The organism is Sphingobacterium sp. DR205 (assembly GCF_011064245.1).
GTDB lineage: Bacteria > Bacteroidota > Bacteroidia > Sphingobacteriales > Sphingobacteriaceae > Sphingobacterium > Sphingobacterium athyrii.
In genome coordinates this window covers 6574549-6689891 of the sequence record NZ_CP049333.1, presented here as the reverse complement: position 1 = coordinate 6689891, position 115343 = coordinate 6574549, and the positions used below count along the sequence as shown (strand labels likewise).

82 protein-coding genes (2 of these 82 only partly in view) are annotated in these 115343 nt (G+C 41.4%); 39 read left to right on the top strand and 43 right to left on the bottom strand.

Going from position 1 to position 115343, the window contains the following annotated elements; genetic code table 11:
* From G6053_RS28175 to G6053_RS28160, 4 genes are all read right to left on the bottom strand, one after another.
* Window positions 1-377, bottom strand: partial view of an MFS transporter gene (locus tag G6053_RS28175; RefSeq protein ID WP_108634827.1) — the 5' portion only. 775 nt of this gene lie to the left of the window's left edge; 377 of the gene's 1152 nt are visible here — the first part of the coding sequence; the start codon lies at window positions 375-377; its stop codon lies off the left edge, out of view.
* 170 nt (window positions 378-547) lie between these two features.
* Complete coding sequence (locus tag G6053_RS28170; RefSeq protein ID WP_241254873.1) at window positions 548-1078, bottom strand: fumarate hydratase; 531 nt, start codon at window positions 1076-1078, stop codon at window positions 548-550.
* Window positions 1079-1081: 3 nt separating this feature from the next.
* Complete coding sequence (fumC, locus tag G6053_RS28165; RefSeq protein WP_108634828.1) at window positions 1082-2479, bottom strand: class II fumarate hydratase; 1398 nt, start codon at window positions 2477-2479, stop codon at window positions 1082-1084.
* Window positions 2480-2670: 191 nt separating this feature from the next.
* Window positions 2671-3240, bottom strand: coding sequence for a hypothetical protein (locus G6053_RS28160; RefSeq protein WP_108634829.1), 570 nt, complete (start codon window positions 3238-3240; stop codon window positions 2671-2673).
* Between the two features lie 255 nt (window positions 3241-3495).
* Here G6053_RS28160 and G6053_RS28155 point away from each other — a divergent pair, with 255 nt between their 5' ends.
* Complete coding sequence (locus G6053_RS28155) at window positions 3496-5106, top strand: S41 family peptidase (protein ID WP_108634830.1); 1611 nt, start codon at window positions 3496-3498, stop codon at window positions 5104-5106.
* On the opposite strand, the gene G6053_RS28150 is transcribed toward G6053_RS28155, so the two are convergent.
* From G6053_RS28150 to uvrA, 5 genes are all read right to left on the bottom strand, one after another.
* Entirely contained in the window at window positions 5096-6259 is a 1164-nt protein-coding gene (locus tag G6053_RS28150) for an endonuclease/exonuclease/phosphatase family protein (protein ID WP_241254872.1), read from the bottom strand. The genes G6053_RS28155 and G6053_RS28150 overlap by 11 nt on opposite strands.
* The gene (locus G6053_RS28145) at window positions 6204-7082 is read right to left on the bottom strand and encodes a rhomboid family intramembrane serine protease (protein WP_108634832.1); all 879 of its coding nucleotides are present in this window, start codon (window positions 7080-7082) and stop codon (window positions 6204-6206) included. The genes G6053_RS28150 and G6053_RS28145 overlap by 56 nt, the downstream gene beginning before the upstream one ends.
* 11 nt (window positions 7083-7093) lie before the next feature.
* The gene (locus tag G6053_RS28140) at window positions 7094-7780 is read right to left on the bottom strand and encodes a rhomboid family intramembrane serine protease (RefSeq protein ID WP_108634833.1); all 687 of its coding nucleotides are present in this window, start codon (window positions 7778-7780) and stop codon (window positions 7094-7096) included.
* Between the two features lie 13 nt (window positions 7781-7793).
* Window positions 7794-9674 carry a DNA mismatch repair endonuclease MutL gene (gene mutL / locus G6053_RS28135; RefSeq protein WP_108634834.1) on the bottom strand — a complete coding sequence of 627 codons (1881 nt, stop codon included), beginning with the start codon at window positions 9672-9674 and terminating at the stop codon, window positions 7794-7796.
* Between the two features lie 185 nt (window positions 9675-9859).
* Window positions 9860-12703: an excinuclease ABC subunit UvrA gene (gene uvrA / locus G6053_RS28130; RefSeq protein ID WP_108634835.1), complete on the bottom strand. Its 2844-nt coding sequence runs from the start codon at window positions 12701-12703 to the stop codon at window positions 9860-9862.
* Window positions 12704-13038: 335 nt separating this feature from the next.
* On the opposite strand from uvrA, the gene G6053_RS28125 reads away from it, so the two are divergent.
* Window positions 13039-14094, top strand: a complete 1056-nt coding sequence (locus G6053_RS28125) for a DUF2157 domain-containing protein (RefSeq protein ID WP_165309261.1) — start codon at window positions 13039-13041, stop codon at window positions 14092-14094.
* An 88-nt stretch (window positions 14095-14182) separates the two neighbouring features.
* Here the strand turns inward: G6053_RS28125 and G6053_RS28120 are convergent, their stop codons facing one another.
* Together G6053_RS28120 and G6053_RS28115 are read right to left on the bottom strand one after the other, a co-directional pair.
* Window positions 14183-14860 (bottom strand): response regulator transcription factor, encoded by a 678-nt coding sequence (locus G6053_RS28120; protein ID WP_108634837.1) that lies wholly within the window; start codon window positions 14858-14860, stop codon window positions 14183-14185.
* Between the two features lie 148 nt (window positions 14861-15008).
* Entirely contained in the window at window positions 15009-16328 is a 1320-nt protein-coding gene (locus tag G6053_RS28115; protein ID WP_165309260.1) for a HAMP domain-containing sensor histidine kinase, read from the bottom strand.
* Window positions 16329-16441: 113 nt separating this feature from the next.
* On the opposite strand from G6053_RS28115, the gene G6053_RS28110 reads away from it, so the two are divergent.
* Window positions 16442-18814 (top strand): outer membrane beta-barrel family protein, encoded by a 2373-nt coding sequence (locus tag G6053_RS28110; RefSeq protein WP_108634839.1) that lies wholly within the window; start codon window positions 16442-16444, stop codon window positions 18812-18814.
* A 77-nt stretch (window positions 18815-18891) separates the two neighbouring features.
* Here the strand turns inward: G6053_RS28110 and G6053_RS28105 are convergent, their stop codons facing one another.
* The 3 genes from G6053_RS28105 to G6053_RS28095 all read right to left on the bottom strand — a co-directional run bounded on the left by G6053_RS28105 (window position 18892) and on the right by G6053_RS28095 (window position 22146).
* Window positions 18892-19308 (bottom strand): OsmC family protein, encoded by a 417-nt coding sequence (locus tag G6053_RS28105; RefSeq protein WP_104383749.1) that lies wholly within the window; start codon window positions 19306-19308, stop codon window positions 18892-18894.
* A 255-nt stretch (window positions 19309-19563) separates the two neighbouring features.
* Window positions 19564-20919 carry an SGNH/GDSL hydrolase family protein gene (locus tag G6053_RS28100; RefSeq protein WP_108634840.1) on the bottom strand — a complete coding sequence of 452 codons (1356 nt, stop codon included), beginning with the start codon at window positions 20917-20919 and terminating at the stop codon, window positions 19564-19566.
* Window positions 20920-20925: 6 nt separating this feature from the next.
* Window positions 20926-22146 carry an outer membrane protein transport protein gene (locus tag G6053_RS28095; protein WP_108634841.1) on the bottom strand — a complete coding sequence of 407 codons (1221 nt, stop codon included), beginning with the start codon at window positions 22144-22146 and terminating at the stop codon, window positions 20926-20928.
* A 146-nt stretch (window positions 22147-22292) separates the two neighbouring features.
* On the opposite strand from G6053_RS28095, the gene tpx reads away from it, so the two are divergent.
* Complete coding sequence (gene tpx, locus G6053_RS28090) at window positions 22293-22793, top strand: thiol peroxidase (protein WP_108634842.1); 501 nt, start codon at window positions 22293-22295, stop codon at window positions 22791-22793.
* A 95-nt stretch (window positions 22794-22888) separates the two neighbouring features.
* Here tpx and G6053_RS28085 read toward each other — a convergent pair whose 3' ends face one another.
* Window positions 22889-24061 carry an aminotransferase class I/II-fold pyridoxal phosphate-dependent enzyme gene (locus G6053_RS28085; RefSeq protein WP_108634843.1) on the bottom strand — a complete coding sequence of 391 codons (1173 nt, stop codon included), beginning with the start codon at window positions 24059-24061 and terminating at the stop codon, window positions 22889-22891.
* A 64-nt stretch (window positions 24062-24125) separates the two neighbouring features.
* Here G6053_RS28085 and G6053_RS28080 point away from each other — a divergent pair, with 64 nt between their 5' ends.
* Window positions 24126-24878, top strand: coding sequence for a hypothetical protein (locus G6053_RS28080; RefSeq protein ID WP_165309259.1), 753 nt, complete (start codon window positions 24126-24128; stop codon window positions 24876-24878).
* A 63-nt stretch (window positions 24879-24941) separates the two neighbouring features.
* Here the strand turns inward: G6053_RS28080 and G6053_RS28075 are convergent, their stop codons facing one another.
* Window positions 24942-25430 (bottom strand): META domain-containing protein, encoded by a 489-nt coding sequence (locus G6053_RS28075; protein WP_165309258.1) that lies wholly within the window; start codon window positions 25428-25430, stop codon window positions 24942-24944.
* Window positions 25431-25846: 416 nt separating this feature from the next.
* On the opposite strand from G6053_RS28075, the gene G6053_RS28070 reads away from it, so the two are divergent.
* The 6 genes from G6053_RS28070 to G6053_RS28045 all read left to right on the top strand — a co-directional run bounded on the left by G6053_RS28070 (window position 25847) and on the right by G6053_RS28045 (window position 35569).
* Entirely contained in the window at window positions 25847-27730 is a 1884-nt protein-coding gene (locus G6053_RS28070; protein ID WP_165309257.1) for an alpha-L-fucosidase, read from the top strand.
* Complete coding sequence (locus G6053_RS28065) at window positions 27720-30059, top strand: glycoside hydrolase family 95 protein (RefSeq protein WP_165309256.1); 2340 nt, start codon at window positions 27720-27722, stop codon at window positions 30057-30059. Before G6053_RS28070 ends, G6053_RS28065 begins: the two co-directional genes overlap by 11 nt.
* Window positions 30060-30138: 79 nt before the next feature.
* Window positions 30139-31245 (top strand): hypothetical protein, encoded by a 1107-nt coding sequence (locus G6053_RS28060; RefSeq protein WP_165309255.1) that lies wholly within the window; start codon window positions 30139-30141, stop codon window positions 31243-31245.
* Window positions 31246-31310: 65 nt separating this feature from the next.
* Window positions 31311-32171, top strand: a complete 861-nt coding sequence (locus G6053_RS28055) for an AraC family transcriptional regulator (RefSeq protein ID WP_108634848.1) — start codon at window positions 31311-31313, stop codon at window positions 32169-32171.
* A gap of 157 nt (window positions 32172-32328) precedes the next feature.
* Window positions 32329-34047 (top strand): M64 family metallopeptidase, encoded by a 1719-nt coding sequence (locus G6053_RS28050; RefSeq protein ID WP_241254871.1) that lies wholly within the window; start codon window positions 32329-32331, stop codon window positions 34045-34047.
* A gap of 76 nt (window positions 34048-34123) precedes the next feature.
* Window positions 34124-35569: a hypothetical protein gene (locus G6053_RS28045; protein ID WP_165309254.1), complete on the top strand. Its 1446-nt coding sequence runs from the start codon at window positions 34124-34126 to the stop codon at window positions 35567-35569.
* A 177-nt stretch (window positions 35570-35746) separates the two neighbouring features.
* On the opposite strand, the gene G6053_RS28040 is transcribed toward G6053_RS28045, so the two are convergent.
* From G6053_RS28040 to G6053_RS28025, 4 genes are all read right to left on the bottom strand, one after another.
* Window positions 35747-37216 (bottom strand): glycine--tRNA ligase, encoded by a 1470-nt coding sequence (locus G6053_RS28040; RefSeq protein WP_165309253.1) that lies wholly within the window; start codon window positions 37214-37216, stop codon window positions 35747-35749.
* 134 nt (window positions 37217-37350) lie between these two features.
* Window positions 37351-37812 carry a thioredoxin-dependent thiol peroxidase gene (gene bcp / locus G6053_RS28035; RefSeq protein ID WP_108634851.1) on the bottom strand — a complete coding sequence of 154 codons (462 nt, stop codon included), beginning with the start codon at window positions 37810-37812 and terminating at the stop codon, window positions 37351-37353.
* A 130-nt stretch (window positions 37813-37942) separates the two neighbouring features.
* Entirely contained in the window at window positions 37943-39667 is a 1725-nt protein-coding gene (locus G6053_RS28030; protein ID WP_108634852.1) for a M23 family metallopeptidase, read from the bottom strand.
* A gap of 11 nt (window positions 39668-39678) precedes the next feature.
* Complete coding sequence (locus G6053_RS28025) at window positions 39679-40290, bottom strand: fumarylacetoacetate hydrolase family protein (protein ID WP_108634853.1); 612 nt, start codon at window positions 40288-40290, stop codon at window positions 39679-39681.
* Between the two features lie 483 nt (window positions 40291-40773).
* Between G6053_RS28025 and G6053_RS28020 the strand changes: the two genes are divergently transcribed.
* The 7 genes from G6053_RS28020 to G6053_RS27990 all read left to right on the top strand — a co-directional run bounded on the left by G6053_RS28020 (window position 40774) and on the right by G6053_RS27990 (window position 50904).
* On the top strand, window positions 40774-41409 hold the full coding sequence (locus G6053_RS28020) for a DUF6266 family protein (protein WP_108634854.1): 636 nt from the start codon (window positions 40774-40776) through the stop codon (window positions 41407-41409).
* A gap of 36 nt (window positions 41410-41445) precedes the next feature.
* Entirely contained in the window at window positions 41446-42105 is a 660-nt protein-coding gene (locus tag G6053_RS28015) for an HAD family phosphatase (protein WP_108634855.1), read from the top strand.
* Window positions 42106-42192: 87 nt separating this feature from the next.
* Window positions 42193-42681: a gluconate 2-dehydrogenase subunit 3 family protein gene (locus tag G6053_RS28010; RefSeq protein WP_108634856.1), complete on the top strand. Its 489-nt coding sequence runs from the start codon at window positions 42193-42195 to the stop codon at window positions 42679-42681.
* Window positions 42682-42688: 7 nt separating this feature from the next.
* Window positions 42689-44404, top strand: a complete 1716-nt coding sequence (locus G6053_RS28005) for a GMC family oxidoreductase (RefSeq protein ID WP_165309771.1) — start codon at window positions 42689-42691, stop codon at window positions 44402-44404.
* A gap of 388 nt (window positions 44405-44792) precedes the next feature.
* On the top strand, window positions 44793-48005 hold the full coding sequence (locus G6053_RS28000; RefSeq protein ID WP_165309252.1) for a TonB-dependent receptor: 3213 nt from the start codon (window positions 44793-44795) through the stop codon (window positions 48003-48005).
* Window positions 48006-48023: 18 nt separating this feature from the next.
* Window positions 48024-49586, top strand: a complete 1563-nt coding sequence (locus G6053_RS27995; RefSeq protein WP_108634858.1) for a RagB/SusD family nutrient uptake outer membrane protein — start codon at window positions 48024-48026, stop codon at window positions 49584-49586.
* 424 nt (window positions 49587-50010) lie between these two features.
* Entirely contained in the window at window positions 50011-50904 is an 894-nt protein-coding gene (locus G6053_RS27990) for an alkaline phosphatase (protein WP_165309251.1), read from the top strand.
* Between the two features lie 78 nt (window positions 50905-50982).
* Here the strand turns inward: G6053_RS27990 and nrdF are convergent, their stop codons facing one another.
* The 4 genes from nrdF to G6053_RS27970 form a co-directional block, all read right to left on the bottom strand.
* Window positions 50983-51969, bottom strand: a complete 987-nt coding sequence (gene nrdF / locus G6053_RS27985) for a class 1b ribonucleoside-diphosphate reductase subunit beta (protein ID WP_108634860.1) — start codon at window positions 51967-51969, stop codon at window positions 50983-50985.
* Window positions 51970-52102: 133 nt separating this feature from the next.
* Entirely contained in the window at window positions 52103-54208 is a 2106-nt protein-coding gene (nrdE, locus tag G6053_RS27980) for a class 1b ribonucleoside-diphosphate reductase subunit alpha (RefSeq protein WP_108634861.1), read from the bottom strand.
* Window positions 54168-54575: a class Ib ribonucleoside-diphosphate reductase assembly flavoprotein NrdI gene (gene nrdI, locus G6053_RS27975; protein ID WP_104383772.1), complete on the bottom strand. Its 408-nt coding sequence runs from the start codon at window positions 54573-54575 to the stop codon at window positions 54168-54170. The genes nrdE and nrdI overlap by 41 nt, the downstream gene beginning before the upstream one ends.
* Before the next feature lie 34 nt (window positions 54576-54609).
* A complete protein-coding gene (locus G6053_RS27970; protein WP_077437059.1) occupies window positions 54610-54843 on the bottom strand; it encodes a thioredoxin family protein in 234 nt (77 codons plus the stop codon).
* Between the two features lie 357 nt (window positions 54844-55200).
* On the opposite strand from G6053_RS27970, the gene G6053_RS27965 reads away from it, so the two are divergent.
* The 8 genes from G6053_RS27965 to G6053_RS27930 all read left to right on the top strand — a co-directional run bounded on the left by G6053_RS27965 (window position 55201) and on the right by G6053_RS27930 (window position 70119).
* Complete coding sequence (locus G6053_RS27965) at window positions 55201-57603, top strand: prolyl oligopeptidase family serine peptidase (protein ID WP_165309250.1); 2403 nt, start codon at window positions 55201-55203, stop codon at window positions 57601-57603.
* A gap of 259 nt (window positions 57604-57862) precedes the next feature.
* A complete protein-coding gene (locus tag G6053_RS27960; RefSeq protein ID WP_165309249.1) occupies window positions 57863-58732 on the top strand; it encodes an AraC family transcriptional regulator in 870 nt (289 codons plus the stop codon).
* Window positions 58733-59217: 485 nt separating this feature from the next.
* Window positions 59218-62232 carry a TonB-dependent receptor gene (locus G6053_RS27955; RefSeq protein WP_165309248.1) on the top strand — a complete coding sequence of 1005 codons (3015 nt, stop codon included), beginning with the start codon at window positions 59218-59220 and terminating at the stop codon, window positions 62230-62232.
* Window positions 62233-62284: 52 nt separating this feature from the next.
* Window positions 62285-63910: a RagB/SusD family nutrient uptake outer membrane protein gene (locus tag G6053_RS27950; protein ID WP_165309247.1), complete on the top strand. Its 1626-nt coding sequence runs from the start codon at window positions 62285-62287 to the stop codon at window positions 63908-63910.
* Window positions 63911-64059: 149 nt separating this feature from the next.
* Complete coding sequence (locus G6053_RS27945) at window positions 64060-65877, top strand: aryl-sulfate sulfotransferase (RefSeq protein WP_165309246.1); 1818 nt, start codon at window positions 64060-64062, stop codon at window positions 65875-65877.
* Between the two features lie 27 nt (window positions 65878-65904).
* Complete coding sequence (locus tag G6053_RS27940) at window positions 65905-67116, top strand: glycosidase (RefSeq protein ID WP_165309769.1); 1212 nt, start codon at window positions 65905-65907, stop codon at window positions 67114-67116.
* Between the two features lie 141 nt (window positions 67117-67257).
* Window positions 67258-68163, top strand: a complete 906-nt coding sequence (locus G6053_RS27935) for an endonuclease/exonuclease/phosphatase family protein (protein ID WP_108635118.1) — start codon at window positions 67258-67260, stop codon at window positions 68161-68163.
* 42 nt (window positions 68164-68205) lie between these two features.
* A complete protein-coding gene (locus G6053_RS27930; RefSeq protein ID WP_165309245.1) occupies window positions 68206-70119 on the top strand; it encodes a sodium:solute symporter family protein in 1914 nt (637 codons plus the stop codon).
* A gap of 90 nt (window positions 70120-70209) precedes the next feature.
* Here G6053_RS27930 and G6053_RS27925 read toward each other — a convergent pair whose 3' ends face one another.
* From G6053_RS27925 to G6053_RS27845, 17 genes are all read right to left on the bottom strand, one after another.
* The gene (locus tag G6053_RS27925; RefSeq protein ID WP_108634867.1) at window positions 70210-70725 is read right to left on the bottom strand and encodes a DUF2911 domain-containing protein; all 516 of its coding nucleotides are present in this window, start codon (window positions 70723-70725) and stop codon (window positions 70210-70212) included.
* Between the two features lie 170 nt (window positions 70726-70895).
* Window positions 70896-72143: a threonine ammonia-lyase IlvA gene (gene ilvA / locus G6053_RS27920; RefSeq protein WP_181390583.1), complete on the bottom strand. Its 1248-nt coding sequence runs from the start codon at window positions 72141-72143 to the stop codon at window positions 70896-70898.
* A 66-nt stretch (window positions 72144-72209) separates the two neighbouring features.
* Window positions 72210-73373, bottom strand: a complete 1164-nt coding sequence (locus G6053_RS27915; RefSeq protein WP_104383780.1) for a 2-isopropylmalate synthase — start codon at window positions 73371-73373, stop codon at window positions 72210-72212.
* Between the two features lie 117 nt (window positions 73374-73490).
* Entirely contained in the window at window positions 73491-74564 is a 1074-nt protein-coding gene (gene leuB, locus G6053_RS27910) for a 3-isopropylmalate dehydrogenase (RefSeq protein WP_108634869.1), read from the bottom strand.
* 138 nt (window positions 74565-74702) lie between these two features.
* A complete protein-coding gene (locus tag G6053_RS27905) occupies window positions 74703-76181 on the bottom strand; it encodes an ATP-binding cassette domain-containing protein (protein WP_108634870.1) in 1479 nt (492 codons plus the stop codon).
* A complete protein-coding gene (gene leuD, locus G6053_RS27900; protein WP_108634871.1) occupies window positions 76175-76765 on the bottom strand; it encodes a 3-isopropylmalate dehydratase small subunit in 591 nt (196 codons plus the stop codon). Before leuD ends, G6053_RS27905 begins: the two co-directional genes overlap by 7 nt.
* 41 nt (window positions 76766-76806) lie before the next feature.
* On the bottom strand, window positions 76807-78204 hold the full coding sequence (gene leuC, locus G6053_RS27895) for a 3-isopropylmalate dehydratase large subunit (protein WP_108634872.1): 1398 nt from the start codon (window positions 78202-78204) through the stop codon (window positions 76807-76809).
* 177 nt (window positions 78205-78381) lie between these two features.
* A complete protein-coding gene (ilvC, locus tag G6053_RS27890; protein WP_108634873.1) occupies window positions 78382-79863 on the bottom strand; it encodes a ketol-acid reductoisomerase in 1482 nt (493 codons plus the stop codon).
* A 116-nt stretch (window positions 79864-79979) separates the two neighbouring features.
* Window positions 79980-80441 (bottom strand): DinB family protein, encoded by a 462-nt coding sequence (locus G6053_RS27885; RefSeq protein ID WP_108634874.1) that lies wholly within the window; start codon window positions 80439-80441, stop codon window positions 79980-79982.
* Between the two features lie 4 nt (window positions 80442-80445).
* On the bottom strand, window positions 80446-81036 hold the full coding sequence (ilvN, locus tag G6053_RS27880) for an acetolactate synthase small subunit (protein ID WP_108634875.1): 591 nt from the start codon (window positions 81034-81036) through the stop codon (window positions 80446-80448).
* 9 nt (window positions 81037-81045) lie between these two features.
* A complete protein-coding gene (gene ilvB, locus G6053_RS27875) occupies window positions 81046-82788 on the bottom strand; it encodes a biosynthetic-type acetolactate synthase large subunit (protein ID WP_108634876.1) in 1743 nt (580 codons plus the stop codon).
* A gap of 130 nt (window positions 82789-82918) precedes the next feature.
* Window positions 82919-84619, bottom strand: coding sequence for a dihydroxy-acid dehydratase (gene ilvD, locus G6053_RS27870; RefSeq protein WP_165309244.1), 1701 nt, complete (start codon window positions 84617-84619; stop codon window positions 82919-82921).
* Window positions 84603-85493, bottom strand: coding sequence for a branched-chain amino acid transaminase (locus tag G6053_RS27865; protein ID WP_108635119.1), 891 nt, complete (start codon window positions 85491-85493; stop codon window positions 84603-84605). The genes ilvD and G6053_RS27865 overlap by 17 nt, the downstream gene beginning before the upstream one ends.
* A gap of 394 nt (window positions 85494-85887) precedes the next feature.
* Window positions 85888-86136 (bottom strand): ATP synthase F1 subunit epsilon, encoded by a 249-nt coding sequence (gene atpC / locus G6053_RS27860; RefSeq protein WP_028071934.1) that lies wholly within the window; start codon window positions 86134-86136, stop codon window positions 85888-85890.
* Between the two features lie 21 nt (window positions 86137-86157).
* Window positions 86158-87660: a F0F1 ATP synthase subunit beta gene (gene atpD, locus G6053_RS27855; RefSeq protein ID WP_108634878.1), complete on the bottom strand. Its 1503-nt coding sequence runs from the start codon at window positions 87658-87660 to the stop codon at window positions 86158-86160.
* Window positions 87661-88024: 364 nt separating this feature from the next.
* The gene (locus G6053_RS27850; protein WP_108634879.1) at window positions 88025-88675 is read right to left on the bottom strand and encodes a hypothetical protein; all 651 of its coding nucleotides are present in this window, start codon (window positions 88673-88675) and stop codon (window positions 88025-88027) included.
* Window positions 88676-88824: 149 nt separating this feature from the next.
* A complete protein-coding gene (locus G6053_RS27845; RefSeq protein ID WP_108634880.1) occupies window positions 88825-89529 on the bottom strand; it encodes an NUDIX domain-containing protein in 705 nt (234 codons plus the stop codon).
* Between the two features lie 322 nt (window positions 89530-89851).
* Between G6053_RS27845 and G6053_RS27840 the strand changes: the two genes are divergently transcribed.
* From G6053_RS27840 to G6053_RS27805, 8 genes are all read left to right on the top strand, one after another.
* On the top strand, window positions 89852-91540 hold the full coding sequence (locus tag G6053_RS27840) for a ribulokinase (protein WP_108634881.1): 1689 nt from the start codon (window positions 89852-89854) through the stop codon (window positions 91538-91540).
* A gap of 16 nt (window positions 91541-91556) precedes the next feature.
* Window positions 91557-92249 (top strand): L-ribulose-5-phosphate 4-epimerase, encoded by a 693-nt coding sequence (locus G6053_RS27835; protein WP_108634882.1) that lies wholly within the window; start codon window positions 91557-91559, stop codon window positions 92247-92249.
* 44 nt (window positions 92250-92293) lie between these two features.
* Window positions 92294-93796, top strand: coding sequence for an L-arabinose isomerase (araA, locus tag G6053_RS27830; protein ID WP_108634883.1), 1503 nt, complete (start codon window positions 92294-92296; stop codon window positions 93794-93796).
* Window positions 93797-93871: 75 nt separating this feature from the next.
* Window positions 93872-95572, top strand: coding sequence for a sodium/solute symporter (locus tag G6053_RS27825; RefSeq protein WP_108634884.1), 1701 nt, complete (start codon window positions 93872-93874; stop codon window positions 95570-95572).
* A gap of 95 nt (window positions 95573-95667) precedes the next feature.
* Complete coding sequence (locus G6053_RS27820; RefSeq protein WP_108634885.1) at window positions 95668-96816, top strand: aldose epimerase family protein; 1149 nt, start codon at window positions 95668-95670, stop codon at window positions 96814-96816.
* A 13-nt stretch (window positions 96817-96829) separates the two neighbouring features.
* Window positions 96830-98371: an alpha-L-arabinofuranosidase C-terminal domain-containing protein gene (locus tag G6053_RS27815; protein WP_108634886.1), complete on the top strand. Its 1542-nt coding sequence runs from the start codon at window positions 96830-96832 to the stop codon at window positions 98369-98371.
* A 104-nt stretch (window positions 98372-98475) separates the two neighbouring features.
* A complete protein-coding gene (locus G6053_RS27810; protein WP_108634887.1) occupies window positions 98476-100437 on the top strand; it encodes an alpha-L-arabinofuranosidase C-terminal domain-containing protein in 1962 nt (653 codons plus the stop codon).
* A 25-nt stretch (window positions 100438-100462) separates the two neighbouring features.
* A complete protein-coding gene (locus tag G6053_RS27805; protein ID WP_108634888.1) occupies window positions 100463-102382 on the top strand; it encodes a family 43 glycosylhydrolase in 1920 nt (639 codons plus the stop codon).
* A gap of 7 nt (window positions 102383-102389) precedes the next feature.
* On the opposite strand, the gene G6053_RS27800 is transcribed toward G6053_RS27805, so the two are convergent.
* Both G6053_RS27800 and G6053_RS27795 read right to left on the bottom strand, forming a co-directional pair.
* Window positions 102390-104303: a DUF294 nucleotidyltransferase-like domain-containing protein gene (locus G6053_RS27800; protein WP_165309243.1), complete on the bottom strand. Its 1914-nt coding sequence runs from the start codon at window positions 104301-104303 to the stop codon at window positions 102390-102392.
* Window positions 104304-104313: 10 nt separating this feature from the next.
* Entirely contained in the window at window positions 104314-104934 is a 621-nt protein-coding gene (locus G6053_RS27795) for a 3'-5' exonuclease (RefSeq protein ID WP_165309242.1), read from the bottom strand.
* A gap of 258 nt (window positions 104935-105192) precedes the next feature.
* Between G6053_RS27795 and G6053_RS27790 the strand changes: the two genes are divergently transcribed.
* From G6053_RS27790 to G6053_RS27770, 5 genes are all read left to right on the top strand, one after another.
* Complete coding sequence (locus G6053_RS27790) at window positions 105193-107811, top strand: hypothetical protein (RefSeq protein WP_108634891.1); 2619 nt, start codon at window positions 105193-105195, stop codon at window positions 107809-107811.
* A gap of 103 nt (window positions 107812-107914) precedes the next feature.
* The gene (locus tag G6053_RS27785) at window positions 107915-109453 is read left to right on the top strand and encodes a glycoside hydrolase (RefSeq protein WP_206531833.1); all 1539 of its coding nucleotides are present in this window, start codon (window positions 107915-107917) and stop codon (window positions 109451-109453) included.
* A gap of 1 nt (window position 109454) precedes the next feature.
* Window positions 109455-111041: a glycoside hydrolase family 28 protein gene (locus G6053_RS27780; RefSeq protein WP_165309241.1), complete on the top strand. Its 1587-nt coding sequence runs from the start codon at window positions 109455-109457 to the stop codon at window positions 111039-111041.
* Window positions 111041-113839, top strand: coding sequence for a glycoside hydrolase N-terminal domain-containing protein (locus G6053_RS27775; RefSeq protein ID WP_165309240.1), 2799 nt, complete (start codon window positions 111041-111043; stop codon window positions 113837-113839). The genes G6053_RS27780 and G6053_RS27775 overlap by 1 nt, the downstream gene beginning before the upstream one ends.
* A 47-nt stretch (window positions 113840-113886) precedes the next feature.
* Window positions 113887-115343 carry the beginning of a malectin domain-containing carbohydrate-binding protein gene (locus G6053_RS27770; RefSeq protein ID WP_241254870.1) on the top strand. Its footprint extends 1999 nt past the window's final position, so 1457 of the gene's 3456 nt are visible here — the first part of the coding sequence; the start codon lies at window positions 113887-113889; its stop codon lies off the right edge, out of view.

Sequence of the window (115343 nt, the reverse complement as noted above, 5' to 3'; positions counted from 1 at the left end):
GCTTCTTTTCCTTTTGGAGCGAGTTTTGCGGCCACAACAGACCCAACACCAAAAAATGCACCATGTGGGAGTCCAGCCATAAAACGCGAGAGACTGATCAGAAACTGTCCCGGCGCTATACTGAATAAGCCATTGAAAATAAAAAAGAGGAGCATTAAAAAGAGTAAGACCTTTTTGGGAGGATATTTACCCGTAAATAAGACCAATGTCGGGGCGCCCACAACCACGCCTAGCGCATATAGGGCAATAAGGTGGGCCGCAGTAGGGATTTCGATCTGCAAATCCTTAGCAATATCGGGCAAGATTCCCATCATCGTGAATTCCGTCATTCCGATGGCAAGTCCTCCAAAAGCTAAGGCAATTATTCCTTTGTTCATATGGATGGTTGGAAGTTGATAGGCAAAAGTAAAAATAAAAAACCGGTTATTACATGTTGATTTTTCTATCGATGTAATAGTCCCTTGAGACGAGTCGATCAAGATAAGGTAGAAGTAGGCCTGCCAAAGGCTTGCATAGAGAACAAAGTCTAAATCCTAATGTCTCAATACTAATATCTCTTCTTAGGTATACAGGTGATATCTTTGGTCTTTCTGAGCACAATAGGACGTTGGTCAAACCGGCTTTCCAGTACCACAGAATCAGCAGAATGATAGACTACTTTAAAACGAGGGATATATTGCCCCGAAAGATAGCAACCTGAAATCTTCTGCTTGCCATTTTCTTTGGTATAAATACCGTCTACAATAATCGAGTCACCGCGCAGGACATAAATCCCTTTGGCGTGTTCCGTCCAAGCACCATTTTTATAACAGCTATCCGGGATCGTTTGTACCTTATTGTTTACGTGCATTGTCGCGTAAACGGAATCACAGGTAAATTTAAACTCGGCCAATGTATATTGCAGCATCTGACCTTGCCCCGGAATACTGTCCTGTATCCACTCGCCCTGTAAAAACGAAGCCCCTTCACCCTGCATATCCGAATTGAATTTGCACGCAGTAAAAAAGAAAAACATACCTATGGCAAGAGCCAATAGGTATGTTTTTGATGATATATTTTTTATTGAAATTATTGCCACAGCTTATTTTAAACTTCCAACCATTTCTTCAGGTTTCACCCAAGCGTCAAAATCTTCTGGAGTCACATACCCCAAGCGTACTGCCTCTTCTTTAAGGGTAGTACCGTTTTTATGCGCTGTTTGTGCAATTTCAGCCGCTTTGTAATAACCAATTTTCGTGTTTAATGCAGTTACCAACATCAATGAGTTGTCAACCAATTCCTTGATGCGTTTGTAGTTAGGCTCGATACCTGCAGCACAGTGCTCTTCAAAAGAAACGCAGGCGTCACCCAATAAACGTGCAGACTGTAAGAAGTTTGCTGCCATTAATGGTTTGAACACGTTCAATTCATAATGTCCCTGTGTACCGCCAATGGTGATGGCAACATCGTTACCCATTACTTGTGCAGCCACCATTGTTAAGGCTTCACATTGTGTAGGGTTCACCTTGCCCGGCATGATAGATGATCCCGGTTCATTCTCTGGAATAAGGATCTCACCGATACCTGAGCGTGGGCCTGAAGCCAACATCCGGATATCATTTGCAATTTTATTCAATGAAACGGCCAATTGTTTCAATGCACCATGTGTTTCGACAATAGCGTCATGTGCGGCCAAAGCTTCAAATTTGTTTTCAGCAGTGACAAATGGAAGACCTGTAAATTCAGCGATGTATTTCGCAACAACCACATCATAACCATTTGGTGTGTTTAAGCCAGTACCTACCGCAGTACCACCTAATGCCAATTCGGATAAGTGGGAAAGTGTATTTCTTAAAGCTTTTAAACCATGGTTTAATTGCGCTACATAACCAGAAATCTCCTGACCCAATGTCAATGGCGTCGCATCCATTAAGTGTGTACGACCAATTTTAACCACATTTTTGAACTCTTCAGCTTTTTTGGCCAATGTATCACGCAGTTTTTCCACACCCGGTATAGTTACTTCGGCAACAGCTTTATAAGCCGCAATATGCATTCCGGTAGGAAAAGTATCATTTGATGACTGTGATTTATTGACGTCATCATTTGCTTTCAATACAGGTTCTCCTTCACCAATCTTATATCCAGCTAATACTTGAGCACGGTTTGCCACAACTTCGTTTACATTCATGTTGGATTGTGTGCCCGAACCAGTTTGCCAGATCACCAATGGGAATTGGTCGTCTAGTTTACCTGCAAGGATCTCATCACATACAGCTGCAATGGCGTCACGTTTTTCAACAGGTAAAACACCCAATTCGTGGTTTGCATAGGCCGCTGCTTTTTTCAGGTAAGCAAAGCCTGCAACGATCTCATGTGGCATAGAAGCTGCCGGTCCGATTTTGAAGTTGTTGCGTGAACGTTCCGTTTGTGCACCCCAGTATTTATCTGCAGGTACCTGAACTTCACCCATCGTATCTTTTTCAATTCTGAATGACATATTGTTTTGTATAAGTAAAACGTAAAAATTAATCGGTATGCGTGCATGGCACACAACACATCGATCACAAAGTTAACGGATAATACAGTAAAAAGTAAAAATTAAAAGGTAAAAATCAAAAATAGAAACAATTAGTAAGCCATCGACTTGTAAAACCAAAATCTAAATACGCATTACCAAATACTAAATACTCAAAAACCAAGGCGTTTTGTCAGGGATTCATTCACATGATGAAATACTTGCTTTGGTTTTAATGTACGCCAGGATAGTTCATTGAGTACTCCTCCAAAATTGATGTAATAGTCGATATTCTGCTGTTGAAACTCTTGGACGACATGATCACGGAAGCCCACACCCGCAATCCAGCCATCGTCAATATCCTGGAACCACTCCTCATAATACGAGTCATCTGAAGAATGGAAATTCAGCACATTCTCACCGACAAGAATAAAATATTTTATCCCCTGACTGATCATAACATCGATAAGTTCCCTTTTCAGTAACATAATGTCATTGTATATGGCATCATTCCACTCGCCGATCAATTCGATAATGCAATAGTATTTTTCATAATCGACAAATAATACCTTCAGATAGAGTGTGAGCGACCCGAATTCATCCCATTGGGGATGTAGCAAAAAGTTGTAAATCTGTTTGTCGAAATCGAATTCACTGTAGACAGTACCATAGAATGGTGATTGTTCGTCTTCTGCGGCGATGTAATAGTCACGCCAATTATAATAAGGTTCGATTTCGTGCATATTTTAAATTCCTTTCCAAGTCCAAACTAAGATAAATTTAAGCTTATTTGCAAGTTTCAAGCATGCTATTTCGTGTTTTCTGACAATGCAGACAGCACTAATTTTTAATGATGAACAGCCAACGACAATTTTTTGTTTTTAATGTAAAATTATGTGGCTGTATACGGGTAAAACCGAATAAACTTGTTACTTTTGGGGGTAATTTCATGAACACACAAACACAGTTTATCTGTTTATAAACACTGGATTTTTCCTATGCAAAAGAGTATTAAGCGAAATATTTTTGTAGCTGCTACATATGCTGCAGTATTGCTTCTCGGCTTGCTGTTGGGACAAAATTATGCCGAAGAACAGGGAAGTAACCAGAAAAGAACTTTTTCCAGTTTAAGTTCCAATGGCAATTCAGACAAATTACAATACCTGATCCAGCTAATCTCAGAGAACTACGTAGACAATATTAGTGTAGACACGGTACAAGATGAAGCGATTGAACATGTCGTTTCCCGCCTTGATCCTTTTTCCTCCTTTTTACGCCCCAATCAAGTCCTTGCCAAACAGGAAACCCTTGAAGGTTCCTTCGATGGGATAGGTGTAGAGTATTTTCGTTTGAAGGATACGCTACTTGTGGTGGGGATGGTCTCTGCTGGGCCTGCTGAAAAAAGTGGGATGCGGATTGGTGATCGTATTCTAAAAATTGGGAATAAAGATGTTGCCGGAAAAAAGGTGCCGGAAGCGGAAATCGAAAAATTGATCCGTGGAAAGAAGGGGACTGCCGTATTTATTTCGATTCAACGGGATGGACAGACGCTCGTTAATCCGCTGAAAGTCATTCGTGATCAGGTAAACGTTACCAGCTTGGATGCGTCTTATATGATCGCGCCTAAGACTGCCTATATCAAGATCCGTCGCTTTGGACATAAGACCGCAGATGAATTCAAGCAATCGCTGATTGATATGCGTAAAAGCGGTGCTCAGGACCTAATCTTGGACCTAAGGAATAACGGTGGCGGATTTGTGCATACGGCCATAGATTTAGCTGGACAGTTTTTCAAAGAAAAGAGGCTATTGATGTATACCGAAGGGGCCAATGAACAACGTCAGGACTATTACTCAGAGAAACCGGGTGAGTTTGGTGACGGACGTGTTGTCATATTGATCAACGAAAGCACAGCATCAGCGAGTGAGATTCTGAGTGGTGCCTTACAGGATTTGGATCGGGCCACTGTCGTCGGAAGACGATCCTATGGAAAAGGCCTTGTACAAGAACAGTTTGATTTCTCCGATGGGTCGGCGGTTAATCTGACTGTGGCGCGTTATTATACGCCGCTTGGCAGGTGTATTCAACGTAAATATAGCCGCGCTAATTTTGATGCCGCAAAATACATGACCGGATTTGATCTCTGGACATTGGATACGGAATTTCGTCAGAAGGAGATGTTTACAACCAGCAAAGGAAAATTGGTTTTTGGCGGTGGGGGGATTTTACCTGATGTGAATATCCCGATTGACACCAATGAAACAAGTGCTAAGTATCGCGAAATCTTTCATTCCAATGCAATTGAGGAATTTGTGTACGATCGTTTTACAAAACATCTGCCGGCATATTCTATCGAAAACTTTATCAGTGGTTACCATTTGCCGGCTACAGAATTTAATTTATTTATCGCCTTTCTGAATGCGCAAAAAAGGATTTCAGTTAACGCAAGTGAAGCAAAAAGTCTACATGATCTGATCCAGTCGGATATAGAAGCTTTGGTCGGACGATATTATTTTGGTAGGGAAGCCTATTACAAAATAAAAAATAGAAGGGATAAATTTATAGAAATAGGTCTTAAATCGCTAGGCTATCAGCTGCCTAAGGCTTAAGCCGTAGATCCGACCATACCGGATAATGATCAGATAGCTTTTGTTTGACGACCTGATAATTCATGACCTCAAATTTAGGGCTGGCAAAGATATAGTCAATCTGAAAAATCGGCAAAAGCGAATGATGTGTTACGCCCCATCCATTTCCTTTTTCTTTAAAGGCGTTATACATGCCGCCTCCAATCAAATTTACAGAATAACTCATCGGTGTATCGTTAAAATCACCAACAGCGATGTAAGGATATTGACAGTCATTCATGTGTTTTTTTAAGGAATGTGCCTGTTCACTGCGGAGCTCAAAGGCATTTTTTAATTTTCTGCTCAGTCGACGGGTTGCTGTATTGTCGTTCTCATTCTTGTTGGACAGGTTTTGGATAAACTCCTTGTCCTCATTCTGAAGAGCAAAAGAACGTAGATGGATATTGTAGATGCGGATTAGCGTATCCTGTTTTTTGATGTCCACATAACAGATTCGATTGATACCGTAATCATTGTCACGGATCGTCCCGGAATCATAGATGGGAAATCGGGACAAAACAGCCATGCCGTAGGCTTCATAGTCATTTTTGGAACTAGGCTCAAAGAAGAAATAGTCGTAACCCAGTTTGTCCTTGAATTCCTCCGAAAATACATGTTTTCCTTTGATTTTACTGATGTATTCCTGAAAGCAGATGACATCCGGTGAGATGCTATCAATGATACGCACGACGTCAGCCTTAAAGCTTTTTTTTTCATCATTGACCTTTTTGAACAGATGCGCATTGAAGGTCATGATGCGGAGCGTCCTTGTCTCGGGAGGCACTGGCAGATTTTCTTTGCGGATGTTCCAATGTTTGGTTAGAAATGGCCAGCCGATTAAAATTGCGAACAGCGAATAAAGCGCAATTTTTCGTTTGCGAAGCAGCCAGTAACAGATAAAACCAATATTAACGAGCAGAATGGGGAGATAACCTAACCCCAGAAATGCGATGGGCCAAAAAGATTTCGGATTGATGAAAGTCGCTGAATAACTCATGAGCAAAGCAATGATCGCAAGCATATTCGCCAGAAACATTGTTTTGCTTATAAATCCCAGTTTTCTTCTTAAAAAAGTCCTTCTATCCATCAACCTTGTCGCCACTATTGCTTGCTCGAAAGAGCGTTTCTTTTTCATGGTGTGTCAGACTTTCGTAACCAGATACTGAAATCTTATCCAAGATGGCATCAATTTCATCCTGATTGGGTAAGTCATAACGGTGTTTCCGATTTGTCGGTATATTATTGCCTACAACAACTTTCATTTTTGCAGGTCTTTTTTGTTTTTTCTGAAAAAGTGTAGACCAGTCCATTCCTGATCTGAGGGCATAGGTAAAAGCCATACCAAATAGTACAACCGCAAAATATGAGATCGCTGCAGGTCTATTGCCAAGGGTAAAAAATAAAAATTCCAGTGCAAAATAGACAATGGCTACTATTTTTAATTTAACCGTACCAAAAAGCAACAGCCGTAATTCGTAGTTTGGCACCAAGGTGACAATTGCCGCAAGGACAGCCGCCAACGGATGGGCTCCGCCCATTAAATGCAAGCTTGTGGGTGGCGGTATCAGCGTGCCAAAGCCAACATATAGGGAGCTGCTAAGGAGCCAAGATGCGATGTAAACAAAGAAAAATTGTCTGTTGTTTAAAAAGGTAAAGAATATCTGACCAACCCAATATAACCAAAGGCTGTCAAAAATCAAGGTTAAAAGCTGAACGTAGACAAAATTGGATGAGATGAGGGACCAGGGTTGTGCTAAGAAGCTCGAAAAATTGCTGGGTAAACTCAACTGTTGTACAATCGGCTGTAAAAAGCTTTGTGAGATAAGTTTCAGCTCAAAAAGAAGGTCCAGAAAATAGATGAGGACAAATAAACAAACCTGTATGCTGATCACAACCGGAATCGGCGAACCAGTCTTATACGTTTGTCTCCAAAAATCTTTTAAACCAATGTTATTCATGACACACGCTATTAATAGATTCCCTTTCTAACCTTCCAAAATTTGAGCAGCAAATAACCGAACAATGCCCCGCCGACGTGAGCCAGATGGGCTACTGAATCTCCCGGTCTGGACAAGCTCATATAGATTTCGATCAAGATAAAGCCACCGATCATATATTTTGCTTTAACTGGTACAGGAATAAACAAAAATTGAAGCGGTATGTTTGGAAAAAGGTAAGCAAAAGCCAATAGGACGCCATAGATCGCTCCAGAGGCTCCTAGCATAGGTATGACATATGATAATGCTTCGTTACTGCCTGTATTTGCCAGGGAAATGATTTCATTTCCGCTCATGCCGTGCAATGGAGCGAAAGAACCCGTAGCATGATACAGTTGTATACCATTCACCGCTGTATAGAGAAACCAGGCGCCAATTCCCGAGATCATATAGAAATTTAAGAAGCGTTTCGGACCGAGCACTTGTTCAATCATAGGACCAAACATGACAAGGGAGAACATATTGAAGAAAATATGTGTAATGTTGTTTTTGTCATGCATAAACATATGTGTGATCACCTGCCATATTTTGAAATAAGGCGAATCCGGATAATATACGGCAAGATAATCATATGCTATAGGTACAAGTTGCGATCCAATATAAAATATAATATTGACGATCAGTAAATTCTTGATAACGGGTGTCAATTGTTGAAACATATAGTTTTATCTTCTAGTTTTTACCAAATTTTTCTGCCAATTCCTGTAAGGTAAATGTTACGATCACGGGGTTGCCATAGATGGAGATATTCGGTGATTGGCAGGCAAAGAGCTTATCAACCAGCTCGGCCATGGCCGTGTTATCAAGCTGTGTGCCCGGTTTGATCGCTGCATTACGGGCAAGACTTTTCGCCAGATTCTCCCTTTTTGACAGCTTGTACTCGGATTGATTATTCTTATAATCTTCCAATATCTTTTCAATCATTTTTATCTCATCAAAACCTGTTCCCAAGTCTGCTGGAATTCCGTCAATAATATAGGAATTTTTTCCAAATTCACGAATCTGAAATCCCAAACCATTGATGTCGTCCAATAAATCTTTCATCAATTCATTATCCGAAGGATTGAGGTCTATCGTCTGCGGGAATAGACTTTGCTGACTTAGGCCCTTATGCTGATCGAGTTGTGCCAGAAACTGCTCAAATAAAATGCGTTCGTGCGCAGCCTGTTGATCAATAAGGATAAATCCAGAATGAATCTGTGAAACAATATACTTGTTGTGCAGCTGAAAAAACAATTTGGAGGAAGTTTTATCTTCCATCTGGATAGCCTGTGGGCGATCCGTCTCCTGGTCTGCATCCGTATGCAGGGGGAGCTGTACAGACTCTTCCTTTTCCACGATTTCGTATAATGAATCCCAATTGCTTGGTATTCCCCCGGTTTTTTTGGCAAAGCCTTCGGCATAGCTATCCGATCTGGAATAGGATGATTTGGATTTGTCCGTATCAAAAGGGTTGAAGTCCGGATTGAAGGTGACTGTCGGAATAATAATCTCATCCAATGATTTCTTTGTGATCAGATTAGTGAAGCTGGTCTCTTGTTCGAAATCCAAAGAAGGCATGATATTATAGCGCCCCAATGATCTTTTCACTGCTGAGCGGATGATCGCATAGATCGCTTTATCATCCTCGTATTTGATTTCAGTCTTTGTTGGATGTACATTGATATCAATACGGGCGGGATCTATATCAATAAACAGTACATAAAACGGGAAGGTCTCCGCTTGCATGATATCCTCGTACGCATTCATCACTGCATGGTGCAGGTAAGGATCGCGAACAAAGCGTTTATTGACAAAGAAAAACTGTTCACCACGTGTTTTCTTCGCAAATTCAGGTTTACCGACAAAGCCTTCTACCTTAATAATGGAAGTGTCCTCTTCTACAGGGACAAGGCGTTGGTTGTAATTGTTTCCGAAGATATGGACAATCCGTTGTTTCAGTGTTTCGGCAGGTAAGTGATAGATTTCATTCCCATCACTATGCAGGGAAAGGAAAATCTGCGGATTGGACAAAGCTATACGTTGAAATTCGTCAATGATATGACGCATTTCAACGGAGTTACTCTTTAAGAAGTTCCTGCGGGCAGGAATGTTGTAAAAGAGATTTTTAACTAAAATATTTGTTCCAGCAGCGACAGCTTCTGGATATTGGTTGATAACTTTTGATCCTTCTATTTCGACGACAGTACCAAGTTCATCTTCGATACGACGTGTTTTTAGTTCGACTTGTGCGATCGCGGCGATGGAAGCCATTGCTTCTCCACGGAAGCCCATGGTACGGATAGCAAATAAATCTTCCGCTTTGCGGATCTTTGAGGTTGCATGACGTTCAAAGCAAAGACGGGCATCCGTTACGCTCATTCCACAACCATTGTCAATGACTTGGATCAACGACTTGCCTGCATCTTTAACAATAAGTTTTATTTTGTCAGCTCCAGCATCAATGGCATTCTCAATCAATTCTTTTATGGCAGACGCTGGTCGCTGCACCACTTCTCCCGCCGCAATCTGATTGGCAACATTATCTGGAAGTAATTGAATAATATCCGACATATAATACAAAGTTACGAAAAACCTTTATGAAATCTGCTGCTTAGCTCGTGTACCAAATGCAATGAGGAACAGGCTCAACCAGCCGTTCTTTAAAATCCTGTTAGGATACCATTCCGAAGCACAACATAGACCCGGACCGCATGAATGCATGAGATCAAAAAATACACATTCTCAAAAATTAGTATCTATTGCATTTCTAATTTTAAGAAACGTGCGGTTTCGCTTTTCTTGTTTTTAATTAAATTTTCTGGGGTTCCCTCAAATAATACCTGACCACCCTCTTTTCCGCCTTCAGGACCGATATCAATCACCCAGTCAGCCGATTTCACAACATCCAGGTTGTGCTCGATAATCAACACGGTATTTCCCCGGTCTACCAATCGGTTGATTACGCCCATAAGCACGTTAACGTCCTCAAAATGAAGTCCTGTGGTAGGCTCGTCAAGAATGTAAAATGTATTTCCCGTATCTTTCTTGGAAAGTTCCGTGGCAAGCTTCACCCGTTGAGCCTCTCCGCCGGACAAGGTTGTAGAAGACTGGCCTAAGGTAATATAACCTAAACCGACATCTTGTAAGGTTTTGATTTTTCTGTAAATACTCGGTACGTTTTCAAAGAAATCGACCGCATCATTGATGCTCATGTCGAGTACATCTGAAATAGATTTACCCTTGTATCTTACCTCCAAAGTTTCTCGGTTATAACGCTTTCCGTGGCATGTTTCACAAGGAACCTGTACATCGGGCAGGAAGTTCATTTCAATGACTTTCAAGCCAGCACCCTGACAGGTTTCACAACGGCCACCTTTGACATTGAACGAAAAACGACCCGGTTTATAGCCCCTGATTTTTGCTTCGGGAAGTTGAACGAACAAGGTGCGTATATCGGAGAATACACCAGTATACGTCGAAGGGTTGGAACGTGGTGTACGACCTATCGGGCTCTGATCAATTTCAATAACTTTATCAATATGCTCCAGGCCTTCAATCTTTTTGAATGGAAGTGGGGTTGCTTTAGCCCGGAAGAAATGTTTATTCAGGATCGGGTAGAGCGTACCGGTGATTAAGCTGGACTTACCGGATCCCGAAACCCCCGATACAACGATCAATTTGCCGAGTGGAAATGTTACGGTCAGGTTCTTGAGATTATGCCCTGTAGCGCCATGAATCGACAGTGTTTTGTGATTGCCTTCACGACGTGTTTCGGGAATTTTAACTTCTTTTTTCCCATTGAGATAAGCTGCGGTCAGGGAGTCTGATTTTAAGATCTCCTTGGGCTGACCTTCCGCAACAACAGTGCCGCCATGGACACCCGCCGCCGGCCCCATGTCAATCACATAGTCTGCATGAAGGATCATGTCCTTATCATGCTCAACCACTAAGACCGAATTGCCAATATCACGCAAGTTTTTAAGTGCGTTGATAAGACGTTCATTGTCCCGCTGGTGTAGTCCGATACTCGGTTCATCCAAAATATAAAGCACATTGACCAGCTGTGAGCCGATCTGGGTCGCTAAACGGATCCGTTGTGCTTCGCCGCCGGATAATGTTTTTGCCGTACGATCCAGTGTCAGATAGTTTAACCCTACATCCAATAGAAAGCCCAGACGAGCCCTTATTTCTTTGAGTATTTCCGTCGCAATGACCAGCTGGCGTTCATCCAGCTTGCTTTCCACCTGATCGAACCATTCTTTTAATGCCGAGATATCTAATGTCGATAGTTCATGGATATTCTTGTCCGCGATCTTAAAATGCAATGATTCTTTCTTTAACCGCGCTCCTTCACAAGTTGGGCAGGTAACTTTGGTTCTGAAATCATCCAGCGAAGGCGCTTCATCCGAAGATTTACCGGAAAATTCCTCCAGCATTTTGAAGATCCCCTCAAATTCAACACGATACTCACGGGATCCGTAGCTCCCATAGGACACGGTGACAACAATAGGTTCTTCTTTATTGCCAAACAAAAGCTGGTCGATCTGCTCATCATTAAGTTTCTCCAACGGAGTTGTGACGGCAAAATCCAATTTTTTGGCTACGGCTTTAAGCACTTCAAACGTCCAGTTCTCCCGGGTGGGGCCCAACGGCGCCAGGCCTCCTTTCTGAATGCTGAGTTTCTTGTCGGGAATGACCGCATTTTTATCAATCTCGAAAATATAGCCTAATCCATCACATGTCGGACAGGCACCATAGGGTGAATTAAATGAGAATGTATTTGGCTGCGGTTCATCGTAGGAGATGCCGGATTCGGCATCCATCAGGTAACGGCTATAAAATTGCTCCTGATTGTCTTTGGTAGACACTTTGATAATGCCTTTCGCCGTTTTCATCGCTTGCATCACCGAGGTCTGCAAGCGCTTCTTATCTTCACGTTCTATTTTCAAACGGTCAACGACAATTTCAATATCGTGAATCTTATAGCGGTCCACTTGCATTTTGGGAATCAAATCCAATATTTCGCCATCCACACGCACTTTGACATACCCCTGTTTGCGAATTTGCTCAAAAAGCTCACGGTAATGACCTTTACGTCCCTTCACGACAGGAGCGAGGATATTGAGGGCTTGGCCTTCAAACTCATCCAGAATACGTTCGATCACCTGATCGTCAGACATACGCTCCATCTTTTTACCAGTGACATAGGAGAATGCTTCCCCGGCACGGGCAAACAAAAGGCGCATAAAATCGTATACTTCTGTAATTGTTCCGACAGTTGACCTTGGATTTTTGCTCGTTGTTTTTTGTTCAATGGAAATCACCGGACTCAAACCTGATATCTTGTCGACATCCGGACGTTCCATGCCGCCCAAAAATTGCCGGCTATAGGCACTAAAAGTTTCCATGTACCGACGTTGGCCCTCTGCATAGATGGTGTCAAAAGCCAAGGAAGATTTACCACTACCGCTTAAGCCAGTGATAACGACCAATTCATTTCTCGGAAAAGAAACATCTATATTTTTTAGATTGTGCGCACGCGCTCCAAATACCTGAACTTCACTCTGTTCGCCCAAATCCGGGCTTCTTTTTATTGCCATGAAAACTCCTTAAAACCCGTGTGAAAGGGATAAAATGCAAAACATGCAAAATTACAGATTTTTAAAGGAATTATGCGAGCATATCTGACTTTTGGAATAAAATGTGATATACATGTGATTTGGATATCCTGCGACAACCCGAGGATTTAAGAAAGTTACGAAGGTAATTGTTATCTTGGGGTCGGCTAAGGTGGCTATGGCAACTTGTAAGCCCTAATTTTGTACAGGACCTAAAAAATAAAAATAAAACAGGAAGATACTTCGGTAAGTCGAAAATTTGCCGGATTAAAATCTTTGTTACTTATTCTTTGTTCTACAATATCAATACAATAACAATGCGAAAATACGACGTCAGCAAACAGGAAAAGCAATCCATCGAAGATATTGTCCAATTTTGGAAGAAGGAAAATTTATTGGATGAACAAAAGGCCAATGAACTGATGGACAGCCTCGACGTCAAAAGTTTCGATTGGGGACAGTTGGCCCGTTACGCCTTTTGGATTGCGCTGGCCTCCCTGGTATTTGCTGTTTTTTCGTTGTTTACAGATGCTTCTTTCCTTGCTTTCGTCGATACCCTTTATGAAGCACCCAATATTTTATTCTGCTTCTTTTTTGCGGCGGTCGCTGTCCTGTTTTACACGCTCGGCTTTCGCTACAAAAAACGTTATCCCTATAAGAACCTGTCCACGGAGACCATGATGCTGATCGGCGTATTCGGAACGGCAGCCTGCATTGGTTTTATGGGGAAGGTATTGGATAAGGATACCATGCATTATTCGCTCTTGTTTCTATTGTCCGTCGCAATCTACGGAATTCTCGCCGTAAAGCTCGATAGCAAGCTGATCTGGACCTTTATGCTATTGGCACTCGGTGTTTGGTTTGCCACCGAGACAGCTTACCATAGCAACTGGGGCTTTAAATTCTGGGGAATGAATTATCCCCTACGTTTTACGATTTTCGGTGCTATAATCACGGCGGCAGCTGTTTGGCTACAGCCACGATTTGAACGTTTACAGATATTTCAACCGGTCAGTTATATCATTGGGTTGATTTATCTTATGGTTTCTTTGTGGACACTATCTATCTTTGGCAACTATTCGGACTTTTATGAATGGACCACCGTACGCCAGTATCACATGTTTTATTGGGGGATTTTATCCACTGCGGTCTCGGCGTTTCTTGTAATTTATGGGTTAAAAGCGAAGGATAATGTTACCCGCGAGGTTGGTTTTGTGTTTTTGGTATTGAATATTTATACCCGCTATGTGGAATATCTGTGGGATAATATCAATAGAGCCGTGTTTTTCTTGATCCTCGCAGTTTCTTTCTGGTTTGTCGGCCGTTGGGCAGAGAAACTATGGAACAGACGAAAAGAAGAATTAGGAGGATAAATCCGATGGAATGCCTTGGGGTAAAACATCGAAGACCTAAGCCGCATGTGCAGAACAGGGGATGATCGGCTTTGAGGCAACCTGCATATCAAAAATGAACGGTAAATCCTACGCCTCGATTTGAACTGATGCTCAGATTCGGGTCATGACTCAGGTGTTTTCGTATGCGGGTGATAAAAACGTCCATGCTTCTGCCGGTAAAAAAATCAGCGCTTCCCCATACCTTTTCAAGGATATCTTCGCGTGTCACGAGCTGACCGTTGTGTTGGCAAAGGAACAAAAGTAATTGTGCTTCCCGCTCGGTGAGCCTATATTGTTCCAAAGCATGACTCAGCAACAGTTGGTCGGGGAAAAATAGGTACGAACCAATTGGAATGGAACTCGGGGACACATTTTTTTGATTGCGCTTTAGTATATTTTGTATACGAAGTAACAATTCTTCGGGATCACAAGGCTTGGTAATATAATCGTCAGCACCGATTTTTAAACCAGTCAACTTATCGATCTTCTGCTCTTTGGCCGTTAAAAAGATAAAAGGAAGTGACGGGAAAAGTGTATTGATTTCTTTTGCCAGCGCAAAGCCGCTCACTTGGGGCAGCATCACATCCAGAATAATTAAATCATATCCCACAAGCTGCTGAAAGTCTGCCGTGAGCTCATTTGGCTGTGAAATCCATTCCACCTGAAAGTCCGAAAGCTCCAGATATTGTCTCAGCATAAATCCAAAATCCGGATCATCTTCTACCAACAATAGTTTATTCTTCATTTCTTTGTTTCATCTAACGGATATCTGGCCCTTATTTCCTGATCCATTATAAAGTTAATAATACGATTTTTATTCAAGTGCTGCTTCGCGGCACTTCGTGTGGTAACCTCTGCCGCTGATTGGCAATGTAGGCCAATGAAGTGAAAAATTAGCGCGGCAATAGCACCACAAAAGTTGTTCCTTGTTGCAATTTACTTATCACGCTAATCTTCCCCGCATATTTTTTGACAATGTTCCTAACCAAAAATAGACCAATTCCTAAGCCCTTTGTATCATGAATATTGTCTTTCTGGATACGGTAAAACTTTTCAAAAATATAGGGTAACTCGCTTTCTTCCATGCCCTGTCCGTTGTCTTTGACCTGAATGGATAGATAGTCTTTTTGTTCCTCAAAACGGATATTTAGTTGGGTGGCACCATATTTAACCGCATTATTCATCAGGTTTGAAAATAATGTCGCTGTATCTATTAGGTTAAGGCAAATTGGCAAGTTGAGGCTTGGTTCCACAATGAGTTTGACCGTTGGGTTACACAGCTGAAAATCACTAAAAATTGCCTGTAGTTCTTTCGCTGTTGTTGGGGATAAACTTGTTGCATTTTGACTTTCGTTCAATGGATCCAATGTTTGTTCCAAACGGCTCACTTGACGTTCAATGACGGCAACAATTGTATTATCGGGAGATTTTTGGAGGGTTCTGGCCGCTATTTTTAAGGTAGCAATCGGTGTTTTTAGCTCGTGCGAAATATTATCTACGACATCGTGCAACACCGCAATCTGTTTTTTTTGTTTCCTGAGGTTGTTAATTGTTCGGTAAAATAACCAGATAAAAGCCGCCAGGATCAATAAGGTGCTTAACAGCAGTGAGGTGAGCTCCTTAAATAGAATCCAGTTGAGATTGACCACCTCAAAAAAAGTCTTGCGCGGAACAGAAAAAACATATAGAATCTCCCTGCTTTGGATACTATCCTGAGTCCTGTTCGTTTCAGTTTTTTCCGTAAGCCATTTACTGCTGGATAATTCTGTAGGGTTATGGAAGGTACCCTTTGTGGTATACACGGTGATGGGGCCATCAACCAATGGGGTTGCCGCATCTTTATAATAAATACCTAATATTTCCTGCCGGAGGATGACATGCATGCCCAGTGGCCGGAATATACTGTCGACATATTTTGTTAACTCCGCGGATGTCTTCTGCGCGTGTGTTTTATATAAATTTTTTAAACCTTCTGCCGTGATCTCCTTTTTAACCAGTTTAATGTAATAATCACGGGCGATATCCTTGCTTAATAAGTTGTTGTCAAAAATAGAATCGGAGTCTTCTAATCTGTCCAGATTCTTTTTGATATCAGCGAATATTTCACGTTGTTTGAGCCGGTAGGTATTGTACAATTGATAACCTTGTATGCCAATGAGGATGGCAAAAAATAGGATGAAAAGGATAATATAATTTTTAGGTTTCAATTCCATATACAAATATAGCCGCTCCTAACGAAGATCATAGACCTTAACGCAGCATTAACTCTTCATTAACCATATTTAGCTGTGTTAATGAACAATTTTGGGACATTAAATACCGAAATATGAAATGCTTATTATTTTTGCTTGCAGCACCATTGTTCGTGACGGCACAGACTAAACAGGTCGGGGGACAGATCCGGAATGGTAACAAGGAGGCGCTGGCTGATGCCTCCATTGTTTTGTTGGACAGTACCTATCAACAGATCAGCGAAACAAAAACAGATCGTGCCGGGAAATTTGAAGTGTCATTGATGCAGCATAGCAAATACTATCTTAAAGCCTCGCATTTGAACTTTGGATCCCTTGAAATATTTTTTTACAGCGACACCATAAAGAGTCCCCTGATAGTGACACTTTTGCCAAAGGCGAAAGAACTTGCGGAAGTGAATGTGGTGGGTCGGCAACCGCGATTGATCCGTAAATTGGACCGTCTGGAATTTAATGTTCAAAATAGTAATCTCTCCGCACTTAACACCTGGGATATTCTCAAACGGACGCCTTTGGTAATGACCAACGGTTCGGACCTCCTGGTGCGGGGAAGCAAAAAGATCGCGGTGCTTATTAATGACCGTAAGGTGATGCTGAGCGGTGACGAACTGAAAACTTATTTGGAGAACACAGCCGGTAATGATGTACAATCCATCGAGGTGATTACCAATCCACCGGCAAAATATGAAGCGGATGGAAGCACGGTCATTAACATCAAGCTGTCCAAATCTACCTTATATGGTTATCGGGGTACCCTGCTGGCTCTGGCCGAAAAGAGTACGACCTGGAAACAGTTGTTTGGACTGACGCAGTATTATAAAAACGAAAAGTTCAATCTACGAGGGACATACAATTTTGGTCGCGGTACCTATGCCCGTTATGAAACAAACTATGTGTATTATCCCAAGGAACAGACCTCTTGGGAAGGGACAATGGACCGTTTCGATACCAATAATAGCCAAAATAGCTATGTGCTTTCGATGGACTATACGCCAGACTCAACATGGTCGGTCAATGCAGGCTTAAACGGTTATTATGGGCCAAGATCCTATGGTGTTTATGAAGTGCCCATGATAATCTATAACAAGGACCGGGTGCAGGAGTCCAGTTATTTTACAACAAATGACCATGAACGTTCCAACAAGACCAATAACCTCTATCTACAAGTGACGAAGAAACTCAGCCCTAAGTGGAGCATTAATTGGTCATCTTACTTTACGTCCAGCCATGCCAGCAATGATCAGGATGTCTTGACGGCATTGAATTTTAAAGGAGAAAAGCCGTCTAGCACACGTTTTATTAGTAATAATGACAGCAAAAATCGCCTTTTTTCCTCGCAAGTAGACGTTACAGGAAAGATAGGGGGACTGGAAGTAGAATTTGGTGGAAAGTTTAGTGCCGTAAAGACAACAAGTGACCTGCTATTTTCAGACGATGAATCTGGTACACTACAGCACCGACCGGACAAGAGCAGCCTGTTTGATTACAAAGAACGCAATGCGGCTTTATATACATCGTTTAACTATACCTGGAAGAAATGGAGCTGGAAAGCGGGATTAAGAGGGGAGTATACTGATTTGGAAGGCATTGTCTCAGAGCCCAAGGATATCAACAAGAAGGATTATATTGTGCTATTCCCGACGTTCTATATGCAATATGCATGGTCAGACCAACAGCAATTTGGGTTTTCCTATGGTAAGCGCATCAGCCGTCCCGCTTACTCCTGGCTCAATCCGGCGAAATCTTATTATAATCTGTTTTCCTATTTTCAGGGCGACCCACGTTTAAGGGCTACCATTGTACATAACCTCAACCTGACCTGGACAAAGAACAGCTGGAATGTGGATCTATTTTACCGGTTCGAGAAATGGCCTAATATGGAAATCGCCTTGCAGGATAACGTCAATCATCAACTGATCTTTCAATATACCAATATTAAGAAAGGGCAGGGGGCGGGGATAGATCTGGGCAAGAGTGTTCAGCTAACCTCCCGCTGGGGATTAAATCTTCAACTGGAAGGCATGTACAATGAGAATTATTTTATGGGATCTGATGCTCTGCTCCACAAGAATGACGTTTACATCGGTAATGGCAATATAAGTTCAAGCTATGTGCTGGACAAAAATGCCGGCTGGAATGTAGAACTTGGAAACAGTTTTACTTCACCGACTATTCAGGGGCCATTTCGGATTACAGGTTATTCCAGCACTTACTTGACCACCAACCGTAAATTTTTTAACAAAAAACTGGAAGTCAATCTGGCTTTTATGGATATTTTCAGGACTGAAAAAATGAGGATCTCGTCAAAGTATGCTGATCAGGATAATTATTTTGACGATTACCAAGATACAAGAAAGGTCAATGTGACGCTGCGGTATCACTTTGGAAATCAAAAAATCAAGAGCAGCAATCAGCCGACCAAGACCGAAGAGCAAAAAAGACTTTAGCCCATAAAAAATGCCTACACTTACATCCACAGATGGAATTAAAATCTGTAGCTGTCAGCGTAGGCACTATAAAAATATTAGTTTATTTTTAGCGAATATGTGATATTGATACCACCCGCAGCAAGCATATCATGTACTGAACAATATTTTTTCACGGCTAATTCCGCAGCTTTTGTTGCTTTGACTTCGTCGATGTCCCCTTTAAGGAAAAAGTTGATATGAATATCCGTAAACACCTGTGGAACCTCTTCGCGACGCTTTCCTTCTACTTCCACCTGGATATCGTCAATTTGCTGACGTTGTTTGACCAAGATACTATGTAGGTCGAAAACGCTACAGGAACCCAATGCCATCAATACCAGCTCCATGGGGCGAACACCTTTTCCTTCACCACCAATTGCTTCAGAGCCATCGATGTTCACTTTGACGGAAGATAATTCACTGCTGGCTTCGAAATGCACAGCTTGATTGACACGGTTTAATTTGATTTTCATAAGAATAATTATTTACGCGTATAGCACTTGTTTTTTTGCATTCATTCCATAGCAGCTTCTGCTGTCAAACCCCTCTTATAAAAGATTTATCGGATGCAACCTTCGAAGCGGATGAACATTAAACAAACATAAACATTTCTTGAACGTTGATGAATGACTTTGTTAAACAAAAATACGCATTGTTTCACAAAAAAAGGTCATCTGAATGTTCAATTCAAATGACCTTTTTTAGCCCTTTTTAGTTCATGTATAGCACTAAGGCAAGGCAACACCGCCATACTGGCTGACATTTACTTTTCCTAATTTGGTGCTATATTTTGCATTGATGGCGTCAACAAAAACATTGGCCATAATGGCATAGCCCATAGGCGTTAAGTGAACACCATCCAACGAGAATATATTACCGGTGATGTATTTATTGCTGATGGCGATACCGTTAATCTGATAGCCCGATTTTACCTTGTTCAGGAAACTATAGATATCGGCCACCGCAAGTTTTTTACTGTCAGCAACCTGTTTAATAATCGCGTTTAGCGCAACAATACGATCTTGGACCATTTTTGCCTCAGCCTCATCTAAGACAAAATTGTCACCAACAGGATTTTGTAGATATAGACCATAGGGGTACGGATTGACAATACCAGTTGCTGGGTCTTTAAGATCTTGTCGGCCCAGTAAACCCGCAGATGAAAACGGTAAGATAAACATGTCTTTATCCGTTGCTGCCCGAGGGGTAGTCTTTGTTTTGATATAGATATTCTCGAAAGGTGGCAATTTGGGGTCTTTTGCCGCTAATGCTGCATTAGCCCCGGCCAATAAGGCTTGACGGGTTACTGTCGTAAAATAAGGGACGGCAGTGACATCAGGAATGGTAGCGACAACCCCTTTTTGTTCTTTGTTGGTCAATTTAGTGATAAAGCTGGTATAACGCCCCGTAAAGTCCTGTTCGGAAATCAATGCGTTTGTAGCATCAGTGTGGACAGCACCGTTTGTGGCATAGCCCAGCACATCGTTATTTCCTAAGGAGAAGGAGAAAAATGTATGGTCTTTCGTGGTTGCGAAATCTACATAAGTTGTGGTAGCTGGCGCATTGTCTGGTAGCAATCGCTCAAAATAAGGATTCCCTTTTGTGGTACCTATTCCTGGCGCAAATGCCATATCCAAACGCATTCCCGGTACACCCAGATTATTGATGGGACCAGTGTACTTGATGTAAAGCGGCTTTTTGTCTTCGGTCTGCCCCCGGATAGCGAGGTGGTCAGTTACGGTGCCTAATTCTGGTTGACCGTTGACCAGCGCTTTTAAATATAAAAATCCGCTGCCATTATAGTTTTCCGCAGGAAAATAAGGCTGCAAAAATTCTCCGCCGCCCACCTTTTTCATCTCTTGCGCAAGCATATTCGGGAAAGATTGTTCCTGCCCCTTAAGACTAAGTCCACTATTGGCATAACCGGAAGTCAGGGAATTACCGACAGCAATATATTTGCTGAAATCCACATTTTCAGGATTTCCACCTTTGGTATCGAGGTCGATAGATGGCTTACAGGACGCAGCCAATGCCAGCGCCACAAAACCAATATAAAGCTTAATATTTTTTTGAAATCTTTTCATAATCTATTACCATTTATAGGTGAATGAAATTGAAGGGGCGTGAATATTTGTCTTGTAAGCGCCCTCGATTTGTGTGACGGGGCTTGTGACAGTGCGCTCTTTCAATTTTTGTAAAACATAAGCTGCGTGAAGGCTGAATTTGTCGTTGATGGCGTAAGACAAGCCCAGCGCACCCATGAGCCGGTCGTTGTCCGGAGTCTCTGCATATACATAGTCTTTATCAACCGGTGTTTTTACATATCCCACTCCGGCACGTACAGCTAACTTTTCGTTGGCTTTGTAATTCACCCCAACTTTTCCTGAAAATGCATTCTTATAATTTTTTATTTGCTCTGTATCCTGTAGCAGTGGGGTATTATCTGCATAATCAAAGACTAGCTTTTTATAGATATTGTATTGGATAAAAGTTCCGTCGGCAACAATATCCACTTTGTCACTCACCGGAACCGAGAGGCCGAGGTTAAGTGATGCTGGCAAAGGAAGTTCTGCGCTGAATTTGGTATCGGAAAACGAGGCTGCAACAGCATCAGGCACCGTAAATTCGGCATCACCCTTTTTCAGCTTTGTAACGACTTTTGACCGGTAAGATAAAGAGATCGCGACATTGTTGTCAAAGTTGTAATGCGCGCCGACGTTGTAACCTATACCCGTACCTGTACCCGTTAATTTGGCATGTGCAGAGGATCCGTCAGGTAAAAACAAAGGTAGTGACCTAGCGAGATCGACCATGCCAATGTTGTAAACAAAACCAGCACCTACGCTTAAGTTATCCGTCAATTTATAACTGATAGTGGGCTGGATGTAAATCGCACGCAATTTTAGATGGTTGAGTTCGTATTTTCCAGGCCAACTGTCTCCCCAGTCCACTGCTCCGCCATAAGGCGTATAGACACCCAGTCCAGCCTTCCAACGGGCATTGTCTGGCCCAAATGTTGCAAAAACAGAAAAAGGAGGAGTCACTTGCGAGCGCGTGTTATACACTTGATTGCTTCCTGATTCTTTGAAGGCTGATCGATACATTACCGCGGATATGCCTGCAGAAACTGCATTGTGGTCCATTTTTGCCAAACCTCCCGGGTTGTAGAATATACTTGTTTCGTCTGTGAACAGTGCAGATCCGGCACCAGCCATGCCTAATGCCCGTACGCCCTGTGTATTCACTTGAGACCCTTGTGCAAAGAGCAGTGATGGTGATGCACAAAGTATTGAGAATAATAATTTCTTCATACTAGTGTTTATTGTTGGTTAACGTTCCTCTTTAAAATACAATGCTAACATAGTAAATGTTTGGCTAATATTAATAAATGTTGTGTAATATTTTTTTTGCTCGTACCTTTAAGTGCAAGGAAACTAAAATTAAACAATCATATTTTATGGCTACAATCACTTTTAAGGGCAACCCAGTGAACACTAAAGGCAACTTACCACAAGTCGGTGAGCAGGCGCCTGATTTTAAATTAACTGCAGGCGATCTTTCCGATAAATCTTTAGCAGACTTTAAGGGAAAAAAAATTGTGTTAAATATTTTTCCAAGTGTAGACACCGGAACCTGTGCAGCTTCTGTACGTGCATTTAATAAAGAAGCATCGCAATTGGACAATACGGTTGTACTGTGTATCTCGAAAGATCTACCGTTTGCACAGGGGCGTTTTTGTGCCGCTGAAGGCTTGAACAATGTGGTGACATTATCCGAATATAAAGATTCGAATTTCTCTGATGCTTATCAATTGGCAATTGCTGATGGACCTTTAGCAGGCCTATTGAGCCGTGTCGTGATTACCTTGGATGAGAATGGAAAAGTATTGTATGAAGAACAAGTAGCGGAAATCGCAGACGAACCGAACTATGCGGCTGCTATTGCTTCATTGAACTAACTGGAAGGATAGGGGATGTTAAGAACAAATCTCATATCTCAGTACTAAAAACCAAATAATCGATAAAAAGCGTGCCTCAGCACGCTTTTTATCGATTATTTGGTTTTCTCTAAAGCCTGTAAGATATCGTTGATAATATCTTCCTGATCCTCCAAGCCAACAGACAAACGGATGCTGCCTGGTTGTATGCCCAGATTTAAACGCTCGTCTTCTGATAATTTGGAATGCGTCGTAGATGCCGGGTGCGTAGCGATTGACCGCGAGTCACCTAAGTTGGATGTATATAAAATCATTTCCAGCTGGTCAACAAAAGCTTTCGCACGCTCAAAACCACCTTTAACAACCAGGGTAACTATACCACCACCGGCTTTCATCTGCTTCTTAGCTAGCTCATATTGTGGATGGCTTGGTAGAAAAGGATATTTTACATCTTCAATCTCCGGATGATTTTCTAGCGCTTGCGCGAGTGCGAGTGCATTGGAACAATGGCGATCCATACGGATCCCTAGGGTGTCTAGACTTTTGGAAATAATCCACGCATTAAATGGTGACAATGCGGGGCCTGTATGACGGATAAAGAACATCAATTTGTCTATCAATTCCTGTTTTCCGACCACAATCCCCCCCAGAACACGTCCCTGTCCATCCATATATTTTGTTGCTGAATGGATAACCAGGTCAAATCCATACTGAATCGGTTTCTGAAGATAAGGCGTCGCAAAACAGTTGTCGATCGAAAGGATGATGTTTGGATATTTTTCTTTGAATTTGCCCAACCATTCCAGATCAACCAATTCCAACCCGGGGTTGGATGGTGATTCCAAAAATATAATTTTCGTATTTGGCTGTATGGCCTTTTCCCATTCCTCCGGATTAGCCGCGTCTACATAAGTTGTGGTAACACCCCAGCGCGGAAAAAGTTCGGTAAATAACTGATGGGTAGAACCAAATATCGCGCGTGAAGAAACAATATGGTCTCCACTTTCGATAATTGCAGCAAAGGATGCAAATACTGCAGCCATACCAGATGCGAAGGATAAGCCTGCTTCGGCACCTTCCATAATACAGACCTTGTTGATGAACTCGGAAGTATTCGGGTTTGCATAGCGAGAATAAATCATTGCATCCTCTTCTCCAGCAAAGACCGCCCGACCTTGTTCAGCGCTGTCGAAGATAAAACTTGATGTGAGGTATAAAGGAGTCGAATGTTCGCGAAGTGCTGAACGATCGACCTGTTCACGTATGATTTTAGATTGATCTTTTTTCATGATGTGTAAAGTTACGAGATGAAATTTTTATATTCGTATAATTACCAATGAAATGACCCATTTTATGAAAAAAATCTGGCTATTTTTTTTCTCAGGAATTCTATTCCTTTCTTTTTCCTGCTCAAAAGACGAAAAATTACTCTCTGATCAGGAACTCAAAGAAATACCTGTGTTCTTGTTGAGCCCCGATTTTCTATCTAACTATAATTTTTATCCGCTTGATAATAAGCTAAAACTGGCGTACAAAGACCACCAACTTTCTCGAATTACCGGTGGCTTTTTGCCTATTCCCGGAGCAAGTGGGACGCGTAACGATTTTACAGATATTATCTATTGGATTATTAGTATTTCTGGGGATCGGGTTAAATTGGAAAAAAAGAGTTCCAGTAAGGAAGTCACATTTGATGAAAAACATGAGTTACGCTATAACAAGAAGTTGATCAGTGAAAGAAGAATAATCCGAGGAGATCAACCAATTAGCATATATAAATATGAATACGAGAACGACCTATTGAAAAAAGAATATTACTATTTAGGTGATCAATTGCCACTTGAGAAAACGTTCTATTTTAATGCGAGCAAAAATTTAGATAGCATTGTGTATAAATACCCCTATAGTGCTTCTAAAATAATTGACATATTTACTAATTATGATCAGAAACCAAATAAATTAAGGGGCCTTTTGGTGTTAGAAGAATTTTTGCCAAGAGCGCTCTCGGTAAACAATTATATGGAAATGAATAGAGTCTATGTTGATGAGGAAGGGGTTCGGAGCCCATCTGGGGAAAGAAGATGGGATGCTAAGCTTTTCCCTTAAAGATGAACTCCAAACAAAAAAGCCGGACATTATACCGGCTCTTTCATTAAATGAAGTATTTCCTTATTTCTTTACAAATTGCATCACAACAATATCGCCGGAGATAAATGTCAATTCATTATCTCTGACATCGAAATTTGTTGTGGATTTTAAACCATTCATAAATTCGTTATAAGCGGCATTCTCACAGTGCATCATAGTAGAAATCAATTTATCACCGATTTTAATGGAATTGCCTTTCTCACTTTCATAAGTACCACCGATGCCGTTACAGCCGTTGTTACCTTCTACTTTGTGGTCTTTGGTCGTGAATGTCAATGTCGGGACTTTGTCTTTGAAGAGGTCTTTGAGTCCTTTTCCTGCTGTTTCGGGTGTCGTAAGTGACTTAAGTTCCCAAGTTCCCTCCAGCGATGCATTATCCACCACACTTGGTTTTTGAACCGTGGTCGCGGTATCGCTGTTTCCCGTTGCTTCAGATTTTTTTCCTGTTGTGTTGCATGCAACAGTTGAAAACGCCAATGCAACTGTTAAAATCATTAAATTTACTTTCATAATCATTTTTAATAATATATAAACATTCCTTTTCTGCCCTAGAGTGTGTAATTATCATGCCAATCTTGTCCCAATGGCATCCAACCACCTGCCGTAGTACAGCTAACTTCTTTATCCTCTATAAAATAACAGATCGGTATTTTTTGTTTGCACTTCAAGGCTGAAATAAGCTCAGTTTGATGGAATCACACTAAAAAAAGCACAACGATAACACTGCAAGAGATTATTTTGCTCTTTTAAGGCAATGTTTTATATCAATCGATTGATATGATTCAATAAGGCCAATTTTCTGTCCCAGCATGCTTTTGGGGTGTTTTTTGTCCGCTTTGAGTACGCAAATGTTACACGGATAATTTTATGAAACTTCTTATATTAGGACTTTACAACCTAATTTTCGAGTACTTATAATAAAGAATATGTTCACAATCTTGTTATCCTCCATCTTACTTTCCGGCGGTCATGTCGCCAAACCGGATACCTTAAAACCTTATGGGGCTTTACCGACCGAACGCCAATTAAAATGGCAGGAGATGGAAACCTACTGCTTAATCCATTATACCCCGACAACTTTTCAAAATAAAGAATGGGGCTATGGTGATGCACAGCCGGCTTTATTTAATCCTTCGGCATTTAATGCAAATCAGATTGCCAAAGCTGCAGCAGATGGTGGTTTTAAAGGTTTGATCAGCGTCGCAAAACACCATGACGGATTTTGTTTATGGCCCACAAAAACGACCTCCTATAGTATTGCCTCCTCGCCATGGAAGAATGGGAAGGGCGATATGGTAAAAGAATTTATGGAAGCGACACATCGCAATGGAATGAAATTCGGTGTGTACCTGTCAGCTTGGGACCGTCATGATGAACATTATGGTACACCGGCTTATGCAGATGCCTACAGGCAGCAGCTGACCGAATTGATGAGCAATTACGGTCCCTTGTTTACTTCCTGGCATGACGGTGCAAATGGCGGCGATGGTTACTACGGTGGACATGAAGGGAAACGGATCATTGACCGCACAACCTATTATGAATGGCATGAAAAGACCTGGCCAATTGTGCGCAAGCTTCAGCCCAATGCGGTGATATTCTCTGATATCGGTCCTGATATGCGCTGGGTCGGTAATGAACATGGCTTTGCCGCCGAAACTTCATGGGCGACCTTTACGCCCATAGGACTCAATGGAAAGGTCGCGGTACCCGGTGCGACCGAATCGCATAATGCGGAATCGGGTGACCGGAATGGAAAATATTGGATCCCCGCAGAATGTGACGTGCCCCAACGTCCGGGATGGTTTTATCACGAGGAACAGAATAGCCGTGTAAAAACACCCAATCAACTGTTTGAAATCTATCTGAAATCCGTTGGTCGAGGTGCCAGTATGAATCTTGGTCTAGCACCAATGCCTTCAGGTACACTTCATGAAAATGATGTGAAATCCCTAAAGGCTTTTGGTAAAAAAATTAAAGAAACTTTCCATACCAATCTAGCAAAAGGTGCAACCATCACAGCCTCAAATACGCGTAATGGTGATTCCAAAACATATGCGACATCGTTGATTACCGATAATGACCGCTATAGCTATTGGGCAACAGACGATGCGAAAACATCCGCGATGCTTGAAATCAAACTAAAGTCGGCTGCGACATTTGATCTTATCCAATTGCGTGAAAACATCAAACTGGGCCAACGGATCGACAGTGTTGCTATTGAACAATGGGCGGATAATGCATGGAAACCATTGGCCAGAGCGACTAGTATTGGTGCGAATCGCTTGATAAAGCTTGAGCAACCAACCACGGCGACGCGCCTACGCTTACATATCTATGCTCCCGTAGCAATTACCTTGAGTGATTTTGGCTTATTTAAGGAATATAACGAAGCTTTCGCTTTTGATACAAAAGAGCTTAAAAAGCAAACGAACTTTAAATTGCAGACAGGGACGGCGACCGATAAAGCCTATATTACCGATGGCAACCCAAATACCTTTGCAAACGTAGGCAATCAAGGAGTCTTGGTCATTGAAACGAATGGTGCGACCTCGGGTATCGGTTTCCTTCCACGTCAGGATAAAAAAACTGGCGGCATTCCGACAAAGTATATCATTTCTACCAGTACGGATGGCAAAAAGTGGACAAGCATTAAGGAAGGCGAATTCTCCAATATCAAAGCAAATCCAATTTTGCAACAGGTATTTTTTGAAACACACAGCAATACCAAGTTTATCAAATTTGAACCAAAGCAATTTATTGAAGGTAATGAGCTGACAATTGCGGAGCTTGAACTATATGCGAAATAGAATTTTAATGCTTCTCGTGGTCTGCATCTCGCAGACCACGCTTTCGTTTGCACAGCAAAATCCACTCGGTCTTTGGTATAGTAAACCGGCCAAAATATGGGAAGAGACGCTGCCCCTGGGCAATGGGCTGATCGGGATGATGCCTGATGGCAATCCAACGACGGAAAAAATTGTGCTGAATGAGATCAGTATGTGGTCCGGGAGCCCGGAGGACCCCAATAACTATGATGCACATAAAAATGTCAGTGCCATTCAGGCGCTATTGAAGGCCAGTAAAAATGACGAAGCTGAAAAACTGGTCAACGAAACCTTTGTCACCAAAGGCAAGGGCTCAGGTTTTGGAAATGGCGCCAATGTCCCTTATGGTTGTTACCAGTTGCTGGGGGATCTGCTTTTGCATTATCAATTGCCATCTGCTACTATTACCGATTACACACGATCATTGGATCTGACCACTGCGACGGCACAGACTTCTTTTCGTGCCGGAAAGACAAAAATTCAGCGAACTTACTATACCTCCTTTGACAAGAATGTCGGTGTTATTCAATTACATCAAAACAGCAGTGCGAGGCAGACCGTAGGTATTGCTTTCGCGCGGAAGGAAAATATAGACCGTTACAGCCTGTTGAACGATGGAATTTTGGTTGAAGGATCATTGCCGGATGGTAAAGGGAACAAAAACCTCAAATTTGCCGGCCTGCTGAAAGTGCAGGGTAAAAATCTGAAGGTCAGTAAAAAAGATCAGGTGCTGGAAGTTTCTGCGGAGGGTAATCTCTCTATTTATGTCACAGCAAGTACCTCTTATTATGGGCAAGATCCAAACGTTACCGTCCAGACGAACCTTGCTGCCTTGCAGTTATCCAATGCGGATAAAATGTACCGTAATCATGTGAATGCCTACCAAAAGATTTTTAACAGGGTTGAACTAAATCTCTTTGGGAATAAATCAAATACGCGTGTTCCGACCAATGAAAGAATCGCGAATTTTTATAAAGATCCAACGCAGGATCCGGATTTAGCGGCCATTTATTATCAGTATGGCCGTTATTTGAATATTTCGAGTTCGGCACCGAAAATTTCAAACTCCCTTCCGCCAAATTTGCAAGGGTTATGGGCTCATCAGATCCAGACGCCCTGGAATGGTGATTATCATCTGAATATCAATGCGCAGATGAATCACTGGGGTGTGGAGGTGAACAATCTCAGTGAATACCATCAGCCTTTTATTGAGTTGATCAAGCGGATAGCGAAAACAGGTGAGCAAACCGCGAAAGCTTATTATAATGCCCCCGGATGGGTCGTGTATATGATGACCAATGTTTGGGGCTACTCTGCTCCGGGCGAACAGGCTTCCTGGGGAGCAAGTACAGCGTCAGGATGGTTATGCAACCACCTCTGGGAGCACTATCTTTTTACCGGCGACCAAGGTTATCTGAAGGAGATCTACCCGATACTCAAAGGGGCTGCACAATTTTACGATCATACCTTAGTCCAGGATCCAAAAACAGGATGGTGGGTAACCTCGCCATCTGTATCACCGGAAAATGCGTTTCGGATGTCCAATGGAAAGGTGGCTGCGGTAGTGATGGGCCCGACAATAGACAACCAGATCGTGCGTGAACTATACCAGGCAGTGATTCAGGCAGATTCAATTCTGGCAATCAAAGATAGCTTTGCCACCAGTTTGAAAGGAAAACTACAAGCGATTCCCCCGCCGGTAGTGATCAGTCAATCCGGGCGTGTGATGGAATGGCTCGAAGACTATCAGGAGGTTGAGCCTAAACACCGCCATGTCTCCCATCTCTATGGCTTGTACCCTGCGGCATTTATTTCTCCTCAGACGACACCGGCTTGGGCTGAAGCTGCGCGCAAGACACTTGCCGTAAGAGGAGATGAAGGGACAGGATGGTCCAGAGCCTGGAAAATCTTGTTCTGGGCAAGATTACAAGATGGCGATCATGCTCTGGAAATTCTTCGCCAGTTGCTCAAACCTGCTTTTGCCAATGAAACAACATATCAGGGTGTCGGAGCGGGAACCTACCCTAACTTATTCTGTGCCCACCCACCATTTCAGATTGATGGCAATTTTGGTGGTGCTGCCGGGATCGCGGAGATGCTGATACAAAGCCACAATGGCTACATACATCTGCTACCGGCTCTGCCTAAAGCTTGGTCTAAGGGACAGGTCAAAGGACTGAAGGCCAGAGGAAATTATACGGTTGATATGAGCTGGGAAAATGGAAAAATTATCGCGCTTAAAATAAAAGGAAAAAAAGGAAATGTTCGCATATTTGAAAACGGAACCTACAAGGATTATAAAGTCCGCTAGTTATTTTTGCTTTCTATTTATTTTTCTGGGAGCAGCTGCTTGTTCCCAGAAGACAGATAAAGCCAAGAAAGAAGAGCTGTTGAAGACGTTCGCGTACAAAATAACTGGGCAAACAAGTGCTACGGAGGGGAGCTCAGTGACCCTCATCGATCCTGAAAATAAAATGCAACAGTTTACAAAAACAAGTGTAACGAACGGGCAATTTGTCTTAGAAGGTGAATTGGCAATGACTGGTTTTTATGCAATTCAGATCAATGGTGGAGAGCCTTACATCCTGTTTTTGGAAGGTGGAAGTGACTATGAACTGAAAGAAAATAAAGGCGACATTACCTTGACTACAACCTCCGGTAATGCAACGGATTTTGTTCAGTTTACGGAACGCTATCGCCAGCGTGAAAAAGAAGAAAAATTGAAGGAGGAAAATAAGATCGCCAGAATAGGTGGATTAAATGGGCAGCTCTCCGCGATGGCTCTCCGCAATGATGGATCTTACGAGAAAACTATTGACGAAATACAGCGATTGTCAGCTCGTAAACCTTACAATCTTCGCAGTTTATATGCTGATTTTATCCTTGATAGTACACATCAATCGTCTTTAGTTCTCCCTTACTTTTTCAAATATGTTTCCATCGATGCGGATAACTTCAAAAAATTTGATACTGCACTACAACGTTTCGATGCGACTCTGCAAAAACATCCTTATTATAAATTTGCGCGTGAGAAAGTAGATCGGGTGAAAGATTTTTACGAGAATATGCCCGTCTTTCCACCCATCACACCAATGAATGTTCAACGGGATTCGCTAAAAATCAGTGAATTTTCAAATGCCAAGATGTTGATCGCCGCGTTCTGGAAAGCAGCCAGTAAATATAGTGTTTCTGATGTTACTGAACTACGCAAAAAAGAAACGCAGTTAAAGGCAATGGGAGTGCGGGTTATTTACTTTTCTTTGGATGCTGATCAAGATGCCTGGATCAAAACCAGCAACTCCCTCGCTTTGGGGCCTCATAGCTATTATTTAAATACAAATGATCGGGCAACAATGGAAAATGACTTTGGTATAGACCGTTCGCCAAGTTATTTATGGATCAATCCACAGACCTTCAAAATCTTGTCACTCACTGGTGAAGATCCGACTTTACCGAAGTTCATTGCTAAGGTTGAGGAGTTTTTGGTTAAAAATTAACGATTATTGTCTTAAAAAATGGTATATTTGAATTAACGGTTTAATATTTGTTATTTCAATAGACGATGAAAGTTGTTCAATTTACGGTTCCGGTGGTCTATCAAGGATCTATTTGTGTGCAGGAAGATATCTTACCCTCCTTCTATAGTAATTACCATCGGCATAAAGAGATCCAACTGACCTATATCTTAAAAGGGCGGGGGACCTTTATGATCGGCAACTTTACCCACAGTTTTGAAGAGGATGAAATCTATATCGTTGATGCAGATGAACCGCACATGTTTAAAACTGGAGAGGATATCAAGGATGGCATTCATGCGATTCATATTTTCTTCGATTATGAACATTTTAAATCTTTTCTGGATTTCCCTGAATTTGACGATGTCAAATATTTTTTGGAACATATCAATGTCAGTAAGAAATTGGATGCCGAACATGCTGTCGCACTAAAAGATAAATTTGTCCAGATCAATACAAGTGCCGGAATAGATCGCTTATTATCCTTTGTCAAGCTGATTAATTTTTTGAGTAAAAAGGTCGATCAATGGACCTCCTTATATACAGGTATCCCCCAGAAGAAATTTTCGGATGCGGAAGGCTTGCGCATCAACGAAATATTTCAATATACCTTTCAGCATTTTGGCGATAAAATCTCCCTTGAAGATATAGCAGCAGTAGCTCACATGACTCCCCACGCATTTTGTAAGTATTTTAAAAAACACACGCGCAAGACGTATGTGACCTTCCTGAATGAGATCCGAATTGAACGAGCCTGTAAGATGCTGATTGACGAATCGTCTGAAAGCGTTTCCAATATTGCATTTAAAACAGGGTTCAACAATGTGGTCAATTTTAACAGGGTGTTTAAAAAGATTACAAAACATTCACCAAGTGAATATGTGCAGGAACATCGGATGCGGGATTAAGCCATCCTTGGTACACTAAAAATATTGTTGGAAAGAGGTGTCTCGTATGACGTTACAGATCCCGTCAGTGGACAATATCGGAGAAGCACTCGGCAATAAAATGTAACGATTAGGGATACGAAAACCTTAAATTTGGAGTCTAACGATTGTTACTCCGATGAATAAAAACTTAATTTTTATCCTGTTTGCGTTATTAGGCTATCTGATCCCGGCAACAGCCCAATCTCAAAATTTCAAGATTGACACCTTACAATACCAAGGAACAGCAAACAATATCGTGAACTTGGTTATTTTGGGCGACGGCTACACAAAAGATCAACTAGAGGATTATGCGGCAGATTCCAAGCAGTTCACAAATTATTTTTTTTCAATAGAACCTTTTAAACAATACAGCAGTTTCTTTAATGTATTTGCTATTCGGACGATATCCGAAGAATCCGGTGCTACACATGATTGCAAAGCAAGTGACTGCGTACAAGGGGATACCGATCTTGGTAAATTTCCAAAACGCTATAATAAATTCGCCAGAGATCATGCTGTGCCAGTCACGCATCCCAAAACAATTTTCGGCAGCAGCTTTGACAACGGTGGACTGCACCGTCTCGTGGTGCCTCAAAAAAATGAGCGTATTGAAGAAGTGTTAAAAACACATATCCCCAATTATACACAAGTTGTAGTATTGGTCAATTCACCATTTTATGGCGGATCGGGAGGGAAGTGGGCCACCTCAACGGTCAACTTTAAAAGCAATGATATCGCTGTCCACGAGATCGGGCATTCGTTTGCTCAGCTGGCTGATGAATATTGGGCAGGAAATCAATATGCCATCGAATCTGTCAATCGTTCCCAAACGGCTGATGTAAATGCCGTTCCCTGGAAATATTGGCTTGGAAAAGACGGCGTAGGTATCTATTCTTATGGCGGGAAAGGATCTCCGTCAACTTGGTTCAGACCGCATGAATACTGCAAAATGCAATACCTTTTGGCGCCGTTTTGTCCCGTTTGTCAAGAACAGTTCGTGGCTTCAATAAAGCGAAAATCGAGTCCCTTTATTGCTGTAAAACCAATATTAAATAATGTGCTGACCTTAGACAGTGTGCAGAAATTTACTTTGCGCTTAGCAAAACCTTCACCGAATACATTTAAGCTGATATGGTCTCTAAATAATGAAACCATTGCCCAAAATATAGATTCGATCTACCTGGATCCTGGAATGCTGCATAGCGGCGCAAATGAACTGAAAGTAATTATTCAGGATACGACAGATCTGCTTCGGAACCCGAGCTATCTGAACTATAGAGATTCTATTGTATGGAAACTTAATCAGCTTCAATCCAATGCGCTTGCCAAACCCACCAATCGCTGGGCGGATACATTGGAAACCTGTTTTGGGGGCGATCAGGTACTTACGGTCAAAATGCCCGTCGCAGGACTTGAATATCGCTGGTATGAGACAGCGAGCGGTATACCTATCGGAACCGGAACAAATGTCTTTATCCGAAATCTTTCGCAGTCAAAAAAATATCATGTTGTCGCACATTGGAAAGACAAAACTTCACAACAATCGGAAATCCTATTGAAAACATTGGCCAAAGTAGAAAAACCCAAGGACATCCGTATCAGGATTGACAAAAAGAAAAATAAGGTGCAGTTGACCGTACAGGAAAAACCGGATACACGTTATAACTATATCTGGTTGAATGCAGATGGTAGCCCGATTTACGAATGGGATGCGTTCAATGGGGAATATGTGCGCCCAACGGGTGCAAATAATAAACTTGTTCTCGATCGCTCCATGACTGTCCGAAAAGTTTATGTCCAAAAAGTAGATAAAGAGACGACCTGCAAGAGTGATCGAACGGAAGTAATTTTTTAGTTACAGTATTGATGGCTAATGATTTATAAGTTAATTTTAATCTGCCGGTTAGTTAACTTATAAATCATTCATAATTATGAAAACGAAAACCCAGTCTACATGGGGAATTTTTTCGTGCCTATTCATCGTGATGCTAGCCGTAACGTCCTCCTGTAAGAAAAATGCAAAACTTCCTCCTGAAGAAAGCAATGAAAAAACACATGCAGTAACATTCAAAATCAAAGATTTTGAAACGATTGTAAGCCCCTTGAAAGCGCAATCGCCCAAATCCAAAAGTGCGTCGACCACCGGAAGCGGCGCAGAAAATCAACTCCTCTACCATTGGAATTTTGATAATGGAAACGCTGACCCAACTATAGCGCTTGAGGACGCAGCTGTCATCGATTACAATAATGGTAAAACCGACTATAGCTATGTCGCCGGTTGGCCAACGTCCGGAAAAAGCATTAGCTTCAAAGGAGCCACGGAGATTCTGATCAAGATACCAGCGTCGGGCATTGCTACTTTGGCCAACCTGACTTTTGATGCCAATAGTTCGGGCACTGGACCCCGAGCTTTAGTATTGAGCTATTCGACCAATCAAGGTGCTACATTTACCAACTTAGCCGATACAATTCATTACCCGTCAAATCTTACTATTTCAGGGAAGCTAGCAGTGGAGCAATCGCTCCATTCGATTACGCTAACGGCAGCCAAGGAATGTTGGTTAAAATTAACGCTATTTGCGGGAAATAGAAACGGTGGAAGTAACTACAACGAAAGTACGGGGACTTTTAAAATGGACAATGTCAAAATTATGGGAACGACCGATCAATCTGTTTTGCCTGATAAATTGTACTACCACATCTTTGACGCCAATACCAAACTGCTGGTGAAGGCGGGGACACTCAATGCAAAAGAAAAGTTTAATGTCGCTTTGCCCAAAGGAACTTATTACCTGAGCCTGCTATCTAAAAATTCAGCTACGCCACTAATAATTCCGGCTTCGGTGACGGATCTTAGGAGCCTTTCGGTTTCAAATACTTTCAGTGAGCAGTCCGCTGCGGTATTTGCGGTGCGGGATACTTTTGATGTACGGGAATCCCTTGAGAGGGTATTGACCATGGGCCGGATCTATAGTGAAGTTAAATTTGAATGTACAGATACCGAGGGGCTAGATCTTGTTGACAGTATTCAAATTAAACAACAGCATAATGCTTTCCTATATTATCCTTTCGCAACGGTGGTGGATGAAAAATCAGATAATACCATGCTGAGCGTCATTCCTAATTTTGCTAATAATTCAAAAACCTTTGTATTTAATCAGTTTATGGGCGATGTTCCAGAAAATAAGATGGTTAAGTACGAGTTGCGTATTTTCAGAAAGGGGGAACTTGCGCGTACATTTGAACTGAGCAGTGAGATTCGGAATAACGTACAGCTTCTATTCAAAGGAAAACTACTCGATGGAATAAGTGAGAATCCAGGTTTTCAGGTGATTAAAAATGAAAAGTGGCGTGATAATGTCGTGGTAGAATACTGATCTTAAAAATCAAACCAATAAGCCAATTGAATAGATAAAAAAAATAGGTGTGTCCGATCTTGTTGGGCACACCTATTTTTTTGTTGTTCCCCATGTTGTCTCTTATCAAAATTCAACTCAGGGATTTTGCTGTTTGCCTTTTGGACAGCTTTTTTTCTGTCTCGGGGCAAATTAAATTTATAGCAGTTTTTTTAGCAAGGTATTCCAGCCCGCTAAATCATTTAAGATCCGTTCAAGATCGGCGATCGCTACGCGTTCCTGTTCCATGGTATCGCGGTGGCGGATCGTAACGGTATTGTCTTCCAAAGAATCGTAATCAACAGTAATACAGATTGGTGTTCCGATTGCATCCTGGCGGCGGTAGCGTTTTCCGATTGCATCTTTTTCGTCGTATTGAACATTGTAATCCAATTTCAACGTATTTAAGATCTCGCGTGCTTTCTCCGGCAAGCCGTCTTTTTTGGTCAATGGTAAGATCGCTGCTTTCACTGGTGCCAATGCTGGCGGGAATTTTAATACCACACGAGCATCTTGTTTTTCTGCTGTAGAAAGATCCTCTGTTACCAAAGAATTACATAAAACAGTCAGGAACAGACGATCCAATCCGATGGAAGTTTCGATGACATAAGGAATGTAATTTTGATTGATCTCCGGATCAAAATATTGCATTTTCTTTTTGGAATATTCCTGATGCTGTTTCAGGTCAAAATCCGTACGGGAGTGAATACCCTCCACTTCTTTAAATCCAAAAGGGAAGTTAAACTCGATATCCACAGCGGCATTGGCATAATGTGCCAATTTATCGTGGTCATGGTAACGGTAGTTAGCAGGATCAAATCCTAACGCTAAATGCCATTTTAGACGTGTCTCTTTCCATTTGTTGTACCATTCCAATTCGGTACCCGGGCGGCAGAAGAATTGCATCTCCATTTGTTCAAACTCACGCATACGCATGATAAACTGGCGCGCGATGACTTCATTGCGGAAAGCTTTTCCGATCTGGGCAATACCAAAAGGAATTTTCATACGACCCGTCTTCTGAACGTTCAGGAAGTTAACAAAAATACCTTGTGCAGTTTCCGGACGAAGATAAACCTGATCCGCTCCATCTGCCATGGCACCCATTTGTGTGGCAAACATCAAATTGAATTGACGCACTTCAGTCCAATTTTTGGTGCCTGAAACCGGACAAACGATATTGTGTTCTTCAATGATTGATTTTAATCCAGCAAGATCATCAGCGTTTAATGCCGTATTCAACGCTTCCAAAAGTGCTGCTGCTTCTGCCGTTTTTCCATCTGCTTCATAACGTGCGATCTTATCTTCGATCAATTGGTCAGCACGGTAACGCTTTTTTGAATCTTTATTATCGATCATAGGGTCATTGAACCCATCCACGTGACCAGATGCTTTCCAGGTTGTCGGGTGCATGAAAATTGCGGCATCGATACCGACAATATTTTCGTGCAATTGAACCATAGATTTCCACCAATAAGTCTTTAGGTTGTTTTTAAGTTCAGAACCTAATTGACCGTAATCGTAGACGGCACTTAATCCGTCATATATTTCGCTCGATTGGAATACAAAACCGTATTCCTTCGCGTGTGATACTACACTTTTGAAAAAATCGTCTGTCTGTTTGCTCATAAGTGGCAAATATAGATATTAGTATTTAGATTTTAGATATAAGATTCTAGATATGAGATATTAGATCCAGATTGCCATCCAAATGAAATTGACATCATAAAATGGCATTCGAACCCCGACATCAATATAGGCCATTAAATGCTCAGATCGCGTATCTGTTGGGATGCATTCTTGTTGTCCACTTTTTTGATGATGTGCTGAATGATACCCTGCTCATCGATCACAAAGGTCGTCCGTGCCGTACCCATATATTTTTTTCCGTACATGTTTTTTTCTACCCATACACCATATGCCTCAACAAGGCTTTTGTCTTCATCTACAAGAAGTTGAAACGGCAGTTCGTGTTTTGTGATAAACTTTTTATGAGAAGCCTCATCATCCACACTTACACCGATAATTTCAAAGCCCTCTTTTTTCAACGATTGATAGTTATCCCTAAAATTGCAGGCCTCGGTTGTACATCCGGGCGTATTGTCTTTAGGGTAAAAGTAGAGAATTACTTTTTTTCCTTTAAAATCCGAGAGATGGACCGTTTCACCATTTTGATTTTTTGCACTGAAATCCGGTGCTTGTTGTCCTATTTCTAGTGTTGCCATATATATAATCTATTTAGTCCATTAAGATACGATATTATCCGATAAAAATCCATCATGCGCGCTAGACTTGATCACAAAAACATCCGGGAATAAAAGCCCATGACGGAGACAGCTCCCCGCAGGAGTTAAACTATCTGCTGAATGAGGCTTCGTATGTTTTTAAATTTCCTTTATTGTCTTTCACTTCCAGTTTGAAGCTGTGCATGCCACTGCCGAGACGGGATTCGAAGTCATGCCACAGGTGTCTTGTTTTGGGGTCATATTTCATTAAAGCCCACTTCCCGTCTATATAAGCATCGAAGGTATCTATTCCCGAGAGATTATCGCTGATGGTAAAATCTATGGAGCGTTGACTGGATACATTCTTGCCGTCGGTCAGGTTACGCGCAGTGATATTAGGGGCAATCGTATCCACGGCAACATAGAACCCACCAAATTCACGCACATTGGCGACAACCCAGCCATTTTCATATTTACCACCTTGCGCTCCGCCGTCCGTGGAGACGATCAGTGCCTTACCATATAGACCTTCCGGTAAGCTATAGTCCGGCTTGATCATCAGTTTGTAATAACCAAATACCGGTGTATAGCTATTGTGGATGTAATGCGTTGCCGAATAACCCTTAGCTGGTTTGGTACCTTGGGAATAATTAAAATAAAGGTCATTGTAAAGAATATTTTTCCCCATATAGACGCGTGCATTTTCAGCCTCATATTTGTTTTCATCGGCATAATGGAACATTTTTAGCCCTTCAGCCGGCTTGCGGCTGATCGCTAAAGACGGGTTGTTCTGTACTTTAAAATTGAGTTCGCTTTTATTGCCCTGCACATCCTTGACTACATATTTTATGTCATGGACTTCATTGTCCTTCAACTCGATCATACCCAAGTTGTCCAGGTGTTTATAGATTGTAATAGGATTATTGGGATCTTTGAAGCTTTTCTGTACGCGGACGCCCGATTTCTTGAGGTAAGGGTAGTCGATATAAGATTGAATCGCCCGGGTCTGGTCAAACGGGATGGCTTCGAATAGTATGGTACTGATATTTTTGTTGTCAAGAAATAGTTCGATCGAATAAACACCGTACGTAAAAGAAATACCGCCGCGTCTGTCTACGGTATTGATGCCTAGTCCAAAGTTGCCATTGACTGGAATAGGGGAGCCAGATGCTAAACTATAATTGCCGTCACCAACTGATCGGATAGTCTGATGTCGACGGGGTGTGTTTTCATCAAAAATTTCGCGGCCGAGATCATAAACAGTTATACCACGGATTAATGGTTTGACACCATCGGGAAACAACAGTCCAAATAATTGTGGATTTAGGGGCAGCTGCGCCTTGGTATCCCGTATTTCAAAATGTAGGTGCGGCCCTGCTGAACCGCCTGTGTTTCCGGAATTGGCGATAAATTCACCCTTTTTGACAGGGACTTGGTCTGGTTTTAGAAATACATCGACATCAAAGCGTTTTTGTTTGTACTGCTCATCTTTTATAATGTTGGCAAGAACTGAATTAAAGCTTTCCAGATGCATATATACCGAAGTATACCCATTTGGATGATCAATATAAACATAGTTGCCACCACCGCCAATTTGTACCCGTACACGTGAAACAAAACCTTCTGCCGCCGCATGGACGGGGATATTGATGCGTTGTTGCGTTCGGTAGTCATCTCCACCATGGAAGTGTGTTGCCCGTAACTCCCCAAATGACCCCGAAGCCTGGGGAGCAATATCCATCGGTCGCACAAAATAGTTTTGTGGATAATTGCGGCTTTTGATAATATCCTGGGCCTGGACAATACTAGCGGACAAAGTCAATACGCCTAATAAATATGCCGTTTTTTTTATCATCTCTACTTCCTCTATTTGATCTTGCAGCTAAACATTTTTTGTTCTCCGATATATCCTTCCAACAGATCCCCTATTGCTACAGGGCCAACACCAACAGGTGTGCCTGTATAAATCAGGTCACCTTTGCGGAGCGTGATAAACTTTGATGTATAAACAATCAGCTCTTCATAGGAAAAAATCATGTCCCTGGTGTTACCCTGTTGCACCGTTTGTCCATTTTGTTGCAGAGAGAAATCAATCGCATAGACATCCGCTAAATCTTCCTTTGGGATCATGTTGCTAATCACAGCGGAGTGGTCAAAGGCCTTTGCCAATTCCCAGGGAAGGCTGTTTGCTTTAAGTTCCTGCTGTACATCTCTTGCGGTGAAGTCGATTCCAAGGCCAATGGCATCGTAATAAGTTGACGCAAATTTTGGCGTGACATGTTTACCTTCTTTGCAAACGCGGAGCACCACCTCAGTTTCGAACTGGATGTTTTGGGAAAATTCGGGGTAATAAAAATCTTTGTTGTCCTTTAAGACCGCGGTGTCGGGTTTTAAAAATATGATGGGATTTTCAGGGACTGGATTATTGAGCTCTTTCGCGTGGTCGATGTAATTTCGGCCGATGGCAATTATTTTCATTGTGTAAGTCTTTTAATGCGATGAAGCTTTCAGATTTTTTGCGCTATATTATGATGGCAACTATTCATCGTTTACTTTTTAGTCATTGATGAATTTATCATACTCACGCCGAATAAATCATCAAGATTTCATGCCTGTCTATTTTCTGAATGATATCGGAACATTTCTCAAGAGAACGACGAATTTATGGGCATGATATGCCCGCTCGGTTGCTTGAAAAAACAAACTTAACAAATGTCCTAAGCTTATCCAAAAATGATCGACAGCAACTGGAGATATCATGCATATAGTCTTATTTATTTATATAGGTTTTAGTTAGGGTTTGTTTAGGTTTTAGTTAGGTTTAGTTTAGGTATTAGCTAACTAAAACCTAAACTAAACCTAAGCCAATATTAACTTAAATCTAAACTAATGAAAACCTTATTACGAATTATTTGTTGAGCTGGAAATAGAGAAATTATAATTAAACCAAAAACTTAACAAATGGCAATATTAGAGGATGGTCCCAATGGTGGTTTTCGGGGCAAAGTAGGATCGGTATATGGATATAATCTCAAAGGACAATGGATTATTCGAGGGGCGAGGAGGAAAAGTAATAAACCTCCGACTGAGGCACAGCGTTTACATCGCCAAAAAATGAAAGCTGTCGGACAGTTTTGTGCGGAAAACAAGGCTGTTTTTGATTTTGGCTATGAGCTAAAAAAAGAAAAAGGGTCTAAATATGGTGCATTTCAGCTTGCGCAAAAACATGTTTTCAATGATGTGCTAGCTTTTGATGCTGCTTATAATCCTGTCGTGTCTTTTGAAAACTTGAACGTATTTGTGGGGGATCTAACACCGCCTGAGGGTGCTAAGGTAAGTGTGAATGACGGACGTATATGTTTGGAATGGACACCAAACCCAACGTATGATGACGAAATTTATAAGTTAAATCTAGCATGCGTTAGCTTAAAAGATTTTTGTTCATTAAAATTAGCAATTGCATCCGCTAGGGATGGTCAATGTGTTGTGGATATACCGGTTGAATTAAATCAGAAAGCTGAATATCATGTCTACATCGGCTATTGGGACACTTATAGAGGTGCATTTTCAAATTCGGCCTATTGTGGCATCATTTAATAGGATTTTTCAGCCTACTTGTGTATCTTTAACACTATGAATAAACTACAATCCGTTTTGTTTGATCTGGACGGTACCCTAATTGATTCGGAATATTTCTACTTTAAAAATTGGGCACCTATCTTAAAACAAGAATTTGATCTGCAGATAACTTATGACGATTGGATTCGCGATTTTGCCGGGCACACCTTGGCGCATAACGTGAAACGCCTGGTTGAAGATTATGGATATGATACAACTGAGGAGCATATGTGGAAGAGGACACGTGCCGCTTATGCAGACTCTAATATGAGCGATATCGAGTTAATGCCTTTTGCAAAGGATATTCTGGTCTACCTAAAGGCAAATAACATTCGGATCGGATTGGTGACCTCAAGCTATCGCAGTACGGTGGATACCGTTTTGGGAAAACATAAACTGCTGGATTACTTTGAGTTTTTTGTGACAAGGGAATGCGTGGAGTCTCCGAAGCCGAATCCCGAGCCTTATCGTTTGGCGTTGACGAAATTGGGCTTAGCGGGAGACTCTTGTGTTGCGATCGAAGATACCATAACAGGAAGTAGATCTGCTTTAGATGCCGGCTTGCAGTTGATTGCGGTAACAAAACAAGAAGTGGAACGTGCTAGACTAACAGATGTTGATAACATTGTGGAAAACTTGCAGCAGGCAAAACAGTTGTTATCTGACTGGATTTAAAGGGAGTCGTATAATTTAATCGTTTTAGCATTTGTAATTTTATTCGGATATACGTAATATTACCGAATTGTAAAGGGAACACTGATTATGAACCGTAGAACCGCAATAAAGCAATTTTTCATTATCGCAGGCGGACTGACAATTTTGTCATCCTGTCTAAATGATGGTGGTGCATCGATTGTATTGAATAAGCTGAAATTATCAGCAGAGGATGAGCAATTTTTAGGAGATCTTGTGGATGTGCTTATCCCAAAATCGGATACACCGGGGGGAAAGGAACTCAACCTGCACCTGTTTGTGATTAAGATGGTGGATGATTGTGAATCGCCGGAAAATCAGGAGAAATTTGTCTCTGGTTTTAATAAACTAAGAAAGCAACTTAATCTGGCCAATGCTAAGGAAACAGAAAATTCCTTGGCCAACCTGAAAGATAAAACGGATGAAAAGATCTTTTTTGAGATTTTTAAATCGCGTGCGATCCAAGGTTATATGAATTCAGAATATGTGATGAAGAATAAGGTGATTTATAAGCTTATTCCGGGGCCGTACAACGGAGCGGTAAAAATTAATGGATAAATCCAACATGGCGAATCTAAATATTGACAGTGAAAAAAATAGAACTTATGATGCGATAGTGATAGGTTCGGGAATTAGTGGGGGTTGGTCCGCAAAAGAATTGTGCGAGAAGGGACTAAAGACCCTGGTATTGGAGCGTGGGCGTGATGTGCAACATATTAAGGATTATCCGACCACGAATATGATGCCCTGGGAGTTTGAACATCGGAATGAAATGCCCTATCAAATGAAAGCGGAAAATCCGATTGTCAGCAAATGCTATGCTTTTCATGAAGACGCAGCGCATTTCTTTGTAAAAGACAAAGAGCATCCTTATATACAGGAAAAACCTTTTGACTGGATCAGAGGATATCAGGTGGGTGGAAAATCTTTGCTATGGGCGAGACAGACACAACGTTGGTCAGACTTTGACTTCGAAGGTCCGGCACGTGATGGTTTTGCAGTAGATTGGCCTATTCGCTATGCGGATTTAGCCCCATGGTATGCCTATGTAGAGAAATTTGCAGGTATTGCTGGGGACCATGATGGACTTCCGGAGTTACCTGACGGTGAATTCCTGCCGGGATATCCATTGAATATTGTTGAAAAATATTTCAAGGAAAGGGTGCAAAAGAAGTTCCCGGAACGCAAGGTGATCTCGGCACGCTGTGCACACCTTTCTAAACCCAACCAGATTCATATTGAGCAAGGCCGTGTACAATGCCAAAATCGGGTGCTGTGCCAAAGAGGATGTCCTTTTGGAGGATATTTCAGTTCGAATGCAACGACAATTCCTTGGGCCGCTAAAACCGGAAATATGACCCTTCGTCCACATTCGGTGGTTCATTCTATCTTATATGATGAACAAAAAGGAAAAGCCGTAGGTGTTCGTGTCATCGATACAGATTCCAAAGAGGAAATCGACTTTTATGCAAAATTGATTTTTGTCAATGCAGCTGCGATCAATACTAATCTGATCTTATTGAATTCCAAGTCAAACCGTTTTCCGAATGGTTTGGGAAATGACAGTGGTGTATTGGGGAAATATGTCGCTTTCCATAATTATAGTGCACGTATTTATGCAGAATACGAAGGTCTACTGGATTTTACCGCAGAAGGCAGAAATCCTGCCGGCGGTGGATATATCCCTCGTTTTCGTAATCTGCATAAGCAGGAGACAGACTTCTTGCGGGGCTATGCAGCAGGGTTCGGCGCATCCCGCAGTAAAGAATCAGACCGTTCGGGCATAGGCTTAGGACTTAAAGAGAATCTGTTAAATCCGAAGCTTGGGATCTGGCAGGTGGGTTCCCATATGATGGGCGAGACTATACCAAAAGAGTCGGGTATGGTGTCCCTGGATGGCAGTAAAAAAGATGATTGGGGAATCCCATTGTTAAAGATTGCGGTCGATTATGATGAGAACGATGAAAAAATGAAAAAGGATTACATCGCGGTCATGACGGAGATGTTTACCGATGCTGGTTTTACGAACATCCGTCCGGATACACATTGGCAGGCGCCCGGGCTAGACATTCATGAGATGGGCGGCGCACGTATGGGACACGATCCGAAAACATCTGTATTGAACAAATGGAATCAGATGCATGCGGTGAAAAATGTCTTCGTTACAGATGGCGCCTGCATGACTTCGACATCAACACAAAATCCTTCATTGACCTATATGGCTTTTTCAGCGCGTTCAGTTGATTATGCAATCAGCGAAATGAAGAAAGGAAACATATAATTTTAACGGAGAAAGATTTTGCAAATAAATCTTTCTCCGTTTGAATTTTTAATACTATCTTACAACCTAAACTAAAATTTTAAAACGCAAAAACATAATCAAGAAAGAAAAGAAATAACATAAACCAAACGAATAAATCAAACTAACATACCAATTTTTTTTGCAAGAAAAGCAAAAGCGATTTAGCATTTCTTGTACGTATAGGTGCTTGATAAAATGGACTATAACCGACGTTTTTAAGGACGATACTGTTAAATTGGAAGAATTCATAAGGGAAGGGTTAAGACCTAAAACCTTTTATTATAATCGATTACAGGGAAAACTAAATTAAACTAGACGTTTAGAGCATTTTTGCTAAAACGTTTTTATAAACCAAATCACTATTAATATGAGCACAGTTGACGTAAAATCATTTGTGCAGCTTGGGAAAAAATCAAAATTATTTTTCTCATTGGCTGTCATTGCTGGTACATTTCAACAAGTCAATGCTGCTGTAGTAACTTCAGCGAATCACGAAGGTAAAGCCTTGGTAAAAGAAGTTCATAAGCTGCAACAGCAATTGAAAGGAAAAGTACTGGATGCTACCGGAAAACCTCTTGTAGGAGCATCTGTAGCAGTTAAGGGGACCTCAAATGGTGCCCAATCGGATGCACAGGGAAATTTCTCTGTGGAAGCTAAATCCGGTGATGTGTTGGTAGTCTCTTCTGTCGGTTATAAATCGAAAGAGGTGACTGTCGCAGGTACGACCATCACCGTGCAATTGGAAGAAGATCAGAGCCAATTGGAAGAAGTCGTTGTTGTCGGTTACGGTACGATGCGCAAATCAGATGTAACCGGTTCCATTGCGATGGTAAAAGGTTCGGATATGATGAAAGACCAAAGCTTTAGTGCTCTGGATGCTTTACGGGGTAAGGCATCAGGAGTAAACATTTTCTCCAATTCCAGTCAGCCGGGTGCTAACGCGAATAGGGTCGTTATCCGTGGTGTTGCGACAATCAACTCCTCTTCAAACCCGCTATATGTGGTGGATGGTGTTGTGATGGAAGATTTTAATTTATTGAACCCAAATGATATCGAAAACATTGAGGTTTTAAAAGATGCTTCTTCTGCAGCGATTTATGGTGCGCGGGGTGCAAATGGTGTGATTTTGGTAACCACAAAACGTGGTAACAAAGATGGGTCTAGAACAATCAGTTACCAGGGATCGGCAGGGGTAAGTTCTGCGCAACGCTATATGGATCTACTGAATGCACAGGAATGGGTAGATGCCTTTATGATTGGATTGGAAAACGAAAATAAATATCAAAGTGAAGTACTGAAAAGCAAGAATGATAAATGGACACCTTGGTCTTTAAATAAAAAAGATTGGTTCAATGATCCAGATTACTTTGACGCAAACGGCAACCCCTTATATGATACAGATTGGCAACGCGAGGCCACACGGACGGCTATTTCACATAATCATCAATTGAATGTACAACAGGGGGATGAAAAGTCATCCGTTGGCGCATTTTTGAATTATACGGATCAACAGGGAATTATGAACAATACCTGGAATAAACGGATAAATGCAAAAATGGCTTATGATGCAAAACCAACATCTTGGCTCTCTACGGCAATCAACTTGACGGTCAATCATACCTGGGGACGTTATACTCCTGAAGATGGTGGCGGACAAGAAGCTCGCCGTACGATGATCGAGATGATTCCTTGGTATCCGGTTTATGATAAGAATGGTCTTTATACGAATTCATCTTCATCTACCGTAGCTGAACAGCTGAGTTTTGAAGGGATGGCAAATCCGGTTTCCATTCTGGATTTGCAAAAACGCTTGCGTTATAATACGCAGATTTTTGGAAATGCGGCATTGACATTTCATCTGGCCGATGGGTTGGACCTGAAAACACAATTAGGGATTGATCACCATAGGAAAGATTATAAGGGATACTCTTCAAAGCTCTTGAATAATATTTCCAGACCGAATGGATGGGCGGAACGCACGCATACAAATACCTTGTATTGGCAGGAAGAGACGTATTTAACCTATAATAAGCAATTCGATAAACACCGAATCAATGCGATGGCGGGTTTGTCTTGGCAAAAGAAGACGTATGACTTTGATAAAATGCGGACGGAAGGCCTTCCGGATGATTTCTATGAGTATAATAGAATGAATTTAGGTGTTACACCAGCTACGCCCGAATCTTTTTACAATGATTGGGCGATGAATTCGTACTTCTTGAGGGCAGCCTATTCCTATGACAATCGTTATTCTGCCACAGTAACCAGTCGTTATGATGGTTCATCCAAATTTGGTAGGAACAATAAATATGCATTTTTTCCGTCATTAGGACTCGCCTGGAATGTTTCCAATGAGGAGTTTTTAAAGGGTAATCAGACCATTAGTAACCTGAAATTACATACCAGCTATGGATTGACCGGTAACTCTGAGATTGATCCTTATAGGTCGTTGGCGATCGTAGATGCGGGAACAATCTTATTGAATAATGGACGGGTTCCCTGGTCTTATGTCAGCACGATTGAAAATGAAGATCTAAAGTGGGAAAAAACAGCGCAATTTGATGTTGGGGTAGAGTTGGGCTTACTTCAAAATCGCCTAAATTTCGATGTTTCTTATTATCGTCGAAAAACAACAGACCTCCTGTTGGAGACTCCGCTACCAAGAGCGACCGGTTTTAAATCCGTCATGAAAAATATCGGTTCCGTTCAAAATCAAGGCTTGGATATGATGATTACTGGTACGATTTTGACCAATGAGAATTTTGAATGGAAAGCATCACTGAACGCCAACTATAACAAAAATAAAGTATTGACTTTAGGTGAGAACAATGCGGATATTCTAAAGAACGATTGGGTTGGTGGGGCGAATAGTGTGATCCGTGTTGGTGAAAACTTAAATAGCTTCTACGGCTATAGAAGGTTGGGTGTGTATACACAGGCAGATGTCGATGCAGGAAATGCGGAAGTAAAAGACATAGGTCGTGCAAAACGTACAACCGAGAAAGAAATTATCGGAAAAGGGCTGCCAGATTGGACCGGTAGTTTTGTGAATAACTTACGTTATAAAAATTTCGACTTTACGTTGGATCTCCAATTTGTTAAGGGGGTAGATGTCATGCAACAGTTCTTCCACTCAACTTACGATCGTTTTGGCATCACCAATGGTCTGAAGGAAATTTTGACCGATGCGTATAATGGATCGAATCCGAATACGATGCAGCAAGCGATCTATTTGACCAATGGGGGGCATGCTGGCCAGGATACCAACGTGGACGATTCTTGGGTTGCGGACGGTTCTTATGTGCGCGTAAATTTGATCCAATTTGGCTATACATTTAATGCGGATGTATTAAAGCGGATGGGCTTGTCTAGACTACGGATCTATGCGAATGCGAATAATCCATTTTTATTTACGTCAAAAGATTTTAAAGGTTATGACCCCGAAAGTACTTCTCAGTATGATCCAGAAATGACTTCTCAATTTACTGCTCAAGGGAATGGAAAATTTGGACAAAACATGACCTTTTTCTCCTATCCTAGAGCGAAAACATTCTCTTTGGGTGTTAATGTTACATTTTAATGCTTAGAATTTAAAAAGATGAAGACTAAATTATTTTTGTTGTTATTGGCCGGAATGGCGTTAACAACATCCTGTAATAAATTTTTAGAAGAAAATCCTCGCTCAAACCTGTCATTAATAAGTTATTATGAGAATGAAGGACAGGCTGAAGCAACTGTAAATGCGCTTTATCGTCGGGGTTCACCACTACGTTATTCTACAACGGGTTCTTATTTGGGATCTACCGCTTCCATTAATACCATTCTGACCGGATATTTTACGAATAGTTATGAAGGGCAGGAGCGTGTCACCTTGTTTGCCCGTGAATTGACACGGCAGCAAAATGCCAACGTGATATCTCCAACGATGAATACCATCTGGGATGAGGCTTATGAGGCCATCAATATTGCCAATGCTGGTGTAAAATATATCCCGCAAATAAGCATGGTCAATGAGACTAAGAAAAATACATTATTGGCGGAGGCGAAATTCTTTAGAGCCTACAACTACTTTTATCTTGTCAAAACATTTGGTGCACTCCCTTTATATACACTCCCAAATGAGAAACTTACTGATCCACTTTATCTGGAACGTACCGATGCTGCAAAAGTCTATGAATTGATTGAGGCGGACCTAAAAAGTGCCGTAGAAATATTGCCGGCCAAGACATTTGCAAACAATGGTCATCGCATTACAAAATATGTAGCAGCAATGCTTTTGGCTGATGTTTATTTGCAGCAAGGTAAATTTGCTGATGCGGCAACAGCAGCCAAAATTGTGGTGAATTCACCGCATAAGATGACCCAAAATATTGACCTTGAACAGAATAGTGCGTATAACTTGCTGCGTAAAACCGATGACTTGGATGAAGTCATTTATGCGCAAGAATTTGATGACCTTGTTACTAATAGCGGAGCAAGGACTGCCACCGCTTTTAGTTCGTCAGCAGTTTCGGTGTTTACCACTTATTCTATATTTGAGCGAGTTTTTGGCCCGACCAAACAATTTTTGAATGTATATGATAAAAAAGACCTGAGGATCAAACCCAATCAGTTCTACCACTGGTCGTATACTAATCCGATTAATGGTAAAAAATGGACATCAGAGGATGCCGGGATATGGTATTATGTGGATGAGCAAGCTTTGCTGACAACAGGAAGAGGTACAAAAGACTGGAATTTTTATCGTTATCCGGAAGCATTGTTAACTGCCGCTGAAAGTATCGCTAAATCTACGGGCGTAAGTGCAGAAGCAGCGGGTTATCTGGCGCAGGTAAAAGCTCGTGCGAATACAGAGGGAAAATCTGTTGCTGCTTTCACGGCAGAACTACAAGGATTGTCAGCAGAAAATTTTGTCAAAGAGTGCTGGAAAGAACGTCTTCGTGAATTTCCTTTGGAGTACAAGATGTGGGATGATATTGTACGGACAAAGATGTTCCCTGTGATCTCTACAACCGAAGCAGGAAAAGTGGACTTTGTTCCATTAATCGGAGCGAAGAACGCATCTGGAGCCGTATTTAAGGAATCCGATTTATTATGGCCAATTTCTCCTGATGAAATTCAGCGTAACAATAAATTGACCCAGAATCCGGGGTATCAATAGGCACATATACCAAAAGAATGGCCATCCTCGCGATGGCCTTCTTTTTTAAGCTGCAGCATCAATGTCCACTTCAGGCCAAATTTGGGTGATAGGATTCAAATAAGATGGTAGCCCGTGAACATTATTTTACAAAGCCGCTGGTAGAATTACTAGCGGCTTTTTATGTGTTTTAAATTTAATGTAACATCTTGGTTAGGTATATTAAATAATGTTTACTTAACATAATGATTAGAATAAAGTTTCTATTTTTGAGTTATCAAGTCTTTGAAAGTACAACAATTATGAAACCATCATGATTTATTCAGACCGAGTGAAACGAGTTCATGAATACAATTAAAAAACAAGTCAATTATGAATGAATAATCACAAAAGAGCATGAATAAATCTGATAGCTTCATCACAATTAAAAAACGAATTTATACAGATGAAAATTAGAAATTTATTATTGCCATTACTATTGCTAGGTTTATCTACCAGTGCAGTGACGGCACAGAGCAAAAAGATCAAGCATGTGGTTTTGGTAGGATTCGATGGGTTTGGAGCCTATGCCCTTCCAAAAGCGGAGATGCCAAATCTCAAAAAGATGATGCAGGAGGGAACTTATAGTACCCATGTACGTACCGTGCTCCCTTCGTCTAGTGCGGTAAACTGGGCGTCCATGTTGATGGGGGCCGGACCGACAACGCATGGTTATACGGAATGGGATAGTAAAACACCTGAAATCCCCTCAACTGTCAGAACTGAAAATGGGATGTTTCCTTCTTTATTTAATGCGGTGGCACAGAAGAATCCCAAAGCGCAATTTGCTGTGGTTCACAGTTGGCCGGGAATAGGGTATCTGATTGATAATAAAGTCGTGCAAAAGATTATTAATACCAAGGATGATGACGAAGCAGCATTGAATACGACTGTGGATATTATCAAAAAAGAAAAACCGACAGTCACTTTTGTGCATTTCGACCAGCCCGATGGTGTCGGTCATAATATAGGCCACGATACCCCCGAGTATTACGCCGAACTAAAGCAGGTTGACCGACGGATCGGAACATTGCAGCAGGCCGTCAAGGATGCGGGCATTGCAGATGAAACTATCTTTGTTGTCGCCGCAGATCATGGGGGTACGGGTAAAGGACATGGTGGCAAATCCTTGGCAGAAGTTGAGATTCCATGGGTAATGACCGGGCCGGGAGTGCCCAAAGGTAAGGAGATCAAAGGGACAGTGATGATTTATGATATCGCACCCACATTAACCTGGTTGCTTGGCGCTCCGCTTGATGCTGCTTGGCGCGGTCAGGCCATTAAAGCTTTTCAGCAATAATAGAATACGTTCACCCCAATAAAAAATCCCTGGAAGTTTTAACTCCCGGGGATTTTTTATTAGATCTATTGAAAATCCTTATATATCTACGAGGACATCCATTTTGAAGTCATCATCTTTCAGATGGACAATCTCAGTGGCTTTTTCGTAGTTTGTTGATTTCTTGGAGAAGAAGTCATGTTGTGTCGTTTCTGTATTCAAGCCATTCAATACAATTGGGTTGACTTGTTTCACCTCAAAGATCGGATCAAAACCTAAGTTCATCAATGCCTTGTTTGCATTATAACGAACATATTCTTTAACCTCAGCGGTCAAACCTACTTCAGTATAGATCTCTTCGGTATATTTCAGCTCGTTTTCATATAGGTTATAAAGTAAAGCCAAGAAACGTGCTTTTACCTGATCTTGATTCTTTAATTTTTTGAATTGATCTTGGGCCATCAATCCGACGAAAACACCGTGAATAGATTCGTCAGCGATGATTTTCTTAATAATATCTGCAGAAGCAACCATTTCACCTTGACCACATAACCATAAAGGTAGGAAGAAGCCAGAGTAGAATAAGAAGGATTCCAACAATACAGAAGCAGCCATAGCCATATAGATCTCTTCATCAGAGGCATCTTCTTTATCGATAGCACGGTAATAACCATCGATCATTTGTGCTTTATATTGCAGGTATTTATTCTGTTGAACCCACTCGAAGATATCATTGATTTCAGCTGTCGTTGAAACCGTTGTGAAAATAGTGGAATAGGATTTTGCGTGAATGGCTTCCATCATACACATATAGGACAATACAGCTTTATTTTGTAAAGTATCTATGTGGTCGATAATTTTTGGCATACCCGTATGACTCTGCAAGGTATCTAACAGGGTCAAACCACCTAATGCTTTTTTATAGGCATCTTTCATTTCCGGGCTGATACGTTTCCAACTATCGATATCTTTTGATGGAATGTATTCGGTGTCAATCCAGAATTGACGGATATTTTGTTCCCAGAACATCAATACATAATCGTTCTCAGGGGTATTCCAATTGACAGCTTTATATGTTTTACTCATTTTTATTTTAAAGTATTAGGCATTTATTATCATGTACTTGAATTTCTGCTTGGTAGATTAAGCCAAAAGTTGCCGATAACTTGGCAACTTTTGACCTATTCACATTATATATCCAAATACTAAAATCTCAAGATTAGGCTGAACAAGAGACACATTCGTCAATGGTCGATTTTCTTGTTCGTGTGTAATAAAGGGATTTCAATCCCAATTTATGTGCATAGATATAATATCTAGACAAATCTCTTGTGGAGTCTTTCGAATTGGTATGCAAGATTGTAGATACCCCTTGGTCGATATGACGTTGGATGACCGAAATCAATTTCAATACTTTGAACTGATCCATATCGTAAGCCGATTTGAAATAGAAATAATTATCATTTGTCAAATATGGCATTGGATAATAGGTTGTACTGTCCCCATATTCGCGCACTTCAATAATGTCGACAATTGGCATAACCGATGCTGTTGCATTCATGATATAGGACGTAGATTGATTTGGAGCAATCGCCAAACGGTACGCATGGTAGATACCATGTTCTTTGATTTTTGCTTTTAATTCTAACCAATCTTCAACAGTTGGAACATGGATACCTTCGAACAATTCTTGTACCTTAGCTGTTTTTGGAAGGTAATCACGGTTCACGTAATTATTGAAATAAGTGCCGTCTGCATAGGCTGATTTCTCAAATCCAACAAATGTTTTTCCGCGTTCTTTTGCAATTTCCATGGATGCCTCCAATGAATAGTAGTTCATCATCATGAAGAATGTATTCGCAAAATCCAGTGCTTCATTAGATTCATACATAATAAAGCTTTTTGCCAAGTATCCATGTAGATTCATCGCTCCAAGTCCTACAGAATGCAGTTCACGATTTGCTTTTGCAATGGAAGGAACCATATCGATGTTAGTGACATCTGTGACAACTGTTAAAGCTCGCATAGCTGTCTTAACCGTTTCTTTGATACGTTTGTTGTCCATCACCGTAGCGATATTCAACGACCCAAGGTTACAGGAGATACCATAACGGATCGTATCTTGTTTGCCGTAGATCTCGATATCGGATACTTGTGATACTTGCATAATCTCTGTACACAGGTTCGAGAATTTCACCTGACCGATCTCATTCAAAGCGTGTACACGGTTGGTGTTTTCTTTGAAGAAGATATACGGGTAACCGGATTCTTTTTGCGTTTGCGCGATCTTAACTAACAGGTGGCGTGCGTTGATTTTTTTCTTTTTGACATTTGGATTGGTGATCAATTCATCGTACATCTTGTCCATATCCATTTCATCCAAGAATTGTCCATACTCTTGCATCACCGTATGTGGGTAGATCAAATAGCATGGTTCGTCTTTCTCCGCTAGTTCCATGAACTTGTCCGGAACGATGATACCGATTGAAAGTGATTTGATACGTACTTTTTCGTCCACATTGATCTTTTTACAATCAAGGAATTCTTCAATATCCGAGTGGAAAATATTCAGGTATACAGCCCCGGCACCGGGACGTTGTCCCAATTGATTCGCATAGGAGAACGTATCCTCCATGATTTTCATGATCGGAAGTACCCCTCCGGCACGACCTTCAACACCTTTGATAGCCTCGCCACGTGCACGGATTTTGGAGATATTGAATGATACGCCCCCTCCGATAGAGGATAATTTCATGGCTGAATCAACCGCATAACCAATACCGTTCAGGTTGTCACCAATTTCATCCAAGAAACAGGATACCAATTCTCCAGAGCGTTTTTTACCCGCATTCAAGAATGTTGGTGTTGCAGGTTGGTATTCTTGGTTGATCATGATCTCCGCATATTCAATCGCTTTTTTTACACCTTCTTCGCGCGCTAGGAACAGGGATACCGCAACAACGCGGTCCTCGTAGCGCTCTAGGAATTTTTCACCGGAGTCATCACGAAGTGCATAGCTCTGGAAAAATTTGAAGGCTGCCATAAAGGATTCGAAACGGAATTTTTTGGCGTACACATAGTTGAATACTTCTTCAATTTCTTCAAATGTAAACCATTGATAAAAATCAATATAATAATTGTTTTCTATCAAATAGTCTATTTTTTCTTTCAATGTATAAAAGAACACCGTGTTCTTATTTACATATTCCAGGAAATATGCACGAACAGCTTCCTTATCTTTATGTAAGCTGAATTCGTCATCATGCTTAATCATGATTTCATTATTAAGCAATATCCAGTTTTTTGCTACTTCGTTTGCTACCATCGCAAAAGTTCTTTAAGATGTCAATAAATTGGTTTATATCTTCCATTGTTCCGGACAATTCAAATTTGAATGCCAGTGGAATGTCGAAATCCTGTGAAATACGATCCGCTGCCAAACCGAAATTTGGACCCCAGTTGCGGTTGCCACTGGAGGTTACAGAATAAATATTTTTAGCTTCTCGTTTCATGAATTCTTTTGTGTTTTCGGGCACTTGTCCAAAATTCGTGGTAAATGTGACCAAATGGCCGGGATGATTTACCTGAAGGTCAGCGCTAATTTTATGGATCTGCCAGCCAGTGATCTGTGCGACTTTGTCCATAAAACGCTGTACGTTACCCGTTCTGGAATCGTAATAAATGTGTATCATGTTGTCGTGTTTGTTTTAATGATACCTCGATTTATTAAAGTGCAATGGCTGCCAATTCTTCTGGTTTAAAGCCAATGATACGGTGTTGAATTTCTTCATCTTCCAATACGATTACCGTTGGAACCGTACGGATTTTGAATTTTGCGGCCAAGTCAGGTTCATCAAAAGGATTAACTGTTTCATATTGGATACCTTTTTGATCCAAATAAGCCGATACTTGCGCACAAGGAGCACAATCGTTTTTCTCAAATTTGATAATTCTTGCCATGTTTGTATGTTTATTTTTTTAATCCAATCTTCGTAGAAAAAGAAAGGTCGTTACTTCGTTGAATTGCCAATTCTTTCATTAGCTTAACAAATATCACATATTTTCTTGCGAAGCGGTAGTTTGACTTTTCCACATTTTGGGCAAAAGTTTGTCACAGGATGCGTTTGTCGCTAGTTGTCTTTATTAATAAACTGATAATCTTATGTTTATAAATGTGGATAACTTTAAATTATGAAATTTTGCCTGTTTTTTTTGAAACAATTTAAGTTTAATTTTAGTGTCATAAAACGACTACAATACTTGATTTTTTTGCATAAATTTATTACTTTTTATTGCCCTAATTTGCAAAATAAATTTATGAAGAAGCTATGCTATGGTCTCTTGCTATTATTGTCTCTAAAAACACAAGCGCAAGAGAATATTACCTTTCAAAAACCGACTTCCGAAATTTTGGCCCTGGCCGATTTTGTCCGCCCGCCTCAAATAAAAATGTCAAGTGACAACAAATGGCTTTTATTCACTTATCGGTCAACCTATAAGAGCCTGGAGGAACTGGGGCAGGAAGAAATGAAATTGGCCGGACTACGGATCAATCCACGCACAAATATGGAAAGTTCGACAGTCTTTTACAATAAGATCGGTTTGAAGAAAATCGGACAACAGGTAGAAGATACAGATTTTGTTGGGATGCCGAACACGCCCTCCTTGTCCAATTTTGTATTCTCCCCGGACAATAGCCATTTGGCATTTACCAATACAAACGATAATGGGACGGCTTTGTTTGTTCTGGATTTGACAACGAAAACAGTAAAACAATTGACCGCCTACAATTTAAATGCGACGTTGGATGCACCTTTTCAATGGCTTGGTAATTCAAAGAGATTAATCATTACGGCGTTGCCAAAAGAAAAAAAACCATTGCTGGATCCGTCCAGAGATCTGCCCACTGGACCGGTTGTATCAACAAGTGACGGAAAGGTATCGCAATTGAGAACCTATCAGGATCTATTGAAAAACCCACAGGACGAACAGAATTTTGAAACCTTGGTACAGTCCAATTTACAGTTTGTGGATCTGGACGGAACAATTTCCAATTTTAAGGACAAAGGTATCTACACAGGGGTTTCCTTTTCGCCTAACGGTGCCTATGTGATGATAACAACAATAGCAAAGCCTTATTCTTATGTGGTGCCAGCCTCACGTTTTCCGCAACAGACACGGATCTATGATCTATCCGGAAAAGAGATTGCACTGGTTAACGAGGTACCTTTAACGGAGGTTATGCCCAAAGGGTTTTCTTCGACACGTCCAGGAAGACGGTCTTTGCAATGGCGAGACGATCGGCCGGCAACCTTAGCTTATGTTGAAGCCCTGGATGGTGGCGATGCCAACAAAGCGGCAGAATTTCGTGATGCCCTTTATACATTGGATTACCCTTATCAAGGCGATGGAAAGCTAATTTTCAAAATGAAGGACCGCTATGCCGGAGTTGTGTGGGGTAATGATAAGTATGCCTTGGTCCATTCGCAATGGTATGATACGCGTAATGCCAAGACTTTTGTTGTCAATCCTTCGACCGGTGAATCCAAATTGCTGCATGACAGAAATAGTCAGGATGTCTATAACGATCCGGGAACTGTATATCAACAGAAAAATGCGCTCGGAAACTACAGCATGTATATCGATAAAGACAAAGTCTTATTTGTAGGAAAAGGCTTTACCAAAGAAGGTGAGTTCCCATTTGTTGAAGAGTTGGACCTACAAACGTTAAAGAAAAAACGATTGTATACAGCTGCCGCATCTGAGTTACAGGAACGGATCGGAGAGATTATAAATCCAAAAACGGGTGAGTTACTGATTTCACTTCAATCCGCATCAGTCTATCCGAATTATTACCTAAAAAATATAAAATCGGGTAAACAGGTTGCATTGACAACATTAGAAAACCCATTTAAATCACTTGAAAAAGTTCATAAAGAAATCTTAAACTATAAACGTAAGGATGGTGTAGAGCTTTCGGGGACGTTATATCTACCAGCTGGCTATGACCTGAATAAAAAGGAAAAATTACCCCTGTTGATGTGGGCGTATCCGAGGGAATATAAAGACAAAAATACAGCAGGGCAAAGTACGGCGAATCCGAAGGAATTTACCTTTCCAAGTTATGGCTCATTTATCTATTGGGTATCCAAAGGCTATGCTGTACTGGATAATGCGGCCTTCCCGATTGTAGGTGAAGGGAAGAAAGAACCTAATGACAGCTTTATCGAACAGTTAGTCGCCAATGCCGAGGCTGCAATTAATGCCGTAGACAAACTGGGCTATATTGACCGCAAAAAGGTTGCGGTGGGCGGACATTCGTACGGGGCTTTTATGACGGCGCACTTATTGTCCAATTCAAAACTATTCGCTGCAGGAATTGCCCGTTCAGGGGCTTATAACAGGACATTAACGCCATTTGGTTTCCAAAGTGAACAACGTAACTTTTGGGATGATCCAAAGTTGTATATGACCATGTCCCCATTTGTCAGTGCAGACCGGATGAAGACGCCTTTACTGCTTGTCCACGGCGGAGCCGATAATAACCCGGGAACATTTACGCTACAGACAGAACGTTATTTTCAGGCCTTAAAGAATTTGGGCGCGCCTGTGCGGATGGTGATTTTGCCGCGCGAGGCCCATGGCTACGTCGCGAAGGAGAATATCTTTCACCTCCTATGGGAACAGGATCAATTCCTGGAAAAATACTTAAAGAATTAATTGTTGTGTTTGAATGAAAAAATAGGCTGCATTTTAGACAGCCTATTTTTTTGACTATCCTATAAGAAGAATAAAGTCTCATCAGGTACTTTTCCACTGTACAAAATGAAGACCGACCCCTGGAGTGACGGGGAGGCAGCAGCTCAAATTAACGGACTGTCGCTGAGTTGACATGTTTTTTGAGAAGAAGGTGGCATTGGTTATCCGTATAATTTTAGTTAAGTTTGGGTAATTTACCAAAGGGAAAAAAGAACTGATTATGAGACCTGATATATTTCGAGAGAAATCACCATTGTCCGCTGATGACTGCTTTGTGGTCTTTGACAGGCGAAAATCTTCTTTCACTTTTCCGGTACATATCCATCCCGAGTACGAACTCAATTATGTGGAGGGTGCTTCCGGTGCACAACGTATCATCGGTAATTCCGTAGAAACGATCGGTGAACAGGATCTGGTACTAATTGCAAGCCCTGAGCTTGAACATGCCTGGAAAGATGGCGAATGCCAATCGAGCGATATTCATGAAATCACCATACAATTTCATCCCTCTCTCATCGAACAATATCTGGATAAGAAGCAATTTGCAAGTATACAACAACTTTTGTCAAAAGCATCTCGCGGGGTTGTATTTGGAAAAGATACTGTCGATCGCGTGCTTCCTTTGCTCCGTATATTGACATTAGAGCGCGATGGCTTCTATTCGGTGATGAAGCTGTTTGTCTTGCTCTATGAACTCTCCAAGGGCGAGGATATCCGTGTATTATCCACCGCAACAAATACTGTTTTGAGCAATAGCGAACTGCTTATGGGGCGTCTGCAGGAATATGTCGTTGCCAATATCAACAAAGAATTGAGCCTGCCTATGGTGGCGGCGATTATGAACATGAGCAAATCGACCTTCTCTCGCTTTTTGAAATCGGCTACAACATTGAATTTTACAGATTACCTGCTTGACTTTCGGATCAATACGGCTGTAAGGCTGTTAAAAGAGGAGACTCCAATTGCCGATATCGTCGAGCAATGTGGTTTTAATAGTGTTTCTTATTTCTACCGTGTATTCAAAAAGAAAAAAGGGATAACACCCATTGAATACCGAAATAGCTTGCGGAAGCAGCAAATGATTATCTAGCAACCTGGCTGCTTAATCTTCTCCTATACGCAGATTCCGGGTACATTCTTTCATACTTACGACAGCAATGGCTGCGTACCGGAAATTGTCGGATAGTAACCATACTGTTTGACAAACGATCGCACAGCATTGTCCAATGCTGTGAAATAATTCAATAAAAATGAACTTAGAGTTCAATGAATTGCTGTTAGCTTTATTGTAATATATTGTTTTACAGTGTTTTGATCTTTGTTTTAAGCTGGTGTATATTTTCATTAACCTCTTTTATATTTTGGAATGCGCAATCGTTTGTGTTTGTATTTCTTGAGATGCCTTGATCGGAAATATGAATTAAAAGTACAATACAAATGACCTGATCTTGCTATTCCTGACTTCTCCTTTTCTCTAATTTCGTCCTGTAGACCAATAATAGCATACCAATTAAGTATAAACTTATTATATACAATCTATCTATTTATTTATTGTAAACCTTAAATACACAAAATATGAAAAAAACAGCTTTACTGCTTTTATTTTCGGCTTATGGCACGTTTGCTTGGGCGCAACAATCCCAAAAAGTACGGGGAAAAGTCCTTGATGCAGATAATAGGCCAGTGGCGGGGGCCACTGTAAACATCAAAGGTAGCACCGGGGGGACAAAAACTGATGCTGATGGTTCGTTCGTGCTTGATGTTGAGAAAGGGAAGACCTTAAAAATTACCTATGTAGGGATGAAGGAACAGGAGGTTCTTGTTAATGAAGCATCGACATATCGTATTATACTTCAGTCGGGCACCGACTTGGACGAAGTTGTTGTTATCGGGTATGGTACGGTAAAAAGAGGTGATTTAACAGGTGCTGTAGCATCTGTTACAGGAAAGGACCTGCAGTCTAATCTAGCAAAGAGTGCTGCTGGTGCATTGCAGGGGCGTGTTGCCGGGGTAACGGTATCTAGCGCTAGTGGAACGCCGGGTGCAGGTATGAGCATTAATGTCCGTGGGCTAAGTTCTATGGGGAATAATGCGCCTCTTTACGTCATTGACGGGGTATTTGGTGATATCAATATGGTTGACCCGAATGATATTGCATCGCTCGAAGTACTGAAAGATGCTTCTGCAGCGGCAATTTATGGATCCCGGGCGGCCAATGGTGTCGTTATCATTACTACAAAAGGTGGTAGAAAAGCAACCCCAGCTACCTTAAGCTTAAATGCATACACAGGTATTCAAAGCCTTCCGAAAAAAATGGATTTGATGGATGGCCCACAATGGAAGCAGTTTCAGCATGACAACGGGTATCTACCAACAGAAGCACAAAATCTAAATACAAATACGAATTGGCAGGACGAGGTGTTTCATACAGCCCCAGTTAATAAGGTCAATCTCGATATTTCGGGTGGGGGAGAACAGTCTACCTATAGCGTGTCCGGAGGTTATTTAAATCAGCAAGGTATCTTGAAGACTACCGGTTATAAAGCTTTCAATCTGCGTACAAAAAATACCTTTAGTTTTTTTAACAACCACTTACGGGTAGGAAATACCTTTTTGATAAAATCAGGTGACCGAAAATTTTCAGACCTGACTATCACAGATATTTTACGGCAAAATGCCCTGGTACCTATTTATGATGCCAATTTAGTTGGTGGATATGCTACGTATGCGCCGTGGATGAAGAACTTGGACAATCCGGTGGGGATTTTGAACTTATTTAACCGACATGTATATCAGACGGATCTTATGCTCAATGGATATGCCGAAGTGGATTTGTTTATTAAGGGGCTAAAATATAAATTAAATGTCGGGGTCAACAAGACAACTGGCAGGAATTATAATAAAGGAGATGCCTATACCTATGGTACCGATGTGCGTAAATCTTTTCTCAATGAAAGCGCATTTTTTAACAATCAATGGTTAGTTGAAAATACATTGCATTATGATAACACGTTTGACAAACACACTATTTCATTATTAGCGGGTTATTCCGCGCAGGAAAATACCAATCGAGGTTTTGGTGCGGGACGGAATAATCTGCCATTGGGAACTGATGCTATTGATGCTGCTTCTCCGACAGAACAAACGACTTCGGGTAGTCTAAATGAAGCGGCATTGATCTCCCAGTTTGGACGCTTAATATATAGTTATGATAGTCGTTACCTACTTACAGCGACAATACGTCGCGATGGTTCTTCCAAATTCGCCGATGGAGCACGATATGGGGTATTCCCGTCTATCGCTTTGGGCTGGAATGTGATGAATGAGAAATTTTTCGAAACAGCAAAAGCTACAGTCAATGAATTTAAACTCCGTGCCAGTTATGGTCGACTGGGTAATCAGGAAATTGCAAATTACACCACACAAAGGATAACTACTTATGGTATCAATTATTTGCAAGGTGGTACCTGGTGGCAGGGGGCAAGTACTGGTATCAACTGGGTTTCGCCGCGAAACCTGACTTGGGAAGAAACAGCGACAAGCAATATTGGGTTGGATTTGGCATTTATGCAAAAAAAATTGAACATCAGTGCTGATTATTACGTGCGTGAAACCAAGGATATTCTTTTAGGGATCAATCAACCTCCTTCGGCCGGGCTTAAGGGAACTCCGGTGATGAATGCGGGAACAATTAGCAATAAGGGTTTTGAATTATTAGCGACATACAAGAATTCTGTTGGAGCATTGAACTATAACATTGGTGTGAATGCTTCCACGGTGAAAAATAAAGTGAAAGCCGTTACAATAGGTAACGTTCAGGAATTTGGTGGCTATAATCCGCAGGGTGAGGGTACAATTACCTGGGCTAAAGTTGGTTATCCAATTGGGGGTTTCTGGGTGATCCAAACCGATGGACTTTTCCAGTCAGATGCAGAAGCACAAGGCTATAAATCGGCAGATGGTAAAGTAATTCAGCCAAATGCCGCTGCGGGGGATATCAAATTTGTAGATTATAACAAAGATGGTCGTATTGACAATAATGACCGTCAGTATGTTGGTAGCCCTTTCCCAAGTCTTGCTTATGGTATTCGCGGAGGTCTGGACTATAAAGGATTCGATATGGCTGTCTTCTTTGATGGTATGTATGGCAATAAGATTTATAACTATACCCGGGCACGCATGGAACAAACCAATGAAGTGAATAATCATTCTGCCCGTTTACTAGATTCATGGACGCCAAGCAAACCAGATACTGATATTCCGCGGTACACACGGGAGGATCCAAATGATAATAAGCGTCGGGTGAGTGACCGTTGGATTGAGAGCGGAGCTTTCTTCCGTTTAAAAACTATTGAAGTTGGGTATACACTACCCGCGGAATGGCTAAGTAAGGCCACTTTGAAAAACGCACGCGTATTTCTGGCTGGGGATAATCTGTTTACGGTGACAAAATATAAAGGCTATACCCCGGATCTAGGTCAAAGCAACGGTGATAATGGAACGCCATCGGGTGTATTAACAGCTGGAACGGATCATGGTCGTTTCCCATTGGCACGGACCATTATGTTTGGTGTTCAGGCTAACTTTTAATGGATAATCGATCTGTTATATAAATAAATATTATGTTTTAAATACGATATAGATGAACTTTTCAATAAAAAAATATACAGTTATAGCAGCATCCTTATTGTTCTTAGGAGGCTGTAAGTCAGATTTTTTGGATCGAACCAATCCTAATTTACCTGTTGAGGAGACTTATTGGGCGATTGAATCCGATGCGCAGTCTGCGATGGCTACGATTTATTCACCAATTCGTTCACAGATGTCAGGTTACTACGGAGCATACGGTGGTTATCAAACGATGAACAGAGCGGATGATATGTGGTTTCTCAGTGGTGAGGAAGCATTTACCTGGGAATATGTCAACTTCCTCAATTCTGCGGGTACCCCTGAAAGTGATTTTGGTAGCTTGTATAGCGGAATAAATAGAGCAAATGTGTTTTTAAAAAATATACCGCGTGTTTCAATGGATGAAAGCCGAAAAAAAGAGCTGGTCGGAGAAGCTAGCTTTTTAAGGGGAATGTATTATTTTCTGCTTGCAGCTAATTATGGTGATGTGCCTTTAAGAGTATTGCCGACAGACGATGATCCAGATGGTGCGAGCAAACCTGCGTCACCTGAAGCCGAAATATGGAAACAAGTCGTTGCAGATTTTAAAATAGCGAAGGACAATCTACCAATAACACGATCTGTAGCCGAGGCTGGCCGGGTTACGAAAGGGGCTGCGATCGCCTATTTGGGAAAGGCATTGGTATATACCAAACAATATGCCGAGGCCGAAACAGAATTGAAGGCCTTATTGACTGCACCCTATGCTTATGATCTGACGACTAATTTTGAAGATAATTTCAAGGAAACAACTAAGCTGAATAAGGAGTCAGTTTGGGAAATAGTTTATGACAGTAAGTTCGGTGGGGATGGAAATTGGGGGGTAGACTGTGCTTCTTGTGCGATGGGGTTTGTGCTGCCTAACTTTGCTGGGCCAGATGGTACAGGTGCCTGGTTTAAATTAATGCCCGGGGCAGCTGTTGTTCGTGATTTTATTTCAGAAGAACGTCCAGCAGGTTCAGATACGCGCTTTGATAAACGAATGTACACAAGTTTCTTCTGGAAATATTCAGATTATGAGACAGGCCTTACTGATGGTGCCTGGTTTGGCAATCAGTCTTTTGACCTTATGTGGAGTAATGCTGGACCGAAGCGGCAACGTGGGGAGCCTACTTACCCAACAATTGATGGTAAAACCGGTCGTTTCCTAATTAAGAAATATACCAATTTTTATAGAAATATTGCTGGAGCAAATAGTATGTACGATGCTGCGAACCGGAATAATAACCTTCGTGTATTTCGGTTTGCTGAGGTCTTATTGCTGCATGCTGAAGCCTGTGCTAAAAATGGAAATATCGCTGGAGCCGCATCTAGCTTGAAGCGCGTTCGTGATCGCGCAGGTTTAGCAAATAAAACCTGGGCCAATGCCGATGAGTTGATGAAAGAAATAATAAAACAGAATGAATTGGAATTTTTCTTTGAGGGACATCGCTTTTTTGATCTAAAACGTTGGTATACACCAACACAAATGAAGCAGATTTTTGTTGATAATAAAAAGCAAGGCGCGAATAATTTCCAGCCCAAACATTATTATCTTCCTATTCCTGAAGGTGAAATCAATACAAATTCAAAAATTCAGCAACATCCATTGTGGCGATAAACGCGGAAAATGCTTACGGTTTTAGTTCATCTGAAACTGTAAGCATTTCAGCTTAAATTTTGCCCCCAACCGTAAACCTAAATCTCCGCCAACAGCGGAATTTTCGCTGTTGAAATATAATAGAAGTTCCATTTTTATAACATATGGGTATGATAACAACAAGAATAGCTAGGACCTTTGCAATTTTGGCTTTATATACCACAACCTTGCTTATACTGTTTGTTTCGTGTAAGAAAGATCGGGAGACATCGGAAGCATCAACGGCAAAGCTATCCCTAAATGCAAAAGTTGAGGCTGGTGAATTGCTCCTCAACATCGAGGAGAAAGCAGAAGAGTATGTTTTCAATTTTGAAAAGAGCCGTGTCCATATTCCACTACAGGAGGTTTCTGACATTAAAGCTGAGCTCGAACACTGGCGTACCAATCTAACCTTCAGAGATGGGGATAAATTAATCGTTCCGACCAAAGGTACTGCGCTTGATTATATTGTCGAAAAAATTAAGCTCAATCCTTCGGGCTGCAATCCACTTGCGGCTTTGGTTGATGTTTGGCTACCTACTTACGGTCGTGTAGAAGTAACTGTGCAGGGCAAAAATGGTTCCGCAGGAACAATTACACATTTGTGCCATACCGATATTCCGCGACAAAGCGTGCCTGTGCTGGGTTTATATCCTGATCACGACAATATTGTCGATTTGATTTTTACCGATCGGGAAGGAAATGAAAGAGGGAAAACGACCATACATATCCAGACTGCGGCATTGAATATGCAGGACTTTCCAAGGTGGAAAATAGTAAAAGCCCAAGCCGGTAAAATGGAGCCGGGCGTCAATCTGGTGCATTATCCAGGGCGAAGCGAAGCTGATGTTTCACTTCCATATATGGTTGATCAGGAGGGTGAATTGCGTTGGCTTCTACAGTTTAAATCATCACCTGAACTGCAACGGCTCTCTTATTCCATTGGCCTCAAGCGTACTAAAAGCGGAACTTTTATTGCAGGTGACCAATCCCAGCAAAGGGTAGTGGAAATTGATATGTTCGGTAATTTGAAGCGTGAATGGGATCTCGCTAAATTAGGATTCGGATTTCACCATGAAATTACAGAGGCTGCCAATGGCAATTTTTTAATAACAGTCACAAAAACAGCCGCGCGTTTAGTTAATGGTGAACCGCGTGTGAATGATCATATCATCGAACTGAATCCCCAAACAGGGAGTTTGGTCATGGAATGGGATCTGGCCAAACAACTGGATACAGCTCGCTATGTAAAACCTGATGGTATTACACCGCCTGCATTTTCACAGACGCCCAATAATTGGGCCCACAATAATTCTATTGCCGAAATCGGAAATGACTTATTGGCGACTTTAAGATACCAGGGAATCCTACGTTTTAACCATTCTGGGCAACCACAATGGATGATATCTCCACATAAGTTTTGGGGAGCTAAATATCAATCCTTGCTTTTAAAACCTATTGCAGAAGATGGGACACGCATTACTGACCCTGCTGTTATCAATGGGGATGCCAGCACCGCAGGATTTGACTGGCCTTGGGGCCCTCATACTCCGGTCGCACTTGCGGAAGATCGTATTTTGGTCTTCGATAATGGCTATAACCGGAATTGGATTCCCAATTTTGGGAGCGGTGCAAATAATTATAGCCGGGTTGTTGAGTATAAAATTGACGCAACTAAAAGAACAGTGCAACAACTTTGGTCTTATGGAAAGGAAAGGGGAGTCGAGGCTTTTTCTCAGGCTTTGTCCGGTGTGCAATACCTCCCACAGACAGGTAATATGCTATTCTTTCCGGGTATGGGCGTCAAAACAAGTACCGGAACGGGAGGACGTGTGATTGAGATCAACCCTAAAACGAAAGAGGTTGTATTTGAGCTGGAGATCACCGCCGGTAGTGGTACGGCATTTCACCGCGTAACACGTATACCACTTTATCCCGCGAATTTATAAATAAACTTTTTGAACTTACGTAATTTTATGTCCGAATCCTTTGAACGTCAACAAACTTATATTGTCGAAACGCAACGCTTATTATTGGAAAAAACGAATGTCGGACTGTCAGATACGGGAAAGATTGTCACCCGTTATTTAAATCCTGTCGTCACCAAAGAACATATTCCACTCAGCTGGCGCTACGATTTCAATCCATTGACGAACCCTCATTTTTTGGAGCGAATTGCATTCAACTCAACGATGAATGCTGGTGCACTGCATTGGAAAGGTAAGTACCTGCTATTCGTCCGTGTGGAAGGTGTTGACCGGAAGTCTATTTTTGCGATCGCTGAAAGTGATAATGGTGTTGACAATTTTCATTTTTGGGAGCACCCGCTGTTGTTGCCTGATTTGGACGAAGCGGAAACAAACGTCTATGATTTGAGGCTTACAGCTCATGAGGATGGCTGGGTATACGGTATTTTTTGTAGTGAGCAGCATGCTGCTGATGCTGCCCCAGGTGATCTTTCAAGTGCGGTTGCTTCGGCAGGAATCATCAGGTCGAAAGATCTGATTCATTGGGATCGTCTGCCCAATCTAAAGGCAAATAGCCAGCAACGTAATGTGGTACTGCATCCCGAGTTTGTGGAAGGCAAGTACGCATTTTATACACGCCCTCAGGATGATTTTATTCTGGCAAAAAGTGGCGGCGGTATCGGGTGGGCACTCGTGGACGATATTAGCAATGCCGTAATCAGCCAGGAAAAGATTATTAATAAGCGTTTTTACCATACCATCAAAGAACTCAAAAATGGGGAGGGACCAGCGCCGCTAAAGACGGATCGAGGCTGGCTGCATCTCGCGCACGGGGTAAGGGGGACTGCAGCCGGATTACGCTATGTGTTATACCTTTATCTCACGAGCCTGGAGGATCCGAGTGAATTAGTAGCGGAACCAGCGGGTTATCTGATGGCTCCCGAGGGAGAGGAAAGGGTAGGCGATGTTTCCAATGTGTTGTTTTCTAATGGTTGGATTATGGACGCGGATGGTACCGTGTATATTTATTATGCTTCTAGCGATACGCGGATACATGTCGCGGTTTCTTCGGTGGCCAAACTGCTGGATTATTGCCTGAATACTGCGGAGGACGGGCTACGCTCTGCGGAATCATTGCGCAAAGTGATTCATCTGATCGATCATAATGCCGCCTACGTGGGTAATAAAAGCAATGGAACGATCGGTCGCCTGACAAAATAGGTGTAGATAAACTGGGCTAGAGGGCATACTTGATCGGGTATCGAGCTCAATCGCCCGGTATAAAAGAAATCTTGTGGATTTATGAAAGTTATGGCTGTGTGAAATGCTGTAAAAAAAATGTACGTTGAACAAACTCGTGATATGTTAAAGAAAGATAATATTAAAATTCTGACTCTGATTGGTCTTCTGTGTCTGACCTCCTTTTTGTACGCGCAAGAACGGGCGACGTTGAAAATTATCTCCTATAATATCTGGAATGGTTTTGAAAAGCAGCAGGATCGCAAGGATAAATTTACTGCGTGGATGAAGAAGGAGCAACCTGATGTTGTGGCATTGCAGGAACTGGTGGACTTTAAGCGGGCCGACTTGCTGCAATTGGCAAAGACATACAGCCACAGCTACGTTGTTTTATTAAAAGAGAAAGGTTACCCCGTTGGTATTTCCTCGCGTTATCCGATTACGCTGATCAAAGCGCAGGTAGATAGTTTTTGGCATGGAATGCTGCATGTGAAGATCGAAAACTTAGATTTTATTGTAACCCATCTAAGCCCTTTTTCCTGGCAATATCGGCTGGGGGAAGCAAAACAAATCACAGAATATGTAAAGAATAATCACCTGGACAGCTGTATTATTCTGGGGGATTTGAATGCCTACTCCCCATTGGATGCCAGTTGGTTGGAGCCGAAGTCTGTCTTGAAGGCAAATTTGGGAAAATGGGATCAGGAGCATCCCCAATATGGCAACATGAGAGGGGGGCGATTTGATTATAGTGTTCTATCGACTTTTTTGGCCATGGGTTTTGAAGATTGTATCGGACGATCTATATTTCCCGAAATCAAACGTGCCAGCTATCCTTCAGCTACGCTTTACAATTGGAAATGGGGAGACCCAAGGTTAGCAGCGGTTTCAGAACGACTTGATTATATTTTGCTGTCTGAACCTTTAGCATCTCATGCGAAGCAGGTGGAGGTACATAATGGTCCTGCACTTGAGGGGATATCCGATCACTATCCGGTGTCGGTCGTGATTGATCAATTGGAGAAATAGAAATATAATTGTAGATTGCGGATGACCACGAAAAGAATATTCATGGAAATTTCCGTAATAGATATAGTTATCATCGTCAGTTATTTGCTGGCGATGATTGTCATCGGTTTGATCCTTAAAAAGCGAGCCGCCAAGAATCTTGATTCGTATTTTTTAGGTGGAAAAACGCTTCCCTATTACATGCTCGGCATTTCTGATGCATCGGGCATGTTCGACATCTCGGGAACCATGTGGATGGTCTATCTTGCTTTTGTATATGGCTTAAAAAGCATGTGGATCCCTTGGTTATGGCCTGTTTTTAATCAGATTTTTTTGATGGTCTATCTGTCGGTCTGGCTGCGGCGGTCCAATGTCCTGACCGGAGCAGAATGGATCCGTACACGTTTTGGTCATGGTCGGGGAGCTGATGGAGCTTATACCATCGTTATTCTATATGCCATTGTTGCGGTAATGGGTTTTTTATGTTATGGCTTTATTGGTATAGGGAAATTCATGGAAGTTTTTTTTCCGTGGGAACAGGTATCCCGCTTTATTCCCTTAACGATTGACCCGGCAATGGCTCCGCAACTGTATGGTATTTTCTTTACAGCGATAACAACATTTTATGTTATGCTTGGTGGGATGCATAGTATTGTGTGGGCGGATATGGTCAAGTTTGGCATTATGATTATTTCGGGAATTGCCATCGCGGTTATCGCCATGCAGCAGGTTAGCCCCGAGCTATTGGTGGCAAACACACCAGAAGGCTGGGACTCTCCCTTCTTCGGTTGGCACTTGGATTTGGACTGGCGTACTTTACTTCCCTCCATCATGGATCGGATCGCCGATGATCAATACAGTCTTTTTACGGTATTTGTGATGATGATGCTATTTAAAGGCATATTTATGAGCATGGCAGGACCGGCGGCCAACTATGACATGCAGAAGATATTAGCCTGTAGAACCCCTAGAGAGGCCGCTTTAATGAGTGGTTCGGTGTCGGTAATCTTACTTATTCCGCGTTATCTGATGATCATGGGCTTCACAGTGTTAGCACTTGTGTTTTTTAGGGATGAATTTGCACAGATGGGCAATCAGATGGATTTTGAGATCATCTTGCCCAAAGCAATCAGCCGCTTCGGCACAGTTGGGCTGACTGGACTATTGCTGGCGGGGCTATTGGCCGCATTTATGTCTTCTTTCGCTTCAACAGTCAATGCCGCACAGGCTTATCTGGTAAATGATGTACTGCTGAAGTTTATGTACCGGTCTGCTTCACCAAAGAAGCAGATCCGTTTGAGTTATGTAGTTTCTATTGCGGTGGTCGTTTGTAGTACCATTATTGGCTTATATGTGCAGAATATCAATTCGGTATTACAATGGATTGTCTCCGCGTTATATGGTGGTTATATTGCGGCAAATGTATTGAAATGGCACTGGTGGCGTTTTAATGGTGCCGGATTTTTCTGGGGAATGCTAGCGGGTATATTTGGGGCAGTGATACTCCCGCTGTTTTTTCCGGATACCCTTCCGCTCTATTTTTTTCCTTTGCTTTTTGTCCTATCGCTGTTGGGCTGTTTTGCAGGTACATGGTTGTCCCGGCCTACCGAGGAGGAAGTGCTTGTTGATTTTTATGTACGTATACGGCCTTGGGGATTTTGGGGACCCATTCATCAGAAAGCACTGGAAAAATACCCGGATCTCAAGAAGAACGATCATTTTAAGCGGGATATGGCCAATGTGACCGTTGGTATTGTATGGCAATGCTGCCTGACCTTGGTTCCTATGTATATTGTGATCAAACAGGGACAGGGTTTATTGACAACAGTCTTGCTATTGGGTATTACTACACTTATACTTAAAAAGAACTGGTATGATAAAATGACCCGAGAGGAGGAAGAGTATAATGCCTTTATGTTAAAGTACGGGTTAAATAAAACAGATAAGACCGTTACCGAAGAAACGACTATTGATTAACCCCACCAACTGCTTTCCGACAAGACAAAAATAGGCTACCCGTCGTAGGTCGACGAGTGTCCTATTTTGTAAATGGACTGATTGGATCAGCTAGTTACTTGCTTTGACCAGAAAAGGGACGACATAATCTCCCCATTCCAAGGATATATTTCCTTCCGGAGTCGCATTGATTTTAAACTGTTCCTGATTGTTATCAGACATTCCGTTGCTGACCGAAACACGTAGGGCATCGTCTTTGGCGTCATATTTTGTTCCCCATTGGTCCCATACTTTGCTGAACATAAGGGTTGTTTCGTGTTCTCCGGGGATACTATAGAGACCATATTTTCCCGCCGCCAGTTTTTTGCCTTCGACCAGTACATCTTTATTGAATTCGATGGTGGTCGCTTCATTGGCACCTGTACGCCAGACTTTTCCTACGGGAGCGATATCAACACCAAGCTTACGGCCTTTGAGTGAAGGACGACTATAATTGATGTCGATCGTAACCCCATCAGTTGTGGTTACCTTGGTGTTGTCTGGAGGACTCGGGCGTTTGCTTTTGTCTGTCTGGGCGAAGCTAAGTTGACCGATTAAGGTCAAAATTGTTAAAATTAGTACTCTCATATGTGCTTATTTTTTGATTAAACACTTAAATATAAGATTTTTATGTGATGAAAATTTTCTGTTTTTTTAGAACTTGACGAAATCGTGACTGGGAGGCATCAGGCTATATGAATTATAAAATGAGCGTGTATAAAAATAAAAGCCAGCGTTTTAATCACTGGCTTTTATTTTTATACCAAATATTCGAACAATGTTTGGTCTTTGTTGATTTCAATGACATCAAACTTATACTCTTTCATTCTTGCGATCAGTGTTTCGTAATCTTCAGGTTTGTTGAGCTCAATGCCAACTAAGGCCGGACCTCTTTCCCGTTCTGTTTTTTTGATAAACTCAAAACGGGTAATATCATCTTTCGGGCCCAACACTTCAGAAACGAAGAGTTTTAATGCGCCCGGGCGCTGTGGGAAACGGACAATAAAATAATGTTTGTAGCCTTCATAAAGTAACGAGAGTTCTTTGATCTCGCTCATGCGGTCGATATCATTGTTTCCGCCCGATATAATGCAAACGACCTTCTTACCTTTTATTTCTTCCTTGTGAAATTCCAAAGCTGCAACAGAAAGTGCACCTGCTGGTTCGACCACGATGGCGTCTTTATTATATAGTTCCAAGATGCAAGTACAGATTTTTCCCTCTGGAATGGAGCGTGTATCATCTAGTAATTGTTTGGCAATCTCAAATGTGGTCGCGCCAATTTTCTTTACAGCTGCGCCATCAACAAATTTGTTAATGTGTTCCAATTCAATCGGTGCTCCGTTTTCCAGTGCGGCCTGCATGGACGGTGCTCCTTCCGGTTCGACTCCATAACACTTGATTGCTTTATTTTTGCTTTTCAGGTAGTAACTTGCTCCTGCCGCAAGCCCGCCACCACCGATCGGAATAAAGATGGCATCCATATCAGGAAGATCCTGTAAAGCTTCGACGGCCACGGTGCCTTGTCCTTCCACAACCTTGAGATCATCAAATGGAGGAATAAAGGTCATGCCATGCTCTTCCGTGTAAGCCAGTGCCGCTTTTTGGCAATCGTCAAACGTATCTCCGGTCAATACAATTTCAACATTGCCATTGCCCCACATTTCAGTTTGGGAGATTTTCTGGCGCGGTGTTGGACCGGGCATAAAGATAACCCCTTTAATGTCCAGTTTTTTGCATGAAAAGGCGACACCCTGAGCATGATTACCAGCACTCGCACAGACGACGCCCCGTTGGCGCTCTTCCGCTGTCAGGGAAATAATCTTGTTGTAGGCACCACGCAGTTTATAGGAACGGACGACCTGTAAATCTTCCCGTTTGAGATAGACTTCTGCGCCATATTTTTCAGATAAATGGCGGTTATATTGTAAAGGCGTACGATTGACCACCGATTTGATGCGCTCAAGTGTAGCTTCGGAATCGATGTTTAAGGTTGATAGATCCATTTTTTTAATAGGGTGATTAAGGTTGTCTTTTGATAAAAAAAGGCTGCAGATGCAGCCTTCCATTTTCTATATCTTTTCTTGGATGAGGCTTTTTAAGTCATCATCACAAATATTTTTCTTTGCGTCGGCCAACACCAAAAAGCGTTGATAGCAATCTGCTAGATCATCTTTTTCAAGATGGAAACCAAGGCGCTCCAAATGGTGTTTAAGTGCATGTCTTCCTGAACGGGCCGTCAAGATGATATCTGCTTCATCAAGGCCTACATCTTCAGGTCTGATGATTTCGTAATTTTCGCGGTGCTTTAAGAAGCCATCTTGATGGATGCCTGAACTATGGGCAAAGGCATTCCGGCCAACAATCGCTTTATTGGGTTGCACGGGCATGTTCATCATATCGCTCACTTTACGGGATAGATAGGTAAACATACGGCTATCGATATTCGAAGTTAGGCTTCCGAAAGCTTGGTTATGCACTTTAAGAATCATCGCAACTTCTTCCAATGACGTATTACCGGCACGTTCGCCGATACCATTGATGGTACATTCTACCTGACGGGCACCGTTTTGTATCGCGGCGATGGAGTTGGCCGTAGCAAGCCCCAGATCATTGTGACAGTGTGCAGAAATAATGGCTTGATCGATATTACGTACATTTTCCTTAAGATACTTGATTTTTGAACCATATTGGTCCGGTAAACAGTACCCGTTGGTATCGGGAATATTGACAACTGTTGCACCGGCAGCAATAACTGATTCAATCATTTTAGCCAAAAACTCCAAGTCAGCACGACCGGCATCTTCAGCGTAAAACTCGACATCTTCCACATAAGATTTAGCATGTTTTACAGCTGCAACGGCACGTTCTAAAATTTCTTCTCTTGTACTGTTGAATTTATATTTGATGTGCATGTCCGAAGAACCAATTCCGGTATGAATACGTGGACGTTTGGCATATTTCAATGCTTCCGCAGCTACGTCGATATCGTTTTGATTGGCACGGGTCAATGCACATATAATAACATCATTCACCGCCTTGGACAACTCTACGACAGATTGGAAATCTCCGGGACTGGAAACAGGAAAACCGGCTTCGATAATATCAACACCCAGTTTTTCTAAGTCCTTTGCGATCTCAATTTTCTCTGGAGTAGTTAATTGGCATCCCGGTACCTGTTCGCCATCACGCAATGTGGTGTCGAAGATGTAAAGATGATTAGGATCGTGTAACATAATTTCTTAATTCAAAAGATTTATAACTAAAGAAGTATGGGGCAAAGAGTGTGAGTGCATCGACCTTTTTTGGTTTGTTGCACCAAAATCTCATTACTCCATACGTATATCTCATTACTATTTAATAAACTCCAATACTTTCTCGCCCATTTCCTGGGTACCCAAGACTTTAGAAGCTTCTGTATTGGCATTCGCAATATCACCGGTTCTCCAGCCTGCTTTGAGCGTTTGGGCAACCGCATTAGTAACTGCTTTTGCTTCTTCCTGTAGACCGAAGCTGATGTCGAGCATTAAAGCAGCGGATAAAATTGAAGCAAGTGGATTCGCTTTATTCTGGCCAGCAATATCATGTGCCGAGCCATGGATAGGCTCGAAGAAACCTGTGCCATCACCAACAGAAGCTGAGGCCAACATACCCATTGAACCCGCAATCTGAGATGCTTCATCAGTCAAAATATCACCAAAAAGATTCGCTGTTAATACCACGTCAAATTTCTTTGGATTCTTGACCAATTGCATTGCTGCATTGTCAATAAACATGTGTTCAGTTTCAACATCTGGATATTCTTTTGCAATTTCTTGTACCACCTCTCTCCATAAGCGGGAAGTTTCCAATACATTAGCTTTATCGACCGAGCATAATCTTTTGTTACGCGTACGGGCGGCATCATAAGCTTTACGTGCGATACGCTCTACTTCATAACGGTGATAGTTCATCAAATCCGAAGCGAAGGTATTGTCCTCATTACGGTTTTTCTCACCGAAATACACATCACCCGTCAACTCACGGAAAAAAAGAATATCTGTTCCTTGGAGAATTTCAGGTTTTAAACTTGATGCATCCAATAGTTCATCAAATAAAAGGATAGGACGCAGATTGGCATATAACCCCAATTCTTTCCGGATTTTCAACAAACCCTGTTCTGGTCTAACCTTGGCTGAAGGATCATTATCGTACTTGATATGTCCGATCGCGCCAAAAAGGATGGCATCTGATGCTTTGGCTTTTGCTAACGTCTCGTCAGGAAGCGGATTGCCGGTAGCTTCAATAGCCGTATGGCCCATGATTGCTTCATCAAAACTGAATTCATGACCATAATTTTCACCGATCTTTTCTAAAACTTTTTTACCCCATGTGGTTACTTCTTGGCCGATGCCGTCTCCAGGTATGATTAAAATATTTTTTTTCATTGTTTTTATTCGTATTGAGATATGAGTCTTGAGATGCTATTTTTATAAAATTTGAATATCCATCCGCTCATGTCCATTGTCTAATATCTGTTATCTTTCGTCTAAATATCTATTGTCAATTGTCGTTTTCCACAATTTTTATGTTGATAAAGTCTCTTTTTTGTGGATAACTCGTTCTACGGACTTAATTTCACCCTTTTCCAGTACCATCCTGTTGTCTATACAGGTCGGTAATTGGGATTGGAAATGACCGACATAAATAAGGGTCTGCCCATTCTTGCTCAGGTCATCAATCACATCATTAAAATATTGTGATTGTTCCTTATCCAATCCTTGGCAAGGTTCATCTAATATAAGCAATTCAGGATGTTTTACAATGGTGCGCGCCAGCAATGCCAATCGCTGTTGGCCTAAAGGTAAAGATCCTAATGTTTTATGTTTCACGTCTTTGAGGTCAAAAAAATGGAGTACCTGATCAAGCTTCTGCTGTTGTTCATAGCCCAATTTTTGATACAGGCTCATTGAATCGAAGAATCCCGAAGCAATGGTCTGGCCTACATTGGCATTCATATCGTAGTACCAATGTAATTCGGGAGAAATAATCCCCAGGTGCGCTTTGATTTCCCATATACTTTCTCCTGATCCTCTCTTTTTACCAAAAAGATGGATGTCATTTGCGTAAGCTTGGGGGTGATCACCGTTGATCAGACTTAATAAAGTCGATTTTCCCGATCCATTATGTCCTTGCAGCAGCCATTTTTCTCCTGCTTTTACTTCCCAATCAATGTTTTTCAAGACCTGCTTTTCACCGTATGAAATGTTGATCTGCCGCATCTTGACCATCGTTGGGTCGGAGATTTTGGGTGACTGCAGTAAGAAATAGGGTAATTCCTTGCGTTTCCGTGGTATGCCCCGTGAAATTTCACCGCTATGTTGACGGAGAACAATTTTTCCATTCTGGATTTCGGCAAAACGATTAATACAATCCGGTTGTTCGTCATCATTGCTGATCAGTAGGAGGGATACGCCCTTGTCCGCAAGCTGATCGAAGATCTGGTTCAGGTCTTTTCGGGATTGTACATCAAGTCCGGTATAAGGCTGGTCGATAACCAAGACCTGCGGCTGAAGCCAAAGTGCTTTGACCAATTGTAAGCGTTTATGCTCGCCGCTGGAAAGTTCGATCAATTGTTGGTCTTTGAAATTTTCAAATCCAAATATGGTAAGGTAAGGTGCCACATCTTCGAAGGCCAGCTGTTCTTCCTTCGCAAAATGTTTCAATTCAGCAAAAACCGTTAAGGTATCGTTTTTTGCAAACTTGTTATAACGTTGTTGGTAATAGAAGTTGCGATCACCTTCAAGATTGGTAAACTGAAACCAATTGGATACGTAATGCACAACTGGAGGAAGGGAACTATTGTTATCCAGATGAAAGGATATGGTGCCCTCATATTTTAATTGCCCTGCAATTGCTTTTGCAAGCGTTGTTTTTCCTGTGCCACTGGGACCACCTAAGATCCACTGTTCTCCAGGAAAAATTTGCCAATTTAAATCTTGCAGTACGGAATCTTTACCGTGCTGAATCGTTAAATTGGCAATATGGACGACTGGGTCTACCATTTTTTGGTTGTTTCAAATGATTCAATTAAATCTTTTTGATTAAGGATAAAATCGATGTCATCGTATCCATTGATCAAGCATGATTTTTTGTATGGATTGATTTCAAATTCAAATTGATCACCGGTCTCGGTTAACATAACCGTTTGTTTTTCGAGATCAACGATAATTTGGGTATTTGGGTTTTGGTGGACCAATTCGAAGATTTTCTCTAAAAATTCTTCGGGAACCTGAATAGGCAGTACGCCATTATTAAGCGCATTACCTTTAAATATATCCGCAAAAAACGAACTGATAACGACATCAAAACCATAGTCCTGGATTGCCCAGGCTGCGTGTTCACGACTGGAACCGCAGCCGAAGTTTTTGCCGGCAACCAATATTTTCCCTGAATAGATTGGATTGTTCAATACGAAATCTGCTTTTGGCTGATTATCGCTATCAAAGCGCCAGTCGCGGAATAAATTATTGCCAAATCCTTCACGTGTGGTCGCTTTTAGAAAACGCGCTGGTATGATCTGATCGGTATCAATATTTTCGATCGGTAGTGGAACTACCTGTGAAGTTAAAGTTTCAAATTTTTTCATGATAAAAATTTAGTAAGTCAGAATTAAAAAAATGGAGTTAGTTATATTAACTCCCTTACATCTGTTACTTTACCCGTTACTGCTGCTGCTGCTGCTGTCAGTGGAGATACCAGCATGGTGCGTGCATTAGGCCCCTGACGTCCTTCGAAGTTTCTATTTGAAGTTGAAACGCAATATTTACCCGCAGGAATTTTGTCTTCGTTCATGCCTAAACATGCGGAACATCCCGGTTCGCGTAATTGGAATCCCGCGGCTTCAAATATTTTATCCAAGCCTTCTTCTTTGGCTTGTTTTTCTACCTGTTTTGATCCGGGAACAATCCATACTTCGACGTCCTGTGCCTTTTGTTTTCCTTTAACGAATGAGGCGACCTCACGTAAATCTTCGATACGGGAGTTGGTACAGCTTCCGATGAAAACGTAATCCACACGGTTACCTAAGACCGTGGAATCATCTTTAAAGCCCATGTAGTCCAGTGCTTTTTGATAGGATGGTCTTTCTGATTCCGGTTGTGCATTAGTTGCCGGGATATGCTCGGCGATACCCATACCCATGCCCGGGTTTGTACCATAGGTAATCATAGGAGCGATGTCAGCTGCGTCAAATGACAATACTTTATCAAAAATGGCATCTTCATCGGAATATAATGTTTTCCAATACGCTAAGGCTTGGTCCCATTCTTCTCCTTTTGGTGCGAATTCGCGGCCTTCTACATAATCAAATGTGATTTGATCCGGTGCAATAAGCCCTCCGCGTGCCCCCATTTCGATACTCATATTACAGATGGTCATACGCGCTTCCATGCTCAAAGAGCGGATGGCTGAACCAGCATATTCGATAAAATATCCTGTACCACCTGCGGCAGAAATCTTGGCGATAATATAGAGGATAATATCTTTTGCGCCAACCCCCTTTTGTAAAGTACCATTGACTTCAATTTTCATGGTTTTAGGCTTGGACTGCAATAAACATTGTGTCGCAAAGACCTGTTCAACCTGAGAGGTTCCGATACCAAAAGCAATAGCTCCAAAGGCTCCATGCGTTGATGTATGGCTATCCCCACAGACCATTGTTTTACCCGGTAGTGTGATACCCAACTCAGGACCAATCACGTGTACGATTCCTTGGTAAGGATGTCCCAAACCATATAATTCAATGCCAAATTCAGCACAATTTTTGGTTAGCATATCAACTTGATATCGCGATAGCTCTTCTTTGATCGGCAAATGTTGGTTGAGTGTCGGTACGTTATGGTCGGCAGTTGCTACCGTTTGCTTTGGACGAAAAACTGGGATTCCTCTTTTGCGTAGGCCATCAAAAGCTTGCGGTGAAGTAACTTCATGAATCAAGTGGGTATCGATATATATAATATCCGGAAACCCTTCTTCACGCTTGACGACGTGAGCATCCCAAATCTTTTCTACTAATGTTTTTGACATTTTTTAATCTCTCTTATGTTATTTTTATTTTAATCAGGGTGATATTGTAAATGTCTCAATATCACCCTGATTTCAATAGACTAAATTACGAAATATTCATGATTTTAGCGCATATCTGTAGATTGAATTCACCCAGACATGCTATGCTTTAAAAAAACAAATAATTCGTATAAATATTTAAACGGTTTTGATTGCTTTCATTGCAGTCATCGCCTTACGCAATTTACGTCCAACGATTTCCACAGGATGGTCACGCAAAATTTCATTGATGACAACCAACTGTGCGTTATCAACAGCAGCATCTTTACCTTCGTTGAAGTTTTTACCTACTAGGTCGGTATCAACAGTTTTCATGAAATCAGCCAATAAAGGTTTACAAGCCTGATCAAATAGGTAACAACCATATTCCGCTGTATCAGAAATAACACGGTTCATTTCGAACAATTTCTTACGGGCGATTGTGTTGGCAATCAATGGGGTTTCGTGCAATGATTCGTAGTAAGCTGATTCCGGTTTGATACCTGCTTCAACCATTGTTTCGAAAGCCAATTCAACGCCTGCGCGGATGAAAGCAACCATTAGCGTATAGTTATCGAAATACTCTTGCTCGTTGATTTTAACATCGCCAGCAGGTGTTTTCTCAAATGCAGTCTCACCTGTTTCAGCTCTCCATTTCAATAAGTTGGCATCACCGTTTGCCCAATCTTCCATCATGGTCTTGCTAAAGTGACCGGACATGATATCGTCTTGGTGTTTTTGGAACAATGGACGCATGATATCTTTTAATTCTTCGGAGATCTCAAAAGCTTTCACTTTTGCAGGGTTGCTCAAACGATCCATCATACCGCTTACACCACCATGTTTTAACGCTTCAGTGATCACTTCTACTCCGTATTGTACTAATTTGGATGCATAACCGGCCTCAATTCCTTTTTCGATCATTTTGTCGAAAGACAAGATCGAACCTGTTTGTAACAAACCACAAAGGATTGTTTGCTCACCCATTAAATCTGATTTTACCTCGGCTACAAATGAAGATTTCAATACACCGGCTTTGTGGCCACCTGTTCCTACACAGTATGCTTTTGCTTCAGCCCAACCTTTTCCTTGTGGATCATTCTCTGGGTGAACAGCGATCAAAGTAGGGACACCGAAACCACGAAGGTATTCTGCGCGAACTTCAGAACCCGGACATTTTGGAGCAACCATGATAACGGTGATATCTTTACGGATTTGCATACCTTCTTCAACAATGTTGAAACCGTGTGAATAAGATAATGTTGCACCTTCTTTCATCAAAGGCATGACCGCGTTGATCACTGAAGTATGTTGTTTATCAGGAGTCAAGTTAATGACCAAATCTGCTGTTGGGATTAATTCTTCGTAAGTTCCTACGTTAAAATTGTTGTCCGTAGCATTTTTCCAAGAATCTCTTTTTTGTTCAATAGCTTCTTTACGTAAAGCATAAGAAACGTCCAGTCCGCTATCTCTTAAGTTTAAACCTTGGTTCAAGCCTTGTGCACCGCATCCTACGATTACGATTTTTTTACCTTTTAAAGCATTTACTCCATCCGTAAATTCGGTGTTGTCCATGAATTCAGCGTGACTTAATTGTTCTAACTGCTCTCTAAGCGGTAAGGTGTTGAAATAATTTGCCATTGTTTTGATTTAGTATTGAGTAATGAGATATGAGAATTGAGATTTTGGTTTTTCTAGCTTATGGCTTACCAGCTTTCTTTCTTCTCTTTTTATTTTTTAATTTCTATTTTTTTAATTTATAAACATCTGCGTTGTGCCAAAGCATAACCATAATGAACATTATCATGTCCTGAGGTCAAAGCGATAACATCTTCGACCGTATCCATTGGATAACCATAGGTTGCTGTTGAAAACGAGGTAATCGATCCAAAAAGGCCATTTTCATAGTCTTTGGCGATCTGTTCAATGCTTTGGATAGCGATTGCCTTTAGTTCATCAATCTCAGCCTGCTCAACAAAACGTGTGGGCTTAGTATCTTTTCTATAATCTTCATTGTATTTTACCCAAGCGGTATCCGCTTTGATACCGGTACGAACATAGACCAAAGTCTGTGTACTTACAACGATATGTCCAAAATTCCAGATAATATTGTTGTTAAATCCAGCAGGGATTTTGTTGAGTTGTTCTATGGAAAGGCTATCCACTAATTCAATGAATTTTTGGCGGGCCTGTAAGATAAATTTAAATGTTTCTTGCATCTGATTACATGGTAAATACATCATCCCGTTTGTCGAGATATTCATTTTCAACGATTTCTATCGACGGTTCCTGTGCTTCAAACTGCACCAATTTGGAGTGGAAGCCAGCACTATCTTTAATGATGGCAATACGGGCGCCACGTACAAATTCAATTAACCCGTATTTTGTCAATTCCTCGGTGAGCTTATCAATTTCTTCACGGTGACCTGCGGTTTCGAACACGATGTAATCGTTGCGGATCACAACCACATTGGCTCCATATTGACGTAGTAAACGCTCAACATATACTTTTTCATTGACAACGTCTGCAGGTACTTTATATAAGGCCTGTTCTTGCCAGATCACTTCGTCATTGGTATTATAGTAGGCTTTAAGGATATCTATCTGCTTTTCCAACTGACGACAAAGCTTGCGCAACACATCTTCCGCTTCTGTAATGACAATGGTGAAACGATGTATACCTTCTACTTCAGAAGGCGATGTGTTTAAACTTTCGATATTGATTTTTCTTCTTGAAAAAATCGTTGAGATCCTTCCGATAAGGCCGATAGAATTCTCTGTGTATAGGGTAATGGTATATTCTTGTTTTTCCATTTTGACTTTTTACTTTAATCGAATCTCCGATACGGATGTTCCTTGTGCAACCATCGGGAATACATTGTTTTCCTTTCCTACCATAACTTCCAATAGATAAGCACCATCGTGGTCAAGCATGGTCTGAAGGGCATTGCGGAGATCTTTCCGTTCCGAAATTTTCTGTCCATCGATATAATAACCTTTGGCAACTGCAACAAAGTCAGGACTGGTGATATTCACAAATGAATAGCGTTTGTCATGGAACAGTTGCTGCCATTGACGTACCATACCCAAGAACTCGTTGTTCAAGATCATGATTTTCACCTTCGCGCCAAATTGCATGATAGTTCCCAGTTCCTGAATGGTCATTTGGATACCACCGTCACCGATGATGGCTACGACAGTTTTCTCAGGGGCGCCATACCAGGCACCAATCGCTGCAGGAAGGCCAAAGCCCATGGTTCCCAATCCGCCTGATGTTACGTTTGATTTGCTCTTGTTAAATTTTGCATAGCGACATGTGACCATCTGATGTTGACCAACGTCTGTGGTTATGATTGCATCTCCACCGGTTAATTCATTCAACACATTGATCACCTCGCCCATGGTCATGATATCCGTTTTTGGATGCAATTCATCTGTGATGACTTCTTTGATTTCCTCTTTTTCGAGTTCACGGAATTGGGCCAACCAAGCGGAATGATCCACGGCTTTAACCAGTTCAGTCAACATTGGAAGAGATTCTTTGCAGTCTCCCCACACGGGAACGGTTGTTTGTACATTTTTATCAATCTCGGCCGGGTCGATATCCAGATGGATCACTTTTGCCTGCTTGGCATATTTGTCCAATCGGCCAGTGACGCGGTCATCGAAACGCATACCGATAGCAATTAAAACATCACATTCGTTGGTCATGACGTTTGGTGCATAGTTACCGTGCATCCCCAACATACCGACATGAAGTTTGTGGTCTGTAGGAAGCGCGCTCAATCCCATGACAGTAGCGGCGGAAGGAATGCCTGTTTTTTCGATAAAAGCTTTGAACTCTTCTTCTGCCTTTCCTAGGATAATCCCCTGGCCAAAAAGTACAAATGGTTTTTTTGCATTATTGATCAACTCAGCAGCTTGTTCGATATACTCCTTACGAACCTGCGGAGCAGGTCTATAACTACGCACATGATTGCATTTTTCGTAACCGAAGTAATCGAACAGTTGAATTTGTGCATTCTTGGTGATATCGATCAATACGGGGCCCGGACGACCGGTGCTGGCAATATAAAATGCTTTAGCGAGTGCGGCTGGAATTTCAGTAGCGTCAGTGACTTGATAGTTCCACTTGGTGACCGGTGCGGTGATATTGATGACATCCGTTTCCTGAAATGCATCCGTTCCCAATAGTGAAGCAAATACCTGGCCTGTAATACAGACGATCGGGTTACTGTCGATCATGGCATCTGCCAGTCCGGTAACCAGGTTTGTTGCTCCGGGACCACTCGTCGCGAAGACGACACCTGTACGACCGGAAGTTCTTGCATAACCTTGGGCCGCATGTATTCCTCCTTGCTCATGGCGCACCAAGATATGTTTCAAACGATCCGTATAATCATAAAGGGCATCATAAATGGGCATGATCGCGCCACCCGGATAGCCAAATACGGTATCAACTCCTTCGCTCAATAAGGCCTCCATAACAGCTTTCGATCCCGAAATTTGTGTCGGAGTTTCCTGCTTGGCAGCAGCCTTATTTTCTGTTATTTCCAGTGTACTCATTACGTTGATTTTTTAGTTTTGTTGATTATTCAGTCTTTTTTAGTCTTTAGATATTAGATCTGGAGAGATTAGATCGAAGACTTTGTTTGTTTAAATCTCCAGCACCAAGTGTCTCCATTTTTTTTGATTTCTACAGATCAGTTACACAACCTTCTGAAGCGTCGGCTACGGTCTTAACATATTTATATAACACGCCTTTACTGACTTTCAAAGCCGGTTGTACCCATGCTGCACGACGTTGTGCAATCTCCTCATCGGAAAGGTTCACATTGATCGTATTGTTGACAGCATCAATCTCGATGATATCGTCATCATGCACTAAGCCAATTAACCCGCCTTTGTAAGATTCAGGTGTAATGTGGCCTACAACGAAACCGTGTGTACCGCCAGAGAAACGCCCATCTGTAATGAGTGCCACTGATTTACCTAAGCCGGCACCGATAATTAATGAGGTCGGTTTGAGCATTTCCGGCATACCTGGAGCACCTACTGGGCCTTCATTTTTAATAACCACAACATCTCCGGGCTTAATTCTGCCTGAGGCAATTCCTGCTACTAAGTCATGTTCGCCATCGAATACACGTGCGGGACCTGTGAATTTTTCGCCTTCTTTGCCTGATATCTTTGCTACGGAACCTTTTTCAGCCAGATTTCCGTAAAGGATCTGTAAGTGTCCTGTTGCTTTGATTGGGTTGCTCAATGGTTTGATAATAGGCTGGTCATATTCCATAATGGATTTGACATCCGCTAAGTTTTCAGCAACAGTTTTTCCAGTTACGGTGATACAATCACCATGTAATAAACCTTCGTCCAAAAGGTATTTCATCACAGCGGGAGTTCCACCATATTGTTGAAGATCTTGCATCAAGTATTTGCCAGAAGGTTTAAAGTCTGCCAATACAGGTGTTTCGTCACTCATGCGCTGGAAGTCATCTTGTGAGATATCAACGCCTACAGCCTTACCGATCGCAATAAAGTGAAGCACGGCATTGGTACTACCTCCTAAGATCACGATGGTACGTAATGCATTTTCGAATGCTTTGCGCGTCATGATATCGGAAGGTTTGATATCTTTTTCAAGTAGGGTACGGATATGTTTACCAGCTTCTAGACATTCATTTTTCTTTTCAGCTGAGATTGCCGGATTAGAGGAAGAGTACGGTAAGCTCATTCCCAACGCTTCAATTGCTGAAGCCATCGTATTTGCTGTATACATGCCGCCACAAGCACCGGCGCCAGGGCAGGTATGTTTGATAATACCTTCGTAATCTTCATCGGAGAGATTGCCGCAGATACGTTGTCCTAAGGCTTCAAAAGCAGAAACGATATTGAGTTCCTCTCCTTTGTAATGTCCGGGTGCAATTGTACCGCCATAGACCATGAGCGAGGGGCGATCCAAACGTGCCATCGCCATGATGGCGCCGGGCATATTTTTATCACATCCGGGAATAGAGATTAGACCATCGTAATATTGACCGCCACAGATCGTTTCAATGCTGTCAGCGATTACATCACGACTTACCAAGGAGTAACGCATACCATCCGTACCGTTGCTCATGCCGTCACTGACACCAATGGTACCAAAGGTCAGACCCACTAAGTCATTGTTCCAAACACCTTTTTTGACGATCTGTGCCAAATCATTGAGGTGCATATTACACGTATTACCATCGTATCCCATGCTGGCAATACCGACCTGCGCCTTGTCCATATCGGCATCTGTCAGGCCGATACCGTAAAGCATTGCTTTAGCAGCAGGTTGCGTTTCGTCTTGTGTAAATGTACGGCTGTATTTGTTCATTGCATTTTCGCCGTTAGATGATGACTTCATAATTTTCGTTCTCTAATACTAAATTTTTATATCTTCTTTGGATCGACGCACCTATGCTGTGTTCCCACTCTTCTTGATAGATGACATCGTCGACTTGTTTGATTCCGATAATTTCAGCAGCTGTACCGCATAAGAATGCACTATCAGCTGTATAGATATCTTCTACTGTCAATTGTTTTTCAACGACTTCGAAATTCAGTTTTTTACAGATGTTTTTAACGGTCTGCCGTGTAATGCCGGGAAAAATGTTTTTCGCTGGCGGTGTATAAATTTTGAAATCTTTCTCAATAAAAATATTCTCGCTGGAAGCTTGGGCAACGAAGCCTTCATGATCAAGCATAAGTGCCTCATCAAAACCCCTGTTGATGGCTTCTGTCGTCGCTAGAATAGAGTTTACATATTGACCTGATATTTTCGAGTCCGTTTTAAAAGATTTTGGATTAGGTCTTTTAATATCAGAGATGCATACACGTAACAGATTTTGACCAAGATAAGGTCCCCATTCCCAGGCGGCAATCATCAGATTAGCCTCCGTGGAAGAAGTCAGGTGCATATTCGAGCCGGTGAGTACCAATGGACGGATGTAGGCCTCCCGTAAGTTGTTGATAGCCAAAAGCTCATAACATTTATCAATTAGCTCCCTGTTACTCCATCGATAAGGGATATTCACCGCTTCGCAGGATTTCTTCAATCGGTCAAAATGTTTGTCCGCTTTAAAGATGCGCGGACCATTGTGGGTGTTGTACGCGCGTAAACCATCGAATACAGCGTAGCCATAGTGAAGCGATTGTGCAAAGGGATTCAATGCAGCCTCGGAGGCTTTTACAAAGGCTCCATCCAAATAAATCAATGTGTTCTTGTCGTAGTATTTCATAACCCAAAATTTACCTATATAAATAATTTCCCTTTTTGGTTTTTGCTGGTAAATCATGCTATCTCAGGCCGCTGTAAAAACCTTCGATTTTCATTTCCTCAAGGTAGCAGGAATTACAATAATTGGCAATAGGTAAAGTGCTAATTTTCTATTTAGAATAAAATTTTAAAATTTTATATTTTTAAAAATTTTAAACTGCATTTTAAGCTATTGATCGGTTTTTAATTTTGTTAGTCGTATACCGTATTTAAAATTGGTCTACCTGGTCAAAAAATTATTTTTTGTTACAAAGGGCAAATTTCTTCCTAAAATGAAGAAATTGTCAAAAAAACTTTAAAAAAAAAGCTTCCGATATTTCTATCGGAAGCTCTTCAATATTTTAAAACCAATTGATTTAATCTCCGATAATTCCTTCAGCAAGCACGGTAATGACATTGTCTTTTGCTTCCACAACACCACCTTTAATGAACACTTCTTGTCCACCTTTACCTTGTTGAATAATTACTTTTCCATCTTCCAAAGTAGAAACAATTGCCGCGTGGTCTTTCAAAATTTGAAAAGAGCCCGCAGAGCCAGGGACCGTAACAGATGTTACTTCGCCTTCGTATACTAATTTGTCGGGAGTGATAATTGTTAATTTCATTATTCTTAGATATAATCTAAATTAAACTGCTTCTGCTAATAATTTCTTACCTTTTTCGATAGCATCATCAATGTTACCTACCAAGTTGAAGGCAGCTTCTGGATATTCATCAACCTCACCATCAATGATCATGTTAAATCCTTTGATGGTATCTTTGATGTCTACCAATACACCTTTTAAACCTGTAAATTGTTCTGCTACGTGGAAAGGTTGTGATAAGAAACGTTGTACACGACGTGCACGGTGAACGGTTAGCTTATCTTCTTCGGATAACTCGTCCATACCTAAGATGGCGATGATATCTTGCAATTCTTTGTAACGTTGAAGAATTTCTTTCACACGTTGTGCGGTATCGTAATGTTCAGCACCTAAAACAGCAGGAGAAAGGATACGTGATGTAGAATCCAATGGATCCACAGCAGGATAGATACCTAACTCAGCAATTTTACGGGACAATACTGTAGTTGCATCCAAGTGAGCAAATGTTGTCGCAGGAGCAGGGTCAGTTAAGTCATCGGCAGGTACATATACCGCTTGTACTGAAGTAATAGATCCGTTTTTAGTTGAAGTGATACGCTCCTGCATTAAACCCATTTCTGTAGCTAATGTCGGTTGGTAACCTACAGCTGAAGGCATACGGCCTAACAACGCGGATACTTCAGAACCTGCTTGTGTAAAACGGAAGATGTTATCGATAAAGAATAGGACGTCACGACCTTGACCTTCGCCATCACCATCACGGAAATATTCCGCAACAGTCAAACCTGACAAAGCAACACGTGCACGTGCACCGGGAGGCTCATTCATCTGACCGAATACGAAAGTACATTTAGAGTCTTTCATTAATTCATGGTCAACAGTATCCAAAGGCCATTCACCTTTCTCCATGCCTTCCATAAAATGCTCGCCGTATTTGATGATACCAGATTCCAACATCTCACGCAATAAGTCATTACCTTCACGTGTACGTTCACCTACACCGGCAAATACGGAAAGACCACCGTGACCTTTAGCGATGTTGTTGATTAATTCTTGGATTAATACAGTTTTACCTACACCGGCACCACCGAATAAACCAATTTTACCACCTTTAGCATATGGCTCTAAAAGGTCAATAACTTTGATACCAGTAAAAAGTACTTCGGATTCAGTGGATAGATCTTCGAATTTAGGAGGGACGTTGTGGATAGGACGACCATTCTCTTTACTCAAATTTTGGATACCATCAATGGCATCACCAACTACATTGAATACACGACCTTTGATTTCTTCACCAACAGGCATTTTGATAGGAGCACCAGTATCGACAACTTCCATTCCGCGAACCAAACCTTCAGTTGCGTCCATGGCAATTGTACGTACACGATCCTGACCTAAGTGTTGTTGAACTTCCAATACAACACGTTGTCCATTTTCTTTTTGAATGTACAATGCATCGTAAATTTTAGGTAGATTTTCACTGTCGGCGAAGTTGACGTCAACAACTGGGCCGATAATCTGCGCTATTTTACCAATCTTGGGCATATTATAGGGACTAAATATTTATTAATCAATTTTATATAAGAGACATAAAAGGCCTCTTTTTTGGTCAGCAAAAATAAGGTTATTCGTTTTTAAAAACAAATAGAATTTGTAATTAAATTATATTTTCATTAATGTAGGTCAAAATGTTATCTCTTGTAATTCTGTGAGTTTCGACTCTTGTTGTTGCAAATATACTATTTCGGCGTATTGGCGACACTATTTTTTTGAATTGCTGCTCCTTTCCGACGTTCGTACGATGAGGCTCAGCGTGTATATAAATGTGATCGACCTGAAGCGGGGTCTTCATGAGGAGCCGCTTCAGGTCGATGAGAATTCTGTATAATATCGTTTTATGAAGACCTGACTAGATCTTTTTATTTAATTCATCTTGCAATTGACGTTTCAGTAATTGTTCTTTTTCCATGGCTTTTTTACGGAATGTCGCAAATTCCTCTTGTGATTGTTCTGCTGTCTTTTGAAATTCTACTGTATCGACTTTCGCTTTTCTATAGGAAATTAAAAAGATGAAAGTCGCTACAGCCAAGACGGCGATGATGGTCCAGACGACCGTACTGTATAAGCTCTTGGATGTATTGATACCCAAGAATGAAAAGCTATCTGTCTTTTGTTGCTCCTGTGCGAGTTGATCCTTTAATGTCTGAATAGAATCTTGCAAATTTTTGGTGTTTGATGAATAATTGCTGGATGAGGATTTTAGGGAATTGATTTCCTTATGCAGCTTTGCAACAGTATCAACAACATTTCTTTTGACGATATCAAGGTTGGTTTTGCGCACCATCTTGAAGTCATAATTGTTTTTCGATATATAATTTAAGTGATCAAATTGATTTGCCAAGCTCCCTTTTTTTAGTCCATCCGGGCTGTATTTGTAAGCGTTATTGGCCTGCTGGGTGGCGGTAACCGGCGCTGCTGCAGGAGTTTGAGCCTGTAATAAAGTGTACGATGAAATAAATAAAATCGTAAAGAATACAAATGCTAATCTCAATTTGCTCATGTTGTCTATCGTTATTATAATAAGTTTAATCAGAATATTCCAGCTGCAAAGCTAGCATATGCCTGTGATAAATATAAGGAATTATTGAAAAAACGAAAATTGAAAGTGAAATATATTCCGATTATAGTCTATCCTTTTGGTAGGTATCTTTATGTTTCGAGGCCCCAGCTAGGCAGATAACGGAGAAATGACATAATTTTCTCTTTATAGATTGCTGTATTTAGCTTAAAATAATATGCCCCTTTTTTGGAATTTTCTTTGTCTTTTTCCTGTAGTTTGATGATTAAGCCCGATGAGAGTAGTTTCCGACTAAAGTTACGCTTGTCAAGCTCGATATTATAGACACCTTCATATAAGGCTGCGATTTGTGGAATCGTGAATTTTTCCGGTAGCAGTTCGAATAGAATAGGATATAGCGCTGCTTTCATACGTAGGCGGTGTTGTGCCGATGATATCATTTGTTCGTGATCGAATATCAGTGTAGGATGCTGTTGTAATGGAAACCATTTTGCTTCGTAATCGTCGCTTAAGATATGCTTATATTGTTGGGTGTCGATCAATGCAAAATAGCAGATACTTATCACTCGGTCATTGGGTTCGCGTTTGGGCTCGCCGAAGACACTGCATTGCTCCATATAGACATTTTCGAGACCTGTTAATTTTTTCAACACCCGGCTGGCAGATTCTTCTGGACTTTCGTTGGGTTGAACAAAACCACCCATCAAACTCCATTTATTTCTTTCAGGTTCAAAATCACGCTTGATCAACAATACTTCTAGGGATTCCCCATTGAAGCCAAATATAATACAGTCTACAGCTAAAAGAATCCCTGAATCTTTTTTATAATATTCCATTGTCTATTGTTTTTTATCTCTTTTTTTGATTTCCTCCCGTTTTCATGATCAAAACTATAAAGTGACTAGCTAAAAATAAGTACAATACTTGGTCGGTAACTGATTGAAAAATGTTTCAATATAACATATACAGGCATTTGGGCTCATCATGATTAACGGGATGAAGTTAATTCATTTTTTTAAATATGAAAATTTTCTTTCAAATTCAAAAAAATAAATGTTTATTTGACACTAATTATTTTTGAATGCTTATCTTCGATTGAGGGCACTGAAAAAAATAATGCTAGAAACAATTATAAGTTATAAACCAAATTCAGCAAAAATGAATGAATCATATGTCATCGGGATAGATTACGGAAGCGATTCTGTCCGTTCTGTATTGGTCGATGCGATTAATGGAGAAGAAATATCATCTTCAGTATTTTATTATCCACGATGGAAAAGAGGGGAATACTGCGATGCTGCATCGAGTCAGTTTAGACAACATCCCTTAGATTACATCGAAGGTCTGGAGGCGACAGTAAGGGATTGTTTACAAAAATCGGGAATAGCGAATATTGGACAGGCCGTAAGAGCAATTTCGGTAGATACCACCGGTTCAACCCCCATTGCTGTCAATGAGCAAGGGGTTCCTTTGGCTTTGCTGGATGAATTTAAGGATAATCCCAATGCGATGTTTGTCCTGTGGAAGGATCATACCGCCGTTAAGGAAGCCAAGGAAATCAATGATTATAACGAAACAAGTGCGGTTGATTATTTGAAATACGTTGGTGGTGTTTATTCTTCGGAATGGTTTTGGGCTAAGTTACTTCATATTTTTAGAGTTGACGAGCAAGTTCGTAAAGCGACATTTAGCTGGGTTGAACATTGTGATTATATTCCTTTCTTATTGACGGGAGGCACGCATGCATCTGCGATTAAGCGAGGTGTATGTTCTGCCGGCCATAAGTCGCTTTGGGCGGAAGCATTCGGTGGCCTGCCTCCAAATGCTTTCTTTACGGATATTGACCCGCTATTGGATGGTGTTGTGGATCGTTTATTTTCAGAAACTTATACGGCAGATAAACCTGCAGGGAATCTCTCAGCCGAATGGGCCGAACGTTTGGGGCTTTCGACATCGGTAATAATTGGTATCGGTGCCTTTGATTGTCACATGGGGGCTGTAGGTGGACAGATCGAACCTTATTATCTCAGTAAAGTCATGGGTACATCGACTTGTGATATGCTTGTTGCACCAAAAGAAGAGGTTCAGGATACACTTGTGAAGGGAATCTGCGGTCAGGTGGATGGTTCGATCATTCCCGGAATGATCGGTATGGAAGCTGGGCAATCCGCCTTTGGCGATGCTTATGCTTGGTTAAAACAGGTCTTGTTATGGCCTGCGAAACAGGCGTTACAAGATGTAGAAGGTCTGAATGATGTCGTTCGTGAGCAAGTTGTGAATGGTTTGGAAGAGAAGTTGCTGGTCAGTTTGAGTAAAAAGGCTGCGGAGTTGTCAGTAACCGCAACTTCGGAGTTGGCGATAGATTGGTTGAATGGTCGAAGAACACCCGACGCGGATCAATCATTGAAAGGTGCAATTACAGGATTGCATTTAGGAACCGATGCGCCACGGATATTTAGAGCTATTGTTGAAGCAACCTGTTTCGGCGCAAAAGCCATTGCGGATCGTTTTGTTGATCAGGGAATTCCTGTTAAAGGACTGATCGGTCTCGGTGGCGTTGCCAAAAAATCCCCTTTTATTATGCAGATGATGGCTAATGTCATGAACATGCCAATTCGTATACATAAGAGTGAGCAGACTTGTGCTATTGGTGCGGCCATGTTCGCGGCGACTGCGGCGGGGCTGTATGACCATGTTGAGGATGCCATGAAAACCATGGGGCAAGGTTTCGAATGTACCTATGTACCCGAAGAGAAGTGGGTGCCAATCTATGCTGAACGTTATGAACGCTACAAGGCACTCGGAGCTTTCATGGAAGGGAAAGAATCGTTAGCCATTACTGTTTAATCGTTGAATATTTATTATGTATAATTCAATTAAAGAAGAAGCATACCGTTGCAATATGCAACTGCCCCAATTGGGCCTTGTACTTTTCACATTTGGAAATGTCAGTGTTGTGGATCGGAAGCATGAAGTTTTTGCCATTAAACCTAGTGGGGTACCTTATGAGGAGCTTTCTCCTGAGCAAATGGTCATTGTTGATTTTGACGGTAATGTGGTTGAAGGAGATCTTAGACCTTCATCGGATACAAAAACGCATGCTGTTTTATATAAACACTGGAAAGAAATTGGCGGTATTACACATACGCATTCAACTTATGCAACAGCATGGGCACAAAGTCAACGCGATATTCCGATTTTCGGAACGACACATGCCGATCATTTAACGACAGATATTCCCTGTGCTCCGCCAATGAGTGATGAGATGATCGCCGGAAACTACGAGCATGAAACGGGTTTTCAGATTATCAATCACTTTACCGAAAATAAGCTTGATTATAAAGAAGTGGAAATGATTCTAGTTGGCAACCATGCGCCTTTTGCCTGGGGTAAAAATGGAATGAAGTCTGTTTATAATAGCGCGGTATTGGAACAAGTTGCCAAGATGGCTTTGTTGACAGAACAGATCAACCCCAATGCGCCGAGGTTAAAGTCCGCTTTAATCAAAAAACATTATGAACGGAAACATGGAACCAATGCCTACTATGGTCAATAATTCGCGATAATAAAAAAACAATAGCAAAAAACTACTATTTAAAAATGAATATTAATTTAAAAGAACTTGAGGTCTGGTTTATCGTTGGAAGCCAAGATCTATATGGAGAAGAGACCTTACGCCAAGTTGCACTGCATGCCGAGGAAATCGCAAACTATTTAAATGCACAGACTGTGATTCCTGTGGCAGTGAAATATAAACCGATCGTCAAAAATACAGATGAAATTTACGCAACGTTAACAGCTGCCAATAGCGAAAAAAATTGTATCGGTGTCATTACATGGATGCATACATTCTCGCCTGCTAAAATGTGGATCAGAGGGTTAAAAGCTTTACAAAAACCATTATTGCATCTACATACCCAGTATAATCAGGATATCCCTTGGAGCAGTATTGACATGGATTTTATGAACCTCAACCAAAGCGCACATGGCGACCGTGAATTTGGCCATATTGTAAGCCGATTGAAAATAGGCCGTAAAGTGGTGACCGGACATTGGCAAGACCCTGAAGTATTGGAGCGTATTAATGTATGGTCGCGTGCCGCAGCAGGCTGGAATGACTGGCAAGGTGCCAAATTTGCGCGGTTTGGCGACAATATGCGTTATGTAGCTGTTACGGATGGCGACAAGGTGGAAGCGGAATCTCAATTTGGTTTTTCTGTAAATACCTATGCGATTGGTGATTTGGTTCAGATTATTAACGCGAGCACTAATGAAGAAATAGACGCTTTATTGGCCGAGTACGAAGCTACGTATGAATTGGCAGAAAACGTAAAGGTCGGTGGTGAATTTCATGACAATCTGATTGAAGCTGCTAAAATTGAAATCGGCTTACGTAAATTCTTAGCGCAAGGCGATTTTAAAGGTTTTACGGATACTTTTGAGGACCTGCATGGTATGGTGCAGCTTCCGGGTTTGGCAGTACAGCGCTTAATGGCCGAAGGGTACGGTTTTGCCGGTGAGGGAGACTGGAAAACGCCGGCCTTGGTCAGAGCATGTAAAGTCATGGGAGCTGGTCTGGCAGGAACGACAGCATTTATGGAAGACTATACCTATCATTTTGATCCGCAAAATGCCATGGTTTTGGGTTCACACATGTTGGAAGTCGATCCAGCCTTGGCTACCGACAAGCCACGAATCGAGGTACATCCATTGGGAATAGGTGGCAAAGCGGATCCAGCTCGTCTCGTCTTTAACGGCCAGAGTGGAGATGCACTCAATGCTTCGTTGGTTGATATGGGTACACGTTTTCGATTGATCGTCAATAAGGTTGAAGGGGTTTCTGTCGAAGAAGAATTACCAAAACTTCCAGTTGCGCGGGTATTATGGAAACCACTTCCAGATATGAAAACAGGTTGTAGTGCCTGGATCGTTGCTGGCGGCGCTCACCATACCGCCTACAGCTTGAGTTTGACACCTGAATATCTTGAAGATTTTGCGCGCATAGCAGGGTTAGAATATGTGTTGATTGATGAGGAAACTACGGTTGCAAAACTCGAAGATCAATTGAAGTGGAATGAACTTTATTATTTACTGAGTAAGTAATAGTTTGTAAGCCATTTATGTACCCAATCTTCGGGACATAAATGGCTTATTTGATAAATAACCAATTTGGAAAATATGGAAAAATTTGCAACGGTAGATTACGTTATCTTCGTAATTTACTTCTTTATCGTGGCAGGCTATGGCTACTGGATTTATCGCAAGAAGACAAATAGTCTAAGCAGCAGCAAGGATTATTTTTTGGCGGAAGGGTCACTGACTTGGTGGGCGATCGGCTCCTCATTGATTGCATCCAATATTTCTGCGGAGCAGTTTATAGGAATGAGCGGTAATGGGTTTGAAGTTGGAATAGCTGTAGCAGCGTACGAACTTATTGCTGCGGTGGCGCTTATCATTGTTGCGGTTTGGTTTATCCCGGTGTATCTAAAAAATAAGATTTTCACCATGCCACAATTTTTAAATAACCGATACAACGAAACAACAAGCCTTATCATGGCTATTTTTTGGCTGTTTTTGTATGTGTTTGTCAACCTGACATCGATTCTATATTTAGGAGCCATTGCCATTTCTAGTATGGCAGGCGGTGGAGATAGCTTCCATACGATCACGGTGGCTTTGGCTGTGTTTGCTGTGATTATCACATTGGGAGGAATGCGTGTGATCGGTTTTACAGATGTTATCCAGGTTGTGGTACTGATTATTGGCGGTATAGCGACAACCTATGTGGCATTGACTTTAGTCAGTGAACATTTTGGTTTGGGACAGGATGCTTTGGCTGGATTCAATAAGCTGATGGAAGATTCGCCGGAGCACTTTAATTTGTTTGTTTCCAAACCTGGGCCAGGGGCCAGTCAGGAAGATATTAATAAATATCTGATGTTGCCAGGAATAGGGATGTATCTTGCAGGAATCTGGATTGTTAACCTAAATTATTGGGGCTGTAATCAATATATCACGCAGCGGGCTTTAGGAGCTGATTTAAAAACAGCGCGAACTGGAATTCTTTTTGCCGGTTTTCTTAAATTGTTTATGCCAATTATCGTGATGCTGCCGGGGATTGCTGCTTATGTGTTATATAAAAATGGAGCCTTGCAACAGGAAATGGCTCCGGGAGGTGTATTTCATGCCGATAATGCTTATTCGGCGATATTGGGTTATCTGCCAAATGGTATGAAGGGGCTTGCGCTGGCAGCACTTACAGCTGCTATTGTGGCGGGATTGGCCGGAAAGGCCAACAGTATTGCAACAATCTTTACATTGGATATTTTTAAAAAATATATCAATAAAGAGGCGAGCGAAGCAAAAATGGTATGGGTTGGCAAGATAACTATTGTTATCTCTATTTTGCTTTCCGTATTGTTTACCTGGAATGATGCTTTGGGCATCGGTGGCGCCGGCGGGTTTACTTTTATCCAGAAATATACTGGATTTATCAGCCCGGGTGTTTTTGCGATGTTTTTATTGGGCATGTTTTGGAAAAGAACGACGGGGGCAGCTGCTATTACAGGGCTTGTCACGGGCTTTGCTTTGTCCGTATTTTTTAACGAGTTTGCAACAAAAGTTTTCGGACCGGAAACATGGATCTATACAGCTTATCCAAATAAAGCGGGGGTTTATGAGATTCCATTCCAGATCTGTATGGGACTGGCATTTGTTTTTACCATGATAGCCATGATAGGTGTAAGCTTATTTGGGCCAAAAATTAATCCAAAAGCTTTTGTCTTGGATAAATCGATGTTCAAGGTTGAGCCATCCGTATTGGCATTAATTGTTGTAACCTTATTGTTGGTGACAGCCATTTATGTTCGGTTTTGGTAAAATGGCGACTTTTGAATACTAGAAATTATTATGAACCCTTCCTAATGTAACTAGGAAACTCCATCTTGGTTGATGGAATAAAAACTTAAATACAGATGAATAAGAAAATTATTATTGGTTTGTTGACTTGTGCTTCTTTAGCGTATGGATGTCAGTCCTCTTCGACTCAAAATAAGCAAGCGGCAACTTCGGCTGATTCTACGTCGAGCCAGGCCTTCGATGGTCAGATTGATGGTAAAGAGGTTAAATTGTTTCAACTAAAGAACGATAAAATAGCTGTCACACTCACGAATTATGGCGCGCGATTGGTGACATTAAAAGTTCCAAATAAGGACGGTGGTGTTACGGATGTAATTTTGGGTTATGATTCAGCGAAGGAATACAAGGAAAACTATAATAATTTTTACGGAGCAATTGTGGGACGCTATGGTAACCGCATCGGTAAAGCTTCTTTCACACTGAATGGGGAGTCTTATTCCCTAGAAAAAAATGATGGTGAGAATTCGCTTCATGGCGGTACGAATGGTGTATACAACAAAGTGTGGGATGTGATCAATCGTACGGCTACCTCGATAACACTGGCGTATACCTCACCGGATAAAGAGGCCGGTTATCCCGGAACAGTCAAAATGGAGGTTACTTACACGCTCGAAGAAAATGGTGGGTTGGCCATTGATTATCTAGCAACGACGGACAAAGAAACGGTTTTAAATCTGACGAATCATGCCTATTTTAATCTCAATGGTGCAGGCGATTCTTCTATTTTAGACCATGAACTTCAAATTGATGCAAAGGCGATAACGGAGGTTGATCATACGTTAATTCCGACAGGAAAGAGTTTGCCTGTTGCAGGTACAGCATTTGATTTTACAAAACCACAGCGTGTCGGTGCCCATATTGAAGATGAAAATGCACAATTGAAGATCGGAAAAGGCTATGATCATAATTTTGAACTTAACAAGAAGGATGGTTTCCAGAAAGTAGCTGCGGTATATGCTTCGAAAACGGGAATTGAAATGCAGGTCTACACAACAGAGCCGGGTCTGCAATTTTACAGCGGTAATTTTATGAAGGATTCAGATCCAAAAGGAAAAGAAGGAAAGGTTTATCCATTCCGTTCGGCATTCTGTCTGGAAACACAACATTTTCCGGATGCACCGAACCATCCCAATTTTGCATCAACGGTATTGAAACCCGGAGAAAAATATAGTTCAAAAACAACTTACCGATTCAATGTTAAATAAGGAAGTTTAGATCATGAAGCTAAGATTAAAATTAGGCGTTGCTTTTACACTGATCAATGGGCTGTTGTATGGGCAAAGTAGCGTGAAATTAGAGCCCATACAGGGAGAAGTTACGATAGATAGGCATATCTATGGTCATTTTGCGGAACATTTGGGTCGGTGTATTTATGATGGTTTTTATGTGGGAGAGAAAAACGATTCCATTCCGCACGCCAATGGGGTACGAAAGGATGTGATTGAAGCGCTCAAGAATTTGAACATTCCAAATTTACGCTGGCCGGGGGGATGTTTTGCGGATACCTATCATTGGAAAGACGGGGTCGGACCCAAAGCACAGCGCCCTGCTATTGTCAATAATTGGTGGGGTGGAGTGACAGAGGATAATTCCTTTGGTACACACGATTTTCTCAATATGTGTGAATTACTTGGTGCAGAACCTTATCTGGCGGGTAATGTGGGGAGCGGTGAGGTGCAGGAGCTTGCCGATTGGGTCCAATATGTGAATTTTAAGGGGGAAAGCCCCATGTCGGATTGGCGACGAAAAAATGGTCGGCAGGAACCTTGGAAGGTAAAGTTTTGGGGCGTGGGAAATGAAGCCTGGGGCTGTGGTGGAAACATGACCGCTGATTACTACACGGATATATACCGTAAATACGCCACGTTTATGTCGGACTGGACAAATGGAAGTGGCTTATATCGAATTGCTTCTGGAGCCAATAGTGCAGACTACAACTGGACCGAGACCCTAATGAAGAAAATACCGAGTAGCTTAATGAAGGGTATGGGCCTGCACCATTATGCCGTGATTAACTGGGACAAGAAAGGTTCAGCGACCAAGTATTCCGAAGAACAATATTTTAGGACGATGAAGTCGGCTTGGTTCATGAATGAACTGGTGGAAAAGAATATTGCCATTATGGACAAGTATGATCCAAAAGGAAAAGTAGACCTGATCGTTGATGAGTGGGGCGGCTGGTATGAGGTTGAGCCAGGTACCAATCCCGGCTTCCTTTATCAGCAGAATACGATGCGTGATGCCATGATTGCGGGGATGACCTTGAATATTTTCAATAATCATGCCCGCCGTGTTAAAATGGCCAATCTCGCACAAGCCGTAAATGTATTACAGGCTGTTATTTTGACAGAGGGTAAGAATATGATCCTAACACCGACTTATCATGTGATGGAAATGTATAAAGTGCATCAGGATGCGAAATTAATCCCGATTTCTCTTCAATCAACAGATTTTGAATTTAATAACGAAAAGATTCCGGCAGTGTCTGTTTCTGCATCACAAGACAAACAAGGGCGTACACATATTTCTTTAGTGAATATAGATCCAAAAAGGAAAAATAAAGTACACGTGGACCTTGGCTCGGTCAAAGCGGCAAAAGTCACAGGTCGGATACTTACTGCAGCGAATCTACGGGATTACAATTCATTTAAAAAGCCTACGGTCATTACACCGGTGGTCTATAAGGACGCAAAAATTGTAAATGGAACTATTGAGGTTGATATTCCTGCGTTTTCTGTTATTGTACTGGAGTTGATGTAGCATTTTGTAAAGGCCTGATAAATGAAGGATTGATCCGTATATAACCGAGTGGAACGAGTTCATTTACCATTAAAGACAATAGAAAAGATAAATAATTCTAATAGATGAAGAAAATTGCGTCAATGATGCTATTGCTGGCGAGTTTAAGCTCTTCGGCAGTGGCGCAGTCCCCAATTGAACTGAATATACAGTTGGACAAACCTACGGGCAAAATATCGCCGCACATGTGGGGTGTCTTTTTTGAAGATATTAATTTGGGCGCCGATGGAGGGATTTATGCCGAATTGGTGAAAAATAGATCGTTTGAATTTGATCAGCCATGGATGGCCTGGAAGAAGCTGGAAAATGGACCTGAAGGTACTTATTTACTATTAAACGACAGTAAGCGCAAAGGGAATAAACGTTATCTAAGACTAAATAATACGACCAATTTGAAATTGGGACTGCAAAATGAAGGTTTTAGAGGTATGGGCGTCAAATCAGGCGCTGCTTACGAATTTTCTCTGCAGTATCAGGGTGCTGCGACTGGGATGAAAATCCATGTCGAAGTTTTAAACGAACAGAATAAAGTAATTGGTGAAGCTGAATTTCCATTAAATGCGGCTACATCATGGTCCGAAGCCGCTGTTAAATTTTCAGTGTCGGAAACGACAGCTAAGGCTAAATTAAATGTTTGGTTTACAGGATCAGGTACTTTAGATGTTGATATGCTGTCGTTATTCCCAGTAGATACATGGAAAGGAAGGCCAAAGGGCTTGCGTAAAGATATGGTTCAGATGCTCGCAGACATGAAACCTGGTTTTATCCGTTTTCCGGGCGGCTGTATTGTGGAAGGTAAAGATCTTGCCAATAGATTCCAATGGAAGAAAACGGTTGGCCCAATTACCGAAAGGGAGTTGATCATCAACCGTTGGAACACCGAATTTAAACATCGTTTGACGCCAGATTATTTTCAGACGTTTGGCTTAGGATTTTTTGAGTATTTCTTATTGGCAGAAGATATCGGTGCAACGCCGGTTCCCATCCTCAATTGTGGAATGGCATGCCAGTTTAATACCGGTGAAGTCGTGCCTTTAGAAGAGTTAGATGATTATGTTCAGGACGCGTTGGATCTGATCGAATTTGCCAATGGCTCTATAGATACGAAATGGGGCAAATTGCGTGCTGAAATGGGACATCCCGAACCCTTCCATCTCAAGATGTTGGGGGTTGGAAACGAAAATTGGGGACCCCAATATATCGAACGGTTGGCTGTTTTCAAGAAAGCGTTGAACGAAAAGCATCCCGAAATTTCACTTATCGCCAGCTCAGGGACTGATCCCGAGGGAGACCGGTTTGATTTCCTTAATGAAAAACTTCGCGCGATGAATATAAATATCATAGATGAACATTATTACCGTCCACCATCCTGGTTTCTTTCGAGTGCAAGCCGCTATGACAATTATGAACGAAATGGAGTAAAGATTTTCGCGGGTGAGTACGCTTCACATACAACACGGCCAAACGGCCCGGGGAAAAGTACCTGGGAGGCCGCACTCTCTGAAGCGGCTTTTATGACTGGGCTGGAGCGAAATGGCGATGTTGTCGAGATGGCGTCTTATGCACCTTTATTTGGCCATGTAGATGGATGGCAATGGTCACCTGACTTAATTTGGGTTGACAATTTGAAGGTATACGGAACGCCTAGCTACCAAGTGCAAAAATTGTATGCCACCAATAAAGGGACGTCTATTATTCCGATCAAACGTGAGGGCAAACCCGTTGCCGGACGAGATAGCCTATATGCCTCTGCCGTCTATGACGATTTTTCGCAGCAGTTGGTTTTGAAAGTGGTCAATTACAACAGTAAGCCTATAAAGGTGAGTCTAGATGTAGTTTCGAAAAAAAAGCTGCTGGCGACGGCTCAAAAAATCACGTTGGCAAATGCCGACCTCAATGTGAGTAACAGTTTGGACGAGCCATTAAATATTCGTCCAAAGGAAGATACCGTGATTTATAAGGGAAAGAAGCTCGTAGAAACATTTGAGCCTTATTCATTTACCCTGATTAAAATGTCCACGAAATAGGATGATTATTTGCAGGCACTTTATTATGAATAAAAAAAAGTTGATGTCCATCATTGGGGCTGTTTGTTCAATCATTGGATCCTTATCCGGCGTATTTGCTCAGGAATACAAATTTGGTCCATCGGAAAAAGATTTTGCGGCTTACTTATTTACCTATTTTAAAGGAAATGCCGTTGCAGACGAGGCTGTTTGTTTTGCGATCAGTACCGATAGCTACACGTTTAGAACGCTGAACAATAATCAGCCGATATTGGATTCTAAGATCATCAGTAGTACAGGTGGGGTCAGGGATCCTCATATTCTACGTGCGCAAGATGGAAAATCATTTTATATGGTATTAACGGATATGATTTCCTCAAAAGGGTGGGATTCTAACCGCGGCATGGTTCTGTTAAAGTCTACGGATCTGATCCATTGGGATCATCACGCTATTAACATACAGGAACGTTATCAGGGACAGAAAGACTTAAAAAGAGTCTGGGCACCGCAGACTATATTTGATCCGGGCGCAAATAAATATATGGTTTACTGGTCCATGAAATACGGAGATCAACCCGATGTGATTTATTATGCCTATGCCAACCCCGATTTTACAGATTTGGAAGGCGAACCTAGGGTGTTGTTCTTGCCAAAAAATGGTCAATCCTGTATTGATGGGGATATTATTGTTAAAAATGGATTATTTCATTTGTTTTATAAAACGGAGGGCGATGGAAAAGGTATAAAACAAGCCATTACAGATTCCTTGACCTCAGGAAAATGGGTGGAACAGCCGGGTTACAAACAGGCTACCTCAGAAGATGTGGAAGGGTCGGGTATTTTTAGGCGCAATCAATCTGATACTTATGTTCTCATGTATGATGTTTATAAAAAAGGGAAATATCAGTTTTGCGAATCGCATGATCTAGATCATTTTAAAGTGATAGATCAACAGATTGATATGGATTTTCATCCGCGACATGGCACAGTTTTGCCTATTTCAAAAAATGAATTAAACAGATTGGTGCAACATTGGGGTAAGCCCGAAGATATTGCTTTAAATAAGGCGAAGAACCCTGTATTAGAAGGCTTTTACGCAGATCCGGATGTATTGTATTCCAATAAGACAAAGAAATATTATATCTATCCAACGAGCGATGGTTTTGACGGTTGGGGTGGATATTACTTCAAAACTTTTTCCTCTACGAACCTCAAGGAATGGAAAGATGAGGGTGTGATATTAGATTTAAAAAAAGATGTTCCTTGGGGTACGCACCATGCCTGGGCACCGACAATTATAGAAAAGAAAGTTAAAGGCGGGTATAAGTATTATTTTTATTTTACAGCAGCCCAGAAAATCGGTGTTGCCGTAGCTGACTCGCCGACAGGACCATTTAAAGATTCAGGTAAACCGCTGATAGATTTTAAGCCGAATGGTGTGAAAGGTGGCCAAGAAATCGATCCCGCGGTTTTTACTGATCCCAAAACAGGTAAAAGTTATCTGTATTGGGGGAATGGACATCTTGCTGTGGCCGAGCTCAATAAGGATATGATCACGATCAAGGAAAATTCGATTAAATTAATAACACCGGATCGCACCTTTCGCGAAGGTACTTATGTTTTCTTCCGAAAGGGAACTTATTACTTTTTATGGTCTGAAAACGATACCCGTAGTGAAAATTATCGGGTTCGATACGGTACTTCAACATCTCCTTTGGGACCAATTCAAGTTCCTGATGATAACCTCATTTTGCAGAAAGATGCGGGGCTCGGAATTTTTGGTACTGGGCACAACTCCATACTACAGGTACCGGGAAAAGATGAGTGGCATATTATTTATCATCGATTTAATTACCCTAATGGAATTACAATGGGGGATGCTGCCGGTTATCACCGGGAGGTTTGTATGGATGAATTGCACTTCGATGCAGATGGAAAGATCCTACCTGTGATTCCCAGTCATTAACAATGTACTAACCAAAAAGGTTATTGGTGAATTTCACTTTGATGCCCAATTGGAAGTTATTGATCGTTTTAAAAATTTCTTTAATGGTTGCTTTTTCAATATTTGTCAGACTGTCCATCGGCACATAATTGTTTGGACTTAGTTTGGCTATTCGAATTTGATTCGCTTGGTTTTTCAGGCGAATCGACATCAGATAGTAGTAAGATTGATGCAATTCCACATATTGTTCCTGCGTAAAAACACCTAAATCAAGTAGTTGTTTGAGCCTACCACCGGTGTTTTCTTCATAAATACGGTTTTTCAGGGCATAAACACGAACCAAGTCTACAATAGGTGTCATCGCTTTTTTTATGTTGAAGACTTCCGATGAACCGATGGTTTGTGTTTTGATTGCTTTAAAAAATGTTAATGGCGGCTCATATTGTAAGGCATTTTTGGCGATAAATGCAAAAAATCGATCATTAGGGCGCTGTAACTCGATATTGAGAAATTCTTTAAGCTGATCAATTATCTCTTGGTCGCCGTATAATCGTCGGCAGTCAAAAAATGTTGAAAATTTAATGGCATTTTCCGGAATACTTTCTTCAATCCATTTTTTGTAGTTGTTTTTCCAATGGGAAAGGGAGTGTGTCCATTCGGGATTGCTAGCCATATAACCACCTGTGCAGTAGCTAAAACCTATTGTATTCAAATGATCGGATACTTGAGAGGCGAAACGGAGAAAATAATCACGTACCAGTTCACGCTGTTCGTTGGCTTTATCTTCATAGATAATTGCGTTGTCCTGGTCCGTCATCAACGTTTGTTCTTTTCTACCTTCACTGCCCGTAACCATGAAAACAAATTTTGCCGGAGGCTCACCTATTTCCCCTATTACTTTTTCGATTACTTTGAGCGCAATACTATCTGCTACCGTCGTGATCACCTGATTGGCAATTTCAGCATTTACACCTCTACCAAGCAGTTGGTGGATAATTTCCGGAACATTGTTCCACTTCTCACCCAATTCTTCCAGCGTCTCTGCTAGTTTTACCGATTGAATGAATACAAGTGGCGATTGCCCTTGTTCGCTCAACAGGCGATTACGACTTAGGAACCCAACATAGTTTCCTTCTTTTTCCACAAGCAGGTACCTTGATTTTGTACGGAACATTTTTAATACAGCCTCATAAAGATAAGACTGATCAGAAATACTAACAATAGGATTGTCCATGACTTCCACAATCGGATGGTCGACCGGTATTTGTCGAGCAACTACGTTATCCCGCAAAGTCATATCGGTCACATAACCAATAATGCTATCGTCTTCTTTGATAAATAAGCAACTTACCTTTTGGTTTGCCATTGTCTTTGCAACCTCATAGATGGGCGTTTCAGGGGTAGAGGCAACAATATCTTTGTAGATGATGTGTTCGATCTTTCTTGAGTATAATTGATCTGCTGCAAAATAGCTTTCTTCGAAAGAAGCTGGAGATTTGACAAAATGAGAAAATTCTTCATCCAGCATTCTCCTACCAAAAGAATTGGTAAAAAAATGGAAAAACTCTTCATTTGCGTTACAAAGCTCAATAAAGTTTTTCCGGGGCAATCGATAAATGACGGTGCCTTTCTTGGCAATTACAGATTTTAATGCTTTTGTTCGATTCAAAAGGACGGATATTCCGCCAAAACAATAAGGTCTGTGGTGAATTTCCGTCAATCTTTTGTTGTCTAAGTCATCCAAGAAGAACGTTTCGTATTCACCTTCAAAAATTAAGTCGACTCCATCCATGTCGGTAATGTTCTGTCGATAGACAAGTGTGTCTTTGGAGAAGCGGTATTCATTGAATATATCTACAATACTCAGCTGTAGGGAATCGGGCAGTGCCTGAAAAGGGGGGGTAGATTTCAGTATGGAAAGAATAACCTCGGGATTTTTCATGAGAACAGCATTAGGATATGTTATCAAACTCTGTTTGTTGGTTTAGGATATCTTGATGGGTCAGGTCTTTTCGTTGAATCATTTCAAAATAACATTTTGCCGTGATCTCAGCATCTTTTTCTGCATCGTGCATATGTTCTGGCGGAGCCGAAAAAAGGGATTCATGTAATAACGAAAGCGGAAGATGGACCATGTTGGGGTTTCTTACGTATCTTTTGCTATGTAACAGTGTGCAAAAATAATCTACGTCACCAAATGGGAGAACCAAGTTCGACCGGTAGAATTCTGCTGATAATACTTGGAGATCAAAGGAAAGAAAATGTCCCACAATTTGCGGTTTATATTTTTTAATGTCATGACTTAGCTTGCGCAGCACATCTTTTTTCTTCTCACCATATTTCATTAAAAAGGGGGGTGTCAACCCATGTATTTGTTCTGATGCCGGACTGATCGGAATAAGTGGTTCATAGATATATTTGTTCGTACGTTTTATTTCATTTTGGTTTTCGTCAAAAATGATCCAAGCCAATTGCAGTACATATGGCCAATTGTCGCTTTCTGTGTAACTTTTGCTCCATTTTTTTGGCAATCCAGATGTTTCCGTGTCTAAGAATAAAAGATATTTTTTCAAGGAATCGTTGATTATATACTAAAAATAGTAAAAATAATCTAGTTGATGCGGATTAAATCTCTATCTGTAAAAAATTTACTTTGTAAAAAACGAGATACTTATTCTAATATTTGGAATTTTATATGTAAAATTGACATTTATTAGTGAATTGCAAAATAACCAATTATGTACAGAAGACTATTATGCGTTTTACTTTGTATCTGTTCTCTCATTGTAGAGCTTCACGCAGGAAACAAACAAAAAAATATTGTTTATACGATGGCCGGAATCGTAAATCAAGAGCGATTTCAATACGCCATTGACCTGCTACAAAAAGAACTGTTCAACTCGATTGTCACAAACCCTGTACAGGTTGAGGTGAGTACGTTAGCACAAAAAAAGCCTTTACCAGACTCTATTAAAGCTAAATTGATCGAGAAAGAACATTTTGTTTTATATCGGAAAGCAGGAAAAGGAGTAATTGAACTTATCGGAGCAGACGAGTCAGGGGTATTGTACGGTTGTATGGAATTACTTGCTAATAAAACCTGGCATGGAAACCAGCCCTTTTTTATACAAGATGGACCCAAGATGGTGATGCGAGGGACGAGCATCGGGCTTCAGAAAACGACCTATCTACCGGGGCATGATATTTATGAATACCCTTATACACCAGAGTCCTTTCCTTGGTTTTACGATCAGCAATTGTGGCTGAATTATTTGGATATGATGGCTGAAAATAGATATAATGCACTTTACCTTTGGAATGGGCATCCTTTTTCCTCCTTAGTCAAATTAAAAGATTATCCTTATGCGCTTGAGGTTGATGAGTCTACTTTTCAGAAAAATCAAGATATCTATACTTTTTTGACCAAAGAAGCTAATAAAAGAGGGATCTGGATTATTCAAATGTTTTATAATATTATCCTACCAAAGCCTTTCGCCGATCGCCATGGTTTAAAGACACAGGAGCGAAATCGAATTATTACACCTTTAATTTCAGATTATACACGTAAAAGCATCGCTGCTTTTGTAGCCAAATATCCGAATGTAGGGCTCTTGATTACTTTGGGTGAAGCAATGGAAGGGGTGGGGCAGGACGATATCAACTGGTTTACAAAAACGATTATTCCGGGTGTGAAAGATGGTTTACAGTTGTCTCGGACAGCCGGTGAACCACCTATCATCCTAAGGGCCCATGATACGGATGCGCCTGCTGTTATGCAAGCATCACTGCCGATATATAAGAATTTGTACACGATGGCTAAATATAATGGAGAGGCATTGACGACCTATACACCTCGGGGAAAATGGGCAGAATTACATCGTTCATTAGGTGATATTGGTACGGTACATATTCAAAATGTGCATATATTGGCCAATTTGGAACCTTTCCGTTATGGCTCGCCTGATTTTATCCAGAAATCGGTTAAAGCTATGCACGAAGTCCACTATTCAAATGGCATCCATATATATCCACAGGCTTCGTATTGGGATTGGCCCTACTCAGCGGATAAAGTTGACAATAGATTATTACAGGTCGATCGGGATTGGATGTGGTACAAAGCTTGGGCTAGATACGCTTGGGACGAAAATCGAGATTTATTAAATGAGAAATCCTATTGGTCAAAGGAACTTGTGCACTATTACGGTATTCCTGAGAAGGATGCGCAAAAGTTATTATCGGCCATTGAAGAAATAGGTGAGATATCGCCTAAAATCCTGCGGCGATTTGGTATTACAGACGGTAACAGACAGACCTCTTCTTTGGGAATGCTGATGACACAACTGATAAATCCTTATCGTTATGGATTGTTTACAATGCTTTATGAATCTGAGGCGCCAGAAGGAGAGATGATTGTTGAATATGTAGAGAAGGACTATCGTCATGAAGGCCATATTGGAGAAACACCTGACCAGGTGGCAAGAGAAATTGTGCAACATGGAGCGCGCGCAGCGGCTCTTATCAAAACATTGGGAATGCCCACCAAAAATGTAGCAGAATTTGATCGATGGCTTAATGATATCCGAATCCATCAACTGTTGGCTAATCATTATAGCTATAAGGTGAAGGCTGCCATTCAACTTCTGCGCTATAAATATATACGTGATCTAAGTGCTCTTCGAAAAGCTTTACCGGATCTGGAGCGAAGTGTCGAAGAATACCGTAAGCTAACAGCGATAACTGATAAGACCTATTTATATGCAAACAGCATGCAAACCAAACAACGTAAAATACCAATGCGGGGAGCGGATGCAACCTTTATTCATTGGAAGGAAATGCTGCCTGTCTTTGAAACTGAATTGAATAACTTTAAACAAGCGATAGATTCTTTATCAAAGATGAGCGATACCCCTACGCAAATAAAAGTTGGAGTAAAATCTCAGCAGGTCACGTTTCTGGATAATCAACAATTGATTCCATTGAAAAAGGGCGCGAAATTGTATGCGGATCAGGAATTGGTCGTGACACATTTAGCAAATGAATTAGAAGGGGTTCAAGCGATACAGATTGATGCGGCTAATCAAAAATTAGTCGGTACACATCTCCGGTTCAAAAGTGAAAAACCAGTCAAGATATTAGTTGGCTATTTCAATAGCACCGACAAAGTTTTTGCCCCCAAACCTGTTTTGGAAATCGATGCGAGCGCCAATGATTTTGGACAGGCAGAGGCAAAAGTGCGTAATGCGATTCGAATTCAGTACATGCCTATGGTAGATATTCATACTTACTCCTTTCCTGCGGGAACGAACGAACTGAAAATTCCGAAGGGAGAAGTGCTGATTTTAGGCGTTGTGGACGATAGGGAGCTCCCACATCCGTATAATGCCGATGTGGATAATCAAGGGGATGACCTCGACGATTTATTTGGCTATTATCACGGTACAAAACTGTAGTATAACGAGGCTCAGGATAGTACAGGATAAACAACTTAAACGAAGTAGGTATTTTACGAAAAACACAATAAATTGATTTCAACTTTTTGATATTAAATAAGTAATGAAAATTAAAACGTCTATTCTTGCGCTTCTTTTCTTTGGACTCTCCTATGTAAAGGCGCAGGAAAAATTAGTGGAGAAGGTCCGATCCTATGTTCGGGAATTTAATAGTAATGACAATGAAGCAGTGGTCAACAAGATTCCAAATAAGGATGCTTACGATTGGCTGGTGACGAATGTCCCCTTGCTGGATTGTCCTGATAAGGAGGTTGAGCAGACTTATTATTTTAGGTGGTGGTCCTATCGCAAACATATAAAGTCAAGTCCAGAAGGTACTTTGGTAACAGAATTTATTGAACCGGTAAAGCATGCTGGAAAATACAATTCAATTAGTTGTGCACTTGGTCACCATTTGTATGAAGGGAGATGGATTCGCGACAATGCGTTTTTAAAAGAATACATTGATTTTTGGCTTTATCATGCTGATAAAGGTCAATCCAAGCGGAGATTCCATCAGTTCAGTTCCTGGCTGCCTGATGCATTATTGGCCTATTGCAAAGTCAATCCTGACAATCACTATTTAGAGGCCCGATTGATGGACTTGGATCAAGATTTTGAAAAATGGGAAAAAGAAAGAAAGGCTAATAATGGTCTTTTCTGGCAATACGATGTCCAGGATGGGATGGAAGAATCTGTTTCCGGTGGACGGAAAGTGCATAATATGCGCCCATCTATTAACAGCTACATGTATGGGAATGCTGTTGCGATTGCAGCAATTGCCAAATTGGTGTCGAATAAGGGATTAGAGAAGAAATATCGTTCATATGCACAGTCTTTGCGTCAATTGGTATTAGATTCACTCTGGGACAAGGAGGATCAATTCTTTAAAACAAAGCTGGAAAAGGGACCGCTACATTCCACACGTGAAGCAATTGGTTTTATCCCATGGTACTTTCATTTACCGCCCGATAAAGCAATGTATGGACAGGCATGGCTTCAATTGCCCGATACGGCGGGATTTAATGCCCCTTGGGGAACAACGACTGCCGAGCGACGTGAACCAACTTTTAGAACGCGTGGGACAGGGCATAGTTGTGAATGGGATGGTGCGATTTGGCCTTTCACAAGTTCGCAGACGATCCGTGGAATGGCTAATTACTTAAGCGATTACAAACGGAATAAGGCGATAAATGCGAATGATTTATACGAGCAGATTCATAAATATGCCAAATCACATGTGATGAACGGTAAGCCTTATATTGGTGAATACCAAGATGAGCGGACAGGAGCATGGTTAAAAGGCGATAATCCGAGAAGTAAGTTTTACAACCACTCTACATTTGCGGATATCATTATTCAGGACTTAATTGGCGTAAAGCCACAAACCAACAATAGATTGGAAATAAGGCCATTGATTACCAAAGACAGATGGGACTATTTTGCGCTGACTCAGTTAACTTACCACAATAAGAACATTGCGATTTATTGGGATGCTACCGGCGAAAAATATAACAAAGGAAAAGGATTTACTGTGTATGTGGATGGAACAAAGTCCTTCCACCAGATGGATTTAAAAAATTGTAAGATTAACTTAAATTAATATGATCAGAAAAAACTATCATCGTGGATTAATAACAGTTTTCTTTTGTTTATCCATGTTGGGTCTACAGGCACAAACTTGGCTAAATGTCATGGACTTTGGTGCGCGGAAAGACAGTACTGGCAGCAATACATTGGCTATCAAAAAGGCTATTGCAGCAGCAGCAAATAAAGGCGGAGGAACCATCTATTTCCCGGCAGGAAAATATATAACAGGTCCAATTCACCTGAAAAGTAATATCACCATTTATATTGATGCTGGCGCTGAATTGCATTTTAGTGATAATTTTGATGATTATTTACCGATGGTGGAATCGCGATGGGAAGGAACTGCAGTAACCAATTTTTCACCATTATTCTATGGCAATAACCTAGAAAACATTAGTATTCAGGGGCGTGGTACTATCGACGGACATGGTAAAAAGTGGTGGGGCTATTCCGAGGTTGAGGTTAAAAAACAAACCGAAGACAGTAAATGGCAAAAAGAGTTTAAACGCCTCAATAAGGATGTACTGGCTCCAGATCTTCCGGGATGGATCGAGAGAGGTTTTCTACGTCCGCCGTTTATACAATTCTTAAATTGTAAAAATGTACAGATCAAGGATATTAAAATTCAAAATTCACCATTTTGGACAATTAATCCCCAATATTGTGATAATGTCACAGTGGATGGTGTGACAATAGATAATCCTCCATCTCCTAACACGGATGGTATTAATCCAGAATCTTGCTCCAATGTTCGCATCGCTAATTGCCATATTAGCGTGGGGGATGATTGCATTACGATAAAATCAGGAAAGGATCGTTCGGGACGAAAAATTAACATTCCAGCCGAAAATTATACGATTACAAATTGTACAATGCTTCGTGGTCATGGCGGCGTTGTGATTGGAAGTGAAATGTCCGGCGGTGTTAAAAACATTGTTATTTCCAATTGCATTTTTGATGGTACTGATCGTGGTATACGGCTTAAGACTGCTCGGGGCAGAGGAGGTATCGTTGAAAATATTCAAGTGTCCAATATTGTCATGCGCAACATTAGAGATCAAGCCGTTGTGATGGATATGCAATATGCTAAAACTGAGATCGAGCCTGTCGGCGAACGCACACCTAAGTTCAGGAACATCTTTATTAACAATCTATCAGGGACAACCAATCGTGTTGGATATATGCGGGGGTTGGAGGAGATGCCAATTGAGAATGTTGTATTTTCAGATATTAATATGCAGGGGAACACAGGTTTTTCGGCTCTTAACGTAAATGGCTTGACATTAAACAATGTAAACTTGGCCATCAAACAAGGAGCTTTGTTGACTGCCAACAACAGTAAGGAACTGCATATTTTGAATGTGAGAAATACGACACCTGCAGTGGAGAAATCACTAATCGAACTGGAAAACTGTAAATCGGCGAATGTGCAAAGCTGTTTCCCTTCAGCAGGAACAGGATTGTTTCTGGATTTAGTTGGTCCCGCAAATGAAGAAATTTACGTACAGGGCAATAATCTGGCTCGCGTAAAGCAAATCCTCCGTGGAACTTATAAAAGTGGTCAGTTAACATCAAATATAAACCCTTCAGACAATAAATAATGCGTTTACAACTGTATATCTTATGGTGTTTATTATCGATATGCTCTTTGCGCTCAGCTTTTGCGCAGTCGCGCGTATGGTTTGATCATCCTGCTACACAATGGGAAGAGGCTTTGCCTATAGGGAATGGCCACCTGGGAGCCATGATTTATGGTGGTATTAGCAATGAGGAGATACAGTTTAATGAAGAGACTTTGTGGACCGACGGCCCACGGAATTATAATAAAAAAGGAGCATCAAAGTATCTTCAAAAGATCCGCGAATTACTGGATCAAGGTCGCCAGAAAGAAGCAGAATCTTTGGCGATGCAGGAGTTTATGGGAGTTAAAAGTGAATCCGAAGACCCTACCGCTTGGTTAAACAAGATTGACAAAATCCGAAAACAGGAACATGGTCCTTTTGAATTCGCTTTTGATGATAGTAAATGGCTACTTATTACCGTTCCTCATTATGAGGGTTGGGAAATAGAGGGGCTCGAGGGCCTAGACGGAGCAGTCTGGTTTCGTTATGAATTTAACCTGTCAAAAAATGATCTAGCTGAGCACTGGTCGTTGGATTTAAATAAAATACGAACCAATGATTATACCTATATCAATGGTGAGCTCGTCGGCCAATCTGCGGGGGATGAAACCAGGAGACACTATCAAATTCCTATGGGATTATTGCGTGAAGGGCGGAATAGTATCGCTATTCAGGTAATCAATCTGGAAGGTAAGGGCGGTGTGGCAGGATATAAAGATCCCAAACAAGCTATCGGTTTAAAAAGTAACACCGGTAGATTTGTCTCGTTGAAGGGAAAGTGGAGATACCATATTCAAGATCAAAACAGTCCGAAAATAGGAAGTTATCAAGCATCTTATCAACCTTTCGGTTCGTTGAAACTGCAGTTTGATCACGATGTTGCTGAAAACTACAGCCGGATACTCGATTTGGATAAAGGCGAAGTCCGGGTCAATTACGCTTTCAACGGGGTGAATTATAGGAGGACCTATTTTGCGAGTCATCCCAATAATTTTATTGCTGTACGCTTGCAGGCTGATCAGAAAAATAAAGTTACTTTTCGACTCGCAATGAATACCAAACATCAGCGCGCTAAACTTCATCACATGGACGGCACATCAATCCGTTTGGAAGTGTGGGTGAAAAATGGGGCAATGCGCGGGACGGCTTTCCTGCAACTCAAATTGAAAGGTGGTGCAGTATCTTATGAAGGTGACGAACTTGTGGTACAACAGGCTGATGAAGCGCAGATTTATCTGATTGCCGCGACAAATTTTAAATCTTATCGGGAATTGAACGAGCAGTATGCTGCTACTGCTTTAGAACGATTCAAGAACTTATGTACGCTTGATCTAGATAAATTGTATCAAGTCCATCAAAAAGATTACCAACGATTGTATCATCGCTTTTCAATAGATCTTGGTGTCAGCAACCAACTTGACACAATTCCAACTGATCGAAGATTGCAGCGGGCGGCTGGACATGCTGACCCTGGGCTTGTAGCACTTTATATGCAATTTGCCCGATATTTACAGATCGCAGCGTCTCGCGAAGGTAGTCAGCCGATGAATCTCCAAGGTATTTGGAATCCATTTTTAGAACCGTCATGGGGCAGTAAATATACCACCAATATCAATTTGGAAATGAATTATTGGCCGACAGAAGCATTGAATCTTTCTGAGTTGCAGCAACCCTTATTTCAGATGATCCAGGATCTTCGTCTAGCTGGTGGGCAAACGGCTAAGGAATATTATGCTGCTCGAGGCTGGGTGTTGCATCATAATACAGACATATGGCGTGGAACAGCTCCCATCAATAACTCCAATCATGGGATATGGCCCACAGGTGGGGCTTGGCTGGTGCGACATCTTTGGGAGCATTATCAATATACACAAGATCTACGCTTTTTACAGCAATATTATCCTATCATCAAGGACGCGACCTTATTTTTTAAAGATTTTTTAGTCAAAGACAAAACAACAGGATGGTGGGTTAGTTCGCCTTCAAACTCTCCAGAAAATGGAGGTTTGGTTAAAGGACCTACAATGGATCATCAGATTATCCGTTCGTTGTTTGCTATTTTTGATCAAAGTTCCAAGTTATTGGGTAAAGATGTTCAATTGCGGGATTCAATTATGGAGATGCGAGATCAAATAGCACCAAACCAAATTGGGCAACATGGACAGCTCCAAGAATGGTTGACGGATTTGGATGATCCAGAAAATAAACATCGTCATGTATCCCACTTATGGGGGTTATTTCCAGGAGATGAAATCAATACGACGCATACACCACAATTGGTTGAAGCTGCAAAACGGTCGCTGTTACTACGTGGTGATGAGGGAACGGGTTGGAGCCTGGCCTGGAAAATTAATTTTTGGGCTAGATTAAAAGATGCTCAGCATGCTTATCACATGGTAAAAATGCTATTGCGGCCAGCGGGTAAAGGAGGCGGTTCCTATCCAAATCTATTCGATGCTCATCCACCATTTCAAATCGATGGTAATTTCGGTGGAGCCTCAGGGATTATGGAGATGTTGCTTCAGAGCCATATCAACGGGATTGAATTATTACCAGCATTGCCAGTGGAAATGAGCACAGGGAAAGTAAAGGGACTCAGAACGCGTGGAGCTTTTCAGGTTGATATGGAATGGAAAGACAATCAGTTATTGGAGGTGACTGTAGAATCGCTTTCTGGAGGAGAACTCCATTTGCGTTATGCTAGTCGCGAAGTAAAAATCAAAACAAAGAAGGGTAAATCGTATGCCTTCGATCAAGAATTGAAGTTAAAGAAATAATGATGACCAGATTGATGCTGTTGAGTAGGCTGTTTTGCTGTGCCTGTATGTTATTATTCGGAATGTTTTCCTATGGTCAAAAAATCCGTAAAACGATTGCTCTGGATACTGACTGGTTGACGATAATGGACCAAAAAGATTCTGCTAGGTATCGTGGATTTCACCGTTTGTCTTTTAAGACAGATAAAGATTGGCGGAAAGTAAATGTCCCACATAATTGGGATAGCTACGAAGGATATCGCAGATTGCTGCATGGCAATTTACACGGTTACTCATGGTATCGAAAAACTTTTTCTCTTAAACAGCAAAGGAATAAAAATAGGTTCTATTTATTTTTTGAGGGGGTAGGATCCTATGCAACAGTTTGGTTAAACGGCATACAGGTAGGATATCATGCTGGGGGAAGAACCACATTTACACTTGATGTCACTGATGCGATCAAATTGGATGGGAGTCCCAATCTTTTGGCCGTTCGGGCAGATCATCCGGCACATATTATGGATCTTCCTTGGGTGGATGGAGGATGTTCGACAGAACGGGGATTTTCTGAAGGATCGCAGCCTATGGGAATTTTTCGTCCAGTGAGTCTATTGATCAAAAATGAAGTGTCTATTACGCCTTTTGGTGAACATTATTGGAATGATGAAACTATTGATCATAAGAAGGCGGTTGTACACCAAGTCGTGGAAGTGAGTAATAAAAGCCAAGTTAATAAAGATTTGGAGCTTATAACGGAGGTTTTGGACCAAAAGGGAAAATTAATTGTTCGATCTACATCGAAAGACCAGATTAAAGGAAATGCTATAAAGGAAATTAGACTGAAAGATCTTGTTTTTACAAATCCACAATTATGGTCTGTGGCCTCACCCTATTTATATCGCATAAAAATAACGTTAAAAATAGGTCGACAGATCATAGACGAGATAGAAACACCTTACGGAATTCGCACTGTTCGCTGGTCAAAAGGGTTAAAACCATCCGGTGATCCACGTCTTTTAGTTAATGGAGCGCCAGTATTTATAAATGGTATCGCGGAATATGAGCATAAATTAGGGCAGTCACACGCCTTCGAAAAGGAAGAGATCGATTCCCGTATTAAGCAGATCAGAGCACTCGGGTTCAACTCCTTTCGTGATGCGCATCAACCCCATAACCTGCGTTATCAACAGGCATGGGATCAACATGGTATTTTGTTATGGACACAGCTTGCGGCACACATCTGGTTTGATACGCCTGCATTTCGGGAGAACTTCAAGAGATTGCTGACAGAATGGGTGCGTGAACGTCGAAATAGTCCATCAGTAATTTTATGGGGACTTGAAAATGAAAGTACGCTTCCGGAAGATTTTGCACGTGAATGTACTGCGTTGATTCGCAAATTAGATCCAACAGCATCTATACAACGTTTAGTAACCACATGTAATGGCGGTAGTGGGACCGATTGGGACGTACCGCAAAATTGGACAGGTACTTATGGGGGGGATCAAAAAACCTATGGTGACGA

Excerpts from the sequence above, each read along its gene's own strand:
- araA (WP_108634883.1), top strand. The coding sequence starts at position 92,294 with ATGAATATTAATTTAAAAGAACTTGAGGTCTGGTTTATCGTTGGAAGC.
- G6053_RS27930 (WP_165309245.1), top strand. The coding sequence starts at position 68,206 with ATGGAAATTTCCGTAATAGATATAGTTATCATCGTCAGTTATTTGCTG.
- G6053_RS28140 (WP_108634833.1), bottom strand. The coding sequence starts at position 7,780 with ATGTTTCAACAATTGACACCCGTTATCAAGAATTTACTGATCGTCAAT.
- G6053_RS27775 (WP_165309240.1), top strand. The coding sequence starts at position 111,041 with ATGCGTTTACAACTGTATATCTTATGGTGTTTATTATCGATATGCTCT.
- G6053_RS27885 (WP_108634874.1), bottom strand. The coding sequence starts at position 80,441 with ATGCAAGAAACATTTAAATTTATCTTACAGGCCCGCCAAAAATTCATT.
- atpC (WP_028071934.1), bottom strand. The coding sequence starts at position 86,136 with ATGAAATTAACAATTATCACTCCCGACAAATTAGTATACGAAGGCGAA.
- G6053_RS27800 (WP_165309243.1), bottom strand. The coding sequence starts at position 104,303 with ATGAAAAATCCCGAGGTTATTCTTTCCATACTGAAATCTACCCCCCCT.
- G6053_RS28015 (WP_108634855.1), top strand. The coding sequence starts at position 41,446 with ATGAATAAACTACAATCCGTTTTGTTTGATCTGGACGGTACCCTAATT.
- nrdI (WP_104383772.1), bottom strand. The coding sequence starts at position 54,575 with ATGATACACATTTATTACGATTCCAGAACGGGTAACGTACAGCGTTTT.
- G6053_RS28110 (WP_108634839.1), top strand. The coding sequence starts at position 16,442 with ATGAAATGCTTATTATTTTTGCTTGCAGCACCATTGTTCGTGACGGCA.
- uvrA (WP_108634835.1), bottom strand. The coding sequence starts at position 12,703 with ATGGCAATAAAAAGAAGCCCGGATTTGGGCGAACAGAGTGAAGTTCAG.
- G6053_RS27785 (WP_206531833.1), top strand. The coding sequence starts at position 107,915 with ATGAAAATTAAAACGTCTATTCTTGCGCTTCTTTTCTTTGGACTCTCC.
- G6053_RS27780 (WP_165309241.1), top strand. The coding sequence starts at position 109,455 with ATGATCAGAAAAAACTATCATCGTGGATTAATAACAGTTTTCTTTTGT.
- G6053_RS27820 (WP_108634885.1), top strand. The coding sequence starts at position 95,668 with ATGAATAAGAAAATTATTATTGGTTTGTTGACTTGTGCTTCTTTAGCG.
- G6053_RS28010 (WP_108634856.1), top strand. The coding sequence starts at position 42,193 with ATGAACCGTAGAACCGCAATAAAGCAATTTTTCATTATCGCAGGCGGA.
- G6053_RS28000 (WP_165309252.1), top strand. The coding sequence starts at position 44,793 with ATGAGCACAGTTGACGTAAAATCATTTGTGCAGCTTGGGAAAAAATCA.
- G6053_RS27905 (WP_108634870.1), bottom strand. The coding sequence starts at position 76,181 with ATGGTAGACCCAGTCGTCCATATTGCCAATTTAACGATTCAGCACGGT.
- atpD (WP_108634878.1), bottom strand. The coding sequence starts at position 87,660 with ATGCCCAAGATTGGTAAAATAGCGCAGATTATCGGCCCAGTTGTTGAC.
- G6053_RS28095 (WP_108634841.1), bottom strand. The coding sequence starts at position 22,146 with ATGAAGAAATTATTATTCTCAATACTTTGTGCATCACCATCACTGCTC.
- ilvD (WP_165309244.1), bottom strand. The coding sequence starts at position 84,619 with ATGAAGTCATCATCTAACGGCGAAAATGCAATGAACAAATACAGCCGT.
- G6053_RS27955 (WP_165309248.1), top strand. The coding sequence starts at position 59,218 with ATGAAAAAAACAGCTTTACTGCTTTTATTTTCGGCTTATGGCACGTTT.
- G6053_RS27840 (WP_108634881.1), top strand. The coding sequence starts at position 89,852 with ATGAATGAATCATATGTCATCGGGATAGATTACGGAAGCGATTCTGTC.
- G6053_RS27965 (WP_165309250.1), top strand. The coding sequence starts at position 55,201 with ATGAAGAAGCTATGCTATGGTCTCTTGCTATTATTGTCTCTAAAAACA.
- ilvA (WP_181390583.1), bottom strand. The coding sequence starts at position 72,143 with ATGGATCTATCAACCTTAAACATCGATTCCGAAGCTACACTTGAGCGC.
- G6053_RS28025 (WP_108634853.1), bottom strand. The coding sequence starts at position 40,290 with ATGAAAATAATTGCCATCGGCCGAAATTACATCGACCACGCGAAAGAG.
- G6053_RS28105 (WP_104383749.1), bottom strand. The coding sequence starts at position 19,308 with ATGAAAATCAAATTAAACCGTGTCAATCAAGCTGTGCATTTCGAAGCC.
- G6053_RS28155 (WP_108634830.1), top strand. The coding sequence starts at position 3,496 with ATGCAAAAGAGTATTAAGCGAAATATTTTTGTAGCTGCTACATATGCT.
- G6053_RS28050 (WP_241254871.1), top strand. The coding sequence starts at position 32,329 with ATGAATAAAAACTTAATTTTTATCCTGTTTGCGTTATTAGGCTATCTG.
- G6053_RS28125 (WP_165309261.1), top strand. The coding sequence starts at position 13,039 with ATGCGAAAATACGACGTCAGCAAACAGGAAAAGCAATCCATCGAAGAT.
- G6053_RS28115 (WP_165309260.1), bottom strand. The coding sequence starts at position 16,328 with ATGGAATTGAAACCTAAAAATTATATTATCCTTTTCATCCTATTTTTT.
- G6053_RS27865 (WP_108635119.1), bottom strand. The coding sequence starts at position 85,493 with ATGAAATACTACGACAAGAACACATTGATTTATTTGGATGGAGCCTTT.
- G6053_RS27805 (WP_108634888.1), top strand. The coding sequence starts at position 100,463 with ATGAATAAAAAAAAGTTGATGTCCATCATTGGGGCTGTTTGTTCAATC.
- G6053_RS28045 (WP_165309254.1), top strand. The coding sequence starts at position 34,124 with ATGAAAACGAAAACCCAGTCTACATGGGGAATTTTTTCGTGCCTATTC.
- G6053_RS27790 (WP_108634891.1), top strand. The coding sequence starts at position 105,193 with ATGGCCGGAATCGTAAATCAAGAGCGATTTCAATACGCCATTGACCTG.
- ilvN (WP_108634875.1), bottom strand. The coding sequence starts at position 81,036 with ATGGAAAAACAAGAATATACCATTACCCTATACACAGAGAATTCTATC.
- G6053_RS28070 (WP_165309257.1), top strand. The coding sequence starts at position 25,847 with ATGTTCACAATCTTGTTATCCTCCATCTTACTTTCCGGCGGTCATGTC.
- nrdF (WP_108634860.1), bottom strand. The coding sequence starts at position 51,969 with ATGAGTAAAACATATAAAGCTGTCAATTGGAATACCCCTGAGAACGAT.
- G6053_RS28145 (WP_108634832.1), bottom strand. The coding sequence starts at position 7,082 with ATGAATAACATTGGTTTAAAAGATTTTTGGAGACAAACGTATAAGACT.
- G6053_RS28075 (WP_165309258.1), bottom strand. The coding sequence starts at position 25,430 with ATGAAAGTAAATTTAATGATTTTAACAGTTGCATTGGCGTTTTCAACT.
- mutL (WP_108634834.1), bottom strand. The coding sequence starts at position 9,674 with ATGTCGGATATTATTCAATTACTTCCAGATAATGTTGCCAATCAGATT.
- G6053_RS28100 (WP_108634840.1), bottom strand. The coding sequence starts at position 20,919 with ATGAAAAGATTTCAAAAAAATATTAAGCTTTATATTGGTTTTGTGGCG.
- G6053_RS27825 (WP_108634884.1), top strand. The coding sequence starts at position 93,872 with ATGGAAAAATTTGCAACGGTAGATTACGTTATCTTCGTAATTTACTTC.
- G6053_RS27960 (WP_165309249.1), top strand. The coding sequence starts at position 57,863 with ATGAGACCTGATATATTTCGAGAGAAATCACCATTGTCCGCTGATGAC.
- G6053_RS28040 (WP_165309253.1), bottom strand. The coding sequence starts at position 37,216 with ATGAGCAAACAGACAGACGATTTTTTCAAAAGTGTAGTATCACACGCG.
- G6053_RS28150 (WP_241254872.1), bottom strand. The coding sequence starts at position 6,259 with ATGAAAAAGAAACGCTCTTTCGAGCAAGCAATAGTGGCGACAAGGTTG.
- G6053_RS27945 (WP_165309246.1), top strand. The coding sequence starts at position 64,060 with ATGATAACAACAAGAATAGCTAGGACCTTTGCAATTTTGGCTTTATAT.
- G6053_RS27970 (WP_077437059.1), bottom strand. The coding sequence starts at position 54,843 with ATGGCAAGAATTATCAAATTTGAGAAAAACGATTGTGCTCCTTGTGCG.
- G6053_RS27845 (WP_108634880.1), bottom strand. The coding sequence starts at position 89,529 with ATGGAATATTATAAAAAAGATTCAGGGATTCTTTTAGCTGTAGACTGT.
- G6053_RS27990 (WP_165309251.1), top strand. The coding sequence starts at position 50,011 with ATGAAAATTAGAAATTTATTATTGCCATTACTATTGCTAGGTTTATCT.
- leuC (WP_108634872.1), bottom strand. The coding sequence starts at position 78,204 with ATGTCAAAAACATTAGTAGAAAAGATTTGGGATGCTCACGTCGTCAAG.
- G6053_RS28005 (WP_165309771.1), top strand. The coding sequence starts at position 42,689 with ATGGCGAATCTAAATATTGACAGTGAAAAAAATAGAACTTATGATGCG.
- G6053_RS28030 (WP_108634852.1), bottom strand. The coding sequence starts at position 39,667 with ATGATAAAAAAAACGGCATATTTATTAGGCGTATTGACTTTGTCCGCT.
- G6053_RS28055 (WP_108634848.1), top strand. The coding sequence starts at position 31,311 with ATGAAAGTTGTTCAATTTACGGTTCCGGTGGTCTATCAAGGATCTATT.
- ilvC (WP_108634873.1), bottom strand. The coding sequence starts at position 79,863 with ATGGCAAATTATTTCAACACCTTACCGCTTAGAGAGCAGTTAGAACAA.
- fumC (WP_108634828.1), bottom strand. The coding sequence starts at position 2,479 with ATGTCATTCAGAATTGAAAAAGATACGATGGGTGAAGTTCAGGTACCT.
- tpx (WP_108634842.1), top strand. The coding sequence starts at position 22,293 with ATGGCTACAATCACTTTTAAGGGCAACCCAGTGAACACTAAAGGCAAC.
- nrdE (WP_108634861.1), bottom strand. The coding sequence starts at position 54,208 with ATGGTAGCAAACGAAGTAGCAAAAAACTGGATATTGCTTAATAATGAA.
- G6053_RS27940 (WP_165309769.1), top strand. The coding sequence starts at position 65,905 with ATGTCCGAATCCTTTGAACGTCAACAAACTTATATTGTCGAAACGCAA.
- G6053_RS28080 (WP_165309259.1), top strand. The coding sequence starts at position 24,126 with ATGAAAAAAATCTGGCTATTTTTTTTCTCAGGAATTCTATTCCTTTCT.
- leuB (WP_108634869.1), bottom strand. The coding sequence starts at position 74,564 with ATGAAAAAAAATATTTTAATCATACCTGGAGACGGCATCGGCCAAGAA.
- ilvB (WP_108634876.1), bottom strand. The coding sequence starts at position 82,788 with ATGAGTACACTGGAAATAACAGAAAATAAGGCTGCTGCCAAGCAGGAA.
- G6053_RS28160 (WP_108634829.1), bottom strand. The coding sequence starts at position 3,240 with ATGCACGAAATCGAACCTTATTATAATTGGCGTGACTATTACATCGCC.
- G6053_RS28085 (WP_108634843.1), bottom strand. The coding sequence starts at position 24,061 with ATGAAAAAAGATCAATCTAAAATCATACGTGAACAGGTCGATCGTTCA.
- G6053_RS28065 (WP_165309256.1), top strand. The coding sequence starts at position 27,720 with ATGCGAAATAGAATTTTAATGCTTCTCGTGGTCTGCATCTCGCAGACC.
- G6053_RS27850 (WP_108634879.1), bottom strand. The coding sequence starts at position 88,675 with ATGAGCAAATTGAGATTAGCATTTGTATTCTTTACGATTTTATTTATT.
- bcp (WP_108634851.1), bottom strand. The coding sequence starts at position 37,812 with ATGGCAACACTAGAAATAGGACAACAAGCACCGGATTTCAGTGCAAAA.
- G6053_RS27915 (WP_104383780.1), bottom strand. The coding sequence starts at position 73,373 with ATGTTACACGATCCTAATCATCTTTACATCTTCGACACCACATTGCGT.
- G6053_RS28120 (WP_108634837.1), bottom strand. The coding sequence starts at position 14,860 with ATGAAGAATAAACTATTGTTGGTAGAAGATGATCCGGATTTTGGATTT.
- G6053_RS27815 (WP_108634886.1), top strand. The coding sequence starts at position 96,830 with ATGAAGCTAAGATTAAAATTAGGCGTTGCTTTTACACTGATCAATGGG.
- G6053_RS27995 (WP_108634858.1), top strand. The coding sequence starts at position 48,024 with ATGAAGACTAAATTATTTTTGTTGTTATTGGCCGGAATGGCGTTAACA.
- G6053_RS28020 (WP_108634854.1), top strand. The coding sequence starts at position 40,774 with ATGGCAATATTAGAGGATGGTCCCAATGGTGGTTTTCGGGGCAAAGTA.
- G6053_RS27935 (WP_108635118.1), top strand. The coding sequence starts at position 67,258 with ATGTTAAAGAAAGATAATATTAAAATTCTGACTCTGATTGGTCTTCTG.
- leuD (WP_108634871.1), bottom strand. The coding sequence starts at position 76,765 with ATGAAAAAATTTGAAACTTTAACTTCACAGGTAGTTCCACTACCGATC.
- G6053_RS27810 (WP_108634887.1), top strand. The coding sequence starts at position 98,476 with ATGAAGAAAATTGCGTCAATGATGCTATTGCTGGCGAGTTTAAGCTCT.
- G6053_RS27835 (WP_108634882.1), top strand. The coding sequence starts at position 91,557 with ATGTATAATTCAATTAAAGAAGAAGCATACCGTTGCAATATGCAACTG.
- G6053_RS27950 (WP_165309247.1), top strand. The coding sequence starts at position 62,285 with ATGAACTTTTCAATAAAAAAATATACAGTTATAGCAGCATCCTTATTG.
- G6053_RS27925 (WP_108634867.1), bottom strand. The coding sequence starts at position 70,725 with ATGAGAGTACTAATTTTAACAATTTTGACCTTAATCGGTCAACTTAGC.